This window comes from Pseudomonas sp. TS_SC_3 (assembly GCF_056156225.1).
Genome location: NZ_CM149586.1, coordinates 5,001 through 118,540, shown reverse-complemented (window position 1 = coordinate 118,540; position 113,540 = coordinate 5,001). Strand labels below are relative to the sequence as shown.

Annotated in this window: 108 protein-coding genes, 8 tRNA genes, 8 rRNA genes, 2 pseudogenes and 2 riboswitches (2 of these 128 cut by a window edge); of the genes and pseudogenes, 34 read left to right on the top strand and 92 right to left on the bottom strand. The window is 58.8% G+C overall.

Annotation, left to right across the window (positions count from 1 at the left end):
• From AC0J6G_RS00650 to AC0J6G_RS00640, 3 genes are all read left to right on the top strand, one after another.
• Positions 1–533 carry the 3' portion of an EAL domain-containing protein gene (locus AC0J6G_RS00650; protein ID WP_475250496.1) on the top strand. It extends 214 nt beyond the left edge of the window, so 533 of the gene's 747 nt are visible here — the last part of the coding sequence; its start codon lies off the left edge, out of view; the stop codon is at positions 531–533.
• A gap of 67 nt (positions 534–600) precedes the next feature.
• Positions 601–1,014, top strand: coding sequence for a large-conductance mechanosensitive channel protein MscL (gene mscL, locus AC0J6G_RS00645; protein ID WP_475250495.1), 414 nt, complete (start codon positions 601–603; stop codon positions 1,012–1,014).
• A gap of 123 nt (positions 1,015–1,137) precedes the next feature.
• Positions 1,138–2,163, top strand: coding sequence for a CNNM domain-containing protein (locus AC0J6G_RS00640; protein WP_475250494.1), 1,026 nt, complete (start codon positions 1,138–1,140; stop codon positions 2,161–2,163).
• 3 nt (positions 2,164–2,166) lie between these two features.
• Here AC0J6G_RS00640 and AC0J6G_RS00635 read toward each other — a convergent pair whose 3' ends face one another.
• Entirely contained in the window at positions 2,167–2,943 is a 777-nt protein-coding gene (locus tag AC0J6G_RS00635; protein WP_475250493.1) for a ferredoxin--NADP reductase, read from the bottom strand.
• 69 nt (positions 2,944–3,012) lie between these two features.
• Here AC0J6G_RS00635 and AC0J6G_RS00630 point away from each other — a divergent pair, with 69 nt between their 5' ends.
• From AC0J6G_RS00630 to AC0J6G_RS00590, 9 genes are all read left to right on the top strand, one after another.
• On the top strand, positions 3,013–4,137 hold the full coding sequence (locus tag AC0J6G_RS00630; protein ID WP_475250492.1) for a methyltransferase: 1,125 nt from the start codon (positions 3,013–3,015) through the stop codon (positions 4,135–4,137).
• 327 nt (positions 4,138–4,464) lie between these two features.
• Positions 4,465–6,561 (top strand): LTA synthase family protein, encoded by a 2,097-nt coding sequence (locus AC0J6G_RS00625; protein ID WP_475250491.1) that lies wholly within the window; start codon positions 4,465–4,467, stop codon positions 6,559–6,561.
• Complete coding sequence (locus AC0J6G_RS00620; RefSeq protein WP_475250490.1) at positions 6,561–6,761, top strand: hypothetical protein; 201 nt, start codon at positions 6,561–6,563, stop codon at positions 6,759–6,761. Before AC0J6G_RS00625 ends, AC0J6G_RS00620 begins: the two co-directional genes overlap by 1 nt.
• Before the next feature lie 81 nt (positions 6,762–6,842).
• Positions 6,843–7,613 (top strand): sulfite exporter TauE/SafE family protein, encoded by a 771-nt coding sequence (locus AC0J6G_RS00615; protein WP_475250489.1) that lies wholly within the window; start codon positions 6,843–6,845, stop codon positions 7,611–7,613.
• A 118-nt stretch (positions 7,614–7,731) separates the two neighbouring features.
• A complete protein-coding gene (locus AC0J6G_RS00610; protein ID WP_475250488.1) occupies positions 7,732–8,046 on the top strand; it encodes a nucleotide pyrophosphohydrolase in 315 nt (104 codons plus the stop codon).
• A complete protein-coding gene (locus AC0J6G_RS00605; RefSeq protein WP_475250487.1) occupies positions 8,043–8,792 on the top strand; it encodes a methyltransferase in 750 nt (249 codons plus the stop codon). The genes AC0J6G_RS00610 and AC0J6G_RS00605 overlap by 4 nt, the downstream gene beginning before the upstream one ends.
• A gap of 29 nt (positions 8,793–8,821) precedes the next feature.
• Positions 8,822–9,415 carry a DUF4136 domain-containing protein gene (locus tag AC0J6G_RS00600; protein WP_475250486.1) on the top strand — a complete coding sequence of 198 codons (594 nt, stop codon included), beginning with the start codon at positions 8,822–8,824 and terminating at the stop codon, positions 9,413–9,415.
• 24 nt (positions 9,416–9,439) lie between these two features.
• Positions 9,440–10,000 carry a DUF4136 domain-containing protein gene (locus tag AC0J6G_RS00595; protein ID WP_475250485.1) on the top strand — a complete coding sequence of 187 codons (561 nt, stop codon included), beginning with the start codon at positions 9,440–9,442 and terminating at the stop codon, positions 9,998–10,000.
• Between the two features lie 26 nt (positions 10,001–10,026).
• On the top strand, positions 10,027–10,515 hold the full coding sequence (locus AC0J6G_RS00590) for an N-acetyltransferase family protein (RefSeq protein ID WP_475250484.1): 489 nt from the start codon (positions 10,027–10,029) through the stop codon (positions 10,513–10,515).
• A gap of 7 nt (positions 10,516–10,522) precedes the next feature.
• On the opposite strand, the gene AC0J6G_RS00585 is transcribed toward AC0J6G_RS00590, so the two are convergent.
• Positions 10,523–11,422: a LysR family transcriptional regulator gene (locus tag AC0J6G_RS00585; RefSeq protein WP_475250483.1), complete on the bottom strand. Its 900-nt coding sequence runs from the start codon at positions 11,420–11,422 to the stop codon at positions 10,523–10,525.
• Positions 11,423–11,521: 99 nt separating this feature from the next.
• On the opposite strand from AC0J6G_RS00585, the gene AC0J6G_RS00580 reads away from it, so the two are divergent.
• Positions 11,522–12,376: an MBL fold metallo-hydrolase gene (locus AC0J6G_RS00580; RefSeq protein ID WP_475250482.1), complete on the top strand. Its 855-nt coding sequence runs from the start codon at positions 11,522–11,524 to the stop codon at positions 12,374–12,376.
• A gap of 158 nt (positions 12,377–12,534) precedes the next feature.
• Entirely contained in the window at positions 12,535–12,984 is a 450-nt protein-coding gene (locus AC0J6G_RS00575; RefSeq protein WP_475250481.1) for a DMT family transporter, read from the top strand.
• Here the strand turns inward: AC0J6G_RS00575 and AC0J6G_RS00570 are convergent.
• Positions 12,981–13,934 (bottom strand): SdiA-regulated domain-containing protein, encoded by a 954-nt coding sequence (locus tag AC0J6G_RS00570; RefSeq protein ID WP_475250480.1) that lies wholly within the window; start codon positions 13,932–13,934, stop codon positions 12,981–12,983. The genes AC0J6G_RS00575 and AC0J6G_RS00570 overlap by 4 nt on opposite strands.
• Before the next feature lie 160 nt (positions 13,935–14,094).
• On the opposite strand from AC0J6G_RS00570, the pseudogene AC0J6G_RS00565 reads away from it, so the two are divergent.
• Both AC0J6G_RS00565 and AC0J6G_RS00560 read left to right on the top strand, forming a co-directional pair.
• Positions 14,095–14,205, top strand: a pseudogene (locus AC0J6G_RS00565) (universal stress protein); the annotation flags it as partial.
• Between the two features lie 101 nt (positions 14,206–14,306).
• Positions 14,307–15,428: a GGDEF domain-containing protein gene (locus tag AC0J6G_RS00560; RefSeq protein WP_475250479.1), complete on the top strand. Its 1,122-nt coding sequence runs from the start codon at positions 14,307–14,309 to the stop codon at positions 15,426–15,428.
• Positions 15,429–15,461: 33 nt separating this feature from the next.
• Here AC0J6G_RS00560 and AC0J6G_RS00555 read toward each other — a convergent pair whose 3' ends face one another.
• The 3 genes and pseudogenes from AC0J6G_RS00555 to pbpC all read right to left on the bottom strand — a co-directional run bounded on the left by AC0J6G_RS00555 (position 15,462) and on the right by pbpC (position 19,876).
• Positions 15,462–16,190, bottom strand: a complete 729-nt coding sequence (locus tag AC0J6G_RS00555; RefSeq protein WP_475253536.1) for a methyl-accepting chemotaxis protein — start codon at positions 16,188–16,190, stop codon at positions 15,462–15,464.
• Between the two features lie 141 nt (positions 16,191–16,331).
• A pseudogene (locus tag AC0J6G_RS00550) lies at positions 16,332–17,348 on the bottom strand (HAMP domain-containing protein); the annotation flags it as partial.
• 155 nt (positions 17,349–17,503) lie between these two features.
• On the bottom strand, positions 17,504–19,876 hold the full coding sequence (pbpC, locus tag AC0J6G_RS00545; RefSeq protein ID WP_475250478.1) for a peptidoglycan glycosyltransferase PbpC: 2,373 nt from the start codon (positions 19,874–19,876) through the stop codon (positions 17,504–17,506).
• A gap of 138 nt (positions 19,877–20,014) precedes the next feature.
• Here pbpC and AC0J6G_RS00540 point away from each other — a divergent pair, with 138 nt between their 5' ends.
• Complete coding sequence (locus tag AC0J6G_RS00540) at positions 20,015–20,308, top strand: hypothetical protein (protein ID WP_339525789.1); 294 nt, start codon at positions 20,015–20,017, stop codon at positions 20,306–20,308.
• Between the two features lie 275 nt (positions 20,309–20,583).
• Here the strand turns inward: AC0J6G_RS00540 and AC0J6G_RS00535 are convergent, their stop codons facing one another.
• Positions 20,584–25,506 carry an alpha-2-macroglobulin family protein gene (locus tag AC0J6G_RS00535; RefSeq protein WP_475250477.1) on the bottom strand — a complete coding sequence of 1,641 codons (4,923 nt, stop codon included), beginning with the start codon at positions 25,504–25,506 and terminating at the stop codon, positions 20,584–20,586.
• Positions 25,507–25,695: 189 nt separating this feature from the next.
• On the opposite strand from AC0J6G_RS00535, the gene AC0J6G_RS00530 reads away from it, so the two are divergent.
• The 8 genes from AC0J6G_RS00530 to AC0J6G_RS00495 all read left to right on the top strand — a co-directional run bounded on the left by AC0J6G_RS00530 (position 25,696) and on the right by AC0J6G_RS00495 (position 37,756).
• Positions 25,696–27,066 (top strand): MATE family efflux transporter, encoded by a 1,371-nt coding sequence (locus AC0J6G_RS00530; protein WP_475253534.1) that lies wholly within the window; start codon positions 25,696–25,698, stop codon positions 27,064–27,066.
• Positions 27,053–28,081, top strand: a complete 1,029-nt coding sequence (locus AC0J6G_RS00525; protein ID WP_475250476.1) for a sensor domain-containing diguanylate cyclase — start codon at positions 27,053–27,055, stop codon at positions 28,079–28,081. The genes AC0J6G_RS00530 and AC0J6G_RS00525 overlap by 14 nt, the downstream gene beginning before the upstream one ends.
• A 23-nt stretch (positions 28,082–28,104) precedes the next feature.
• Positions 28,105–28,560: a DUF2214 family protein gene (locus AC0J6G_RS00520; protein ID WP_475250475.1), complete on the top strand. Its 456-nt coding sequence runs from the start codon at positions 28,105–28,107 to the stop codon at positions 28,558–28,560.
• A 168-nt stretch (positions 28,561–28,728) separates the two neighbouring features.
• On the top strand, positions 28,729–28,974 hold the full coding sequence (locus AC0J6G_RS00515; protein ID WP_475250474.1) for an exodeoxyribonuclease VII small subunit: 246 nt from the start codon (positions 28,729–28,731) through the stop codon (positions 28,972–28,974).
• Positions 28,971–29,858 (top strand): (2E,6E)-farnesyl diphosphate synthase, encoded by an 888-nt coding sequence (gene ispA, locus AC0J6G_RS00510; RefSeq protein ID WP_475250473.1) that lies wholly within the window; start codon positions 28,971–28,973, stop codon positions 29,856–29,858. The genes AC0J6G_RS00515 and ispA overlap by 4 nt, the downstream gene beginning before the upstream one ends.
• 265 nt (positions 29,859–30,123) lie before the next feature.
• Positions 30,124–33,411: a carboxyl transferase domain-containing protein gene (locus AC0J6G_RS00505; protein WP_475250472.1), complete on the top strand. Its 3,288-nt coding sequence runs from the start codon at positions 30,124–30,126 to the stop codon at positions 33,409–33,411.
• A gap of 156 nt (positions 33,412–33,567) precedes the next feature.
• Positions 33,568–35,463 carry a 1-deoxy-D-xylulose-5-phosphate synthase gene (dxs, locus tag AC0J6G_RS00500; RefSeq protein ID WP_475250471.1) on the top strand — a complete coding sequence of 632 codons (1,896 nt, stop codon included), beginning with the start codon at positions 33,568–33,570 and terminating at the stop codon, positions 35,461–35,463.
• 66 nt (positions 35,464–35,529) lie between these two features.
• A riboswitch (cobalamin riboswitch) is annotated at positions 35,530–35,746 on the top strand.
• A 102-nt stretch (positions 35,747–35,848) separates the two neighbouring features.
• Entirely contained in the window at positions 35,849–37,756 is a 1,908-nt protein-coding gene (locus AC0J6G_RS00495) for a TonB-dependent receptor (protein ID WP_475250470.1), read from the top strand.
• A 55-nt stretch (positions 37,757–37,811) separates the two neighbouring features.
• Here AC0J6G_RS00495 and AC0J6G_RS00490 read toward each other — a convergent pair whose 3' ends face one another.
• From AC0J6G_RS00490 to nrdR, 13 genes are all read right to left on the bottom strand, one after another.
• On the bottom strand, positions 37,812–38,609 hold the full coding sequence (locus AC0J6G_RS00490) for a cobalamin-binding protein (RefSeq protein WP_475250469.1): 798 nt from the start codon (positions 38,607–38,609) through the stop codon (positions 37,812–37,814).
• A complete protein-coding gene (locus AC0J6G_RS00485) occupies positions 38,609–39,025 on the bottom strand; it encodes an MFS transporter (RefSeq protein ID WP_475250468.1) in 417 nt (138 codons plus the stop codon). Before AC0J6G_RS00485 ends, AC0J6G_RS00490 begins: the two co-directional genes overlap by 1 nt.
• Complete coding sequence (gene ribA / locus AC0J6G_RS00480; protein ID WP_475250467.1) at positions 39,022–39,642, bottom strand: GTP cyclohydrolase II; 621 nt, start codon at positions 39,640–39,642, stop codon at positions 39,022–39,024. The genes AC0J6G_RS00485 and ribA overlap by 4 nt, the downstream gene beginning before the upstream one ends.
• Positions 39,643–39,821: 179 nt before the next feature.
• Positions 39,822–40,466 carry a retropepsin-like aspartic protease family protein gene (locus AC0J6G_RS00475; protein ID WP_475250466.1) on the bottom strand — a complete coding sequence of 215 codons (645 nt, stop codon included), beginning with the start codon at positions 40,464–40,466 and terminating at the stop codon, positions 39,822–39,824.
• Positions 40,467–40,483: 17 nt separating this feature from the next.
• The gene (locus AC0J6G_RS00470; RefSeq protein ID WP_475250465.1) at positions 40,484–41,212 is read right to left on the bottom strand and encodes a substrate-binding periplasmic protein; all 729 of its coding nucleotides are present in this window, start codon (positions 41,210–41,212) and stop codon (positions 40,484–40,486) included.
• Positions 41,213–41,224: 12 nt separating this feature from the next.
• Positions 41,225–41,755, bottom strand: coding sequence for a phosphatidylglycerophosphatase A family protein (locus tag AC0J6G_RS00465; RefSeq protein WP_475250464.1), 531 nt, complete (start codon positions 41,753–41,755; stop codon positions 41,225–41,227).
• Positions 41,748–42,716: a thiamine-phosphate kinase gene (gene thiL / locus AC0J6G_RS00460; RefSeq protein ID WP_475253532.1), complete on the bottom strand. Its 969-nt coding sequence runs from the start codon at positions 42,714–42,716 to the stop codon at positions 41,748–41,750. The genes AC0J6G_RS00465 and thiL overlap by 8 nt, the downstream gene beginning before the upstream one ends.
• A gap of 7 nt (positions 42,717–42,723) precedes the next feature.
• Complete coding sequence (gene nusB, locus AC0J6G_RS00455) at positions 42,724–43,215, bottom strand: transcription antitermination factor NusB (RefSeq protein WP_475250463.1); 492 nt, start codon at positions 43,213–43,215, stop codon at positions 42,724–42,726.
• The gene (gene ribH / locus AC0J6G_RS00450; protein ID WP_090243179.1) at positions 43,212–43,688 is read right to left on the bottom strand and encodes a 6,7-dimethyl-8-ribityllumazine synthase; all 477 of its coding nucleotides are present in this window, start codon (positions 43,686–43,688) and stop codon (positions 43,212–43,214) included. The genes nusB and ribH overlap by 4 nt, the downstream gene beginning before the upstream one ends.
• 81 nt (positions 43,689–43,769) lie before the next feature.
• The gene (gene ribBA, locus AC0J6G_RS00445; protein WP_475250462.1) at positions 43,770–44,849 is read right to left on the bottom strand and encodes a bifunctional 3,4-dihydroxy-2-butanone-4-phosphate synthase/GTP cyclohydrolase II; all 1,080 of its coding nucleotides are present in this window, start codon (positions 44,847–44,849) and stop codon (positions 43,770–43,772) included.
• 12 nt (positions 44,850–44,861) lie between these two features.
• Positions 44,862–45,524 (bottom strand): riboflavin synthase, encoded by a 663-nt coding sequence (locus AC0J6G_RS00440; RefSeq protein WP_475250461.1) that lies wholly within the window; start codon positions 45,522–45,524, stop codon positions 44,862–44,864.
• Between the two features lie 167 nt (positions 45,525–45,691).
• A riboswitch (FMN riboswitch) is annotated at positions 45,692–45,850 on the bottom strand.
• Between the two features lie 99 nt (positions 45,851–45,949).
• Entirely contained in the window at positions 45,950–47,068 is a 1,119-nt protein-coding gene (ribD, locus tag AC0J6G_RS00435; RefSeq protein WP_475250460.1) for a bifunctional diaminohydroxyphosphoribosylaminopyrimidine deaminase/5-amino-6-(5-phosphoribosylamino)uracil reductase RibD, read from the bottom strand.
• Positions 47,068–47,532, bottom strand: a complete 465-nt coding sequence (gene nrdR / locus AC0J6G_RS00430; RefSeq protein ID WP_275962057.1) for a transcriptional regulator NrdR — start codon at positions 47,530–47,532, stop codon at positions 47,068–47,070. Before nrdR ends, ribD begins: the two co-directional genes overlap by 1 nt.
• 128 nt (positions 47,533–47,660) lie before the next feature.
• Between nrdR and AC0J6G_RS00425 the strand changes: the two genes are divergently transcribed.
• The 3 genes from AC0J6G_RS00425 (at position 47,661) to trxA (ending at position 49,695) form a co-directional block, all read left to right on the top strand.
• Positions 47,661–48,098: a YbaY family lipoprotein gene (locus AC0J6G_RS00425; RefSeq protein WP_475253529.1), complete on the top strand. Its 438-nt coding sequence runs from the start codon at positions 47,661–47,663 to the stop codon at positions 48,096–48,098.
• A complete protein-coding gene (locus tag AC0J6G_RS00420) occupies positions 48,095–48,751 on the top strand; it encodes a class I SAM-dependent methyltransferase (RefSeq protein ID WP_475250459.1) in 657 nt (218 codons plus the stop codon). The genes AC0J6G_RS00425 and AC0J6G_RS00420 overlap by 4 nt, the downstream gene beginning before the upstream one ends.
• Positions 48,752–48,822: 71 nt before the next feature.
• Positions 48,823–49,695 carry a thioredoxin gene (gene trxA / locus AC0J6G_RS00415; protein WP_475250458.1) on the top strand — a complete coding sequence of 291 codons (873 nt, stop codon included), beginning with the start codon at positions 48,823–48,825 and terminating at the stop codon, positions 49,693–49,695.
• Between the two features lie 129 nt (positions 49,696–49,824).
• On the opposite strand, the gene AC0J6G_RS00410 is transcribed toward trxA, so the two are convergent.
• Complete coding sequence (locus AC0J6G_RS00410; protein ID WP_475253527.1) at positions 49,825–50,178, bottom strand: hypothetical protein; 354 nt, start codon at positions 50,176–50,178, stop codon at positions 49,825–49,827.
• Positions 50,179–50,305: 127 nt separating this feature from the next.
• Here AC0J6G_RS00410 and AC0J6G_RS00405 point away from each other — a divergent pair, with 127 nt between their 5' ends.
• The 4 genes from AC0J6G_RS00405 (at position 50,306) to AC0J6G_RS00390 (ending at position 53,603) form a co-directional block, all read left to right on the top strand.
• On the top strand, positions 50,306–50,902 hold the full coding sequence (locus tag AC0J6G_RS00405; RefSeq protein ID WP_475250457.1) for a DUF2796 domain-containing protein: 597 nt from the start codon (positions 50,306–50,308) through the stop codon (positions 50,900–50,902).
• A gap of 48 nt (positions 50,903–50,950) precedes the next feature.
• A complete protein-coding gene (locus tag AC0J6G_RS00400; protein WP_475250456.1) occupies positions 50,951–51,661 on the top strand; it encodes an ABC transporter ATP-binding protein in 711 nt (236 codons plus the stop codon).
• A 145-nt stretch (positions 51,662–51,806) separates the two neighbouring features.
• Positions 51,807–53,072, top strand: a complete 1,266-nt coding sequence (locus tag AC0J6G_RS00395) for an ABC transporter permease (protein WP_475250455.1) — start codon at positions 51,807–51,809, stop codon at positions 53,070–53,072.
• Positions 53,073–53,081: 9 nt separating this feature from the next.
• Entirely contained in the window at positions 53,082–53,603 is a 522-nt protein-coding gene (locus AC0J6G_RS00390) for a DUF3299 domain-containing protein (protein WP_475250454.1), read from the top strand.
• Between the two features lie 263 nt (positions 53,604–53,866).
• Here AC0J6G_RS00390 and AC0J6G_RS00385 read toward each other — a convergent pair whose 3' ends face one another.
• From AC0J6G_RS00385 to AC0J6G_RS00360, 6 genes are read right to left on the bottom strand one after another with little or no spacing between them, the layout of a single operon-like run.
• On the bottom strand, positions 53,867–54,964 hold the full coding sequence (locus AC0J6G_RS00385) for a tetratricopeptide repeat protein (RefSeq protein ID WP_475250453.1): 1,098 nt from the start codon (positions 54,962–54,964) through the stop codon (positions 53,867–53,869).
• A gap of 1 nt (position 54,965) precedes the next feature.
• Positions 54,966–55,664, bottom strand: a complete 699-nt coding sequence (locus AC0J6G_RS00380) for an energy transducer TonB (RefSeq protein WP_475250452.1) — start codon at positions 55,662–55,664, stop codon at positions 54,966–54,968.
• Positions 55,664–56,074 carry an ExbD/TolR family protein gene (locus AC0J6G_RS00375; protein WP_422581414.1) on the bottom strand — a complete coding sequence of 137 codons (411 nt, stop codon included), beginning with the start codon at positions 56,072–56,074 and terminating at the stop codon, positions 55,664–55,666. Before AC0J6G_RS00375 ends, AC0J6G_RS00380 begins: the two co-directional genes overlap by 1 nt.
• A 10-nt stretch (positions 56,075–56,084) precedes the next feature.
• On the bottom strand, positions 56,085–56,633 hold the full coding sequence (locus tag AC0J6G_RS00370) for a MotA/TolQ/ExbB proton channel family protein (protein WP_475250451.1): 549 nt from the start codon (positions 56,631–56,633) through the stop codon (positions 56,085–56,087).
• On the bottom strand, positions 56,626–57,972 hold the full coding sequence (locus AC0J6G_RS00365) for a MotA/TolQ/ExbB proton channel family protein (RefSeq protein ID WP_475250450.1): 1,347 nt from the start codon (positions 57,970–57,972) through the stop codon (positions 56,626–56,628). The genes AC0J6G_RS00370 and AC0J6G_RS00365 overlap by 8 nt, the downstream gene beginning before the upstream one ends.
• Complete coding sequence (locus tag AC0J6G_RS00360; protein WP_475250449.1) at positions 57,969–58,739, bottom strand: DUF3450 domain-containing protein; 771 nt, start codon at positions 58,737–58,739, stop codon at positions 57,969–57,971. Before AC0J6G_RS00360 ends, AC0J6G_RS00365 begins: the two co-directional genes overlap by 4 nt.
• 241 nt (positions 58,740–58,980) lie before the next feature.
• Here AC0J6G_RS00360 and AC0J6G_RS00355 point away from each other — a divergent pair, with 241 nt between their 5' ends.
• Positions 58,981–59,664, top strand: coding sequence for an OmpW/AlkL family protein (locus tag AC0J6G_RS00355; RefSeq protein ID WP_475250448.1), 684 nt, complete (start codon positions 58,981–58,983; stop codon positions 59,662–59,664).
• 56 nt (positions 59,665–59,720) lie between these two features.
• Here the strand turns inward: AC0J6G_RS00355 and AC0J6G_RS00350 are convergent, their stop codons facing one another.
• The 4 genes from AC0J6G_RS00350 to AC0J6G_RS00335 are packed head-to-tail and all read right to left on the bottom strand — an operon-like array spanning position 59,721 to position 63,454.
• Complete coding sequence (locus tag AC0J6G_RS00350; RefSeq protein WP_475250447.1) at positions 59,721–60,656, bottom strand: NAD-dependent epimerase/dehydratase family protein; 936 nt, start codon at positions 60,654–60,656, stop codon at positions 59,721–59,723.
• Positions 60,649–61,533 carry a sugar nucleotide-binding protein gene (locus AC0J6G_RS00345; RefSeq protein WP_475250446.1) on the bottom strand — a complete coding sequence of 295 codons (885 nt, stop codon included), beginning with the start codon at positions 61,531–61,533 and terminating at the stop codon, positions 60,649–60,651. The genes AC0J6G_RS00350 and AC0J6G_RS00345 overlap by 8 nt, the downstream gene beginning before the upstream one ends.
• A gap of 20 nt (positions 61,534–61,553) precedes the next feature.
• Positions 61,554–62,048, bottom strand: coding sequence for a single-stranded DNA-binding protein (locus tag AC0J6G_RS00340; protein ID WP_475250445.1), 495 nt, complete (start codon positions 62,046–62,048; stop codon positions 61,554–61,556).
• A gap of 17 nt (positions 62,049–62,065) precedes the next feature.
• Complete coding sequence (locus AC0J6G_RS00335) at positions 62,066–63,454, bottom strand: MFS transporter (protein ID WP_475250444.1); 1,389 nt, start codon at positions 63,452–63,454, stop codon at positions 62,066–62,068.
• 134 nt (positions 63,455–63,588) lie between these two features.
• Between AC0J6G_RS00335 and uvrA the strand changes: the two genes are divergently transcribed.
• Positions 63,589–66,423: an excinuclease ABC subunit UvrA gene (uvrA, locus tag AC0J6G_RS00330; RefSeq protein ID WP_475250443.1), complete on the top strand. Its 2,835-nt coding sequence runs from the start codon at positions 63,589–63,591 to the stop codon at positions 66,421–66,423.
• A gap of 58 nt (positions 66,424–66,481) precedes the next feature.
• On the opposite strand, the gene bfr is transcribed toward uvrA, so the two are convergent.
• The 61 genes from bfr to AC0J6G_RS00025 all read right to left on the bottom strand — a co-directional run.
• Positions 66,482–66,946, bottom strand: coding sequence for a bacterioferritin (gene bfr / locus AC0J6G_RS00325; protein WP_475250442.1), 465 nt, complete (start codon positions 66,944–66,946; stop codon positions 66,482–66,484).
• Between the two features lie 150 nt (positions 66,947–67,096).
• Positions 67,097–67,483 (bottom strand): 50S ribosomal protein L17, encoded by a 387-nt coding sequence (gene rplQ, locus AC0J6G_RS00320; protein ID WP_160347644.1) that lies wholly within the window; start codon positions 67,481–67,483, stop codon positions 67,097–67,099.
• Between the two features lie 42 nt (positions 67,484–67,525).
• Entirely contained in the window at positions 67,526–68,527 is a 1,002-nt protein-coding gene (locus AC0J6G_RS00315) for a DNA-directed RNA polymerase subunit alpha (protein ID WP_090255780.1), read from the bottom strand.
• 22 nt (positions 68,528–68,549) lie between these two features.
• Positions 68,550–69,170, bottom strand: a complete 621-nt coding sequence (gene rpsD, locus AC0J6G_RS00310; RefSeq protein ID WP_475250441.1) for a 30S ribosomal protein S4 — start codon at positions 69,168–69,170, stop codon at positions 68,550–68,552.
• Positions 69,171–69,187: 17 nt separating this feature from the next.
• A complete protein-coding gene (gene rpsK, locus AC0J6G_RS00305; protein WP_013789773.1) occupies positions 69,188–69,577 on the bottom strand; it encodes a 30S ribosomal protein S11 in 390 nt (129 codons plus the stop codon).
• A 30-nt stretch (positions 69,578–69,607) separates the two neighbouring features.
• On the bottom strand, positions 69,608–69,964 hold the full coding sequence (rpsM, locus tag AC0J6G_RS00300; protein ID WP_475250440.1) for a 30S ribosomal protein S13: 357 nt from the start codon (positions 69,962–69,964) through the stop codon (positions 69,608–69,610).
• A 130-nt stretch (positions 69,965–70,094) separates the two neighbouring features.
• On the bottom strand, positions 70,095–70,211 hold the full coding sequence (rpmJ, locus tag AC0J6G_RS00295) for a 50S ribosomal protein L36 (RefSeq protein WP_014854209.1): 117 nt from the start codon (positions 70,209–70,211) through the stop codon (positions 70,095–70,097).
• 26 nt (positions 70,212–70,237) lie between these two features.
• Positions 70,238–71,566 carry a preprotein translocase subunit SecY gene (secY, locus tag AC0J6G_RS00290; protein ID WP_475250439.1) on the bottom strand — a complete coding sequence of 443 codons (1,329 nt, stop codon included), beginning with the start codon at positions 71,564–71,566 and terminating at the stop codon, positions 70,238–70,240.
• Complete coding sequence (gene rplO, locus AC0J6G_RS00285; protein WP_475250438.1) at positions 71,567–72,001, bottom strand: 50S ribosomal protein L15; 435 nt, start codon at positions 71,999–72,001, stop codon at positions 71,567–71,569. It lies immediately after the preceding gene.
• A gap of 3 nt (positions 72,002–72,004) precedes the next feature.
• Positions 72,005–72,184 (bottom strand): 50S ribosomal protein L30, encoded by a 180-nt coding sequence (gene rpmD / locus AC0J6G_RS00280; RefSeq protein ID WP_079204534.1) that lies wholly within the window; start codon positions 72,182–72,184, stop codon positions 72,005–72,007.
• Positions 72,185–72,186: 2 nt separating this feature from the next.
• The gene (gene rpsE / locus AC0J6G_RS00275) at positions 72,187–72,687 is read right to left on the bottom strand and encodes a 30S ribosomal protein S5 (protein WP_274087710.1); all 501 of its coding nucleotides are present in this window, start codon (positions 72,685–72,687) and stop codon (positions 72,187–72,189) included.
• 3 nt (positions 72,688–72,690) lie between these two features.
• Positions 72,691–73,041, bottom strand: coding sequence for a 50S ribosomal protein L18 (gene rplR, locus AC0J6G_RS00270; RefSeq protein WP_079204532.1), 351 nt, complete (start codon positions 73,039–73,041; stop codon positions 72,691–72,693).
• A gap of 10 nt (positions 73,042–73,051) precedes the next feature.
• Entirely contained in the window at positions 73,052–73,585 is a 534-nt protein-coding gene (rplF, locus tag AC0J6G_RS00265) for a 50S ribosomal protein L6 (RefSeq protein ID WP_475250437.1), read from the bottom strand.
• A gap of 13 nt (positions 73,586–73,598) precedes the next feature.
• The gene (gene rpsH, locus AC0J6G_RS00260; RefSeq protein ID WP_475250436.1) at positions 73,599–73,991 is read right to left on the bottom strand and encodes a 30S ribosomal protein S8; all 393 of its coding nucleotides are present in this window, start codon (positions 73,989–73,991) and stop codon (positions 73,599–73,601) included.
• Between the two features lie 181 nt (positions 73,992–74,172).
• Positions 74,173–74,478 (bottom strand): 30S ribosomal protein S14, encoded by a 306-nt coding sequence (gene rpsN, locus AC0J6G_RS00255; RefSeq protein ID WP_475250435.1) that lies wholly within the window; start codon positions 74,476–74,478, stop codon positions 74,173–74,175.
• 13 nt (positions 74,479–74,491) lie between these two features.
• Positions 74,492–75,031: a 50S ribosomal protein L5 gene (gene rplE, locus AC0J6G_RS00250; RefSeq protein ID WP_274087709.1), complete on the bottom strand. Its 540-nt coding sequence runs from the start codon at positions 75,029–75,031 to the stop codon at positions 74,492–74,494.
• Positions 75,032–75,051: 20 nt separating this feature from the next.
• Positions 75,052–75,366 (bottom strand): 50S ribosomal protein L24, encoded by a 315-nt coding sequence (rplX, locus tag AC0J6G_RS00245; protein WP_475250434.1) that lies wholly within the window; start codon positions 75,364–75,366, stop codon positions 75,052–75,054.
• Between the two features lie 11 nt (positions 75,367–75,377).
• Entirely contained in the window at positions 75,378–75,746 is a 369-nt protein-coding gene (gene rplN / locus AC0J6G_RS00240) for a 50S ribosomal protein L14 (protein ID WP_014854220.1), read from the bottom strand.
• 23 nt (positions 75,747–75,769) lie between these two features.
• The gene (rpsQ, locus tag AC0J6G_RS00235) at positions 75,770–76,036 is read right to left on the bottom strand and encodes a 30S ribosomal protein S17 (protein ID WP_090243097.1); all 267 of its coding nucleotides are present in this window, start codon (positions 76,034–76,036) and stop codon (positions 75,770–75,772) included.
• A 2-nt stretch (positions 76,037–76,038) separates the two neighbouring features.
• Positions 76,039–76,230: a 50S ribosomal protein L29 gene (gene rpmC / locus AC0J6G_RS00230; RefSeq protein ID WP_002555481.1), complete on the bottom strand. Its 192-nt coding sequence runs from the start codon at positions 76,228–76,230 to the stop codon at positions 76,039–76,041.
• On the bottom strand, positions 76,230–76,643 hold the full coding sequence (gene rplP / locus AC0J6G_RS00225; protein WP_475250433.1) for a 50S ribosomal protein L16: 414 nt from the start codon (positions 76,641–76,643) through the stop codon (positions 76,230–76,232). Before rplP ends, rpmC begins: the two co-directional genes overlap by 1 nt.
• Before the next feature lie 12 nt (positions 76,644–76,655).
• Positions 76,656–77,342 (bottom strand): 30S ribosomal protein S3, encoded by a 687-nt coding sequence (gene rpsC, locus AC0J6G_RS00220; protein WP_069519907.1) that lies wholly within the window; start codon positions 77,340–77,342, stop codon positions 76,656–76,658.
• A gap of 13 nt (positions 77,343–77,355) precedes the next feature.
• Complete coding sequence (gene rplV, locus AC0J6G_RS00215) at positions 77,356–77,688, bottom strand: 50S ribosomal protein L22 (protein WP_003210077.1); 333 nt, start codon at positions 77,686–77,688, stop codon at positions 77,356–77,358.
• 11 nt (positions 77,689–77,699) lie between these two features.
• Positions 77,700–77,975 (bottom strand): 30S ribosomal protein S19, encoded by a 276-nt coding sequence (gene rpsS, locus AC0J6G_RS00210; RefSeq protein WP_475250432.1) that lies wholly within the window; start codon positions 77,973–77,975, stop codon positions 77,700–77,702.
• A 16-nt stretch (positions 77,976–77,991) separates the two neighbouring features.
• On the bottom strand, positions 77,992–78,816 hold the full coding sequence (gene rplB, locus AC0J6G_RS00205) for a 50S ribosomal protein L2 (RefSeq protein WP_136665578.1): 825 nt from the start codon (positions 78,814–78,816) through the stop codon (positions 77,992–77,994).
• 14 nt (positions 78,817–78,830) lie between these two features.
• Positions 78,831–79,130 (bottom strand): 50S ribosomal protein L23, encoded by a 300-nt coding sequence (rplW, locus tag AC0J6G_RS00200; RefSeq protein ID WP_475250431.1) that lies wholly within the window; start codon positions 79,128–79,130, stop codon positions 78,831–78,833.
• Complete coding sequence (gene rplD, locus AC0J6G_RS00195) at positions 79,127–79,729, bottom strand: 50S ribosomal protein L4 (RefSeq protein ID WP_475250430.1); 603 nt, start codon at positions 79,727–79,729, stop codon at positions 79,127–79,129. The genes rplW and rplD overlap by 4 nt, the downstream gene beginning before the upstream one ends.
• Before the next feature lie 12 nt (positions 79,730–79,741).
• The gene (gene rplC, locus AC0J6G_RS00190) at positions 79,742–80,377 is read right to left on the bottom strand and encodes a 50S ribosomal protein L3 (protein ID WP_411187027.1); all 636 of its coding nucleotides are present in this window, start codon (positions 80,375–80,377) and stop codon (positions 79,742–79,744) included.
• An 84-nt stretch (positions 80,378–80,461) separates the two neighbouring features.
• Positions 80,462–80,773 carry a 30S ribosomal protein S10 gene (gene rpsJ, locus AC0J6G_RS00185; RefSeq protein ID WP_010486970.1) on the bottom strand — a complete coding sequence of 104 codons (312 nt, stop codon included), beginning with the start codon at positions 80,771–80,773 and terminating at the stop codon, positions 80,462–80,464.
• Between the two features lie 140 nt (positions 80,774–80,913).
• Positions 80,914–82,107 carry an elongation factor Tu gene (gene tuf, locus AC0J6G_RS00180; RefSeq protein ID WP_475250422.1) on the bottom strand — a complete coding sequence of 398 codons (1,194 nt, stop codon included), beginning with the start codon at positions 82,105–82,107 and terminating at the stop codon, positions 80,914–80,916.
• Between the two features lie 30 nt (positions 82,108–82,137).
• Positions 82,138–84,243 (bottom strand): elongation factor G, encoded by a 2,106-nt coding sequence (gene fusA / locus AC0J6G_RS00175; protein WP_475250429.1) that lies wholly within the window; start codon positions 84,241–84,243, stop codon positions 82,138–82,140.
• A gap of 30 nt (positions 84,244–84,273) precedes the next feature.
• The gene (gene rpsG / locus AC0J6G_RS00170; protein WP_010490886.1) at positions 84,274–84,744 is read right to left on the bottom strand and encodes a 30S ribosomal protein S7; all 471 of its coding nucleotides are present in this window, start codon (positions 84,742–84,744) and stop codon (positions 84,274–84,276) included.
• A gap of 120 nt (positions 84,745–84,864) precedes the next feature.
• The gene (rpsL, locus tag AC0J6G_RS00165) at positions 84,865–85,236 is read right to left on the bottom strand and encodes a 30S ribosomal protein S12 (protein ID WP_003463319.1); all 372 of its coding nucleotides are present in this window, start codon (positions 85,234–85,236) and stop codon (positions 84,865–84,867) included.
• Positions 85,237–85,389: 153 nt separating this feature from the next.
• Positions 85,390–89,589: a DNA-directed RNA polymerase subunit beta' gene (gene rpoC, locus AC0J6G_RS00160; RefSeq protein WP_475250428.1), complete on the bottom strand. Its 4,200-nt coding sequence runs from the start codon at positions 89,587–89,589 to the stop codon at positions 85,390–85,392.
• A gap of 64 nt (positions 89,590–89,653) precedes the next feature.
• Entirely contained in the window at positions 89,654–93,727 is a 4,074-nt protein-coding gene (gene rpoB / locus AC0J6G_RS00155; RefSeq protein ID WP_475250427.1) for a DNA-directed RNA polymerase subunit beta, read from the bottom strand.
• A 218-nt stretch (positions 93,728–93,945) separates the two neighbouring features.
• Positions 93,946–94,311 carry a 50S ribosomal protein L7/L12 gene (gene rplL / locus AC0J6G_RS00150; RefSeq protein WP_475250426.1) on the bottom strand — a complete coding sequence of 122 codons (366 nt, stop codon included), beginning with the start codon at positions 94,309–94,311 and terminating at the stop codon, positions 93,946–93,948.
• Positions 94,312–94,390: 79 nt separating this feature from the next.
• Positions 94,391–94,891, bottom strand: coding sequence for a 50S ribosomal protein L10 (rplJ, locus tag AC0J6G_RS00145; RefSeq protein WP_475250425.1), 501 nt, complete (start codon positions 94,889–94,891; stop codon positions 94,391–94,393).
• Positions 94,892–95,104: 213 nt separating this feature from the next.
• The gene (gene rplA, locus AC0J6G_RS00140) at positions 95,105–95,800 is read right to left on the bottom strand and encodes a 50S ribosomal protein L1 (protein ID WP_274087698.1); all 696 of its coding nucleotides are present in this window, start codon (positions 95,798–95,800) and stop codon (positions 95,105–95,107) included.
• Positions 95,800–96,231, bottom strand: coding sequence for a 50S ribosomal protein L11 (gene rplK, locus AC0J6G_RS00135; RefSeq protein WP_475250424.1), 432 nt, complete (start codon positions 96,229–96,231; stop codon positions 95,800–95,802). The genes rplA and rplK overlap by 1 nt, the downstream gene beginning before the upstream one ends.
• Positions 96,232–96,347: 116 nt before the next feature.
• On the bottom strand, positions 96,348–96,881 hold the full coding sequence (gene nusG, locus AC0J6G_RS00130; protein WP_411187044.1) for a transcription termination/antitermination protein NusG: 534 nt from the start codon (positions 96,879–96,881) through the stop codon (positions 96,348–96,350).
• Between the two features lie 9 nt (positions 96,882–96,890).
• Complete coding sequence (gene secE / locus AC0J6G_RS00125; protein WP_475250423.1) at positions 96,891–97,259, bottom strand: preprotein translocase subunit SecE; 369 nt, start codon at positions 97,257–97,259, stop codon at positions 96,891–96,893.
• Positions 97,260–97,301: 42 nt separating this feature from the next.
• Positions 97,302–97,377: transfer RNA gene (locus tag AC0J6G_RS00120), tRNA-Trp, on the bottom strand.
• Between the two features lie 54 nt (positions 97,378–97,431).
• Entirely contained in the window at positions 97,432–98,625 is a 1,194-nt protein-coding gene (gene tuf, locus AC0J6G_RS00115; RefSeq protein WP_475250422.1) for an elongation factor Tu, read from the bottom strand.
• An 83-nt stretch (positions 98,626–98,708) separates the two neighbouring features.
• Positions 98,709–98,784: transfer RNA gene (locus AC0J6G_RS00110), tRNA-Thr, on the bottom strand.
• 26 nt (positions 98,785–98,810) lie between these two features.
• Positions 98,811–98,884 (bottom strand) — tRNA-Gly (locus tag AC0J6G_RS00105).
• A gap of 24 nt (positions 98,885–98,908) precedes the next feature.
• Positions 98,909–98,993: transfer RNA gene (locus AC0J6G_RS00100), tRNA-Tyr, on the bottom strand.
• Between the two features lie 141 nt (positions 98,994–99,134).
• Positions 99,135–99,806, bottom strand: a complete 672-nt coding sequence (locus tag AC0J6G_RS00095; RefSeq protein WP_475250421.1) for an SPOR domain-containing protein — start codon at positions 99,804–99,806, stop codon at positions 99,135–99,137.
• Positions 99,807–99,814: 8 nt separating this feature from the next.
• On the bottom strand, positions 99,815–100,561 hold the full coding sequence (locus AC0J6G_RS00090) for a pantothenate kinase (protein WP_475250420.1): 747 nt from the start codon (positions 100,559–100,561) through the stop codon (positions 99,815–99,817).
• Positions 100,551–101,516, bottom strand: coding sequence for a bifunctional biotin--[acetyl-CoA-carboxylase] ligase/biotin operon repressor BirA (birA, locus tag AC0J6G_RS00085; RefSeq protein ID WP_475253525.1), 966 nt, complete (start codon positions 101,514–101,516; stop codon positions 100,551–100,553). The genes AC0J6G_RS00090 and birA overlap by 11 nt, the downstream gene beginning before the upstream one ends.
• Positions 101,517–101,659: 143 nt before the next feature.
• Positions 101,660–101,775: ribosomal RNA gene (rrf, locus tag AC0J6G_RS00080) — 5S ribosomal RNA — on the bottom strand.
• Between the two features lie 136 nt (positions 101,776–101,911).
• Positions 101,912–104,801 (bottom strand): 23S ribosomal RNA (locus AC0J6G_RS00075).
• Between the two features lie 247 nt (positions 104,802–105,048).
• Positions 105,049–105,124, bottom strand: a tRNA-Ala gene (locus AC0J6G_RS00070).
• Positions 105,125–105,155: 31 nt separating this feature from the next.
• Positions 105,156–105,232 (bottom strand) — tRNA-Ile (locus AC0J6G_RS00065).
• 65 nt (positions 105,233–105,297) lie between these two features.
• A 16S ribosomal RNA gene (locus tag AC0J6G_RS00060) occupies positions 105,298–106,834 on the bottom strand.
• Positions 106,835–107,208: 374 nt separating this feature from the next.
• A 5S ribosomal RNA gene (gene rrf, locus AC0J6G_RS00055) occupies positions 107,209–107,324 on the bottom strand.
• Between the two features lie 136 nt (positions 107,325–107,460).
• Positions 107,461–110,350: ribosomal RNA gene (locus AC0J6G_RS00050) — 23S ribosomal RNA — on the bottom strand.
• Between the two features lie 247 nt (positions 110,351–110,597).
• A tRNA-Ala gene (locus tag AC0J6G_RS00045) sits at positions 110,598–110,673 on the bottom strand.
• 31 nt (positions 110,674–110,704) lie between these two features.
• Positions 110,705–110,781: transfer RNA gene (locus AC0J6G_RS00040), tRNA-Ile, on the bottom strand.
• Between the two features lie 65 nt (positions 110,782–110,846).
• Positions 110,847–112,383 (bottom strand): 16S ribosomal RNA (locus tag AC0J6G_RS00035).
• Between the two features lie 374 nt (positions 112,384–112,757).
• Positions 112,758–112,873, bottom strand: a 5S ribosomal RNA gene (gene rrf, locus AC0J6G_RS00030).
• A 136-nt stretch (positions 112,874–113,009) separates the two neighbouring features.
• Positions 113,010–113,540, bottom strand: a 23S ribosomal RNA gene (locus AC0J6G_RS00025) (it continues 2,359 nt past the right edge of the window).
• Together the 16S, 23S and 5S rRNA genes with 4 tRNA genes alongside form the textbook arrangement of a ribosomal RNA operon.

Here is a 113,540-nt window from a genome sequence, read left to right as displayed (position 1 = left end):
CCGCCCTGGAATGGGCGGCCAAACTGCAGGTTCCGGCGATGGTCTCAATCAATTTTATGCCCAATGCGGTGTACAAACCGGAGACCTGCATTCGCGCCACACTGGAGGCGGCTCAGCGGTTTAACTTCCCGCTGGAGCGAATCATCTTCGAGGTCACCGAGCAGGAGCAGGTGCTGGATATCGACCACCTCACCAATATCCTGCGTGCTTACCGCAAACAGGGCTTTATGACGGCAATTGATGACTTCGGCGCAGGCTATGCCGGCCTCAACCTGCTGGCCGATTTCCAGCCCGACCTGATCAAACTGGACATGCACCTGATCCGTGATATCGACAAGGACAGCGTGCGCCAAATACTGGTCGAGACCACCTTGCAGATGTGCCGCAAGCTGAATATCCGGGTCATTGCCGAAGGCATCGAAAGCCTGGACGAATTGCGGGTGTTGCAGGCCATGGGCGTGGAGTTGTTTCAGGGGTATTTGCTGGCCAAGCCGGGCTTCCAATCACTGCCGGAAATCAACTACCCAGTCTGAGAAGTCGCTGGCAAGCGGCGTGCGCTGGATTACACTCAGCGCAGCCTCACTTACCAGGGAAAGCAGCATGAGCATAATCAGTGAATTCAAGGCCTTTGCAGTCAAAGGCAACGTGGTCGACATGGCCGTGGGCATTATTATCGGCGCGGCTTTCGGCAAGATTGTTTCGTCGTTTGTTGGTGATGTGATCATGCCGCCTATTGGCTTGTTGATCGGTGGGGTCGACTTCACTGACCTAGCCGTCACATTAAAGGCCGCTGAAGGTGAAATGCCGGCAGTGATGCTCAGTTACGGCAAATTCATCCAAACCGTACTGGATTTCATCATCGTGGCCTTCGCCATCTTTATGGGGGTAAAGGCCATCAACCGCCTCAAGCGCGAAGAAGCGGCCGCGCCAGAAGCGCCACCCGCCCCTAGCAAAGAGCAGGAATTGCTCAGTGAAATCCGCGACCTGCTCAAAGCGCAGCAACGCCAAGACTGAGCCCCCGCGCGGAGGGCCGCGTGCCCTCCCGTACACGATTTGTTGCAGCTTGCTCACTGGCCGTCCGCGCGTTTACGGCCGGTTCGTGTAAATTGACTTTCCCTTAGCTACTTCCTCCCGTCGATGACCCTCCTGATTGCGTTCGCAGTTCTGTCCATTCTTGTTTCATTCATCTGTTCCATTCTTGAAGCTGCGTTGCTGTCATTGACGCCCAGCTATATTGCCCAGCAAAAGGTAACCAAGCCCAAGCTCTACGAGCGTTTGAAAGGGCTAAAAGACAAGATTGACCAGCCACTGGCCGCGATCCTCACGCTGAACACCGTAGCCCACACCGTCGGTGCTACGGGCGTTGGTGCGCAAGTTACAGTGGTTTTTGGTGACGGCTATCTGGGTATCGCCTCGGCGGTGATGACCCTGCTGATCCTAGTGCTCTCGGAAATTCTGCCCAAGACCATCGGTGCGCGTTACTGGCCCACGTTGGCGCCCTACCTGCCGAGCCTGCTGGGCGGCATGATTGTGCTGCTCAAGCCGTTTATCGCCCTGTCAGACATGATCATGCGGTTATTCGGCGGCAAGGAACCCGAGCACGACATCCGCCAGGAGATCAAAGCCCTGACCCTGCTTGGCCGTGAAGTGGGCAAGCTGGATGAGGACGAGCAGCGGGTGATCAGCAATATCCTCGACCTGCACGAAATCAAGCTGCGCGACATCATGACGCCGCGGATTGTCTGCGAGTTCGCGGCGCCCGATGACACGGTCAGTGCGTTCAAGGCGCGCGTAAAAGAGAGCCAGTTCTCCCGCTACCCGGTGATTGGCGAGAATGAATCGCCCCTGGGTGTGGTGTTCCGCTATGACGCCCTGTCCGCCGAAGTCGACGATGCGCCGGTATCGAGCATCCTCAAGCCGCTTAAGGTTGTATCCGACAGCATGAGCGTCGAGCACCTGATGACGCAGATGATGCATGAGCGTCAGCACATGTGCCTGGTGTATGACGAGTTCGGCAGCTGGCGCGGCTTGGTCACCATGGAAGACATCGTGGAAACCATCATCGGCAAGCCAATCCTTGATGAAACCGACGACATTCCGAATATGCGCCGCTTTGCCAAGCGCCGCTGGGAACACCGGATTAAGGCCATCCGCGAGGAATAACCGCTACCAGTAGTTCTCGACAGCCACCTGCCCTGGCCGTCGGCTCAGGCTGAGCTGCAGGTCGCGCTGCTTGAGCAGCGCACGGGTGTCGTCGATCATCTGCGGGTTGCCGCAGATCATCAGCCGTGAATAGGCCGGGGCCAGGCTCAGCCCCGCCGCACGCTCCAATTCGCCACTGGCCAGCAAGGTAGTGATGCGCCCATGCAGGCAACCGGGCACCTGCTCACGGGTCACCAGGGGCAGGTAGACAAACCGCTCGGCGTACTCCTGCAGATGCTCCTGCTGCATCAAGCCTTCAATCAGCGGCTGATAAGCCAACTCGCTGGCCGTGCGCGCGCTGTACACCAACACCACCCGTTGAAAGCGCTGCCACACCTCCAGCCCCTGCAAAATCGACAGAAATGGCGCCAACCCCGTGCCGCTGGCTAATAGCCAGAGATCACGGCCATCGGCGAAACGGTCGAGGGTGAGAAAGCCCAAGGCTTTTTTCTCCACCAGCAGGCGGTCGCCAACCTGTAAGCGGTTCAGCTCGGAGGTGAACTCACCGTCCGGCACGACGATGGAGAAGAACTCCAGAAACTCATCATGCGGCGCCGAGGCCATCGAATAGGCGCGCCAAACGTGTGTACCGTCAGCCTTCTGCACGCCCAGGCGAGCAAACTGCCCGGCATTGAACCGAAACCCGGCATCACGGGTGCAACGCAGGCTGAACAGGCTGGGCGACCAGACATGAATAGCGGTGAGGGTTTGCTGGGTGTACTTGTCTTCGCTGACAGTCATACTTGATCCACTCCGGTGACGTTAGCCCAGTGTCCCGCAATCCGACTCGCACAAACACCAGCAGCCTATATGCCTATATTCGTTACGCCTTTCGCCCAACTTGACCTCATCCGCCAACCTGACCAACTGCACGAGCCGTTGCAGGCCTTTGATGCCGCCGACGAATACCTGCTCACCCATGTGCACGCGCAGGGGCTACCTGATAACGCGCGGGTGTTGGTGCTCAATGACAGTTTCGGCGCATTGGCAGCCAGCTTGGCCGACCGGGCCGATGTCACCAGCAGCGGCGACTCACACCTCGGGTATCTGGGGCTGCAGGTCAACCTGCAGCGTAATCAGTTGCCGCCGCAGGCGGTGCGTTTTGTTCCGAGCAGTGCAACCGCCCAAGGGCCATTTGATTGGGTACTGGTCCGCGTACCCAAAACCCTGGCACTGCTGGAGGAACAACTGATTCGCCTACACGGCCAACTCGCCCCCGGCGCGCAGGTAATCGCTGCTGCCATGGTCAAGCACCTGCCCCGCGCAGCGGGTGACCTGCTGGAGCAATACATCGGCCCCGTGCAGGCTTCGCTGGCGGTGAAGAAAGCCCGCCTGCTGTTCGCCACGCCACAAGCCAAGCCAGCCCCCGTGTCGCCCTACCCCACGCGCTACCGCCTCGACACGCCGGCCATCGAGCTGTGCAACCATGCCAATGTGTTCTGCCGTGAAGACCTGGATATCGGCACCCGCGCATTCCTACCGCACGTGCCCAAGCACCTCAGCCGCCTGCGCGTGGCGGATTTAGGCTGCGGCAACGGCGTGCTCGGCATCGCCTACGCGCTGGGCAGCCCACAGGCCGAACTGACGCTGGTGGATGAGTCCTACATGGCGGTGCAATCGGCCGAGGAAAACTGGCGCACCGCCCTCGGCGAGCGCCCTGTGCATATCCGCGCTGACGATGGTTTGTCCGGGCAGGCGCCAGAATCACTGGACCTTGTGTTGTGCAACCCACCGTTTCACCAGCAACAAGTGGTGGGCGACTTTCTCGCCTGGCGCATGTTCCAACAGGCCAAGGCCGCCTTAGTCACCGGCGGTGAACTGTGGATCGTCGGCAACCGCCATCTGGGCTACCACGCCAAGCTCAAACGCATGTTCCGTGGCGTTGAACAGGTGGCGGCCACGCCAAAGTTTGTGGTGCTCAAAGCAATTAAGTAAGGCGCCCCTCGCCACTCAAGTCGGCCGCACAGCACTCAATCCGTCGAGATACCGCTCGTGGCGGCCAGCCGGCCGCCCGCTGCCTGCGCGCGCCGTGAATAACCCAGTACTTACGAATTTTTCACATTCTTTTGACAGGAATTTGAATACCGAGCCCCTAGGATGCGGGCATTGATTGCAGCTGCGCACTTCCCAGGCGACTCGCCTCATTACTCGGTACGCCATACCTCCTACGCTGGCGCGAAATCCACGTGGGTGAATACTGGCTCACTGAGTAAGACCGCACTCGCGCGCTGAGCCTGCAGCCCCCCAACAGGAACCTGATTGATGCTCGCCACGTCCACTCGCTACGCCTCGGGCCGTAACGGCTTGCGCCAACACCTGCTGTTCGCCGTACTGAGCGGCGTTTTATTGATGCTGCTGTACAGCATGCTGCGGGTGGCTCTGCTGGTGTACAACCATGAGTTGATTGGCGCGACCACTACTCGTGACCTGCTGGAAGCCTTTGGTAACGGCCTACGCTTTGATCTGCGCCTGGTGACCTTCGCGCTGGCTCCATTGGTTTTGGTGATTGGCAGCCGGCGCTTGATGGCGGCGCGGACCTGGCAGCTGACCTGGCTCAGCGCAGTGGCCAGCCTCACCTTGTTTCTCGGCATGCTGGAGCTGGACTTCTACCGCGAGTTTCATCAGCGCCTCAATGCCCTGGTTTTTCAGTACCTCGGCGAAGACCCGACCACGGTGATGAGCATGCTTTGGCATGGCTTCCCGGCGGGGCGTTACCTGATTGCCTGGGTACTGGCCACCTGGCTGTTGTTCAAGGCCCTGCAAGCCATTCACCGCCGAGTACCGCCAGCGGACCCGCGCCTTACAAAGGCATCGGGCGAGCGCTGGTATTGGCGTATCAGTGTCTTCACCCTGTGCCTGTTCCTCGCCGTGTTGGCCGTGCGCGGCACCTTGCGTCAGGGCCCACCGCTGCGCTGGGGCGATGCCAGCACCACCGAATCAGTATTTGCCAACCAACTGGGACTCAACGGCACCCTGACACTGGTCGATGCTGGCAAAGCGCGCTGGTCAGATCACCGTGATAATCAGTGGAAAGCCCGCTTGCCCGCCGCCGAAGCCCAAGCGCTGGTAAGGCAAATGTTGCTGACCCCGCAGGATCAGCTGATTGATGGCCACGACGCGGCGATCCGGCGGATCAGCACCCCGGCGCCGCACCTGCAATTGCCTGTGCGCAATGTGGTAGTGATCCTCATGGAAAGCTTCGCCGGGCACTACGTCGGCGCGCTGGGTGGCCGCGGCAACGTCACCCCCAACTTCGACCGCTTAAGCCAGGAGGGCCTGCTGTTCACCCGCTATTTCTCCAACGGCACCCACACTCACCAAGGCATGTTCGCCACCATGGCCTGCTTCCCTAACTTGCCCGGCTTCGAGTACCTGATGCAAAGCCCGGAGGGCTCGCATGATTTTTCGGGCCTGCCGCAGCTGTTGGGAGACCGTGGCTACGACGACCTATACGTGTACAACGGCGACTTTGGCTGGGACAACCAGAAAGGCTTCTTCGGCAACCAAGGCATGAGCCATTTCATTGGCCGCAACGACTATGTCGACCCGGTGTTTTCCGACCCAACCTGGGGCGTCTCCGACCAGGACATGTTTAACCGCGCTGACCAGGAACTGCGCAAGCTGGATCGCCAGCGGCCGTTCTATGCCCTGCTGCAAACCCTGTCCAACCACACCCCTTACGCCCTTCCCGAACCGCTGCCGGTGGCACCAGTCAGCGGCTTCGGCTCCAACGACGAACACCTCACGGCCATGCGCTATTCCGACTGGGCCCTGGGCCAGTTTTTTGAGAAAGCACGCAGCGCGCCTTACTTCAAGGACACCCTGTTCGTGATCGTCGGCGACCACGGCTTTGGCAGCCCCGAGCAGCTCAGCGACATCGACCTGTATCGCTTCCACGTACCCTTGCTGCTGATTGCCCCCGGTATCCAAGGGCAATTTGGCCAGCGCAACGACATTGCCGGCACCCAACTGGACATTGTGCCCACCATCATGGGCCGCTTGGGCGGGCCGGTGCAGCAGCAGTGCTGGGGTCGCGACCTGTTGGCGCTGAACCCTGCCGACCCAGGCATTGGCGTGATCAAACCATCAGGCAGCGACCAGACCGTCGCCCTGGTTTCCGGCAGCCACCTGATGATTCAGCCGCGTGGCGGCGCAGCGCGCCTGTACGACTACAGGCTGCACGAGAATGCAGGCGTCTCCCCCCTCGACAACGCAGCCCTGCAACAAGCGCTGCTGCCGCGCCTGCAGGCTTTTTTGCAGGTCGCCACCCAGAGCTTGCTGAGTAACACCGCAGGCGTCGGCGACAGCCAAGCCCGCACACGGCAGACCGCCTTGCAAGACGCCCCTGAAAACCGGTGATGACCATACGCTGGACGCACCGATTGTTGAGGACGGTATTCCAGCATGCCGCACAATGGCGCACGCGCGATGGTCAAGTGTGCAACCGAACACAGATCGAGCACGAATTCACGGCTGCGGGCTTTCGCATCACCGGCCATCGTGACCTCATCCCAGGCCTGGCCATGCTGCGCCTGTACGTGCTGCGCAAAAACAGTTGAAGCCGTCGCTACGACCTTGATCGACATGGCCTAACCCCCGAGGGCTGGGTATGCTGCACCTTTTTTGTGCGAGCGATTGCCATGCCTGTGTCCGATATTCTGCTGTTGGTACTTGCCGGGTTCGCTGCCGGCGGGATGAATGCACTGGCCGGGGGCGGAACGTTTTTCTCCTTCCCGGCACTGCTCGCAGCAGGGCTGCCGCCGGTAACAGCCAACGCCACCAACGCAGTTGCGCTATGGCCCGCCAGCCTGGCCGGCGCCTGGGCGGCGCGGGCATCACTGCGGCCACTGGGCGGTTATTTATGGCCCTTGCTGGCGGCAGGCCTGGCCGGTGGTTTGCTCGGTGGCGTGTTGCTGCTGCTGGGCGGTGATGCGGTATTTGCCAAACTCATTCCCTGGCTGTTGCTGCTCGCCACCGCGCTGTTTGCCGCCAGCCCCTGGCTCAGCCGCTGGTTGGCCGCGCGCCGTGGCGAAGCCGCGCAACCACCACACAGCCCGCTGTCGCTGGCGGCCCACGCCGGCGTGTCAATTTATGGCGGCTATTTCGGCGCCGGCATGGGCATTCTGCAACTGGCGGCGTTTTCCATTGAAGGCCACCCGCTGGCGCGCTCCAACGCTCTGAAAAACCTGATCTCGGCCGTCATCTATAGCGTGGCCACCGCCACCTTTATCATCGCTGGCCGGGTCAGTTGGTATGAGCTGGTGATTCTGCTGGTAGGGGCCACCGTCGGCGGTTATGTCGGCGGCGCACTGGGCCAACGCTTGCCCGCGCAACTGCTGCGCATGCTGGTGATCGGCGTGGGCAGCGGCATGACCGTCTATTACTTCTGGGTCACCTATTTCGCCCAATAACCCCGGCCAACCCGGTTCCTGAGTGCGCTCGGCAGCGGATGCCGAGCCTCCGCTCAAGCGCCGCTTGCACAGCGAGGATGAACCCCCGAAGCTATGCGCCTGTTTACTGGAGCGCCTGATGAACCTCGCCGAAATCACCACCCGCATGCATGCCATTCGTGACCACAACGACTGGCGGCCATTCCACAGCCCGAAGAACCTGGCCATGGCCGCCAGCGTGGAAATGGCCGAGCTGGTGGAAATTTTCCAGTGGCTGAGCGAGGCGCAGTCACGCCAACTATCCGCCGAACAACTCGCCCATGCCGGCCAGGAAGTCGGCGATATCGTCCTCTATCTGGTGCTGCTGTGTGGCGAACTGGGCCTGGACATGGAACAAGTGGTGCGCGCCAAGCTGGCCGATAACGAACGACGTTTTCTCGGAGAAACGCCATGAGTGATCGTCACTTCGACGAGCTGGCCACGCGCTTTGCCGAGAAGATCTACGGCGGTGCCAAGGGCGCGATTCGCCTGGCCGTACTTCAGGCCGATCTGGCCGAAGCCCTGCCCGAGCGCCCGCTGCGAGTGTTGGATATTGGCGCGGGGCTTGGCCATATGTCGCTGTGGCTGGCCGAACGCGGCCATCAGGTGACGCTGACCGAACCTGCCGAGCCGATGCTCAATGGCGCCCGCGAGCGCTTTGCTGCCGCAGGACAAGACGCCACCTTTATTCAGGCGCCTTGGCAAGACCTGCTCGGCCAGCTCGAGCAACCCTATGATTTGGTGGTGTGCCACGCGGTGCTGGAATGGCTGGCGGAACCGCACAGCATCCTGCCCGTGCTGCACCAGCTGTGCGCGCCGGGCGGCTGGCTGTCGCTGGCGTTCTATAACAAGGACGCACTGATCTACCGCAACCTGCTCAAGGGCCACTTCCGCAAACTGCGCAAAGCCGAGTTCGCCGGTGAGAAACAAAGCCTGACGCCGCAAATGCCGCTTGATCCGCGCGAGCTGGCGGCGCAACTTGAGACTAAGTGGCAGGTCGAAAGCCAGAGTGGCGTACGGGTGTTTCACGACTATATGCCACAGCCTTTCCAGGCCAAGGCCGAGCTGACTGACCTGCTGGAAATGGAGCTGGCCTACCGTCGCCACCCCAGCTTTGCCGGGCTGGGCCGTTATCTGCACTGGATCTGCCGGCCACGCTAACTGCCATCGCACTGGAGGCATGCAACGCGATGAAACAACTTGGCGCCTTACTGCTACTGGCCACCCTCGCGGCCTGTCAGAGCCACAACCCTTATGTCGCCGACAGCAAACCGCTGCCGCCGGCACCTGCGCACTCGCCGCAACAGCTGGACCGCAGCGCCTACCCCGCCGCGCCGCGCGACTATGGCCGCTACCGCACCTGGAGCTGGCAGCAGCTACCGGCTGGCAGCGCCTGGGCCAGCTCCGAGCAGGTGCAGGAAGCCCTGAGCAATGCCCTCGACCAACGCGGCCTGCGCCCGCATCGTGCCGGTAAAACCAGCGACCTCAAGGTCAGCGTCGAGCTGCGCTTGGAGCAACGTATCCGCCAGGTCAGCGAACGCTACGGCAGCCATTACGGCCACAGCCGTTATGGCGATGAGTACGGTATGTGGGGTAGCGCGCCGCTGGTACGCAGCTATACCGAAGACGTCATGGTGGTGCGCATCGAGTTATTCGATGGCCAAGATGGTCAGCTGATCTGGAGCGCCAGCGCTGAAACCCTCAGCAGCGGCAGCCAGAGTGAACGCGCCGCCGCGCTGCGCAATGCGCTACAACAGGCCCTGGCGGCATACCCGCCAAACTGATTGCTTAACCCGAGGAGAGCACCCATGCGTGCATCACTGCTGTTACTGCCCCTGCTGCTGATCCTCAGCGCCTGCCAGACGCCGCAGCTGGAACGCGACTTCGACCCCAACCGCGATTTTGCCGCCTACCGCAGCTGGAGCTGGCAGGAACCCGCCGTGCAATACAAACCCAACGATCCGCGCATCAACAGCGACCTCACCAGCCAGCGCATCCGCAGCGCTGTCAGCGAACAGCTCGACCAACGTGGCCTGCGCGCGGCAGCCGCAAACACGCCGGGCGACCTCAAGGTGCAAGTGTGGATGATCGTCGACAACCGCCAGCAGCAGGTCAGCACTCAGGTGGGCGGCTGGAGCGACCCATGGGGCGGCGGTTTCTGGGGCGGCCCGAGTTACGTGGAAACCCGCACCCTGGACTATCAGGTCGGCACCCTGCAGATCGACCTGCTCGACGGCAAGGACGGCAAACTGGTCTGGCGCGGCAGTGCCGAACAGGTGTTGCGCAGCCGCCAACCCAGCCCCAGCGAACGCGAAGCGTCGATTCGCGCAACAGTCGCCGAAGTGCTGAGCCAATACCCACCGCGCTGAGCGCACCTCACTAACAAGGATGTTGCATGAACCCAACCCCACACCTCAGCCATCGCCCCGCGGCGGCGGCTGACCTGGCTGAGATCGTCGGCTTTCCACAAAACGCCGATGAGCTGTTTTTCTGTTACCCAAAGGCCGATTGGCCATTGAGTATCGGTCAGCTGGCCGCCGCCATGGCCGAGCGCCGCGACAGTACCGTGGTGCTGCTCGATGGCCGGGTAGCCGGCTTTGCCAACTTCTACCAATGGCACTACGACGACCACTGCGCCCTCGGCAACCTGATGGTCGCCCCCTGGGCCCGTGGCCATGGCGTGGCGCACTATCTGGTGGCGGTGATGGAGCAGCTGGCGCGCGAGCATTACCACGCCAAACGCATGCAGGTGTCGTGCTTTAACGCCAACAGCGCCGGCCTGCTGCTTTACCCCAAGCTCGGCTATGCCTTGAGTGATGTGGTCGAACGGCGTGATCCCAAGGGCCAGCGCGTAGCTCTGATCCAGTTCAGCAAAACACTCTGAACCCCAGCTACATATCCCAGTCCGGCGCATCCTCCAACCGCTCAATCAGAAAATCCAGCAGCGCGCGCAACGCCGGTGGCATCTGCCGGCGCGTGCCGTAGAGGGCGTGGATGCCCAGTTGCTGCGGTTCGTAGTCAGGCAGCACCTGCACCAGCGCCCCAGAGCGCAAGTGTTCGCTGACCGAGTAACGCGGCTGCAGGCTGATGCCGATATCGGCCAGCACGGCCTCTAGCAGTACCATGGACTCATTGGCGCTGAGGTTGCCGCTGACCGCCACGGCATGCGGCTCACCGGCGCGAGTGAACTCCCAGATGCTGCGGCCAAAATAGGCATAACTCAGGCAATTGTGTTGGGCCAGGTCCTCGGGCCGCTGCGGCGTGCCATGCCTGGCCAGGTACGCGGGTGTTGCGCACACCACCGAACGGCACACCGCCAGCTGGCGGGCGATCAGGTTGGGGTCGAGCTGATTGGTGATGCGCAGGGCCAGGTCGATACGCGCTTCAACCAGATTGACCGCCTGGCTGCCCACCAGCAGATCGACGCTGACCTGCGGATACAGCCGGGTGAAGTCATCCAGTGCGTGCACCAGCCAGGCCTGGGCCAGCGACTGGCTGCAGGCGATGCGCAAGGTGCCACGCGGCGCAGCCTCATCGGTGCGGCTAACACTCTGCATGGCGTCGGCCATGGCCAGCATCTCGCGGCACTGGCCGAGCAACTGCTCGCCCGCACCGGTCAAGCTCAGCTTGCGCGTGGTGCGGTGCAGCAGGCGCGCGCCGACCCAGGCTTCCAGCTCGCCGAGATAGCGCGAAACCATCGCCCGCGACATCTCCAGCGCTTCGGCCGCAGCAGTCTGGCTGCCGCGCTCCACCACTTCGACAAATACCCGGGTTGCCGTTAGCCGATCCATGATTAGCCCACTTAGCGCAACAAATATGCGCAGATTAAGGGGCTTTTTGATCGATTTAAAGCAACTAAGATCGCCTCACTTACTCAACAGGAGATCACCATGTCGATTCTCGGCTACATGCGCAGCCTGCTTACCCTTGCCACCACCGCGATTGCCCAACCGCTGACCCTGGACGTCTACAACCCAGGCGACAAGGCGATTTTCCCCGTGACCTCGACACTGATCAGCGGCGAGCGCGATGCCATTCTGGTTGACGCACAGTTCTCCACCCGCGAAGCCCAGGAGTTGGTCGAGCGCATTCAAGCCAGCGGCAAAAACCTCACCACCATCTTTATCAGCCACGGCGACCCGGATTTCTACTTCGGCCTGGACACCCTGAGCCGCGCCTTCCCCAACGCCAAGGTAGTGGCCACGCCGCAGACCATCGCCTATATCGAGAAAAGCCGTGAACCGAAGCTGGCCTACTGGGGCCCGATCCTCAAGGACAGCGCACCGGCCCGCACAGTGGTGCCGCAAGCCCTGCAAGGCGACCACCTAAGCCTGGAAGGCCAGCGCATCGAGCTGATCGGCCATGACCCCAAGCACACCAGCCTGTGGATTCCGAGCATCAAAGCAGTGGTCGGCGGCGTGCTGACCTACGCCAACATCCACCCCTGGATTGCCGATGCACAAACAGCAGAGGCGCGTAAATCCTGGCTGAAATCACTGGATGAGCTGCAAGCGCTGGAGCCGAAAACCCTGGTGCCGGGGCACTTTATGGGCCAACCCAAGCTGAACCTGGATGACCTGCGCTTTACCCGCAACTACCTCAATGACCTAGAGGCCGTATTGCCCAACGCCAAGAACAGTCAGGCGCTGATTGCAGCGATGAAGGCCAAGTATCCAGCCCTGCTCGACGCCAGCAGCCTGGAACTGAGCGCCAAGGTACTCAAGGGTGAAATGCAGTGGCCGTAAGCCACAGCCGCTGATTAGCAACGCACCACACGCAAAAGGCCTGGGTCAAAAACCCAGGCCTTTTGCGTGCGCTAAGCGGCAATCTGGCTTTGCTCAGGCTGACGAGGCGGACAGTTTTTACGGCATACTCACCCGCTCTTTTGCCCTGGAGACACCCCATGCCTGCCCCGATCTGGTGGTTGCTGGCCCTGCCATTCATTGCCGGCGCTTGCCTGCCACTGCAAGCAGGCATTAACGGCCAACTGGCCAAACAGGTGTCCAGTGTATTGGCCGCAGCGCTGATTTCCTTCGCCGTGGGCACCCTGGCGTTACTGCTGTTAGTGCTCGCCCAACGCGAGTTTCCCAGCCTTGGCGCCCTCAAAGGCCTGACCTGGTGGCACTGGAGCGGTGGCCTGCTGGGGGTGATGTTTATCGCCACCGCCGCGTTTGCCGGCCCCAAGGTCGGTGCCGTGCTGTTTATGGCACTGGTGATCGCCGGGCAACTGAGCATGGCCCTGACCCTAGACCACTTCGGCTGGGCCGGCTTTCGCGAAGCGCCGATTACTGCGGGCAAAATCGGCGGCGTACTGCTGATCGTCGCCGGCATCTGGCTGATCCGCCGCAGTTAAGCGCCCGGCCGGCCTTCACGCTCAAAGCGGTAAAACAGGTTGGGTTCACTGACCAGATAAAGGTTGCCTTGGTTATCCAGGGTCAGCCCCTCGGCCTGTGGCACGCTGTCTTGCAGCCCGGCAAAGCCGCTGAGTAACGAGCGGAAGCTGATCAGCTTACCGTCCTCGGCGTCCAGCTCAATCATCAACTTGGACTCATCACTGAGCAGGGCCAGATGCCCGGTCTGCTCGTCGTAGTGCACCGATGACAGGTCCGTGGCAAACACCTTGTGCTCGATCCACGCCTGGCGGTCGATCACCTGCAAATTGAAGTCGCCTTGGACGCTGGATTTCAGGCCACGCACCTCGTACAGCTTGCGTGGTGAATGCTCCTTGACCACATACAGGCGGTCATTCGCGCGGTCATAGCCAACGCCTTCAAAACCTTTATTGCCACCGAGGTCGATGCCCAAGGTCAGCGCCCGGTGATCTTCACGAAACAGGGCGCCGGTTTTTTCCGGCAGCCGGACCACCACCAATGCCTGGTCGCGTTCCTCGGCCAGCAGCAAGAGGTTATCGCCCAGGTAGGTGATGCCTTCGACATCGCTGAAACCGCTGAGCGGATAACGCGCCAGCAGCTCGCCCTCCTTGCTCAGGGCCAGCAGCTCTTCAGGGTTATTGACCACCGCCCAGAGCTGGTCGCGCCCTTCGTCGTAGGTCAGCCCGGACAGGTTGTCGCTCACCCCGGCGACCGGCAACGCATCAATCCGCACTTGGTAGCCAGGCAACCACAGGCTGCGGTGTTGCCACTCGGTCTCATGCCAGGACGTCTTGATCCAGAAATACAGGCGGTTATCCAAATGCTGCACGCCCACCTGGTAAACCAGGGTCAGCGCCAGCAATAACAGCGCCCATTTCCATGGGCTGATCTCAGGTAGCCGTCCTAGCCCCCCTTTCGCAGCGGACATCATCAATAGTCTTACTCGCGTGCTGGCGGGAAACAGCAGTGTGCTGTGTAAACATGACAGCCCTGCACGCGCAAAATACAAGTGATCGCCCAGGCAGGGTTGCGGTTTTAGGAGTGCACGGCTGCGCAGGAGTTCCCCGCGCCAGCGCCAGGCCGGCCCCACGGATTTGGCTATGGGCGCCTACGGCCACTCGCGGATTCGTCAGTTCCTGGTCGGCAGCACCACCAGTACCCTGCTGCGCACCAGCAACAGCGCGCTGCTGATTCTGCGCTAAAGCCTCAGCGCCCGCCTCAAACAGCGCGATAGCAATCTGACAGCTTTTTCAAAAGCAACGCGTTATGCTGCGATCAGGCCTTTATTTTGTGATCACAGACCATGACTGAAGCCCAGGTCCCTCGCCAGCCACACGCCTTCGTCCTTTGGCGCGAAGCGCAGGACACGCGCATCCGCTCGCCGCTGGGAGGTATTTATTACCTACTGGCGTGGCTGCTGACCTGGATCTTCAGTGACGCCCCTGACTCGCTGCTACTGCCCGGAGCACTGGGCCTTGCCGTGTTTACCCTCTTGCTGGCACTGCGCGTGCTGCACCGCCTGCCGCAGGCGCAGACCAGCGAGTCGCTGGACCGCTGGCTCAATCTGCACTGGAGCCTGATTCTGATCACCGCACTGAGCTGGGGGCTTGCCCACGCCCTGGCGCAGAAAAGCCCGCTGTTCAGCAGTTCAGTGACCATCGCCACCCTCAGCACCATCGCCTTCAGCACCGCGCTGGCGTTTAACTTCGCCATGCGCAAAAAGCGCGCAATCCTCGCGCTGTTGCTGATTTACCTGCCTGGCCTGCTGGTACTGGCGCTGCAATGGCGCGAGCAGTACGCCATCCTCATTACCCTGAGTGTCTACCTGAGCTACCTGCTGCTGGTGCTGAGCCGCAGCCACCGCGAATACCACAACACCCTGGCATTGGAGCTGCAGCTGCTCGAACAACAGGAACGTCTCGACCAGCTCAGCCGCACCGACAGCCTGACCCAGCTGGGCAACCGCTATCAGTTCAACAGCCTGTTCCCGGTGATGGTGGCCAACGCCCAACGCGAGTGCCAGCCGCTGTCGCTGGTGCTGCTGGACATCGACTTCTTCAAGCGGATTAACGACGAGTTCGGCCACGCCTGTGGCGACAGCTGCCTCAGTGCTTTTGCCGAGCGCATGCGGCAAAACTTCCGCCGCGACAGCGACGCCCTGCTGCGCCTGGGCGGTGAAGAGTTCGGCATCCTGATGCCCAACACCCCGCTGGATCAGGCGCGCCAGCTGGCCGAGCAGTTTCGCCAGGAACTGGAGCGCGAAGGCTTCCACGTACCAGGGGCGATTCTGCCGCTGACCGCCAGCCTCGGCGTGGGTTGCTATGACATGCCGCGCGACGGCAGCGCCGAAGCGTTTTTCAAGCGAGTGGACGATGCGCTGTATCAGGCCAAGGCGGCCGGGCGCAATCGCCTGGAGCTGGCCTGAAAGCGGCGGCACGAACGTGCCGCCGGATAACACCTAAAGACGGAAGCTGCCCATCTGCTGGGCCAGGTCATCGGCCAAACCACGCAGCGTTTTGCAGTCCTCTTTACACACCTGCACCTCACCGGCGGTGGCGTGTGCCAGGTCGGCAATGCCCTGCACGTTACGGTTGATCTCTTCGGTTACCGACGACTGCTCCTCCGTCGCCGCAGCCACCTGAGTGTTCATGTCGCTGATGCGCTCAATCTGATCGGTAATCGCACGCAGTGACTGGCCGGTGCGCTGGCTGGACTCAACCCCAGTGCCGGTGGCGCTTTGCCCGGCATGCATGGAGTTCACGGCAGTTTCCGCCCCCAGCTTGAGGCGCTGAATCATCTGCTGAATTTCATCGGTGGAGCTTTGCGTACGGCTGGCCAGGGTGCGCACCTCATCGGCCACCACGGCAAAGCCACGGCCCATTTCCCCGGCACGGGCTGCTTCGATGGCCGCGTTAAGCGCGAGCAAATTGGTTTGCTCGGAAATACCGCGAATAACCGCCAACACCTGATCAATCGACGCCACCTGCTCGGCCAGCTCACCGACCGCAGACGCGGCACTGCCAATATCAGCGGACATCGCCTCGATATGACAGATGGACTCGCCCACCACCGTGCGCGCCTGTTGCGCCTCTTCCCGCGCCGAATGCGACGCCTGCGCCGCACTGCTGGCGTTGCCGGCAATTTCCTGCACGGTCAGGCCCATCTCATGTACGGCGGTGGCGACCATGTCAGTCATTTCCTGCTGCTGACTGGCGCGCCCCGCGGTGTTATCGACCACCTGCGCCACCTGGCTGACTGCCGCGCGCAGGCGCTCGCTGGTCGCCAAGACATCGCCGATCAGGTTGCGCTGGCCACCGATAAACCGGTTAAAGCCACGCGCCAGATCCCCCAGCTCGTCTGCGCGGGACTCGTCCAGCTGCCGGGTAAGATCACCGCCACCGCCGCCAATTTCCACCAGCGCCCGGGTTACCTGGCGGATCGGCCGCACCAAACCACGCGCCAGCAGTACCACCAGACCGAGGAAAAACAGCGCCACGGCAGCCCCGATGACACTGGTCAGCAACAGCGCCTGGCGGGCCTCGGCATACACCTCGGCCTCCGGCACCTCACTGACCAGCACCCAGTCGAGGCTGCTGAGCTTCTGCGCCACGGCCAGATAAGGCTCCCCCTCGCGCTCAAAACGCACCGCCTTGCCATGGTTATTCAGCAGCTGCTCGGCGGGCGCTTGCCCCAACAGCTCAGCAAGGCGGCCACTGCCGCTTAGCTCGGCCTGTGGATGCACCTTGATGCCGCCCTGGGCATCGCTCAGGAACACCTGCCCCCGCTCACCAAAACGAAAGTCATGAATCATTTGCGACATGGCTTTCAGGCTGAAGCCCAGGCCCGCCACCCCAAGCACCGTATTGCCCTGCTTGATCCGCTGGTTGATAAACAGCGTGAGCTGGCGCGTGCGTTTGTCGATATCAATGGCCATGACCTGGTCACGATCACCGTCGACCAGCCGGTAAAACCACTGATTCTCCGGCTGAGTGCGATTGATCACCCGCGTCAGGCCCTCGCCGGTGATGTAGTGCCCACTGTCCAGCACGGCAACCGAGGTGGTCATGGCGTTCTGCTGCTGACGCACGCCCTCCAAATAGCGGGCTACCTGCTCGCGCTGATCGGCGGACTCACCGGCCGCAAGCCAGTCCTGCACAAAGGCATTAGTGGCAATCCCGGCGTTCGCCGTAACCGGCGCCGTCAGCACCCGCTCCAGGTCGTTGCGAATCGCCAGCACCCGCGCCGGCAACGCCTCCTCAACCAGAAAGCGTTCAGTCAATCGGTTGACCACCGCGGAGTAAACACCGACCACAATCAGAATACTGGCGAGCAGGGCCGCGCCCATGCTAAGGATCAGTTGCCACTGGATGCTGCGCTTCCACAAGCCCATGGGGTTGCCTTTTAGTTATTATTTGAAGGAGGCCAATTGAATACAATTTTGTATACAAATTCAATTTCCTACCGCCAGATAACCACTCGAATGCACCCAGGCGCACCGTCTTAATCCTGCAGGCTGAAGCTCAGCTGCGCGGTCTGCCCGCTCTCGTCCAGCACGCTTAGCTGGTAGCGCCCGGCGCGCACAAAGGCGTGATTGAACAGCGCGTCAGTGCTGGTTTCGGCAATCGGCTGGCCGTCGACAAACCACCAACGCCGCCCGCTGCCGCCCAGTGCGGACAGGCGCAAACGCAGTGCCTCGCGACTGCCGGCCGGGCGCCGCAAATGATCACCGTCACGCACGCCGACAATCGACAGCGGCGCGGCAACCAGCACATGCCGCGGCGGGCACTGCGGATCAACCGCCGGCAGGCGCGCACTGCGCCGCTCACGGCGCGGCAACCAGGGTTCCAGCGGCGCCGGCCACAACGCCAGGCTGTGTGCCGTGGCCCCCGGGCAACTAGCATCAACGCGTAGCCCGGCGGCATTCACCCAGAGGCTTTCCTGCAGCCCCAAACCCAGTGGCTGATCCTGCGCCGGCAAGGTCGGCGGCGTGGTGCCATCGAGGGTCCAGGCAAAACGCTGACGTCGGCAGTTGGGGTCGCGGCTGTCCAGCGGCTGGCCCAACGGCCAGCAGATCGCCGCCACGCCGACTTCGGCGGGCTGTGGGTCAATCGGCAAGGCAATGCCGCGCTGGCTGTCGCGGTTGACCAGCAGATCATGCACCTGCAGCAGCAGCGGCGCGGCCGAGGCCAAACCGAACTGCCCCGACACCGGAGTGCCGTCCGGTCGACCGATCCAGATGCCGATCAGGTAACGCGGCGCCACGCCAATCGCCCAGGCATCGCGAAAGCCATAACTGGTGCCGGTCTTCCAGGCGAGGGTCGGGCGCTGCACCAGCTGCGCGCGCGGGTCACGGTCCGGGCGCGCCTGACCGCTGAGAATGCGCCGCACGATCCACGCGGCACCAGGCGACAGCAAGCGCCGCTCATGTAGCCCATCCTGCGGCTGAAAGCGCAGACGCGCGGCCATGCCGCCACGGGCAAAGGCGCTGTAACCGCTGACCAGTTCCTCCAGGCGGCTGCCGGCCCCACCGAGAATCAGCGCCAGATTGGGCTCGGCCAATGGCGGCAGTAGCAGCGGCACGCCAGCACTGCGCAACTCGCCGGCAAAACGCTTCGGCCCGTAGGCTTCCAACAGCTGCACAGCAGGCAGATTCAAGGACGTGGCCAGCGCCTCGCTGGCGGACACTGCCCCGCTGAAACCGGCAGCAAAGTTGCCCGGGCGGTAATCGCCATAACGGCGCGGAACATCCTGCAGCAGTGATTCGGAATGGATCAGCCCTTCGTCCAGCGCCATGCCATAGAGAAAGGGTTTCAGGGTCGAACCGGGCGAGCGCACTGCGTTGATCATGTCGACATGGCCGAAGCGCTTGGCATCGCTAATATCCACCGAGCCCAGGTAGGCGCGCACCGCCATGCTCGGCTGTTCGACCACAAGAATCGCCGCCGAGGTGCGCTCTGGCAGCCGCGCCCGCCAGCCCAGCAGCAGATCTTCCAGGCGGCGCTGCAACGCTGCATCGATAGTCGTGCGAATCAGTGGCGGACTGCCCGCCGTATTCAGCCGTCGCGCCAGCAACGGGGCCAGGCGCGGTTCCTGACGCGGCGCCAGCAGCACGGGCTCTTCCAAAGCATCGTTGATCGCCGACTGCGGCCACACCTCGAAACTGGCCAAGCGCTTGAGCACTTTGTCGCGTGCCGCCTGCGCACGCTCAGGGTGACGATCCGGGCGCAAACGACTCGGCGCTTGCGGCAGCACCGCGAGCAGAGCGGCTTCGGCGCGGGTCAGCTGGCTCGGTGACTTACCCAGATACGCCCAACTGGCTGCCGCCACGCCTTGCAGCGTGCCGCCAAACGGCGCGCGGTTGAGGTAGAGAGTGAGAATCTCATCCTTGGACAGATGCCACTCCAACTGCAGCGTGCGCCACAACTGCTTGAGCTTGCCGCTGTAGCTGCGCGCATGCGGATCGAGCAGCCGCGCCACCTGCATCGACAGGGTGCTACCACCCGAGAGCACGCGCCCGCCGCTGAGGTTCTGCCAGGCCGCGCGGCCCAGCGCCAGCGGGTTGACCCCGGGGTGCTGATAGAACCAGCGGTCCTCGTAGGTCAGCAGCGCTTCCAGGTAATAGGGCGACACCTCAGTAGGGCTGACCGGATAACGCCAGACGCCATCACGGTCGGCAAAGCGCCACAGCGGCGCACCGTCTTCGGCCAGCACCACGCGGGCCAGATCATCACCTGGCAAGGGCAGCGGAAACAGCCGGTCAGCGGCTGCCAGAACCAGCAGCAGGCACAATGGAATAGCCAGCCAGGGACGGCGCAGCAGCGGCCACAGGCGGTTACGCCAAGCCAACCAATACAACTGTTTAACGCGGGTCATGCGCTGATCCATTCCTTGCATCGCGGGGCAGTAACCACAATTAACGGCCCAACCGGCCAACAGCGCTGCCATTCTGCCAAATGACTGGCACACTGGCGCGCAGTAGCAATCAACGCAGGGTCGAGTGGAACGAGAACTATGGGTGTAGAAGGTTTTTTTGAATCCCTTGGCGAGGCAGTCGGCTCGGTGATCCGCTTTATCGTCGAAGGTCTGAGCGGCTTTTTCGGCATGCTCGGCGGTGCAGTCAGCAGCTTTATCACTGGCATGTCCAAGGCCTTGGGGGTGACGCCATCATTACTCAGCATCGTGGTTCTAGTGGCAGGTCTGTGGCTGCTGTACCTGGCGGTACGCGCCTTTATCCGCCGCTCGATTATTGCCGGGGTGATCTGGCTGGTGCTGGGGTTGTGGTTGCTGAGCGGTCTGATCAGCTAAGAACCCGTCTACGATCTGCTGCGCGTCGGCCCTGCTGCGTTAAAAACAGGCTCGGAAGCCGCTTGCGGCTAACGCGCTTCAGCGCGACCCGAAGGGCGAGTGAAACGAGTAATGCTCATTTACAGCAGTAAACTCCGCTTCCTCGCCTGCTTTGACCAGCCGGAGGCTGTTACTAACGTAGCGCCTTGCATGACTCTAGCTCGCGAGATCGCAAACAGGTTCTAAGCACACCGGCTAAACAACAAGGCCCGCCAATTTGGCGGGCCTTGTGCGTTCTAGCGTTCCTTGACTACCAGACGCCCCGGCGTGGTACCCAGGGCCTGCCAGTTCGGTCGGTACATCGACTCCACTTGCGGTGGCGGCACACGGTAGCTGCCGGGGGTAACGGCGCGGGCCAGGTACAGCAGGTGGGTGGTGTCGTAGCCATTTACATCCAGCGCCGCGACATAGCGATCGCCACGGAACTCCTGGTGTTTGATCGCTGCGTTCTGCATCGATTCACGCCACTCTTTCACTGCACTGCTGGCATCGTCCAGGCTGGCCGAGCTTTGCGCCAGGTTCTGGTTTTCCAGCTCCAGGCCCGCCGGCAGCAGGTCAACCACCAGGGCATCCGGCACCCGCTGGTTGGCGGATACGGCCAGGTGCACCAGCACCAGCTCGCCGCTTTGCAGGTTGTTCAGATCCAGCGCCTGGCCATCCATGCCTAGATACTCGCGGTAGATGCTGAGGTTCTCGCCACCGGCCGCAGGGGCCTGACGTGGGTAGCCTGAGAGGGTCAACTGCTGATACAGCGGCGTATCGCCCGGCTTGCTCACTGCATTGCGGATAGTCAGCGGCGCAGCCAGATCACTGCCATCGAGCTTGAGGCCCGGCTGGGCATTGCTCAGCTCAAAGGCCAGGCTGCCGCTTTGCAGGGCCGCGCTCCAGCTCGGCTCAGGTTTGCTCAGCAGATTGCGGCCGGCCAGGTACAGCGAGTTGCGCTCCTGGGTCGACAGCCACTGCTGCCCGGCCACTTCATCGGCCAGGTTGAACAGTCGCTCTTCGCGGCGATTGCCGGCCAGGTCGTGCTCTTCCAGCAGAGCCAGAATCAGCGCCTGATCGCGCAGCGGGCTGCCGTAGTCGGCCAGCCAGTTATTGCTCTCACGACCACGGGCCAGGCCTGCGGTCAGCAGCTCATCGGCACGCGGCTGGTCGCCCATTTTCTGCAGGGCCACGGCCAGGTGCACCAGCGGCAAGCCGGACAACGCATCGCTGCGCCGCTCATACAGGCTGCGCAAGGCACCCAGCGGCGCCTGTTGGCTGCGCGCCAGCACGTAACCGGCGTAGGCCTGCACGGCAAAACGGCTGTGGTTGGCGTTGTCGCTGTAGTTGACCTCGATCAGATGACGTTCCTGCAGGTAGCGCAGCAAGCGTTCGTTGGCCTTTTTCAGCGCCTCTTCCGGTACACCGAAGCCTTGCTCACGGGCACGCAGGAGGAAGTCGCTGACATAGGCGGTCAGCCAATACTCCTCATCACTGTCCGCACCCCACAGACCGAAGCTGCCGTTATAGCGCTGCATGCTCAGCAGACGCTCGATGCCCAGCTCGATGGAGCGCTTGCGCTGCTCATCCGGCTCGGCTTCCACACCCAGGCGCTTCAGCGTTGCCGCATCGGCGTACAGCGACGGATACAGACCGCTGGTGGTCTGCTCCAGGCAGCCGTATGGATAGGCTTTAAGCGCACGGATCTGCTCGCCCAGGTTGAGCGGCGGACGGCTGGAAATCGCCAGACGCGCTTCCAGACCCGCCGTTTCAAAGGCGCTCAAGGCATCAGCAGGCAGCAGCCAGGCTTCATCTTTCAGCACGGCGCGGAAGTGCTTCAACTGCGCCGGGTAAGCCGGGCGAATGCCCAGGGTCCACTCACGGCTGAATGGCGGCAGATCCTCACCGGGCAGGGCCAGGCCATTAACGCTGACCTTGAAGCGCCCTTGCCCGTAACCGCCCAACGCGGTGACAGGAATACGCAGAATGGTGCGCTGACCATCCGCCAGGGTGATTGGCGCCACCGCCGCCCCCGGATTCTGCGCCAGACGCAGTTGGCCTTCGGCGCTCAGTTGCACATCCAGTTTCTGCTCGCGCCCGGACAGGTTGCTCAGGTCCAGGGCCAAAGTGGTTTCATCGCCCCCGGCGAGGAAGCGCGGCGCGGACAGCTCGGCAATCAGCGGCGCGGCGACCACCGTCTTGCCTTCGCCCATGCCGTAATGCTCATCCGTCCAGGCTTGCGCCATCAGGCGCAGCTCGCCGTTAAAGTCGGGGATATTCAGGCTGACTTCGCCTTCACCCTGCTCATTCAGCGCCAGCGGTTGGCTCTGCAGTGCGACGATCAGCACGCTGGTATCCGGGCGTTTGCCGCCACCGGCCAGCGCCGCGTCACCACCGAAAGCCAGATTGGCCACCCGGCCTTGCCCGGCTTCGATCAGTTGCCCGTAGATATCCAGCTGGTCCGCGCCATAGGCCTTACGGCCGAAGAAGTTGGCAAATGGATCGGGCGTGGCGTACTCAGTGATATTGAGGATGCCGACATCCACCGCGGCCACCAGTACCTGCGCCTGTTTCGGGATACTGCCGTCAGCATTGCGCGCCTGCACCTTGACCTTCAGCGGCTGATTGGGACGCATCTTTTCCGCAGCGGTGAGGGTCAGCGCCAGTTTGCGCGGCGCACGTTCCAGCGGCAGATTCAGCAGGCCGACAGCACGTTTAGGTGTGGCATTGCTCTTGCGCTCGCCCGGACGGATCACCAGGGCGCTGACATACAGGTCATGCCGCGCCCAGTCCTTGGCAATCGGGATGTCGAAGGTCTTGCCTTCGGCTGGCACCTCGATCTCTTCCCACCACAACGGCCCTTCGCTGGACTCCACCATCAGGTAACCCTTGCCCGCGGAAGGCGGGGTAACGGTGACCCGGGCGGTGTCGCCATCGACGTACGCCGGTTTATCCAGCGCCAGCTTGACCTGATCCGGGCGCACCGCGCCGCCGTCGGCGTTGTCCTGCCAGCGGTAGCCGGCCCAGAAGCGCATGCTGCTGAGCATGCCGGTCTGTGCATCGATAACTTCAACGCGGTACGGGCCCCACTCCACCGGGAAGCTGATCTTGGCGGTGCCACCGGCAGCGACCTTGAGGGTTTCCTCGTTGAGGGTAAGGAATTTCTCGGTGTAGTTATGGCTCCAGCCATCGCTTTCGGAGAAGTTCCAGAAGTAGTCACGGCGCTCACGAATCAGGCGCACGCTGAGCTGATCGGCTGCCAGCTTGTTGCCCTCGGCGTCGGCCACCAGCACTTCGAACTCGGCCAGGCTGTCGGCGTCCACTTCTTCGCCATCAAACAGCCCGCGCACCCCCGGCAGACGCTCAGCCGGCCACACCGGCTGGATAATCCGCCGGGTAATCGCCCGGCCGCCGGATTCCTGCAGGCTGGCTTGTAGGATCAGGCGCAGCGGCGACTTGGCATCGGCCCAGCGGCTTTCGATATCCAGACTGGCCTTGCCCTGCTCGTCGAGGCTGGTTTCATCCAGCTCGATGTCCTCGCTCAGCTCTTCTTCGGTAACCGAACCGAACTGATAGCCCGGCAGGCTGGCCACCGCCTCACGCAGCGGGCGTACATAGAGCTGGCCGCTAAGGCGATTACCGGCCGCCGGCGCGCCATACAGATAGCGCCCAGTGACCTCGAACTGGGCGTTTTCCGCTGGGGTATAGGGCTTTTCGCTGCCCTTGAGTTCCAGCGCCATACGTTCCGGCAGGAAGTCTTCCACGGAGAATTCATACAGCTGCTGACGGCCATCACCGAGGTCGAACAGCAGCTGCCAGCGCCCGGTCGGCGCTTCATCGGCCAGTTGCAGCTGGTACTGATACAAACCGGCGTCATCGGCCTGCCAGACGAATTTGCGGCTGACCTGCTCATCCGGCCGGCGCACTTCCACATTTACCGGCTGAGCCTTGACCGCGCGGCCATCGGCATCGCGCAGCAGGCCGTTGAGCAGCACCGTTTCGCCGGGGCGATAAAGATCACGCGGGCCAAATACAAAGAACTGCAACGGATGGGCGACGGGCCCAGCGATATCGAACTCGGCCAGGTCCAGCGCCGCGGTATTCAGACGCAACAGGCTGGTCTGTTCGCCCTGGTGGGCCAGCAGCACTTCGGCCTTGGGCGGCAGCGGCAGTTCGCCATGGCCGGCGCCATCGGTCTTGCCTTCGGCCAGCACCTGGCCTTCGGCATCAAGGATTTCCAGGCGTACATCGCCCAAGGCATCACCACCGGCCAGGGCCTGGGTGAAGACATCAATACGGTTCTGATAGCGCCGCGCGGACAAGCCGATATCACTCAGGGTGAACAGCGTCGCCGGCTGCGCGTAGTTGTAGCTGCCGGCTTCACGCATCACCGCCAGGTACACGCCGGGCTGCTTGAACGGCTCCAGGCCGGCAATCGGCAACAGCAGAGTTTCGCGAGTATTACGCGCGGGGTTCAGATCGAAGCGACCACCGTAAACCAGATCAGCCATCGGCAGCAGGCTGCGGGCTTCCCAGTTATCCAGATTACTCGACCGGCCCCAGCGGTTAAGAAAGGCCGGCAGCGATTCGGGCTTGATGCGGAAGAACTCGACATTGATCTTGTCGACGTTCAGCGCGATCACCGGCAGGCCTTCGGCGAGCCGAGTGGGCAGTAAGGAGCCGCGGCTGGCGAAGCCGACACTGGCTTGCAGATCGCGGGTTTCCAGGCGGGTGACCTGCTCGGCGGCGAGGCTCTTGCCATTCAGCCCGAGCAACCCAGCATCCACGGTCAGCACCAATTTGCGCTGCGGCTCCAGATGGCGCAGGCGCACCTCCATCAGGTTGTCGCTCAGCTCCCAGGCGCCATCGACCTTGCCGTCTTTGCTATCGACCAAGTGCAGGCGCTCGGCGAGCTTCTGCTCGGGGTCAAGCGGCACCGAGAAGCTGATCGAGAGCGTGCTGGCGCCCTCGAGCTGCACTTCCGAGACATCCACCACGGTCAGTTCGCGGCCGGCGTAACGCTCGGCCAGCGCTTTGCGGTCAACCGCCGGCTTGGCTGCCGGGCTAATCGCCGCAGTGGGTTGGGTCGCCGTTACTTCAGCGGGCCCTGAGGTGGATGAATCACAGGCGCTGAGCAGGCTCAGGACAAGTGCCAGAAGCAGTCCATTCTTCGGCATTGCGGGGCTCCAACAAGGGTGATTGCAGAGGCCTGACACTATAGTCGAGCCGCCTGCCGACAACTAAGTGTGCACTCGCAAAATTGCTTGGCAGCGCACGGCAGTCGATCAGTGTTTAATAGCCCGCCTGTGACACACGCCCACGCATTTTGTTGCAGCTATCCCCAAGCAAGTTTGAGAGTGCCTTTGATAACCGCCGTACGCGATGCCTGGCAGCACACGCCCACCCACCAACGGGTGTGGGCACTGGCTGCGCCGATGATCCTCTGCAACCTCTCGGTGCCGCTGGTGGCGCTGGTCGACAGCGCGGTGATCGGCCATCTGCCCCATGCCCACCAATTGGCCGCCGTGGCCGTGGGCGGCAGCCTGTACACCTTGCTGACCTGGGCGGTGGGTTTTCTGCGCATGGGCACCACCGGTTTCAGCGCCCAGGCGGCGGGGCGGGGTGATGGCGGCGCGCTGCGTCAGGTGCTATTGCAAGGTTTGCTGCTCGGCGCGCTACTCGCGGTGGTGCTAATTAGCCTGGCCATCCCTTTGAGCAGCGCCGCACTGAACCTAATGAACCCATCCGCGCAGCTTGATCAACTGGCGCGCAATTACCTGCACATTCGCCTGTTTGGTCTACCCGCCGCGCTGGCCACCTATGCCCTGGTTGGCTGGCTGCTGGGCACGCAGAATGCGCGCGGGCCGCTGGCCATTCTGCTGACCACCAACCTGCTGAATGTCGCCCTCGATCTGCTGTTTGTCCTCGGCTTGCACTGGGGCGTGGCCGGCGCGGCCTGGGCTTCAGTGATTGCCGAATGGAGCGGCGCCCTGCTGGGCCTGTACCTGGCCCGTCGCACTCTAGGTTCCTACGCCGGCACGCTAGACTGGACAGCGCTGCGCCGCTGGCTGAACTGGCGACCACTGCTGGCAGTAAACCGCGACATTTTTATCCGCACCCTGGCGCTGCAGGCCGTGTTCTTTCTGATCACTGTGCAAGGCACCCGCCTGGGCGATGCCACGGTGGCAGCCAACGCGCTGTTGCTCAATGGCCTGCTGCTCGCGGCGCATGCCCTTGATGGCTTGGCCCATGCGCTGGAGGCGCTGTGCGGGCATGCCTTGGGCGCCAGAGATCGCAATGCGCTAAAGCGTACGCTGATCGTCGCCGGCGGCTGGTCACTGCTCGCCAGCCTGGCATTTGCGCTGTTCTTTCTGCTGGGCGGGCACTGGTTTATCAGCCTGCAGACCAACATCGTGGAGGTGCGCGAGGCCGCGTTCGCCTACTTGCCGTACCTCGCCCTGCTGCCGCTGATCGCCGTTTGGAGTTACCTGCTCGACGGCCTGTTTATCGGTGCTACCCGCGCCCGCGAAATGCGCGACGCCATGCTCCTGGCGCTGCTGCTCAGCCTGCCGCTGGCCTGGGTTCTGCAACCGCTGGGTAACCAGGGGTTGTGGTTGGCCTTTCTCAGTTTTATGGCGCTGCGCAGCCTGTGCCTAGGGGGCTATGCTTACCGTCTGACACAGGCCGATCAATGGTTCGCCCCCACTCAACCAGGAGCCCCCCATGCTCAGCCCTGAAACACCCAGCGAGGAAGCGCTGCGCCAGCTCATCCTCGACGAGAACGATTTACTCGACACGCCTGCCGACCCTTACCTGGATACGCTGGTGCGGGTGGTGCGTGAGGTGTTCGCGGTCAAAACCGTGTTGGTCAGCCTGATCGACCACGACCGTCAGTGGTTCAAGTCGCGCATCGGTCTGGAGGCGGACCAAACCCCACGCGCGATCTCGTTCTGCGGCCACGCCATTCTCGGCACCCAGCCGTTTATCGTCGAAGACACCCACAGCGACCCGCGCTTTGACGACAACCCGCTGGTGGTCAACAACCCGCATATCCGCTTTTATGCCGGGCAACCGTTGTTCTCCAAGGAAGGCCTAGCACTGGGCACCCTGTGCCTGATCGACCCGGCGCCGCATCAGCTCACCGATAAACAACAATCCTTATTTAGCGACATGGCCACACTGGTGGAGGGGTATCTGAAGCTGCGCAACGACAGTGAGCAGACCGCACAATTGCGCGCCGCACTGAGCCGTGAACAGCGCAAAGCCATGCTCGACCCGCTGACCCAGCTGTGGAACCGCGCCGGGCTTAATCACTTTTTGCCCAAGCAACAGCAGCAGGCTGACGAGCTGGGCCTGCAACTGGGCGTACTGTTCTGCGACCTGGATTATTTCAAGAAGGTCAACGACAGCCACGGCCACGCTGCTGGCGACAAGGTGCTGTGGGAAACTGCGCGGCGTATCAGCGCTGCCGTGCGCCCGCAGGATGTGGTGACGCGCAGCGGGGGTGAGGAGTTCGTGGTGGTGCTGCAGGTGCATGACCAGCATGAACTGCTGCAGATTGCCGAACGCATCCGCACCGCCATGAGCAACAAGCCGCTGGATATCGATGGCCTGCACATCAACCTGACCATCAGCATCGGCGCCACCCTGCGTTCGGCCCAGGAAGCCACAGGCCAAACCTTGAATCGCGCTGACCGGGCGCTTTACCAGGCCAAAGGTAACGGCCGCAACCGGGTCGAGTTCGACAGCTAACCCCCACGTGAAAGGACGCCAGCATGGGCCAAGCGATTGCCGCCTACCTGCATTACTTGTCGATCTTCCTGCTATTCGCCCTGCTCAGTATCGAGCATGTGCAATTCAAACTGCCGCTGGACCTGCGCCGCGCGCGCAGCCTGATCATCACCGACATCGCCTATGGCGTTTGCGCCGGCGTGGTGCTGTTCACCGGCCTGGCGCGGGTGCTATGGCACGGCAAGGGCCTGGACCACTACCTGGGCAACAGCCTGTTTCACGCCAAAGTCGGCCTGTTTATTCTGGTTGGGCTGATTTCTGTGGTGCCAACCTTTGTCTTCCTCAACTGGCGCAACAGCCTCAAGGCCGGTGAAGTGCCGCAGGTCAGTGCGCGTCAGGCTCGCTTGGTGACTACCGTGATTCGTCTGGAACTGTTCCTGCTGCTGGCTATCCCATTACTGGCGGCGCTGATGGCGCGCGGTTATGGCGTGATCGGCTGACTGCTGCTAATTGCGCAACCGTCTTGCGGGAGGGGCTTCAGCCGCGATAGTCGTGGGCTGCCAAAGCGCCCCACGGGTTCAGATACCGCCCGCTGATTTGCCCGCACGGCCCGGCTCTGCTAGTGTCGCGCCGGTTCCACTTCCCCGATCCGCCCCGAGAAATTCGCCATGGCCGCCCGCAAAAAAGCCGCGCTCGACTTCGAGCAATCCCTGACCGATCTGCAAAACCTGGTCGAACGTCTGGAAAACGGCGAGCTGTCGCTGGAAGACTCGCTGACGGCCTTCGAACAGGGCGTACGCCTGACCCGCGATTGCCAGGCCGCCCTGGCCCAGGCTGAGCAAAAAGTGCAAATCCTGATGGAGCGCGACGGCGCTCTGGAGGAAGCCCCCTTCGACGCGGACCAACCGGCATGATCGCGGCTTACCAGAGCAGCTGCCAGAGCCGCGTTGATGCCGCTCTCGACAGCCTTCTGCACAGCCCACGCCCCGAGCTGGAACGCCTCTACGCGGCCATGCGCTACAGCCTGTTCAATGGCGGCAAACGTGTACGCCCATTGCTCGCCTATGCGGCTTGCGAAGCCCTGGGCGGCGCCCCGCAGCGCGCCAATGCGGCGGCCTGCGCGGTGGAGCTGATCCACGCCTATTCCCTGGTGCATGACGACTTGCCGGCCATGGACGATGACGACCTGCGCCGTGGCCAGCCGACCACCCACAAAGCCTTTGACGAAGCCTGCGCGATTCTCGCCGGCGATGGCCTGCAAAGCCTGGCCTTTGAAGTGCTCGCCGACGCCACGCACAACCCGCATGACGCCGATCTGCGCCTGGCCATGCTCAACGCCCTGGCCCGCGCCGCCGGCCCAGCTGGCATGGTCGGCGGTCAGGCCATCGACCTCGGTTCGGTGGGTAAGAACCTCGACCAGAACGCCCTAGAAACCATGCACCGGCACAAGACCGGCGCATTGATCGAAGCCAGCGTGCAACTCGGTGCATTGGCCAGCGGCCAGGCTGACGACCACGCGCTAAAAGCCCTGCACACTTACGCCCGCGCCATCGGCCTGGCGTTCCAGGTGCAGGACGACATCCTCGACGTGGAAAGCGACACCGCTACCTTGGGCAAAACCCAAGGCAAGGACCAGGCCCACGACAAACCGACCTACCCCGCTCTGCTCGGCCTAGACGCCGCCAAGGCCTACGCCATGGAACTGCGCGACCAAGCCCTGCATGCCCTGCGCCCATTCGATCAGGCCGCCGAGCCGCTGCGCGAGCTGGCACGCTATATCGTCGAACGCCGCAGCTAAACCGCGCCGCACACCGTTGTGGGAATCGCTTTAGCGGCGGGCGGTGCCGCTGCTGCCGCGGCGACGCCTGCATGGATGCAGCCCATAGCCTGGACGAAATCCGGGACAATCGGCCTTAGGAATAGCCCTCCCGGATGGCAGCCGGGCTACACACGTGCGGCAACCATCACCCAGACAAATACCCCGACTTACGCCCACTAGGCCTTGGTTTACCTCGCCCATAGAGCGCTTAAGATGGCTGCAGGATAAAAATTCTGGAGCCACCATGCCCGCTACCATTGCGCCCTTCGCCGCTCTGCTGATCGCCAACCGTGGCGAAATCGCCATCCGTATCGCCCGCGCCGCCAGTGAGCTGGGTATCCGCTCGGTGGCGGTGTACGCCGAGGACGATGGCGCCTCGCTGCATGTGCGCCAGGCCGATAGCGCGGTGGCGCTGAAGGGGCGCGGCGTGCCGGCCTATCTGGATATGGATCAGCTGATTGCCATCGCCCAGGATCAGGGCTGCGATGCCGTCCACCCCGGCTACGGCTTTCTCGCCGAAAACGCCGAGTTCGCCCGCCGCTGTCAGGCCGCCGGGCTGTGTTTTGTCGGTCCCAGTGCTGAGGTGTTGCAGCTGTTTGGCGACAAGGCCGCCGCCCGCGAACTGGCCGAGCGCTGCGATGTGCCGCTGGTGGCCGGGATCAATCGGCCGATCCGTCTGGATGAAGCCCATGGTTTTCTCGCCGAGCACGGCGCAGTCATGCTCAAAGCCCTGGCCGGCGGCGGTGGGCGTGGCATGCGCCCGGTATTTAGCGCCGCCGCGCTGGACGAGGCCTTTGCCCGCTGCCAGTCCGAGGCCTACAGCGCCTTCGGCAATAACGCGCTGTATATCGAACAACTGGTGCGCAGCGCCCGGCATATCGAGATTCAGGTATTGGGCGACAGCACGGGCGCGATCAGCCATCTATGGGAGCGCGACTGCAGCCTGCAGCGTCGTCAGCAGAAACTGGTGGAAATCGCCCCCAGTCCAGACCTGCCGTCCGCCACCCGTGAACGCATGATCGCCGCTGCGCTCAAGCTGGCCGGCGCAGCGCAGTACCAGGGCGTGGGTACCTTTGAGTTTCTGCTGGATGCCGAGCGGCCCGAGCGCTTTTACTTTATGGAGGCCAACCCGCGCATTCAGGTCGAACACACCGTCACCGAACAGGTCGCCGGCGTCGACCTGCTGCACACCCAGCTCAAGCTCGCCGCCGGCCACACCCTGGCCAACCTAGGCCTGCTGCAACCGCCGCCGCTCAATGGCTGCGCGGTGCAACTGCGGATCAATCTGGAAAGCATGGGCGCAGATGGCAGCACCCGCCCGGCCGCCGGCACCCTAACGGCCTACCAACCACCCAGCGGCCCCGGCCTGCGCGTGGATGGCTACGGTTACGCCGGCTATTCGGTCAGCCCCAGCTATGACTCGCTGCTGGCCAAACTGATTGCCCATGCACCGGATTACCCCAGCGCCCTGCGCCGCGCCTACCGCGCACTGTGCGAATTCCGCTTAGAGGGCGTGGCTAGCAACCTGCACCTGCTGCAAAACCTGCTGCGTCTACCCCAGGTGGCGAGTTACCAGTTGACCACGCGTTTTGTCGAAAGCCAGCTAAGTGAACTCTTGGCAGCGCAAACCCAGGCCCACCCGCATCACTTCTTTACCGGTACGCAGGCGACCAGCCAAAGCGCCGAGCAGATACCGGATGCGCCGCCAGGCTGCCTGCCACTGCTGACCCACAGCACCGGCGTGGTGGTCAGCCTGGCAGTGGCCGAAGGCGTTGCGGTGGCCGTCGGCCAGAGCATCGCCGTGCTGGAGGCGATGAAAATGGAGTTTGTGATCAGCGCCAGCCACAGCGGCATCGTCCGTCAACTGGCCGTGCAGGTCGGCAGCGCACTCAATGCAGGCCAGCCGCTGCTGTTTATCGAACCCGCCGAGGTCGACGCCGCCGCCAGTCAGAACGAACACAGCCTGGACCTCGATCATATCCGCGCGGACCTGGCCGAAGCACTCGAACGTCACGCCGTGACCCGCGACGAGCGCCGCCCTCAGGCCGTGGCCAAACGGCGCAAAACTGGTCAGCGCACGGTGCGTGAGAACCTGGCGGACCTGCTCGATGACGGCAGTTTCAACGAATACGGCGCGCTCGCCCTCGCCGCGCAACGGCGTCGCCGCTCACTGGAAGAGCTAATCGAACAGAGCCCGGCCGATGGCCTGGTGGCCGGCACCGGCACAATTAACGCTGCGGCGTTCGGTAGCCAGGCCGCGCGCTGCATGGCCATCGCCTACGACTACACGGTATTCGCCGGCACCCAGGGCGTGATGAACCACAAAAAGACCGACCGCATGCTCGGCCTCGCCGCGCAGTGGCGCTTGCCGCTGGTGCTATTTGCCGAAGGTGGCGGCGGCCGACCGGGCGATACCGATTTTGTCGGTGTGGCCGGGCTGGATTGCCACACCTTTGTCGGTATGGCGCGGCTCTCCGGGCTGGTGCCAACCGTCGGGATCGTCTCCGGCCGCTGCTTTGCCGGCAACGCCGCGCTGCTCGGCTGCTGCGATGTGATTATCGCCACCAACAACGCGACCATCGGCATGGCCGGCCCGGCGATGATCGAAGGCGGTGGGCTGGGCAGCTTTACCCCCGAGCAGGTCGGCCCAGTCAATGTGCAAGGGCCTAATGGCGTAATCGATGTGTTGGTGAGCGATGAAGCCGAGGCCGTGCGCGTGGCCAAGCAGTACCTGAGCTACTTCCAGGGCGCGCTCAGCGAGTGGAACTGCGCGGATCAGCGCGAGCTGCGCCACTTAATCCCAGAAAACCGCCTGCGCGTGTATGACATCCGCCAGGTGATCGCCACCCTCGCCGACACGGATTCGATGCTGGAACTGCGCCGCCAGTTCGCGCCTGGCTTGATCACCACCTTTATCCGCATCGAAGGCAAACCGTTCGGCTTGCTCGCCAATAACCCCGCGCACCTCGGCGGGGCCATCGATGCGGTGGCCGGCGACAAGGCTGCGCGCTTTATGCAACTGTGCGACGCCTTTGATATTCCGCTGCTGTCGCTGTGCGACACCCCTGGCTTTATGGTCGGCCCGCAGGCGGAGCAACAGGCCACGGTGCGCCATGTCTCGCGCATGTTTGTCGCGGCCGCCAGCCTGACGGTGCCGTTCTTTACCGTGGTGCTGCGCAAGGGTTACGGCCTCGGCGCCCAGGCCATGGCCGCCGGTAGCTTCCACTCGCCGCTGTTTACCATCGCCTGGCCCAGCGCCGAGTTTGGCGCCATGGGCTTGGAAGGTGCGGTGCGCCTGGGTTTTGCCAAGGAGCTGGCCGCCGGGGAAGAGCCCGCCGCGCGCCAGCAGCTGTTCGACAAGCTGGTGGCCAAGGCTTACCAGAATGGCAAGGGCATCAATATGGCCAGCTTTCTCGAGATTGATGCCGTGATCGACCCGCTGGAAACCCGCGCCTGGCTGCTACGCGGGCTGAATGCCACACCCAGGCCGGCAGCGCGTGAAGGTAAAAAGCGCTCAATCGATACCTGGTAGCCCAGTGGTCGTCGCGCGGGTGCACGCGGGGCCACATTGAATGAGACTTTCCGGATTAGATCCGGGCTACAGGTGCGCTGAGCCGAAGCATGTTTGGGCAGTTTCCGGCGCTTCGGGTAAACTGCCGCATCTTTTGCTCCCATAACGATCTGCCCGATGCCGACGACCTTCCACGAGATTCCCCGTGAGCGCCCGCTGACGCCACTTCTAGACCGCGCCAATACGCCGGATGAACTGCGTCGCCTGGGCGAAACCGAGCTGGAAACCCTGGCCGACGAACTGCGCCAGTACCTGCTGTATACGGTCGGGCAGACCGGCGGGCACTTCGGCGCAGGCCTCGGCGTGATTGAGCTGACCGTCGCGCTGCACTACGTCTTCGACACCCCGGATGATCGCCTGGTGTGGGATGTCGGCCATCAGGCTTACCCCCATAAGATTCTCACCGGTCGCCGCGAGCAAATGGGCAGCCTGCGCCAAAAAGATGGTATCGCCGCCTTCCCCCGCCGCAGCGAGAGCGAGTACGACACCTTTGGCGTCGGCCACTCCAGCACCAGCATCAGTGCAGCACTGGGCATGGCCATTGCGGCGCGTATGCAGGGCAGCAAGCGCAAATCGGTGGCAGTGATCGGCGACGGCGCGCTGACAGCCGGCATGGCCTTTGAGGCGCTCAATCACGCCAGTGACGTCAAAGCCAATATGCTGGTGGTGCTCAACGACAACGACATGTCGATCTCAAAAAATGTCGGCGGTCTGTCCACCTACCTGGCGAAGATCCTCTCCAGCCGCACCTATGCCAACATGCGTGAAGGCAGTAAAAAAGTGCTGTCCAAGCTGCCCGGTGCCTGGGAAATTGCACGTAAAACTGAAGAACATGCCAAGGGCATGCTGGTCTCCGGCACTCTATTTGAGGAGCTCGGCTGGAACTACATCGGCCCAATCGACGGCCATGACCTGCCCAGCCTGCTTGCCACCCTGCGCAATATGCGTGACCTCGAGGGCCCGCAGTTCCTGCACGTCGTCACCAAAAAGGGTAAGGGCTTCGCCCCGGCCGAGGCCGACCCGATTGGCTATCACGCGATCACCAAGCTGGAGCCCATCAACGCGCCGCCCGTGGCCAAGCAGCCAAGCGGCCCGAAATACTCCAGCGTCTTCGGCCAATGGCTGTGCGACATGGCCGCGCAAGACCCGCGCCTGGTCGGTATTACCCCGGCGATGAAAGAAGGCTCGGACCTGGTGGCCTTTAGCGAACGTTACCCCGAGCGCTATTTCGATGTGGCCATCGCCGAGCAGCACGCCGTGACCCTGGCCGCCGGCATGGCCTGTGATGGGGTTAAGCCGGTGGTGGCGATTTATTCGACTTTCCTCCAGCGCGCCTATGACCAGCTGATCCACGATGTAGCCGTGCAGCACCTTGACGTGCTGTTCGCCATCGACCGCGCCGGCTTGGTTGGCGAAGACGGCCCGACCCACGCCGGCAGCTTTGATATTTCCTACCTGCGCTGCATCCCCGGCATGTTGGTAATGACGCCGAGTGACGAAAACGAACTGCGCCGTATGCTCACCACCGGCCACCTCTACAATGGCCCGGCCGCCGTGCGCTACCCGCGCGGCACAGGCCCCAATGCTGCCATCGAGCCTGGCCTGGAGCCGCTGGAAATTGGCCAAGGCATCCGCCGCCGCCAGGGCCAGACAGTTGCCCTGCTGGTGTTCGGCGTACAACTGAGCGAAGCGCTCAAGGTCGGCGAAGCGCTCAACGCCACCGTGGTCGACATGCGTTTCGTCAAACCGCTGGATGAAGCTCTGGTACGTGAACTGGCCGCCAGCCACGACTTGCTGGTCAGCATCGAAGAGAACAGCGTGATGGGCGGCGCCGGCAGTGCGGTCAGCGAGTTCCTCGCCCGCGAGAACATCCTCAAACCGCTGCTGCACCTGGGCCTGCCTGATTATTACGTTGAGCACGCCAAGCCCACGCAGATGCTCGCTGAATGCGGGCTGGACGCCGCCGGTATCGAAGCGGCCATACGCGCCCGGCTCGCCACTCGCCCTGCATGAGTACCGCTCATCCAGCGCTGAACATCGCTTGCTTGTAGTTCATCCCCCCGCGCATTAAGGTGCGCGGCGTTTTACTTCCGCCAAGGTGCGCCTCTTTATCCGTAAAGCGGCGTTAAACGGGAAGCCGGTGCGCTCATTAAGAGCCATCCCGGCGCTGCCCCCGCAACGGTAATCGACCGCAGAGTCAATCTGCATGCAACCTCTGAAAGCCACTGGCGTAAGCCGGGAAGGCGAGGCTGCACATGTCGAGAGCCCGGAGACCGGCCTTAGCGGATGTGACTGGTGCTGCGGAGGGCATCACCGTCAAGCTCAGGCTGCCCTTGCGTGCGCCCGTTCTTGCACCTGCCCTCCTCAAAAGTCTTCCGACCTTTTGAGGATTGTTTAAATGAAATTGTCCCGTCTTGCTCTGGCTTTGGCACTTACGCCGAGTTTTGCCTCGGCTGCCACTGATACCAGCAGCTATGAATTACCGCCGCTGGTGATCACCCGCGCCACTCCATTGCAAACCCCTGCCCCCGCTAGCGTGCGAGTAATTGATCGTGAAAAAATCGAGGCAAGCGCAGCCAGCTCGCTGGTCGACGTTTTGCGTGGTGAGGCTGGATTGCAAGTACGCGACGTGATCGGAGATGGCAGCCGAGCCACTTTCAGCCTGCGCGGTTTTGGTGAAAACGCGGTGAATAACACCCTAATCCTTGTCGACGGTCGGCGCCTAAATCAGCCCGCACTCGCTGGAGCAGACTTGAGCAGCGTACCGCTGAGCAATATCGAGCGAATTGAAATTATCCGTGGCGCGGGCAGCGTGCTGTATGGCGACCAGGCCGTGGGCGGAGTTATCAACATCATCACTCGCCAACCCAAAGCCAGCGAAGCCTATATTGAGACCAGCCGCGGCAGCCATGACCTAGAAGCCCTCCGCGGCCATCTATCGCAGGTATTAGGCGGTGGTTTCTCCACCTTTCTCAGTGGTGAGTCGCGCACCGCCGACAATTACCGCGACCATAACAACGCCAGCTACAGTAACGCTTTCGCCCGCTTGCGCTATGACCACGACAGCGGCCATGCCCTCTACGAATACCAGACGGTAGACGATGAGTTGCTCTACCCCGGCAGCATCAACAAAAGCCAGCGCCACGTCGACCGTAAGCAAAGCACCTCAAGCGACTGGTTTGACAGCAAGACCCAGCTGCACCGTATCGCACTGCAACAGCAGCTACACGATAACCTTAACGCCAACCTCGATTACAGCCATAGCGATCAGGATGGCGTTGGCTCATCCTGGGGCAGCCGCTACCGCCAGGCTACTCGGGTGGGAAGCATTAGCCCACGCTTCTCAGGGCACCTCGACAGCGTCCTCGGCCGCAGTGAGTGGCTGCTGGGCCATGACCATATCAATAACGACTATGAAAATAGCCTGACCAGCACCGAGTTCCGCCAAACCCAACGCGATTGGTACGGCCAGTGGGTACAGCCGCTGAGCAGCAGCCTCAGCCTCAGTGCAGGCTACCGTGAGAGCCAAGCCGAAGATCGCAAGCGCGGCTCGGGCAAGTCGCATACCGATAACCAGGGCAGCAGTAGCCTTGGCCTCAGCTGGCAGGCGGCCGAGCACACGCGCTTGTTTATCAAGCGTGAAGACGTTCTGCGCTGGGCCAACGTCGATGAAAACGGCTATGTACTCCCGGGCATCGATTACCTCAAGCCGCAGACCGGTTTGTCCTGGGAAGCCGGAGCCGAATGGCAAGACAGCAGGCAGCGCTATCAGGCCAGCCTGTATCGCCTCGATCTGGAAGACGAGCTGATGTACGACTCTCAGGCCAATGCAGGCCAGGGGGCCAACATCAACTTGGACAAGACCCGCCGCCAAGGCCTATTGCTGGAAGCCGAACGCCAGCTAAGCGAACGTCTGAGCATCGGCGGGCAGTACAGTTTCACCGACTCGGAATACCTGCAGGGCAACTTCAAGGGCAACGAAGTGCCTTGGGTCTCCCGCCATAGCGCCAGCGCTAACCTCAGCTACAAACTGCTGCCTGGTGTAACCAGCTATGTCGAGGCGGTCTATACCGGCGCCCGTTATCTGTCGAGTGATGATGGACATACCCTGCCCCGCGAGGGTGGCTATACCCTTATTAACGCGGCGTTGAGCTGGGACTATCAGCAGTTCAGCAGCAAACTGCGGGTCAATAATCTTACAGGCAAGCAGTACGATAGCCACGCTGGCTGGAGCATCTGGAGTGGTTCGTACCACTACCCGGCTCCAGAAGAACAGGTACAACTAAGCGTCGGCTATCGCTTCTAACCACGCAGCACCTACAAGAAGGCCGCCTATTGGGCGGCCTTCTTGCTTTCACGACTCACTCGGCCGCTGCCAACTGCTCACACAGTTTCTCCATCGCCCCCAACATCTGAAAACTGGGCCGCTCCAGGCCGTCATCGGGCACCTGCCACAACTGCCCACGCTCAACCGCCTTCATCCCCAGCCAAACGCGCCAGGCATCCAGTTGCGCCTGGCTGCCGGCCAAAATCACCTCGGGGTTGCGCTGCAGCACCGCCTCGACACTCACTTGCGGAGCCGGCAGGCTGAGGTCGGCAAAGACATTCTCGGCGCCACACACACGCAGGGCATCGCTAATAATCTGCTGGCCGCCGAGGGTATACAGCGGCACATCCCAGACCTGATAGAACAGGCGCAACGGGTGTTGCCGCTGGTAGCGCTGACTCAGGCGCTGCAGGCCCTGGTTGAACTGCTGTTGCAAACGCTTTCCCTGCTCTGCACGCCCCACACGCGTACCGATCTCGGCAAACTGCCCGGCCAGATCAGCCAGCTTGCGGGGCTCGACAAGCATTATCGGGATGCCAAGGCGCTGTAATTGTTGGCGCTGGCCGCTGCTGATGCTGTCCGGCCAGAGCAGTACCAGGTCGGGCTGCAGGCTGAGCAGGCTCTCCAGTTCCAGGCGGCCAAAATGACCGACCGAAGGCAGATGCTGCACGGCCGCCGGGCGCTCCCCAGCATCAAGCAGGCCCACCAACAGGTCGCCAGCCTCCAGTTCAAGCATGATTTCGGTGAGGGACGGCGCTAGAGTCACCACGCGCTCGGCAGCGGCTGCGGGCCAGACCAGCAGCGCCAGCAGGGCCACCGCGAGGGCGCGCATCAGCCGAGTTGGCGAGGGATGCGGTAGAGGTACAGCAACACGATGCTGGAAATCGCCAGCAGAATCAGCGGAATCGCTTCCAAGCCGGCAAATACCGCTACAGCAGCAATCCAAGCCGGCGCCGCCGCGCCGAGAAACGCCAGGCGACGCACGCGCGCCAGTTCTAGCCAGGCATCGTGCTCATCGGCGGTATCGAGGGTTTTTTCAGTGGCGACCAATGCGCGCTTGTAGCGGCTGAACAGTGGCAGGCTGACAAACATCGAGGCCAGGCCGGCGATAAACAGCGGCATTGTCAGCAAGCCTGTTTGGCGCTCGGCACCAAACAGCAGATTGAGCACAAACAGCGGCAACAGGGTCACGGCCAACTGCCGCCACCACTCCAGCATCAGCCGCCGGCGCACTTCACTGCGGGTCATAGGCTTTCCTCAACCTCACCCTGGTGCAGGCTGCCGAGCATGTGCCCGAGCTTGCCAGCCTTGGTCGCGAGGTACTTTTTGTTGTGCGGGTTATGGTCGATCTGCAGCGGCACACGGGTCGCCACATTGATGCCCATGTCACCCAATGCTTTAACTTTGCGCGGGTTGTTGGTCATCAATTTGAGTTGGCTGATACCTAAGTGATCAAGCATCGGCAGGCAGATGGCGTAGTCGCGCTGGTCGGCGCCGAAGCCCAAACGCTCGTTGGCCTCGACGGTATCCGCACCGCCGTCTTGCAGCTCATAGGCGCGGATTTTGTTCAGCAGGCCAATGCCACGGCCTTCCTGGCGCAGATAAAGCAGAACGCCACGGCCTTCTTGGGCAATGGCGCGCAACGCAGCTTCCAGCTGGAAGCCGCAGTCGCAACGCAGGCTGAAGAGTGCGTCGCCGGTCAGGCATTCAGAGTGCAAACGCCCGAGTACGGGCGCGCCATCGGCAACGTCACCAAACGTCAGGGCAACATGTTCCTTGCCGGTGGCCTCTTCGAGAAAGCCATGCATGGTGAAGGTGCCAAAGGGCGTGGGCAACTGGGAGGCGGCGACAAACACGACAGACACCGGATACTCCTAAAGGAAATGGGCAGGAAATAATAAGGCTGGCATTGTAACAGCAGGCCCTTACAGCCGCTTAGCCTGAATTACTGATGATAGCGATCGAGCAGCTTAGAATCTGTTTCCGATGATGCGAGCCAGAGTAGTGCACACCTATTTTTAGCGCAGCAGACTGTAAACGGGGTTTAGTACTTGGACTCCAGCACCAGCACATCCTGCTCGACCTTCCAGCCAACCCGGCTGAGGAAACTCATGCCGAGCAGAGCTTCGCGCGGCGAGCCGCCTTCTAGAATCACAGCCTCAACGCCCAGCACTTCCAGCTCACCGACCTTGACCCGGTCCAACGTCACCCGCCAACCGCGAGCAGTGCCGCTGGCAGTACTGACCTGCAACGACGTACCGACAACGCGATAGTCGATACCTAACCGCCGGGCATGCTCATCATTCAAGGCCACGGAGGTGGCGCCGGTATCCACCAGAAACTGGATGGACTGACTGTTCACCGAGCCCGCCACCCAGTAATGCCCACCGATGCCCTTGGCCACGCTGAGCTGCTTTTTTTGTGCCTCGGCAAAGCCGTCGCTGTATTCGCGAGCGAGGCTGTAGCTGCGTTCAACACCGTCAACGCGCAACACTGCGCCGCGGCTGTCGGCACTCACCACCACCACGCCGCCCGGGCCAACCTGGCCGACTTTGACCAGTTTTCGCTGCCCTTCAACGTTCAGCACCGCAGCGCCTGGAAACAGGCCTACAACGCGCACTTGAGTGGCCGCCAGCGCATGGGTGGCGCACAACAACAGGCCCAATGCGATCAGGTTAAACACACGCATGCTCGGTCTCGCAGTCATCAGTCAAAAGGATAAGGCTGCTGCCAACGTTTGAAGATTGGTCGCAGACTGCCATTCGCCACCAGCTCATCCATGCGCCGGTCAAACAATTCGGCCAGAACGCGCCCCCGTGCGTTGTCCGCAAAGCCCAGATAAAGGGGCAAGTTGGTCAACAGCGTTATACGGTAGCGCGATGGTTCAGCGGCGCTATTGAGAACATCATTGACCTCGCCGAGGGCATCAAGATAGAAGTCGGCATGCCCCTGGTCCAGCATGCCGACAATACCGTTGCGGCGAATTATTTCGCGGTACTGGTGCAAATTTGGCAGATAGCGCTGGTATTCATAACCACGCATCCAGGCCAGCCGAAACGAGCCCAAATTCTCCAACGTAGGCACAGGTGTATGCTTCAACCCCAAGGCAACAATTTGGTCGAAGTCATAACTCCAGCGCGGGTAAAACACCCGGTAGCTGACTTCGTTAAGGTAGGAGCCGACCCAGGCATCGGCTTCGCCACGCTGAACCAGGCCAATGGAGCGAGTGTAGGGCACGCTCTGGATATCCAGCTGCACGCCGGCAGGCTCGAATACAGCACGGAAAATATCCCAGGCCATGCCGCTGCCATCCGCCTCGGTGTGCCCCGGCCAGGTTTCGGCGGCGATGCGCACCTGCGTCGGCTCAGCGGCACTGGCCCACGGACTGACAGCGCATATTAACGCCCACAACACCCAGCTCCTGCAGCGCCTCATTGCCTCTCCTCGCTACCAGCCCAGCGCGGCGGCCAGGCCATTACCCCAACCCCAGACAATTAGTTGCAGGGCCATCCAGGCGAACACCCCTGCCAATACATCATCCAGCATGATGCCAACACCGCCATGCACATGCCGATCAATCCAGCGAATCGGCCAGGGCTTGAGGATGTCGAACACACGAAACAGTACGAAGCCTAGCAGCAGCCAGCCCCAGCCGTCGGGGACCAGCCACAGGGTGATCCACATGCCGACCATTTCGTCCCAGACGATGCCCTCGTGGTCGTGCACACGCAAGTCATCGGCGACCTTACCGCACAGCCAGAAGCCGAACAGCATGGTGACGCCGAGCATCAACCAGTAGCCCCAATCAGGAAGCAGCTGCAGCAACGGAATAAACGGCAACGCGACCAGCGAGCCCCAGGTGCCAGGGGCTTTCGGCAAGGTGCCGGAGCCAAACCCGAAGGCCAGGAAATGCCAGGGATTGCGCCACACCGACGGAGGCACGAACTCGGCGGGAACTTGCTTGGGATGATCAGTCACGGGCACTTCCAAAATGTTGATAGCCGCCATGAGGCAGCAGAACAGGCTGACCTTGTGGGTCCAGCAGGGTAACACCTTGACCGGTCGCAACTCGGCCGATCACCTGCACCGGCAAACCCGCCTGCTGTAACGCCGGCAAATAGTCAGCCGGCAACGTAAACGCCAGCCGGTAATCATCGCCGCCCGTTAAACCACATTGCAGCGCGGTCGCCTCGCCGGCAAAAGCCCGCAAGGCGTCGGACAGCGGCACCTGCGCCTGCTCGATAATTAGCGCCACACCAGAGGCGGCCGCGATATGGCCACAATCGGCCAGCAACCCATCGGAGATATCCAGTGCGGCAGTGGCCTTGCCGCGCAGGGCCAGGCCCAGCTCAAGCTGCGGCATGGGCGACCAGTAGCGGGCCAGCAGCACAGCGGCCACAGCGGGTTCTGTTTGGCGCTGCCCGAGCACCAGGGGCAAGGCACCGGCAGCATCCCCCAGCTCACCACCAACGCACAGCAGGTCGCCGACTTGCGCGCCTTTGCGGGTCAGCGCCATCCCTGCCGGTACGCGACCGAAGACAGTCAGGGTCAGGCTCAGGGGGCCACGGGTAGTATCGCCGCCGATCAGGCGAATCGCGCACGATTGCGCCATGTGATCCAGACCCTGGGCAAACGCCTGCAGCCAATCCGGCTCAGCGCCTGGCAGGGTCAACGCGAGGGTAAAGCCGACAGGCGTCGCGCCCATCGCGGCAAGATCGCTGACCGAAACACCCAGCGCACGTTGGCCGAGCAGGAACGGATCAGGCGATTCCGGAAAATGCACCCCGGCAACCAGGGTATCGGTGGAGATTGCCAGCTGTTCTCCAGCCGGCACTTGCAACAGGGCGCAGTCGTCGCCAATGCCCAATGCCACCCCTTCGCCCGCCTGCGCGCAAGACGCAGCGGCGAAGTAGTGACGGATTAGCTCGAACTCACCCAACGCGGGCTTAGCGCTTGTGGGCGCGGACTTCATCGATACGCAAGCGCGGCGCCAGCTTGTCCAGCACGCCGTTAACGAACTTATGCCCGTCAGTGGCGCCAAACACTTTGGCCAGCTCAATGCCTTCGTTGATCACCACGCGATAGGGGATATCAATACGATTTTTCAGCTCAAAGGTCGACAGGCGCAGAATCGACAGTTCAACCGGATCAATTTCATCCAGCGGACGATCCAGCAGCGATTCAAACGCCCCGTCAATCTCGGTTTGCTGGCGCGGCACGCCGTGCAAAATCTCGTGGAAGTAGGCGCCGTCAACCGTGGTGAAGTCGTTATCAACGCGAAACTGCGCTTCGATTTCGTTCAGCGACTGACCGGCCATGTGCCAGGAGTACAAAGCCTGCATGGCCAGCGTGCGCGCCTGACGGCGCGCAAGGGTCTTGGTGCTGGGGCCTTTTTTCGGCGCGTGTGGCGGCTGCCCGTTACCGTCGTTCTGGCTCACTTGGCCTCCAACTGCGCCAGCAGGCTAACCATTTCCAGGGCAGACAGTGCAGCTTCTGCGCCTTTGTTGCCGGCCTTGGTGCCGGAACGCTCGATGGCTTGCTCGATGGAGTCCACCGTCAGCACGCCGAACGCAACCGGTACGCCGAACTCCATGGACACCTGGGCCAAGCCCTTGGTGCATTCGCCCGCCACATATTCAAAGTGCGGGGTGCCGCCACGGATGACGGCACCGAGGGCGATGATGGCGTCAAAGTCACCACGCTGGGCGACTTTCTGCGCCACCAGCGGAATTTCGAAGGCACCCGGCGCGCGGATGATGGTGATGTCGTCTTCCTTCACGCCATGGCGAACCAGGGCGTCAACAGCGCCACTTACCAGGCTTTCGACAACAAAGCTGTTAAAGCGGCCGACGACCAGGGCGAATTTGCCTTGCGGGGCGATGAAAGTACCTTCGATGGTCTTCAGGGTCATGGAACAGATCTCATATAGCGTTAAAGAGCCGGGGGGGCTTAAATGTATAGCCCGACAAAACAGCGCATGGCGCGGCAGTCGTTATTCAGCGGGCAGGTATTCTACAACTTCCAGGTCAAAGCCGGATATCGCATTGAACTTCATTGGCGAACTCATCAGGCGCATTTTGCGCACGCCAAGGTCACGTAGAATCTGCGAACCCGCGCCCACAGTGCTGTAAGTAGCCGGGCTAGGGGCCGGCTGCTTATCCAGATGCGCGAGCAGCTCGGGGCCGGTCAGCGGGTTACCCAGCAACAGCACCACGCCACTGCCGGCCTTGGCCACCTCGGCCATGGCCGCACGCATGCTCCAGCGACCCGGTTGCTTGACCAGGAACAGGTCACGCAGCGGCTCCATGTTGTGGACTCGCACCAGCGTCGGCTCGTCGGCGCATACCGCGCCCAGAGTCAGGGCCATGTGCGCGGTGTCCTCGACTGAATCACGGTAGGTTACCAGGGTGAACTGGCCCAACTCGGTGTCCAGCGGCTGTTCGCTCACACGCTCAACGGTGCGCTCGTGCATCAGGCGGTAGTGGATCAGGTCGGCGATGGTGCCAATCTTGATACCGTGCTCGGCGGCGAAGACTTCCAGCTCAGGACGGCGCGACATGGTGCCGTCGTCGTTCATGATTTCGCAGATCACCCCGCTCGGCTCGAAACCGCCCATGCGCGCAAGATCGCAGGCCGCTTCGGTGTGGCCGGCACGCGCCAATACACCGCCCGCTTGCGCCATCAGTGGGAAGATATGACCCGGGCTGACGATATCGTCGGCTTTGGCGTTTTTCGCAGCGGCGGCCTGCACGGTGCGCGCACGGTCAGCGGCAGAGATGCCAGTGGTGACGCCTTCGGCGGCTTCGATGGAGACGGTGAATTTGGTGCCAAAACCGGAACCGTTGCGCGGCGCCATCAGTGGCAGCTTGAGGGTTTCGCAGCGCTCGCGGGTCATCGGCATGCAGATCAGGCCACGGGCGAAGCGCGCCATGAAGTTGATGTGCTCGGCCGTCACGCACTCGGAGGCGATGATCAGATCACCTTCGTTCTCGCGGTCTTCGTCATCCATAAGGATGACCATCTTGCCGGCGCGGATGTCTTCGACCAGTTCTTCGATACTGTTAAGAGCCATGCGGGCGATTCCTTATTTGTTCAGGTAGCCGTGTTCGGCGAGAAAACTTTCTGTCATGCCGGAGGCTTTCGGCTCGGCGGCCTTGTCACCGAGCAGTAAGCGCTCCAGGTAACGGGCGAGCAGGTCCACCTCAAGGTTGACCTGCTTGCCGGGGCGGTAATCGACCATGATGGTTTCGGCCAAGGTGTGCGGCACGATAGTCAGCTCGAATTCAGCACCGTTAACCGAGTTAACGGTCAGGCTGGTGCCATCGACAGTGATCGAGCCTTTATGGGCGATGTACTTGGCCAACTCACGCGGCGCGCGAATGGTGAACTGCCAGGCACGGGCGTTTTCCGACATGGCGACGATCTCGCCGACGCCGTCGATATGCCCGCTGACCAAGTGGCCGCCAAGGCGACTGGTCGGCGTAAGGGCTTTCTCCAGGTTGACCTTACTGCCCGCCTTGAAATCAATAAAGGCGGTCCGCGCCAGGGTTTCGCGGCTGACATCCGCCCAAAACCCGTCGCCCGGCAGCTCTACTGCCGTCAAGCACACACCGTTGACGGCAATGCTGTCGCCGAGTTTGACGTCCGCAAGATCAAGCTTGCCGGTCTCTACATAAACCCGCACATCGCCGCCCTTGGGCGTCAACGCGCGAATGCTGCCAATGGCTTCGATTATGCCGGTAAACATGCCACCCCCTGTTTAGCGCCCACGTCACGACGCTGGCAGATAACGCCAGATGCGCGCGGCACGAAATAAAAATCAGACATCTAGACCAACTCCTGTTTTATAAAAAACAGGGCGCGTTTGATCGATAGGGATTTCAAGGCACGCCTAGGCATGCCTGATAGAGGCAATCCCGCTCTCTCTTTATCCGGACTCTAACCGTCGGCCCCGGAATCACACCGGGTCTGCTGACCTTGCCCCGTGCTTTACAGCACCAAGGCAAGCGCTCGCGGGCTAGGCATCACGCCATTACCGCCGGTGGGGAATTACACCCCGCCCTGAGAACGTTGCGGCCACTTGCGTAGCCGAGACGCGTTTTACCACAGATTGCCGACGCCCTGCATCGGCAAACGACGGCGTCAATACTGCGCCGTCGCGACTCACACCCATCAGCCAGCAGGCTGCGGCACCGCGATAATCCGCCAGTCGTCACCGACTGCGCGCATGTCGATAATTTTCAACGCGGGTGCATCGGCCATGTGCGCCAGCGGCATATCCAGCAGCGGACGCGCGCTGGAGCCGAGAAACTTGGCCGCCACAAACAGCTGGTACTCATCCACCAGCCCTTGACGGGCAAACGCGCCAGCCAGTCGCGGCCCGGCTTCCACCAGCACTTCATTGGCACCGCGCGTCGCCAGCTCCACCAACAATCGGCGCAGGTCAACATGCCCGTTACTGCCGGGCAGGGCCAATAGTTCGTGACCATCGTCGAGATAGCGAAAACGTGCCGACGCCGCCGCACAGGTCGCCACCATGGCCGCTCCGGCCTGAAAAAACGGCACATGCAGCGGCACACGCAAACGACCATCGATCAGCACACGCTGCGGCTGGCGCGACAGGGCCATAAAGGTTTGTTCCGGGTTCAGGCCCAATTCGCTTTCGCGCAGGGTCAGGCGCGCACCATCTGCCAGTACGGTGTCCGCACCGGTCAGTACCACGCTCGAGCGTGCCCGCAGGCGCTGCACGGCTGAGCGCGCGGCAGCGCCGGTAATCCACTGGCTCTCGCCGCTGGCCATGGCCGTGCGCCCGTCCAGGCTCATCGCCAGTTTGACCCGCACAAACGGCAAGCCCGTCTCCATTCGTTTAATAAACCCAGCATTCAGCGCACGCGCCTCGGCCTCCAGCACACCGCTCTGCACCGCGATACCCGCATGCATCAAGCGCAGTAGGCCATTACCGCTGACCTGCGGATTAGGGTCTTGCATGGCGGCCACCACGCGCGTGATGCCGGCAGTAACCAGCGCATCGGCGCAGGGCGGCGTACGCCCGTGATGGCTGCAGGGCTCTAAGGTGACATAGGCGGTGGCGCCGCGCGCCTTATCGCCAGCCTGACGCAGGGCGTGCACCTCAGCGTGCGGTTCGCCGGCACGCACATGCCAGCCTTCACCGACGATGAGCCCATCACGGACGATCACACAGCCCACGCGAGGATTGGGGTGGGTGGAGTACAGGCCTTTACGGGCGAGTTCTAGCGCGCGCGCCATGAAGGCGTGATCTGAGTTCATCATCAACCCTTGGCAGGTTCGCGGGACAGGCGATCGATTTCCTCGCGGAACTCGTTGAGATCCTGAAAGCGTTTGTACACCGAGGCGAAACGGATATAGGCCACTTCATCGAGCTTCTGCAGTTCGCCCATCACCAATTCACCCAGCACCAGCGATTTGATCTCGCGTTCGCCGGTGGCGCGCAGCTTGTGTTTGATATGGGCGATGGCCGCTTCCAGGCGCTCAATGCTCACGGGGCGCTTCTCCAGCGCACGCTGCATGCCGGCGCGCAGCTTGTCCTCATCGAAGGGCTGGCGGCTGCCGTCCTGCTTGATCAAGCGCGGCATGACCAGCTCAGCGGTCTCGAAGGTGGTGAAGCGTTCTTCACAGGCCAGGCATTCACGCCGGCGACGCACTTGTTCACCCTCGGCAACCAGGCGCGAGTCGATCACTTTGGTGTCATTGGCAGCGCAAAAAGGGCAGTGCATAAATAAGGCCAGCTTTAGAACGAAGATCGCCATGGTAGCGCATCCCGCAAGCAAGACAAGCCGAGGGGTTTGCGGTATACAAGCGCCCATCGAAACCGGCGGAGTTGATGCCCACCATGAAAATCCCAATGCCGTTACAACCGCTGATTTTACTGAGTATGATCACCATGCTGAGCGCTTGCGCCAGCGACAGCCCGCCGCCCGCCAAACCCACCGCACCAGCTAAGGCTACGGCCGAAGCAGCGCCGCTGCCGGCCTACCAGCGCGAGCTAAGCGGCAGCTTGTTGAATGTGCCCAATGAAGCGGATGTTGAGCTGGCCCTGCTGGCGGTCGACGAACGCGGCCGGCCGCAGGCGCTGCTGGGCAATATCCAGCTGCGCGGCACCGGCAACCCGCTGGCGTTTCGCTTGCTGTTCAACCCGGAAACCTTTAACAAGCACAGCCGCATCGAGCTGCATGGCCGCGCCAACCAAGCCGGCCGGTTGATTCTGCGCCTGCCCGCGCAAGCGATTGCCCAGGCCGAAACCCAGGCCCTCGGTGAGTTGAGCCTGGTGCCGGCGCCATGACAGCACCAGCCGCCTTACAAGCCGCCCTCAGCGAGCTGCTCGGTGACGCTCAGCTCAGCGCGCAAACCCTGCCCGGCACGGCGATCAAGCTGTGGCTGATCGATCCGGCGAATATGGACCGCTGTTTCAGCCCGGAAGAAACTCGCCTGATCCTCGAAGAGCCGCCCTACTGGTGCTTCTGCTGGGCCAGCGGTCTGGTACTGGCGCGCTGGCTGGCCGAGCACCCTGAGTGGGTGCGCGGCAAACGCGTGCTGGATTTCGGCGCAGGCTCCGGTGTCGCGGCCATTGCCGCCGCCAAAGCCGGTGCGCTGGAAGTGGTGGCCTGCGACCTTGATCCATTGGCGATTGCCGCCTGCCAGGCCAATGCCGCGCTAAATGACGTGGAGCTGCATTACTCCGCCGACTTTTTTGCCGAGGCCGACCGCTTCGACCTGATTATCGTCGCCGACGTGCTCTACGACCGCGCCAATTTGCCGCTGCTCGATCAGTTTCTCAGCCGTGGCCGCCAGGCGTTGGTGGCGGACTCCCGAGTGCGCGATTTTCAGCATCCGCTGTATCAGCGGCTCGGCGTACTCGAAGCCTGCACCTGGCCGGATTTGGCTGAACCGGCGGAGTTTCGCCATGTCAGCCTGTACCACGCCGAACGCATTTAGCAGCCCTTGTATCCGCCAGACCCAGCCCACATTTATAGTCCATCCCATTTTTCGCACCGCCGAGACCGACCATGAGCGACTCCCCTTACATCTTTGATATCGCAGGCAGCGCCAGCTTCGAACAGCTGGTGATCGAGAACTCCTTCCAGAAGCCGGTGCTGGTGGATTTCTGGGCCGAATGGTGCGCACCGTGCAAGGCACTGATGCCGCTGCTGGCGAAAGTCACCGAGGAATACCGCGGCGAGCTGCTGCTGGCCAAGGTCAACTGCGATATAGAGCAAGATATCGTCGCCCGCTTCGGCATCCGCAGCCTGCCCACTGTGGTGCTGTTCAGGAATGGTCAGCCGGTCGATGGCTTTGCGGGTGCGCAGCCGGAGTCGGCGATTCGCGAAATGCTTAAGCCGCACGTGGCCGAACCGGCGCCGGCCGCTGCTGATCCGATGGAAGCGGCGCAGGCGCTGTTCAGCGAAGGCCGTTTTGCCGATGCCGAAGCCGTGCTCAAAGTGCTGCTGACAGAGAACAACGAGCACGCCGCCGCGCTGATTCTCTACGCCCGCTGCCTGGCCGAGCGTGGCGAGTTGGGCGAAGCTGAGGTGGTGCTGAATGCGGTAAAAGGCGATGAACATAAACAAGCCCTGGCCGGTGCCCGCGCGCAATTAACCTTCCTGCGTTTGGCCGGCGAGCTGCCCGAGGTCGCCAGCCTGAAAACCCGCCTGGCGCAGAACGCCGACGACGATGAAGCCAGCTACCAGCTGGCGATCCAGCAACTGGCGCGCCAGCACTACGAGCCGGCGCTCGACGCCCTGCTCACTCTGTTTATCCGTAATCGCAGTTACGCCGACGGCCTGCCGCACAAGACCCTGCTGCAAGTCTTCGACCTGCTCGGCAATGACCACCCGCTGGTTACCGCGTACCGGCGCAAGTTGTACCAAGCGATTTACTAAACAGCCTGTGGTCTGCCAAGCATCGCGGCTAAAGCCCCTCCCACAACACAGCGAGTTCTGTGCTTGCGGGAGGGCCGGACGGCACTCCGCCTTAGCCGCGGCAGGTCAGCTGTGCGGCATCGGCACTTATCAGCCCACCCAGTGATAAATGGGCGCATCCGCACCCGCCTCCACCCGCACGTGCGCGCAATGGCGCAGGCGCACCAGCAGGCGCTTGCCTGCCGCTTCTCCCCCCGCCAGCCCGGCGAGTTGCCCAAGTAATTGCGGCCCTTCGATCTGCCCGGCCTGGCGCAGCAGTTGCAGCGTGGTCTGCCATAAAGCATCACCCGCTTGACCCGCAGATGCCTTTACCGGCTCAGGTGAAGCCTCAACCGGCGGCACCTCCAGGCTGATGTGCTGCGCTAATTGCGCCCAATCCTGCGCATCCAACTCAACCGTCAGGTCCACCGGCCAAGCACCGACTTGTCCACGAATTCGCACCATCATTCTGCCCTCTACTGACCAGCCGCCATGCTCCCACGTCCATACGGCATCGCCAAGCAAGGCTGGCCACGCACACCAAAAAGTTGTTATAACGTAACAAGACCTTGTTTTTGAATTGGAGATCGCCATGCGCCGCCTGCTAGTTGCCCTGCCCTTTGCCCTGCTGCCACTTGCCGTCAGTGCCGCCGAGCACAGCCACAGTCATGATGAACATCAGCACGAGCATGCCAAAAACGACAGCCTAAGTGCCCATGAGCACGGCGCCGCTCAACTGAACGTGGTACTCGAAGGCAAGGTGCTGGAGCTGCAACTGGAGAGCCCGGCCATGAACCTGGTGGGTTTCGAACACGCCGCGCAAAGCGACGCCGACAAAACCAAGGTCGCCGCCGCGCGCAGCCAGCTGGAGCAGCCGCATGCACTATTTGGCCTGACCGCCGGTGACTGCAGCGTGAGCACGCTGGCACTGGAAAGCCCACTGTTTACTGAGCACGCAAAGCATGAGCACAAAGAACACCACGACAACCACGCCCAAGACAGCGAACACAGCGATATCCACGCGACCTACCGCCTCGACTGCCTGAAGCCTGAAGATTTGCAACAACTTAACCTGGCCGAGCTGTTCAAGCGCTTCCCCGCCACCACAAAAATTCAGGTACAACTGATCGGCCCGAATGGCCAGCAAGGCTTGGAGCTGACGCCTGCGCAGCCGACCCTGAGTTTCTAACCACCCCTTTTGCAGCAGAACGGCCGGGGTAACCCGGCCGCTTACTTTATGAGTTCAGCCCTGATCTACCTGTCCAACCTCGGCTTTGCCTGGCCCGGCCAGCCCGAGCTGTTGGATATCGACAGTTTTACCCTGCAACGCGGCGAAAGCCTGTTTCTCAAAGGCCCCAGTGGCAGCGGCAAGACCACCCTGCTCGGCCTGCTCGGCGGCGTACAGAAACCTAATCGCGGCAGCATCCAGCTGCTTGAGCAGGACTTGAGTACGCTGTCCGCCAGCGCTCGCGACCGCTTTCGCGTCGATCACACCGGCTATATCTTCCAGCAGTTCAACCTGCTGCCATTTCTCTCAGTACGCGAGAACGTCGAACTGCCCTGCCATTTCTCCAAGCTGCGCGCCAGCCGCGCGGTGCAGCGCCACGGCAGCGTGGCCAAGGCCACCAGCGCATTGCTCGCCCACCTGGGCTTGCACCAGCCTGAGCTGCTGCAACGCCGCGCCGGCGACCTGTCGATCGGCCAGCAGCAGCGCGTAGCAGCAGCCCGTGCGCTGATCGGTCAACCGGAGCTGGTAATCGCCGACGAACCCACCTCGGCGCTGGATGCAGATGCCCGCGAAGCCTTTCTCGAATTGCTGTTCGCCGAGTGCCGCGAGGCCGGCTCCAGCCTGCTACTTGTCAGCCACGACCAGAGCCTGGCGCGGCTGTTCGACCGCAGCCTGTCACTGGCCGAACTCAACCGCGCCCCCCGCCTGACAGACCATTGAGAAACTACCTACGTTGCCGATACGGCGTTAAAAACAGGCTCGAAATGCTCATTTACACCAGTAAACTCCGCTTCCTCGCCTGTTTTTGCCTTGTCTCGGCGGCCTCGCCTACGTTTCTCAACGGCCTGTTCCCGGAGATTTAACGATGTATCTACTGCGTCTCGCCCTGGCCAGCCTGGGCAATCGCCGCTTTACCGCCTGGCTGACGGTGTTTGCCATTGCCCTCTCTGTGTGTCTGCTGCTCGCCGTCGAGCGGGTTCGCACCGAAGCCCGCGCCAGCTTTGCCAACACCATCAGCGGCACCGACCTGATCGTCGGCGCGCGCTCCGGCAGCGTGAACCTGCTGCTGTACTCGGTATTTCGCATAGGCAACGCCACCAACAATATTCGCTGGGATAGCTTCGAGCAGTTAGTCCAGCACCGTCAGGTCAAATGGGCCATCCCGATCTCGCTGGGCGATTCGCACCGTGGCTACCGGGTGATGGGCACCAGCCCGGCGTATTTCGAGCACTATCGTTATGCCCGCAGCCAACAACTGCAGCTGAGCAGCGGCCGCGCCTTTGCCGATGACCCGTTCGAGGTTGTACTTGGCGCAGAAGTGGCGCAAGCGCTCAACTACCAGATCGATCAGGAGCTGGTGCTGGCCCATGGCGTGGCCACCATCAGCCTGGTCAAACATGACGACAAACCGTTCAAGGTGGTCGGCATCCTCAAACGCACCGGCACCCCGGTAGACCGCACCCTGCACATCTCGCTGGCTGGCATGGAGGCCCTGCATGTCGATTGGCAAAACGGCATGCCAGCACGCGGCGCGGCCAAGGTCAGTGCTGAGCAGGCGCGGGCGATGGACCTGCAACCCAAGCAGATCACTGCCGTCATGCTCGGCCTGAACAGCAAGATCGCCACCTTCAGCTTGCAACGCGAGATCAACGAATTTCGCGGAGAGCCGCTGCTGGCAATCCTCCCCGGCGTCGCGCTGCAGGAGCTGTGGAGTCTGATGGGCACCGCCGAAAAGGCGCTATTCGTGGTTTCACTGTTCGTGGTGCTGACGGGGCTGATCGGCATGCTTACGGCGATTCTCACCAGCCTGAACGAGCGCCGAAGGGAAATGGCGATTCTGCGCTCGGTCGGCGCGCGGCCCTGGCATATCGCCAGCTTGCTGATCGTCGAGGCCTTTGCCCTGGCCCTGGCCGGCGTGCTGCTTGGTTTGCTGTTGCTGTACCTGGGCATCGCCGGGGCGCAGGGCTATGTGCAGGCGAATTACGGCCTGTACTTGCCACTGAATCTGCCGACCCGCTATGAGTGGACGCTGCTCGGCGCTATCCTGAGCGCCGCCCTGTTGATGGGCTGTGTACCGGCCTGGCGCGCGTACCGCCAATCCCTGGCCGATGGCTTATCGATTCGCTTATGAGGCTTTTGCATGCAGCGCTCTCTGCTCGCCACCCTGCTGTTCACCTTGGCCCTGCCTCTGGCGGCTGCCGAGGTGCGCGAGCTGACCTGGTCGGAAATGGTCCCGGCCGATGCGCCGCCGCAAGTCGTTGAGCCGGCACCGATTCATGACCTCTCGCAGCTGGCCGACGCCCTCGCCGAATCCGGTCCCGCAGCCATGCAGCAATCGCCCGCAGCGCCGGTGGTGCAGGCACTGGATGGCCAATCGGTAAAACTGCCGGGCTATATCGTGCCGCTGGATGTCACCGAGGAAGGCCGGGTGACCGAATTTTTGCTGGTGCCGTACTTCGGTGCGTGCATCCACGTGCCGCCACCGCCGTCGAATCAGATCGTCCATGTCACCAGCGAACTGGGCGTGCTGCTCGATGCGCTGTATCAGCCGTTCTGGATCGAAGGCCCGATGAGGGTCGAGCACGCCAGCAGCGAGCTGGCCGAAGCGGGCTATCAAATGGAGGCGGAAAAGATTTACGCCTATGAGCTGCCGGATAGCTGAGTAAAGCCTTCATGCCGATGCCGTTCATCCAAGCCAGGTGAACGGCATTTTTGTTGCGCGGATAAAACTCGAGGAAGGTTGTGCCGCCGACACCGCGTCCCGGATTTCATCCGGGCTACGGAAGCTGTGTGGGGTGGATCGGTGCGCGTAGCTGACTCTTTTTTCATCCACCATCGCCGCTGGTGGATGGGTGAAGCGTCATCCACCCCAAAAAACGTGACCTGAGAATAAACACAGGACCGACCAAAACGTCTGCGCTGTGTTCAGCTACGACTGGCAACATGCTTTTCCCGCTGATAACTCAACTCACTTTCCGCCCACTGGCGCCAGGCGCGCACCTTGCTGCGTTCGGCGCCGGCTCGTTCGGCCTTGGCCAGGGCGTCGAGCCCGGCCTGCCAGCGCGTCTGTTCCAGCTCCAGCTGGGCCAGGTGCAGCCAGTGCTTGGCACTGCCCGAGCGCTGCGCCAGTTCACGGAAGATCAACGCTGACTTGCTGCGTTCACGCGCCTGCCACCAGAGCAGCCCCAGGCGCTCCTCACGAGCAGCGGTGCGCGGCAACAGCCCCTGATCGAGCATCCCGGCGAGCAGCTTGGCGCCTTGCCAGGGTTGATCGGCAGCCCCGGCCAGCAGCACCAGGTTGTCCAGTTCGCTTTCATTGAAGCGCAGGCCCTTCTGGTACGCCGCGCGCAAGGTGGCCAGCGACTTGTCATGGCTGCCGCTCAGTTGCTGCAAAGCCGCCAGCTGGCGCCAGCCCTGGGCGTTATTCGGCTGGCGTGCGAGCAACTGGCGCTGCCAGCGCTCAGCGGCAGCGTACTTCTTCAGATCAGCGTTCATTGCGACTAAAAACTGCAGCCAGCTATCGGCGGCCTGCGGATTAGCCTGCACATAACGCTCGGCCAAGGGCAGCGCCTTGGCCGGCTGACCGAGGCCCTGATAGGCCTGCACCAGCATCTGCAGCACCTCTTCATTCGCGCTGGCCTGACCCGGCGCCAGCAGGGTCACCACCTGGGCGTAGCGGCGCTCGACCAGGTTTAGGCGGGCCAGGTTCAGCTCTTCAGCGGCCTGCAGCTCGGCGTCCAGCTTGCCGCTCTTCAGCACCTTTCCCAGCAGTTCGATGGCCTGGGGATTCTGCCCTTCGGCCCAGGCCAGATAACCGCGGCTGCGCCACAGCAACGCCTCTTCCAGGCTACCCGGCGTGCCCTTGGCGGCATCCAGAGCGCGGCGCGCGGCCGCGTAGTCGCCTTTCTTCTGTGCGGTCTGCGCCGTATCCAGCGCGCGAAACACGCCCGGATCAACACTCTGCCCAGCCGCCTGCGCGACACCAGCGCTACACAGCGCGATCAGCAACAGTAGACGATACATATCAGCGAGCTCCTTCCAGACGGAAGTACAGGGTTTTCACTGCTTCACGGGCCACCGCCAGACCGCCTTCGGTGCGCGGCGCAAAACGCCAGCGCACGGCGGCGCGGCGGGCTTCGCGTTCGAACACGTTCTGCGGGCTGGCTTCGATGACGCGCACGTTTTCTACCGCACCTACGCGGTTGATGGTGAACGCCAGCTTCACATGCCCTTCAATGCCGCGCTGCAGGGCGTAGCGCGGGTATTCCGGGCTGACATCATTGAGCGGCATCACTTCACTTTCCGGGCCACCCGGCTGACCACCGGCATCGCTCGGGGCTGGAGCGCCGGGCGTCGCCACGCTTGGCGCCGAGGCGCCTGCCGCCAGACCAGTCAAACTAGGCGTCGGCGCGCTATTCACGGCAATGCCGCTGCTCAGGCTCGGCACGGGCAGATCCAGGGCTGGCAGGTTGGCGCTCGGGGTAGCCACCATCGGCGTTGGTGGTGTCGGGGTTTGCGGCGTTTGTGCTTGCGGCGGTTGCGGTGCCTGCTGGCGGGTGCGCGTCGCGGTGTCGCTGGAGTCGCCATCGAGACGGACGAAATTGGCCACCGTCAGCGGTTCCTCACTCGGCTTGCTGCTGGGCGGCGCGACCATGTAAAGCATCAGGCCGAACAGCGCCAGCGCCATCACACAGGCCGCGACAAAGGACAGTGGCAAACGCATCAAAGCGCTCCCGCCGTAGCGGCCAGGGCCACGTCATGCACGCCGGCCAGGCGCGCCTGATCCATCACCTGCACCACCAGGCCGGTACGCGCATCCTGATCGGCCTGAACCACCACAGCGCCGTCCGGCTGGTCGACGCGCATGCGCTCGACATGGGCACGCACGCTGCGCACATCGACGACTTTCTTGTCCATCCACACCTGCCCATCGGCGGTGATGGCGATGAGGATATTGCCTTTGTCCTGCGGGCTGGCGGTTTGGGCCTGGGGCCGCTGCACTTCGACGCCGGCTTCCTTGATAAAGGAGCTGGTGACGATAAAGAAGATCAGCATGATGAAAACCACGTCGAGCATCGGCGTCAGGTCGATGCCGGTGTCTTCGTCTTGCTGGTGGTGACGGCGCATTCTCATGTGTCGAATCTCAGTCGTGACGCAGCTGGTCAGCCAGCCGCTCTAAAGCGCGGCGTGCATCGCGTTCGAGGCGCGCCAGGCTGAACAATCCACTAATCGCCAATACCATGCCGGCCATGGTCGGCAGAGTCGCCTGCCAAACCCCAGCCGCCATGCCGCGCGGGTTACCGGTGCCGTTGATGGCCAGCACGTCGAACACCGCGACCATGCCGCTGACCGTGCCAAGCAAGCCCAGCAGCGGGTACATCGCCACCAGGGTCTTGCTCAGGCGCAATGGCCCGAGCAGGTGCTGTTGCGCCTGCGCCAGCCAGGCACTGCGCACCGCGCGCTGCCAGTTACCGGTGTCGTCACCCAGCACCTGTTGCCAGGCCTGGCGGCGCTCGGCAACCCACTCCGGAAACACCCGGCGCATGTACCAGAAGCGCTCGAACACCAGGGTCCAGAACACCACGCACAGCCCGGCCAACGCCCACATCACCACGCCACCGGCGCTCATGAAGTCGAGCAAGGCATGGCCGCTGTCAACCAGGCGCAACCATAGCGCCAGCCAATCAGTCACGGCGCGGCGCCCCGGACAGGTGCAGGGCAATCAGCCCGGCGCTTTGCTGCTCGAGCAGCTGAATCAGGCCCTTGCTGCGGCTGGCCAGCAGGGTGTGCAGGAACAGCAGCGGAATCGCCACCACCAGCCCCAGCACCGTGGTCACCAGTGCTTGCGAGATACCATCGGCCATCAGTCGCGAATCGCCGCCACCGCCCTGGGTAATCGCCTGAAAGGTGACGATCATGCCGGTCACGGTGCCGAGCAGGCCGAGCAGCGGCGCCACGGCGCTGAGCAGCTTGAGCAGGCCCTGGCCTTTTTCCAGCGGCGGGGTTTCCTGCAGGATCGCCTCGTCGAGCTTGAGTTCCAAGGTTTCCAGATCCGCCAACTGCGGCTTCGGCCCGAGTACACCGATAATCCGCCCCAACGGGTTGTCGCCACGCGGTGCGCTGAGGTCATGCATCTGCGCACTGACGCCACGGCCCACACGGGTCAGGTAGACCATGCGCCAGGCGGCCAGCAGCAGACCGAATGCACCGAGAACCAGAATCACCCAGCCGACCAGACCACCCTGCTGCACGCGATCCCACAAGCCAGGCTCGCGCTGCAACTGCGCCAGCAAGGTGCCGCGACTGGGGTCAACCGGCAGACTGGCAACTGCGGCGCTGCTATCCAGATAATCCGCAACCTGGCCCAAACCAGACGGCTGACGCGGCGGCGCCAGCAGCTCGCCGGCATCGGCGTCATAACGCAGGAAGGCATCGGCAGCGTAGGCGGAGAACGCGCCGACCCGCAGCACATCCTGCGAATTACGGGTGCCGTCGGCAGCCACTACCGGCAGTTGCAGTTGCTCAACCCGGCCGCTGGCGGTGAGGTCTTCGAGCAGCAGCATCCAGTAGCCATCGAGGTCGGCTGCCGAGGGCAGCGTGCGGCTTTCGGCCAGCGCCTTGAGGCGCGCCAGGCGCTCGGGGTACTGGGCATTGAGCAGGCTGTCCTGCCAGTGGCCGGCGACATCACCGGCGCTCTGACGGACCACGCCAAACAACTCGCCAAGGTGACCGGCACGCTGGCTGAGGAGTTTTTCCTGTTCGGCCAGCAGGCTTTCCTGGCGGTCAAATTCGGCCTTCAACTGTTCGGCCTCAGCCTTCTCTGTGGCCAGGGCGCTGCGCGCAGTGGCCAGCAGCTGGGCACGCTCGCCACGCTCGGCAATAAAGGCCTGCTCGCGGCTTTGCATGGCGCTGACTTCAGCCGCGCGCTCGCTGCGAATACGTTGCAGCAGTTGATCCGGGCTCAGCGGCTCGGCCGCGCCAGCCAGGGCGGGCAGCAGGGCCAGGGTAAAAGCGAGAACGCGACGATTCATGGCTTGGCCTCCAGCGCCAGGGTCTTCACGGGCAGGTCAAGCATGGCCGGGGCCTGCTCCTGGCGGGCAATCGCAATAGCCTGACGCAATGGACGACGGGCGCTGCCGTCGAGGATCTGCCAGCTGCGGGTTTGCGGGTTCCACCAGCCACTTTCATGCCCATCGAGGGTCTGGAAATACAGCATCACGCGGCCCAGGCGGAGGAACTCGACGCTGCGCGACGCGCCCTCACTCGGCAGCTCACCGCGCCAGGCTTCCAGGGTGCGGCCGTAGTCGCTCTCCACCTGGTAAGCCTCGAGGATGCGTCGGTATTTCTCGGCCAGGCTGACATCCGCACGCGGCAGCAAGTCCTGCAGCTGAGCCAGGCGATCACTGCGCTCATCCGGCAGGAACGGCAGATCGGCGGCGATAAATTCACCCAGCACCTCGACCATGCGACGCATCTGAGGCGTCACCGCCTCCTGGGTGCGCTCGATGCCATCCAGCTGCTGCTGATAGCCGGTCAGCTCCTTGCGCTGCGCCGCCACCAATTCACGTAATTGAGCGTTATAGCCCTGCAGGGCTTCCGCTTGCTGCAATGCATTGCGGTACTCGGTGAGCATCTCCCGGCTGGCGTCATCGAGTTGCTCGATACGCGCCTGCGAGGCCTTGGCGTCGGCGGCCAGTTGCTGACTTTCATCCAGCGCAGCATCCAAAGGGGTGGCCGCGAGCGGCGCACTGGCCAGAACCAGAGCGACTGCCAGCAGGCGCTTCGGCAGAGGGATCATGGGGCATTCCTTGTTAAGAGAACGTACATAAAGAGAACCATTATCAACTGCATTACATCTCTCAAGCAACCCACGTTAGACCCTTAACTACAGGTTAAACCGCCAGAACCCCTGGCCTCAGACGCCATAAAAGAAAATTTAGGTAGCTAACTACTTTATTGAGCTGGATCAACAGTCGCTTTTTTCGCGCCCTTAACATCGTATCCAGCTAATACGAACCGATGCTTTATGGGAGCACATCATGCGTACTTCACTCTTTACCGCTTCACTGCTGGCCTTGGCCATCGCCGCCCCACTGGCACAGGCGCACCAGGCTGGCGATATCATCGTGCGCGCCGGTGCAATCACCGTTGACCCGCAGGAAAGCAGCAGTGATATCTGGGTTGCTGGGCTCAACGATGTCGCAGGCACCAAAGCGACTCTGGATAGTGATACTCAGCTGGGCCTTAACTTCGCTTACATGGTGACCAACAACATCGGTATCGAGCTATTGGCTGCCACTCCGTTCAGCCATAACGTCGGCGTAAAAGGCATGCCAGGCGGCTTCGCTGGTCTGAACGGCAACTTGGGCGAACTCAAGCATCTGCCACCAACCTTGAGCGTGGTGTACTACCCGCTGGACTCTAGCTCAGCCTTTCAGCCCTATGTCGGTGCTGGTATTAACTACACATGGTTCTTCGACACTGAGCTGAGCAGCGAAGCTGAAGGCAAGGGATTCAGCGGCCTGGACATGAAGGACTCCTGGGGCCTCGCAGCCCAAGTAGGCATGGACTATATGCTGACTGACAACATCATGTTTAACGCTCAAGTGCGCTATATCGATATCGAAACTACCGGCACCACATCTTTTAACGGCAGCAAGGTCAAAGTCGATGTAGACGTAGACCCACTCGTTTACATGGTTGGTCTGGGCTATAAGTTCTGAGCCTGAGCACCATAAAAAACCGGCCTTGATGGCCGGTTTTTTCGTTTAGCGACGCGTCAAGGCTGCGCTAGTAATCGACGTAAGCCTTCGCGCATAGAAGTAGCTTCCGGCAGCTGATAATGCGCCTGCAGCCGTTGGTTATTAGCCCGCGAATGGCGAATATCGCCAGCGCGTGACGCTTGGTAACTAACGGCCGGCAAGCCACCACACAGCTCACCAATCGTAGCCAGCAACTGGTTCAAGCTGACCGCCTGGCTCCAGCCGACATTTACCGCCCCCTCCACGACCTGAGGTGCGGACAACGCCTGCATCAGCAAGACCACCAGATCGGCGACAAAGAAGAAATCACGGGTCTGCTCGCCATCACCAAACACACTGATCGGCAAACGCTGCTGGGCGCGCTGAGTGAAGATACTAATGACGCCTGAGTACGGCGAAGATGGATCCTGACGCGGCCCGAAAATATTGAAGAAGCGAAAGATCGCCGGCTCCAAGCCATGCTGACGGCGATAGAAATCCAGATAGTGTTCACTGGCCAGCTTGTCTGCCGCATAAGGTGTCAGCGGGGCCTTGGCCGTGTCTTCATTGATGGCCTGACCTTCACCATTATTGCCATACACCGCCGCGCTGGAAGCAAACAGTACACGCTTGACGCCATGCGCGTACATCGCCTCGCACACATTCAGCGTACCGACGAAGTTGCTCTGGTGCGTACTAACCGGATCGTCCACCGACGCCTGCACCGAGGCCACCGCCGCCAGGTGCGCCACAGCCGCGCAGCCGGCAACCGCTTGCGCCACCACAGCTGCATCGGCGACGTCGCCCCGAATAAACTGCAGCTGTGGATTGTCCAGCGGCAGATTGGCCAGTGTGCCCATCGACAGGTTGTCCAGCACCCGCACGCTGAAGCCTTGCGCCAGCAACGCATCAACCAAATGTGAGCCAATAAAGCCGGCTCCACCGGTAATCAAAATAGGTCGCGAATTAGACATGGCGATAATAACGGTCCAGTAAGCTCGGCAAACCCGAGCGCCAGGCGCGGGGTTTAACGCCGAAGGTGTGCAGAATTTTTTTGCAGGACAGCACCGCATGCTGCGGCTCTTCAGCTGCATCCGGGCGTGCGCTGTGCGCCTGCGGGTTAACCTCATCGACCAGATTGCTGCGGAAGTTCCGCGCTTCACTCAGCACCGCCTGCCCCAGCGCCAGCGACGTGGTCGCCTCGAGGCCACCATAGTGGTAGGTGCCCCACAATGGCGCTTCACAATCCAGCTGCTTGAGTACAGCGAGAATGACCCGCGCAGCATCGTCAACCGGAGTCGGGTTACCGCGCCGGTCGTCAGCCAGGGACAGCGGCTCTTCATGCTCGGCCCGGGCAAGAAAACGCCCGAGCAAGCCGTTGGCGCTGTCATCCAGCAACCAACCAAAACGCAGCAGCACATGCCGCGGACAAACAGCGCGGACGGTCTGCTCGAAACGCCACAGCGCGTGACTACGCGCCCCCAGCGGCTGCGGCTCTTCCTTCTCGCTGTAAGCGGTGGCGCGCACGCCATCGAACACGCGATAACTTGAAGGCTGCAGTAGACGAATCTGGTGGTGCTGGCAAAGTTCGGCAAGACGCCCGACAGAGCGTTCCTGGGCAGCAAGATGCACCTCACTCACCCCTTCGGCCTGAAACCAGTCGAAGTAATAAGCAAGGTTGATCAGGGCATCAGGCCGAGTGTCATCTAGCAACTGAGTCAAGCTGGCAGGATCCCAGCCTGACTCCGGTGGCTTGGGCGCGAGAAAGCCAATATCCTCTTCGGCACCGAGGCGGATCAACGCCTGTCCCAGCGCGTTACCACCCCCCAGCAGCATTAGCCGCATACGCATAAACAGCGCTACTCAGGCGATCAGAACGGGATATCGTCGTCGAAACTATCGAAGTCCGGAGCAGGCTGGGCCGCCGGTTGCGGCGCAGGGCGCGGAGCAGATTGCTGCGGCGCGCGCTGAGGCGCAGCAGGCCGTTGCTGGCGCTGCGTGGCGTCCCCCCCCGCATTGTCTGGACGACCGCCCAGCAGCTGCATGGTGCCCTGCATGTCGACGATGATTTCGGTGGTGTAACGCTTCACACCGTCTTTTTCCCACTCACGGGTTTGCAGCTTACCTTCGATATACACCTGCGAACCTTTACGCAGGTATTCACCGGCAATTTCCGCCACTTTGCCGAACATCGACACGCGATGCCATTCGGTCTTCTCGACCTTCTGACCGGTTTGCTTATCGGTCCACTGCTCGCTGGTCGCCAAGCTCAGGTTGGTGACTGCGTTGCCGTTTGGCAGGTAGCGAGTTTCCGGGTCCTGTCCGCAGGTACCGACCAGAATGACTTTGTTAACCCCACGGGCCATAACGTTCTCCTAGGCTTTCAGCACGCCGCTGGCGCCGTCTCAATGAGGCGCTCAAGGGACGCGCGGTCCAATTGTTGGGTATCCACTTTGATATAGATGGCCGCTTCGTCGCGCACCACTATGGCATCCGCCACTCCGGGCACTGCCTGTAATCGCTCGGCCAGCCCCAGGTCGTTCAACGCCGCAACTGAAAGCGGCAGACGCAGGCTGGTTACATACGGCGGTTCGCGCATAGTAACAGCAAAGGCCAGCCAAAAAAGAGCCAGCACCGCGCAGCCGGCGAACACGCCCGACAGGCTGTAGTGCTGATACAGCCAACCACCCAAAATACCGCCCAGGGCCGCACCGAGGAACTGGCTGGTGGAATACACGCCCATCGCCGTGCCTTTAGCGCCAGCCGGAGCGACCTTACTGATCAGCGATGGCAGCGAGGCTTCTAGCAGGTTGAATGCGGTGAAGAACACCACCGTACCCAGCACCAGCGCGCGCAGGCTGGTGCCAAACCACCAGAAGAACAGTTCACACAGCAGCAACACACTGACGGCGCCCAGTAACACGTGTTTCATCCGACGCTTTTTTTCGCCGTAAATAATAAACGGCACCATGCCGAAGAAGCCCACCAGCAGGGCCGTCAGATAAACCCACCAGTGCTCCTCTTTGGCCAACCCGCCATGCTCCACCAATGCCAGCGGCAAGGCGATGAAACTGGCCATCAGAATGGCGTGCAGTACCAGAATGCCAACGTCCAAACGCAGCAGATCGCCATGTTTGAGGGTCGGCAATAACGCCTGCTTATTCACCCCCGACTCACGGTGCTGCAGCGGCCCAGCCGCCGACGGCACCAGCCCAGCCACGATCACAATCCCCAGCAGCGCCATCGCGGCAGTGGCGAGAAACAGGCCAGACAAACCAAACGCACGCGTTAACAGCGGCCCCACCACCATCGCCACCGCAAACGATAAGCCAATGCTCATGCCAATCATGGCCATGGCTTTGGTGCGGTGCTGCTCGCGCGTCAGGTCAGACAACAGCGCCATCACCGCCGCCGAAATGGCCCCGGCGCCCTGCAAGATGCGTCCGGCAATAACGCCGTAAATCGAATCAGCATTGGCCGCCAGCAAGCTGCCTGCAGCGAAAATCAGCAAACCGGCATAGATAACCGGCCGTCGGCCAATGCGGTCGCTGAGCATGCCAAATGGAATTTGCAGGAACGCCTGAGTCAAACCGTAGGCACCAATCGCCAGACCAATCAGCACCGGCGTGCTGCCCTGCAACTCCATGCCATAAGTCGCCAGTACCGGGAGCACCATAAACATACCGAGCATCCGGAACGCGAACACCAGCGCTAAACCACCGGCTGCGCGGGTTTCACTGCCGCTCATGCGCTCGTTGTGCGGATCGTGCATGGGAAACGCCCTGAAGAAATAGGCGGCGATTCTAGCAGCCTCAATGAATACGGCACAGCAGTGACGCTTTGCCGCGCCCGCCTCCCGAGCCGTATACTCGGTGGTTTTCCGCCCGCCACGCGAGGCCGTTGTTTGTGGACAAGATTCTGATTCGGGGTGCACGCACCCACAACCTGAAAAACATCGACCTGACCCTGCCACGCGACAAGCTGATTGTGATCACCGGCCTGTCCGGTTCCGGCAAATCGTCACTGGCATTCGACACCCTCTACGCCGAGGGTCAACGTCGCTATGTTGAATCGCTGTCGGCCTACGCCCGACAGTTTCTCTCGATGATGGAAAAGCCAGACGTCGACACCATCGAAGGCCTCTCGCCGGCGATTTCTATCGAGCAGAAATCCACCTCGCACAACCCACGATCCACCGTCGGCACCATCACCGAGATCTACGACTACCTGCGCCTGCTCTACGCCCGCGCCGGTATTCCACGCTGCCCGGACCACGACCTGCCGCTGGAAGCGCAGACCGTCAGCCAGATGGTTGATCAGGTGCTGGCCCTGCCCGAAGGCAGCAGGCTGATGCTGCTGGCGCCGGTGATTCGCGAACGCAAAGGCGAACACCTGGCGATTTTCGATGAGCTGCGCGCCCAGGGTTTTGTCCGCGTGCGGGTCAACGGCAAGATTTACGAACTGGACGAGCTGCCCAAGCTCGATAAGCAAAAGAAGCACAGCATTGATGCCGTGGTCGACCGCTTCAAGGCCCGCGGCGATCTGCAGCAGCGCTTGGCCGAGTCCTTCGAGACCGCACTAAAGCTGGCCGACGGCCTGGCCTTGATTGCGCCCATGGAGGGTGAAGAAGGCGAAGAGATCATCTTCTCCGCACGCTTCGCCTGCCCAACCTGCGGGCATTCAATCAGCGAACTCGAACCCAAGCTGTTCTCCTTCAACAACCCAGCCGGTGCCTGCCCGACCTGTGACGGCCTGGGCGTGAAGCAATTCTTTGACATCAAGCGCCTGGTAAACGGCGAGATGACCCTGGCCGAAGGCGCGATACGCGGCTGGGACCGGCGCAACGTCTATTACTTCCAGATGCTTGGGTCTTTGGCCGCGCATTACGGCTTTAGCCTGGAAGTGCCGTTCGATGCGCTCAGCACTGAACATCAAAAGTGCATTTTATTCGGCAGCGGCACACAGAACGTCGACTTCAAGTACCTCAACGACCGTGGCGACATCGTTAAGCGCTCGCACCCCTTCGAAGGCATCGTGCCGAACCTGGAGCGGCGCTACCGCGAAACCGAATCCACCAGCGTGCGTGAAGAGCTGGCTAAGTTCCTTAGCACCCAGGCCTGCCAGGATTGCCGCGGCACCCGCCTGCGCCGTGAGGCGCGCCACGTATGGGTTGGCGAAAAAACCCTCCCCGCAGTCAGCGGCATGCCGATTGGCGACGCCACCGAGTATTTCGGCAGCCTGGCTTTACCTGGGCGACGCGGCGAAATCGCCGAGAAGATCCTTAAAGAAATCCGCGAGCGCCTGCAGTTTCTGGTCAACGTTGGCCTCGATTACCTGACCCTTGATCGCAGCGCCGACACTCTGTCTGGCGGGGAAGCGCAGCGTATTCGCCTGGCCAGCCAGATCGGCGCAGGCTTGGTCGGCGTGATGTACATCCTCGACGAACCGTCCATTGGCCTGCATCAGCGCGACAATGAGCGCCTGCTTGGCACCTTGCGCCATCTGCGCGACATCGGTAACACGGTGATCGTGGTCGAGCACGACGAAGACGCCATCCGCATGGCCGACTACGTAGTGGATATCGGCCCTGGTGCCGGCGTACACGGCGGGCAGATCGTCGCCCAGGGCACCGCAGCTGAAGTCATGGCCCACCCCGACTCACTGACCGGCAAGTACCTGTCCGGACGGGTGAAAATCAAAGTGCCGGCCAAGCGCACGCCACGCGACAAGAAGCTCTCGCTGAAGATCAAAGGCGCGCGCGGCAACAACCTGCGTAATGTCGACCTGGAGATTCCGATAGGCCTGCTTACCTGCGTAACCGGCGTATCCGGCTCGGGCAAATCAACACTGATCAACAACACCCTCTACCCGCTTAGCGCCACCGCTTTGAACGGTGCAACCACCCTTGAAGCTGCAGCCCATGACAGCATCGATGGGCTGCAGCACCTGGATAAAGTGGTCGATATCGACCAGAGCCCGATTGGTCGCACGCCGCGCTCCAACCCGGCGACTTATACCGGATTGTTTACCCCAATCCGCGAGCTGTTCGCTGGCGTGCCAGAATCACGCTCGCGCGGTTACGGCCCAGGGCGCTTTAGCTTCAACGTCAAGGGCGGACGCTGCGAAGCCTGCCAGGGCGACGGCTTGATCAAGGTGGAGATGCACTTCCTACCGGATATCTATGTGCCGTGCGACGTGTGCAAAAGCAAACGCTACAACCGCGAAACCCTGGAAGTGAAGTACAAGGGCAAGAGCATCACCGAGGTGCTCGACATGACCATCGAAGAAGCACGAGCGTTCTTCGATGCCGTGCCGGCGCTGGCGCGCAAGCTGCAGACGCTGATGGATGTTGGCCTGTCCTATATCAAGCTGGGCCAGAGCGCCACGACGCTGTCCGGCGGCGAGGCGCAGCGGGTCAAGCTAAGCCGCGAGCTGAGCAAGCGCGACACCGGCAAGACCCTGTATATCCTCGACGAGCCGACCACCGGTTTGCACTTCGCCGATATCCAGCAACTGCTCGACGTGCTGCACCGCCTGCGCGACCACGGCAACACCGTAGTGGTGATCGAACACAACCTCGACGTGATCAAAACTGCTGACTGGCTGGTGGATCTCGGCCCGGAAGGCGGCTCCAAGGGTGGCCAGATCATCGCCTGCGGCACGCCCGAAGAAGTCGCCGAGATGCCGCAGTCGCACACCGGCTACTTCCTCAAACCGCTACTGGAGCGTGATCGCGACTAATCTCGCACGCTATAAAAAAGCCCCGCGCGTGCGGGGCTTTTTATTATCAGCTGCAACCTTACATCTGCGCCTGCAGGTAATTCTCCAGACCAATCCTGTCTATTAACCCCAGCTGAACCTCCAGCCAGTAAGCATGGTCCTCTTCAGTGTCCTTGAGCTGCACCAACAGGATGTCGCGGGTCTGGTAATCCTGATGCTGCTCGCACAGGGCAATACCTTTGCTCAGTGCCGCGCGCACGTGATACTCCAGCGCCAAGTCGAGCTTAAGCATCTCAGGTACTGTTTGGCCAAAATGGAAGCTATCCGGAACCATATCCGGCGTACCTTCGAGAAACAGAATACGCTTGAGGATCGCATCGGCGTGTTGGGTCTCCTCTTCCATTTCATGGTTGATGCGCTCGTACAGCTTGCTGAAGCCCCAATCCTCATACAGACGCGAATGCACGAAATACTGATCCCGCGCTGCCAGCTCGCCCTTCAACAGCATTTTCAGGTAATCAATAACTTCTACATGACCCTTCATGGGGACTTCCTTAAACAAGCGAAAAACATCAATTAATGCTGGCCGCACAATACACACGGGTCAAGCAGGAAAGGCGGCACAGGCTTATAAAACATTTTTGCAGCTATAAAAAAACCGGGCCAAGGCCCGGTTTTCTCTACAACCTACGACTTACTCAGCGTCTACAGCTGCACCAGCGACCGGACGGTCAACCAGTTCAACATAAGCCATTGGAGCATTGTCGCCAGCGCGGAAACCGCACTTGAGGATACGCAGGTAACCGCCCTGACGGGTGGCGTAGCGCTTGCCCAGGTCGTTGAACAGCTTACCAACGATGGCTTTCGAACGCGTACGGTCGAAGGCCAAACGGCGGTTAGCAACACTATCTTCTTTAGCCAGAGTAATCAGCGGCTCGGCAACGCGACGCAGCTCTTTGGCTTTCGGCAGAGTAGTTTTGATCAGCTCGTGCTCGAACAGCGATACCGCCATGTTCTGGAACATGGCCTTGCGGTGTGCGCTGGTGCGGCTAAGGTGACGGCCACTTTTACGATGACGCATGGTTCAATTCCTTACCAAACTCACGTTCGGTGATGATGACGATCAGGCAGTCGCCTTATCGTCTTTCTTCAGACTTGCCGGCGGCCAGTTGTCGAGGCGCATACCGAGGGACAGACCGCGAGAAGCCAGAACATCCTTGATTTCAGTCAGGGATTTCTTGCCCAGGTTCGGCGTTTTCAACAGTTCTACTTCGGTGCGCTGAATCAGATCACCGATGTAGTAAATGTTTTCTGCTTTGAGGCAGTTGGCCGAACGTACAGTCAGTTCCAGGTCATCAACCGGGCGGAGAAGGATCGGATCGATCTCATCCTCCTGCTCGATAACCACAGGCTCACTGTCACCTTTGAGATCGACGAACGCAGCCAACTGCTGTTGCAGAATGGTTGCAGCGCGGCGGATAGCCTCTTCAGGGTCCAGAGTACCGTTGGTCTCCAGGTCGATAACCAGTTTGTCCAGGTTAGTACGCTGCTCAACACGAGCGTTTTCCACCACGTACGACACACGGCGTACCGGGCTGAACGAAGCATCCAGCTGCAAGCGACCAATGCTGCGGCTTTCGTCTTCATCGCTCTGACGAGCGTCAGCCGGCTCATAGCCGCGACCACGAGCTATGGTTAGCTTCATGTTCAGCGCGCCAGTGGAAGCCAGGTTGGCGATTACGTGGTCGCCATTGACGATTTCGACATCGTGATCCAGCTGAATATCGGCAGCGGTAACTACGCCCGAGCCCTTCTTCGCCAGAGTCAACGTCACTTCGTCACGACCGTGCAGTTTGACAGCCAGACCTTTAAGGTTGAGCAGGATTTCAATGACGTCTTCCTGAACACCTTCGATGGCGCTGTACTCATGAAGTACACCGTCAATCTCGGCCTCGACTACTGCACAGCCAGGCATGGAGGACAACAAGATGCGACGCAGCGCGTTGCCCAGGGTATGGCCAAAGCCACGCTCGAGAGGCTCGAGAGTGATCTTAGCGCGGGTCGAACTGACCACCTGCACATCAATGTGACGGGGGGTCAGGAACTCATTTACCGAAATCTGCATGGATGCACCTATTTTCTAGCCCTTACTTGGAGTAGAGCTCGACAATCAGGCTTTCGTTGATGTCGGCGGAGAGATCACTGCGAGCCGGGACGCTTTTGAACACGCCAGACTTCTTCTCAGTGTCTACTTCTACCCATTCAACGCGGCCACGCTGGGCACACAGCTCAAGAGCTTGAACAATGCGCAGCTGATTCTTCGATTTCTCGCGGACTGCAACCACGTCACCAGCTTTAACCTGGTAGGACGGTACGTTGACAGTTTTACCGTTTACGCTGATCGACTTGTGCGATACCAGCTGACGGGATTCAGCGCGAGTAGCACCGTAACCCATGCGGTAAACCACGTTATCCAGACGGCATTCGAGCAATTGCAGCAGGTTCTCACCAGTCGCGCCTTTCTTGCCGGCAGCTTCTTTGTAATAACCGCTGAATTGACGCTCAAGTACACCGTAGATACGACGAACTTTTTGCTTCTCACGCAGCTGGGTGCCGTAGTCGGACTGACGGCCACGGCGCTGACCGTGAATACCTGGGGCTGCTTCGATGTTGCACTTCGATTCCAGAGCGCGTACACCGCTTTTCAGGAAAAGATCTGTGCCTTCACGACGAGACAGTTTGCATTTGGGACCAATGTAACGAGCCATTTCTCACTGTCTCCTGATTACACGCGACGCTTCTTCGAAGGACGGCATCCGTTATGCGGGATGGGCGTCACATCGGTGATGCTGGCGATCTTATAGCCACAGCCGTTCAAAGCACGGACAGCGGACTCACGACCCGGACCGGGACCCTTGACGTTAACGTCGAGGTTCTTCAGGCCATATTCCAGCGCAGCTTGACCAGCACGTTCTGCAGCCACCTGGGCGGCGAACGGGGTGCTTTTACGCGAGCCGCGGAAACCCGAACCACCAGAGGTAGCCCAAGACAGAGCGTTGCCCTGACGGTCAGTAATGGTCACGATTGTGTTGTTGAAAGAAGCGTGGATGTGGGCGATGCCATCAACCACCGTCTTTTTGACTTTCTTACGAGTACGAGCAGCAGGTTTTGCCATGACTAAATTCCTGTCGATGCGCGAATGCGATTACTTGCGGATCGGCTTACGCGGGCCCTTGCGGGTACGCGCGTTGGTCTTGGTACGCTGACCGCGAGCCGGCAGACCACGACGATGACGCAGGCCGCGGTAGCAACCCAGGTCCATCAAGCGCTTGATTTTCATGTTCACTTCACGACGCAGGTCGCCTTCGGTATTAACCTTGGCTACTTCGCCACGCAGCTGCTCGATCTGCTCGTCAGAGAGATCTTTGATTTTTGCAGCCGGATTGACGCCGGCGGCAGCACAGACTTTCTGTGCAGTTGTGCGACCAACACCATAGATGTAGGTCAACGAGATAACAGCGTGCTTGTTATCCGGAATGTTAACGCCTGCAATACGGGCCATTCAGTGGAACTCCAATTGACAGCTACCTACGCCCCGGAAGCCAAGAAATAGGGCGCGAGATATTAACGCTGTAGAAACAAATAATCAACCCGGCAGCGCACTAGCTGCCGGGCTTATCACTTCCTCACACTCAGCCTTGGCGCTGTTTGTGACGCGGCTCCGCACTGCAAATGACGCGAACAACACCTTCGCGACGGACAATCTTGCAGTTACGGCACAGCTTTTTCACCGATGCACGAACTTTCATCACCAACTCCTCGAACCTTATGGACTTCAGCGCAGCATGCCGCTGCCGTAGCCCTTCAGGTTGGCTTTCTTCATCAGGGATTCGTACTGGTGCGAAACGAGGTGCGATTGTACTTGCGACATGAAGTCCATCACAACCACTACCACGATCAGCAACGAGGTCCCGCCAAGATAGAACGGTACGTTGGCAGCCACCACCAGGAACTGGGGCAGCAAGCATACGGCCGTCATGTAAAGAGCACCGAACATGGTCAAACGAGTCAAAACGCCATCGATATAGCGCGCCGACTGCTCACCTGGACGGATACCGGGAATAAAGGCACCGGACTTCTTCAGGTTCTCCGCTACGTCTTTCGGGTTGAACATCAACGCTGTATAGAAGAAGCAGAAGAATACGATCCCTGCACTAAACAGCAAAATGTTCAACGGCTGACCAGGAGCGATAGCCTGTGAAATATCCTGCAGCCAGCCCATACCTTCAGACTGACCAAACCAGGCACCCAGCGAAGCCGGGAATAACAGAAGGCTGCTGGCAAAAATAGCCGGGATAACCCCCGCCATATTCACCTTCAACGGCAAGTGGCTCGTCTGCGCAGCAAAAACCTTACGACCCTGCTGACGCTTGGCATAGTGCACCGCAATGCGACGCTGACCACGCTCAATGAACACCACAAAACCGATAATCGCTACTGCCAGCAAACCGATGGCAATCAGGGCAAAAATATTGATGTCACCCTGACGAGCAGACTCGAAAGACTGCCCAATCGCCGACGGCAGACCGGCTACGATGCCTGCAAAAATCAGCATCGAAATACCGTTGCCAACACCACGCTCGGTGATTTGCTCGCCCAGCCACATCATAAACATCGCACCCGCCACAAACGTGGTGACTGCAACGAAGTGGAAGCCGAAATCAACCGTGAACGCTACGCCCTGACTGGCCAAACCAACGGACATGCCGATAGCTTGAACAATTGCTAGGACGAGGGTGCCGTAGCGGGTGTACTGGCTAATCTTGCGACGGCCAGCCTCACCTTCCTTCTTCAACTGCTCCAGCTGCGGGCTAACAGCGGTCATGAGCTGCATGATGATCGACGCCGAAATGTACGGCATGATCCCCAGTGCAAAAATACTCATGCGCTCCAGCGCGCCGCCGGAAAACATGTTGAACAAGCTAAGAATGGTCCCCTCATTCTGTCGAAACAGGTCCGCCAACCGGTCCGGATTAATGCCGGGAACGGGGATGTGTGCACCTATCCGATAGACGATGATCGCCATGAATAGAAAACGCAAACGAGCCCAGAGTTCCGACAACCCGCCATTGCTGAGCGCTGAGAGAGCACCTTGCTTAGCCATTTATTCCTCGAACTTACCGCCAGCTGCTTCGATAGCCGCGCGCGCACCTTTGGTGACGGCGATACCTTTAAGGGTGACTGCTTGAGTAACTTCACCGGACAGCATGACTTTCACACGCTGCACGTTTTGGTTAATCAGGTTGGCATCCTTCAGCGACTGCAGAGTAATAATGCCGCCTTCGACTTTATTCAGCTCGGACGTACGCACTTGTGCGCGATCCATAGCCTTCAAAGAAACGAAGCCGAACTTAGGCAGACGACGGTGCAGAGGCTGCTGGCCGCCTTCAAAACCCGGAGCAATGGTGCCACCGGAACGGGAGGTTTGACCCTTGTGGCCGCGGCCACCAGTCTTACCCAAACCGCTACCGATACCACGGCCCGGACGGTGCTTCTCGCGACGGGAACCCGGCGCAGGACTCAAATCGTTCAGGTACATGTATTAACCCTCGACTCGCAGCATGTAGTAAGCCTTGTTGATCATCCCGCGATTCTCGGGAGTATCCAGCACTTCTACGGTGTGACCGATGCGACGCAGACCCAAACCCTTAACGCAGAGCTTATGGTTAGGGATACGGCCGGTCATGCTTTTGATCAGCGTAACTTTTACGGTATTAGCCATGATTAGAGAATCTCCTCGACACTCTTGCCACGCTTGGCCGCAATAGAACCTGGCGACTGCATAGCCTTCAAACCTTTGAAGGTGGCGTACACCACGTTCACTTGGTTAGTCGAGCCGTAGCACTTAGCCAGAACGTTCTGCACGCCAGCCACTTCCAGAACAGCACGCATTGCGCCGCCGGCGATGATGCCGGTACCTTCAGAAGCAGGCTGCATGTACACCTTAGAAGCGCCATGGTTAGACTTGATGGCGTACTGCAAGGTGGTACCGTTCAGGTCTACCTGGATCATGTTGCGACGAGCAGCTTCCATCGCTTTCTGGATGGCCGCAGGCACTTCACGGGATTTGCCACGGCCGAAACCGACGCGACCCTTACCATCACCCACCACGGTCAACGCGGTGAAAGTGAAGATACGGCCACCCTTAACGGTCTTGGCAACGCGGTTAACCTGTACCAGCTTCTCGATATAGCCTTCGTCGCGCTTTTGGTCGTTATTTGCCATAACTTAGAACTCCAGCCCGCCTTCACGAGCAGCATCAGCCAGCGCCTGAACGCGGCCGTGGTACTTGAAGCCAGAACGGTCGAATGCAACCTGAGTCACACCAGCGGCTTTCGCACGCTCAGCAACCAGCTCACCAACTTTCTTGGCCGCGTCGACGTTGCCAGTGGCGCCGTCACGCAGTGCTTTGTCCAAGGTAGAGGCGCTGGCCAGAACCTTGCTGCCGTCGGCCGAAATGACCTGGGCATAAATGTGCTGCGAAGAGCGATACACGCAGAGACGCACGGCTTCTAGCTCGTGCATTTTCAGGCGTGCTTTGCGAGCGCGACGCAGTCGAGTAACTTTTTTGTCGGTCATTTGCTATGCCCTACTTCTTCTTGGCTTCTTTACGGCGGACGACTTCGTCAGCGTAACGAACACCTTTGCCCTTATAAGGTTCAGGACGACGGAAGTCACGAATCTCCGCAGCGACCTGACCAACCACTTGCTTATCCGTACCCTTAATCAGGATCTCGGTTTGGTTGGGAGTCTCAGCCACGATGCCTTCCGGCAATTCGTACTCGATCGGATGGGAGTAGCCCAGAGAGAGGCTCAACACCTGACCTTTGGCTTGCGCCTTGTAACCAACGCCGACCAGCTGCAGCTTACGCTCGAAGCCAGCATGGACACCGATCACCATATTGTTGACCAGAGCACGAGTAGTGCCGGCCATAGCGCGAGTCTGCTGATCACCATTGCGAGCAGCGAAACGCAGCTCACCAGCTTCATGCAGAACTTCAACGGACGAGTGAACATTCAGTTCGAGAGTGCCCTTGGCACCCTTTACCGAAAGCTGTTGGCCGGTGAGCTTGATCTCAACACCAGCGGGCAGCGTAACGGGGTTCTTAGCAACACGAGACATGCTTATTCCCCCCTTAGAACACTGTGCAAAGCACTTCGCCGCCGACACCGGCAGCGCGCGCAGCGCGGTCCGTCATCACACCTTTATTGGTGGAGACGATGGAAACCCCGAGACCGCCACGAACTTTCGGCAGATCATCAGAGGATTTATATTGGCGAAGGCCTGGGCGGCTTACGCGCTTAACTTCTTCGATAACCGGACGGCCTTCGAAGTACTTCAGCTCGATGGACAGCTGCGGCTTAACTTCACCGCTGATCTGATAACCCGCAATATAACCTTCGTCTTTTAGAACTTTGGCTACAGACACCTTCAACGTGGAAGATGGCATGCTTACGACGGACTTTTCAGCCATCTGGGCATTACGGATACGAGTTAGCATGTCCGCTAACGGGTCCTGCATACTCATGGGCTAGACGCTCCTGATACAAAAAGAATTAGCCTTGCGGCTACAGTCGCTGACAACGCTGGGAAAACAAACCCAGGCTCAGGCGAGCCGAGCATTCTAGAGACTGATCAAAAATGAATCAAGCCCCAAAGGGGCTTGATTCACAGATAAGACAAAGCCGGCACTGGGCCGGCTTTGTTTTTTACCAGCTGGCTTTAACCAAACCTGGTACATCACCACGCATTGCAGCTTCACGCAGCTTGATACGCGACAGCCCGAACTTGCGATAAACGCCGTGCGGACGACCGGTAATGCGGCAGCGATTGCGCAGGCGCGAAGCGCTGGCATCACGCGGCTGCTTCTGCAGTGCCACCGAAGCTTCCCAACGCGCTTCAGGAGTTGCTTCCTGATCGACGATGATGGCTTTCAGCTCAGCACGCTTCTTGGCGTACTTGGCAACCGTCAGCTGACGCTTCAGCTCGCGGTTTTTCATGCTCATTTTGGCCATGATCCAACTCCAATCAGTTGCGGAACGGGAATTTGAAAGCACGCAGCAAGGCGCGACCTTCATCATCCGAACGGGCGGTGGTGGTCAGAGTAATATCCAAACCACGCAGAGCATCGATCTTGTCGTAATCAATTTCCGGGAAAATGATCTGCTCTTTAACGCCCATGCTGTAGTTACCACGACCGTCGAAGGACTTGGCATTCAGGCCGCGGAAGTCACGCACACGCGGCAGGGAGATGGACAGCAGACGATCCAGGAACTCATACATCTTTTCGCGACGCAGAGTGACCTTGACGCCAATCGGCCAGCCCTCACGAACCTTGAAGCCTGCAATCGACTTACGGGCATAAGTCACAACGACTTTCTGACCGGTAATCTTTTCCAGGTCGGCAACAGCGTGCTCGATGATTTTCTTGTCACCGATAGCTTCGCCCAGGCCCATGTTAAGGGTGATCTTGGTGATGCGCGGAACCTCCATCACGTTGGCAAGCTTAAGTTCTTCCTTAAGCTTCGGCGCAATTTCTTTCCGGTAAATCTCTTTTAGTCGTGCCATGGTCTTCTACCTAGCAGTGTTCAAGCATCAACCGCTTTTTGGGTCGACTTGAAGACACGAATTTTTTTACCTTCTTCGATTTTGAAACCAACGCGGTCAGCCTTGTTGGTTTCGCCATTGAAGATGGCCACGTTAGAAGCGTGCATTGGCGCTTCTTTCTCGACGATACCGCCCTGAACGCCCGACATCGGGTTCGGCTTGGTATGGCGCTTCACCAGGTTGATCCCACCAACGACCAAACGGTCGTCAGCGAGAACCTTGAGCACCTTGCCACGCTTACCTTTGTCTTTACCGGCGATCACGATGATCTCGTCGTCACGACGAATCTTTTGCATGTCGGATCTCCTTACAGCACTTCAGGTGCGAGCGAGACGATCTTCATGAACTTCTCATTACGAAGTTCACGAGTCACTGGCCCAAAAATACGGGTGCCGATTGGCTCTTGCTTGTTGTTCAGCAGAACAGCAGCGTTGCCATCAAAGCGAATGATCGAGCCGTCAGGGCGACGAACGCCGTGACGCGTGCGGACTACAACAGCAGTCATCACCTGGCCTTTCTTCACTTTACCGCGTGGAATTGCTTCCTTAACGGTGACTTTGATGATGTCGCCGATGCCAGCGTAACGACGATGCGAGCCGCCCAGCACTTTGATACACATAACGCGACGAGCACCGCTGTTGTCAGCGACGTCGAGCATGGATTGAGTCTGAATCATATAATTTCTCCGACCCTTAGCCCTTAGACTTCCACTGCGCGTTCGAGGATCTCAACCAGCGCCCAAGACTTGGTCTTGGCTACGGGACGGGTTTCACGAATGGAAACTTTGTCGCCGATCTTGCTCTGGTTGGTTTCGTCGTGCGCGTGCAGCTTGGTCGAACGCTTGACATATTTGCCGTAGATCGGGTGCTTAACGCGACGCTCGATCAATACGGTGATGGTCTTGTCCATCTTGTCGCTGACGACACGGCCGGTCAGCGTACGGACTGTTTTTTCGGCTTCAGCCATGATCACTTACCTGCCTGCTGGTTGAGCACAGTTTTCACACGAGCGATGTCGCGCTTAACTTGCGAGAGCAGGTGAGACTGCCCCAACTGGCCAGTTGCTTTCTGCATACGCAGATTGAACTGGTCGCGCAGCAGGCCGAGCAGTTGCTCGTTCAGCTGCTGTGCTGATTTTTCACGAAGTTCATTCGCCTTCATCACATCACCGTCCGCTTAACAAAAGTGGTGGCGAGCGGCAGCTTTGCAGCAGCCAAGGCAAAAGCCTCACGCGCCAACTCTTCGGAAACGCCTTCGATCTCGTACAGGACTTTGCCTGGCTGGATCTGAGCTACCCAATATTCAACGCTACCCTTCCCTTTACCCATCCGCACTTCAAGAGGCTTCTTGGAGATTGGCTTGTCCGGGAAAACGCGAATCCAGATTTTCCCGCCACGCTTCACGTGACGAGTCAGAGCACGACGAGCGGACTCAATCTGACGGGCGGTGAGACGACCGCGAGCAACAGACTTCAGCGCATATTCGCCGAAGCTGACTTTACTACCGCGCTGAGCCAAGCCACGGTTGTGGCCTGTCATCTGCTTGCGGAACTTCGTACGCTTTGGTTGCAACATTTGGCGTACCCCTTACTTAGCAGCTTTTTTACGAGGCGCAGGTGCTTGTGGTTTCAGTTCTTCTTTAAGGCCACCAATCACTTCGCCTTTGAAGATCCAAACCTTGACACCGATCACACCATAAGTGGTGTGCGCTTCGTACGTGGCATAGTCGATATCGGCACGCAGGGTGTGCAACGGCACACGACCTTCGCGATACCATTCGGTACGTGCAATTTCAGCACCGCCGAGACGACCGCTCACTTGGATTTTGATGCCCTTGGCACCAATACGCATGGCGTTCTGTACAGCGCGCTTCATAGCGCGACGGAACATCACACGACGCTCCAGCTGCTGAGCTACGCTCTGCGCAACCAGCATACCGTCGAGTTCCGGCTTACGGATCTCTTCGATATTGATGTGCACAGGCACACCCATTTGCTTGGTCAGGTCCTGACGCAGCTTCTCAACATCTTCACCTTTCTTGCCGATAACGATACCGGGACGAGCAGTGTGGATGGTGATGCGTGCAGTTTGAGCCGGGCGAGCAATGTCGATACGGCTTACGGACGCGCTTTTTAGTTTGTCTTGGAGATACTCGCGCACCTTCAGATCAGCGAACAAATAGTCCGCATAAGTCCGACCGCTGGCGTACCAGACGGAGGTGTGCTCCTTGACGATTCCCAGGCGAATGCCAATGGGATGTACTTTCTGACCCATCTGATCGACTCCGTTACTTGTCCGCAACCTTGACAGTGATATGGCAAGACCGCTTGACGATGCGATCAGCGCGGCCTTTGGCACGCGGCATGATGCGCTTCAGCGAACGCCCTTCGTTGACGAAAACGGTGCTGACCTTCAAGTCATCAACGTCTGCGCCTTCGTTGTGCTCGGCGTTGGCTACAGCCGACTCCAGCACTTTCTTGATGATCTCGGCGGCTTTCTTACTGCTGAAAGCCAGGAGGTTGAGCGCTTCGCCCACCTTCTTCCCGCGGATCTGGTCGGCGACCAAGCGGGCTTTTTGGGCGGAGATGCGAGCGCCCGACAACTTAGCGGCTACTTCCATTTCCTAACCCCTTAACGCTTGGCTTTCTTGTCAGCCACGTGCCCACGATAGGTACGGGTGCCGGCAAATTCGCCTAGTTTGTGACCGACCATATCTTCGTTCACCAGAACTGGGACATGTTGACGACCGTTATGTACAGCGATGGTCAGACCGACCATTTGTGGCAGGATCATCGAACGGCGCGACCAGGTTTTCACCGGCTTGCGATCGTTCTTTTCCACCGCCGCTTCGATCTTCTTCAGTAGGTGAAGATCAATAAAAGGACCTTTTTTCAGAGAACGTGGCACTGTCGTATCCCTCTATTTACTTGCGACGACGGACGATCATATTGTCGGTGCGTTTGTTACCACGAGTCTTCGCGCCCTTCGTCGGGAAGCCCCATGGAGACACCGGATGACGACCACCAGAGGTACGACCTTCACCACCACCATGTGGGTGGTCAACCGGGTTCATGGCAACACCACGAACGGTTGGGCGAACGCCACGCCAACGCTTAGCACCTGCTTTACCCAGCGAACGCAGGCTGTGCTCGGAGTTCGAGACTTCACCCAGGGTCGCACGGCACTCAGCCAGTACTTTACGCATTTCACCGGAACGCAGACGCAGGGTCACGTAGACACCTTCACGCGCGATGAGCTGAGCCGAAGCACCAGCGGAACGGGCGATCTGAGCACCTTTACCCGGCTTCAGTTCGATACCGTGAACAGTGCTACCAACTGGAATGTTACGCAGTTGCAGACTGTTGCCCGGCTTGATCGGAGCCATGATGCCAGCTATCAGCTGATCGCCAGCGCTCACGCCTTTAGGGGCAATGATGTAGCGACGCTCGCCGTCCGCGTACAGCATCAGAGCGATGTGTGCGGTACGGTTCGGATCGTATTCAATACGCTCAACAGTGGCTGGAATGCCATCTTTGTCGTTGCGACGGAAATCGACCAGACGATAATGCTGCTTATGGCCACCGCCGATATGACGGGTGGTGATACGACCATTGTTGTTACGACCGCCAGTCTTCGACTTCTTCTCAAGCAGCGGAGCGTAAGGAGCGCCTTTATGCAGCTCCTGATTGACCACCTTGACCACAAAACGGCGGCCAGGGGAAGTCGGTTTGCATTTAACGATTGCCATGATGCACCCCTTCCTTACTCAGCACTGCTGGCGAAATCGAGATCTTGGCCTGGCTGAAGCGAAATAATCGCTTTCTTCCAGTCGTTACGCTTGCCCAAACCGCGAGCGTTGCGCTTGGTCTTACCGAGAACATTCACGGTATTAACAGCAGCAACATTCACGCTGAACAGGCTTTCGACGGCCTTCTTGATTTCCAGCTTGGTTGCATCGGTTGCAACCTTGAAAACGAACTGACTTTTTTTGTCAGCGAGGTCTGTGGCCTTCTCGGAGATGTGCGGGCCAAGCAGCACTTTAAATACGCGTTCCTGGTTCATCCCAGCAGCTCCTCGAATTTCTTCACGGCAGAAATGGTGACCAGCACCTTTTCGTACGCGATCAGACTAACTGGGTCGGAACCTTGAACGTCACGAACATCAACGTGCGGCAGGTTACGCGCAGCCAGGTACAGATTCTCATCAATAGCATCGGACACGATCAGCACATCGGTCAGACCCATGCCATTCAACTTGCCCAACAGTTCTTTGGTCTTCGGCGCTTCAACAGTGAAGTCTTCGACGACGATCAAACGATCAGTACGAACCAGCTCGGCAAGAATCGAACGCAGCGCAGCGCGATACATCTTCTTGTTCAGCTTTTGATCGTGATTCTGCGGACGAGCCGCGAAGGTCACACCACCGCCACGCCAGATCGGACCACGAGTGGTACCTGCACGAGCACGACCGGTACCCTTCTGACGCCATGGGCGCTTACCGCCACCGGACACGTCGGAACGAGTCTTCTGCTGCTTGCTGCCTTGACGGCCGCCGGCCATGTAGGCCACAACTGCTTGGTGAACCAGGGTCTCGTTGTAAGCGCCGCCAAAAGTGGCTTCGGATACTTCGATTGCTTGAGCGCCATTTACATTTAATTGCATGTCAGCTTCCCCTTAACCGCGAGCCTTGGCTGCCGGACGGACAACCAGGTTGCCGCCAGTAGCGCCAGGAACGGCACCCTTGACCAGCAGCAGGTTGCGTTCAGCATCGACGCGCACTACTTCCAGGGACTGCACAGTCACGCGCTCAGCACCCATGTGACCGGACATTTTCTTGCCCTTGAATACGCGACCCGGAGTCTGGCATTGGCCAATGGAACCCGGAACACGGTGGGACACGGAGTTACCGTGAGTGTTGTCTTGGCCGCGGAAGTTCCAACGCTTGATGGTACCGGCAAAGCCTTTACCTTTGGACTGACCGGTGACATCCACCAGTTGACCAGCTTGGAATATTTCAGCGTTGATCAGATCACCTGCCTGGTAATCGCCTTCTTCAAGACGAAATTCCATAACAGTACGACCTGCCGCGACATTCGCCTTAGCGAAGTGGCCGGCTTGCGCCTTGGACACACGAGAAGCGCGACGCTCGCCGACAGTGACTTGCACTGCACGATAGCCATCGGACTCTTCAGTTTTGAACTGGGTGACACGATTCGGCTCGATCTCAATGACCGTAACCGGAATGGAGACACCTTCTTCGGTGAAAATGCGGGTCATACCGCACTTACGACCGACTACACCAATAGTCATGTTGTAACCTCATGAGTGTACGGGGCTTTCACCCGCTATGGCCGCCCATTTCAGAGCGTTACACGACTAAAACCTAAGGCGGTCTTAGCCGAGGCTGATCTGCACTTCCACACCAGCCGCAAGATCAAGCTTCATCAGCGCGTCAACGGTTTTATCCGTCGGCTGGACGATGTCCAGAACACGCTTATGAGTACGGATCTCGAACTGATCACGCGCGTCTTTATTGACGTGAGGCGAGGTCAGTACGGTGAACCGCTCTTTGCGGGTAGGCAGAGGAATAGGACCACGCACCTGAGCACCAGTACGTTTCGCGGTTTCCACGATTTCCTGGGTTGATTGATCGATCAGGCGATGGTCAAAAGCCTTCAACCGAATACGGATTTGTTGGTTTTGCATTTTGACCTCAGATTCCAAGCTGCTATTCCCAACGGACGCATTACGCCCGTTAAAAGGAGGCGTGATTCTATAGACGCCCCTAGCAGGTGTCAACCCAATAAAAAAGCCCCCGCAAGCGGAGGCTTTTCTTAAATCATCACTTACGCGATGATTTTGGCTACGACGCCGGCGCCGACGGTACGACCGCCTTCACGAATGGCGAAACGCAGACCATCTTCCATTGCGATGGTTTTGATCAGCGTGACAGTCATCTGAATGTTGTCACCTGGCATAACCATTTCAACGCCTTCCGGCAGTTCGCAATTACCGGTTACGTCAGTTGTACGGAAGTAGAACTGAGGACGGTAGCCTTTGAAGAACGGAGTATGACGACCGCCTTCTTCTTTGCTCAACACATACACTTCTGCAGTGAAGGTGGTGTGCGGCTTAACCGAACCCGGCTTAACCAGAACCTGACCACGCTCTACGTCGTCACGCTTGGTGCCGCGCAGCAGAACGCCACAGTTCTCACCCGCACGACCTTCGTCGAGCAGCTTGCGGAACATCTCAACACCGGTGCAGGTGGTGACAGTGGTGTCACGCAGACCTACGATTTCCAGCGGATCTTGAACGCGGACGATGCCACGCTCGATACGGCCAGTCACAACGGTACCGCGACCCGAAATCGAGAATACGTCTTCGATTGGCATCAGGAACGGCTTGTCGGTCAGACGAACTGGCTCTGGGATGTAGCTATCCAGGGTTTCAACCAGTTTACGAACGGCAGTGGTGCCCATTTCGTTGTCATCTTTACCTTCCAGCGCCATACGCGCGGAACCGATGATGATCGGAGTGTCATCACCTGGGAAATCGTAAGTGCTGAGCAAGTCACGCACTTCCATTTCCACCAGCTCAAGCAGCTCAGCGTCGTCAACCAGGTCAGCCTTGTTCAGGAAAACCACGATGTACGGAACGCCAACCTGACGGGACAGCAGGATGTGCTCGCGGGTTTGCGGCATCGGACCATCAGCGGCCGAGCAAACCAGGATAGCGCCGTCCATCTGCGCAGCACCGGTGATCATGTTCTTCACATAGTCAGCGTGACCTGGGCAGTCAACGTGAGCGTAGTGACGGATCTTCGAGTTGTACTCGACGTGTGCGGTGTTGATGGTGATACCACGAGCTTTTTCTTCTGGCGCGCTGTCGATCTTATCGAAGTCAACAACAGCCGAACCGAAAACCTCGGAGCAAACACGGGTCAGTGCTGCAGTCAGGGTGGTTTTACCATGGTCAACGTGACCGATAGTGCCAACGTTGACGTGCGGTAGGGAACGATCAAATTTTTCTTTAGCCACGACAATTAACTCCTTGCCTAAAGGGCTGAATCAGCCTTGTTTTTTGGTTACAGATTCGACGATGTGCGACGGAGCTGTATTGTATTTTTTGAATTCCATGGAGTAGCTTGCGCGACCCTGAGACATGGAACGGACGTCGGTCGCATAACCGAACATCTCACCCAGCGGTACTTCAGCACGAATTACTTTGCCGGAGACCGTGTCTTCCATACCCAAGATCATGCCGCGACGGCGGTTAAGGTCGCCCATCACGTCACCCATGTAATCTTCCGGGGTAACAACTTCTACCGCCATGATCGGCTCAAGCAACTCACCACCGCCCTTCTGGGCTAGTTGCTTGGTCGCCATGGACGCAGCCACCTTAAACGCCATCTCGTTGGAGTCGACGTCGTGGTAAGAGCCATCGAACACGGTAGCCTTCAGGCCGATCAGCGGATAGCCGGCAACAACACCGTTCTTCATCTGCTCTTCGATACCCTTCTGGATAGCCGGGATGTATTCCTTAGGAACCACACCACCCACAACTTCGTTCACGAACTGCAGACCTTCCTGACCTTCGTCAGCAGGCGCAAAACGGATCCAGCAATGGCCAAACTGACCACGACCACCGGACTGACGAACGAACTTGCCTTCGATTTCACAGTTCTTCGTGATGCGCTCACGATAGGAAACCTGAGGCTTACCGATGTTGGCTTCAACGTTGAACTCGCGGCGCATGCGGTCGACCAGGATGTCCAGGTGCAACTCGCCCATACCAGAGATGATCGTTTGACCAGTCTCTTCATCAGTTTTTACGCGGAAAGATGGATCTTCCTGAGCAAGCTTGCCCAGAGCGATGCCCATTTTTTCCTGGTCATCCTTGGTCTTAGGCTCTACGGCAACCGAGATAACCGGCTCCGGGAAGTCCATGCGAACCAGGATGATTGGCTTGTCAGCGTTGCACAGAGTCTCACCCGTGGTGACGTCCTTCATGCCGATCAAGGCCGCGATGTCACCAGCGCGCACTTCCTTGATCTCTTCGCGGGCGTTAGCGTGCATTTGCACCATACGGCCCACGCGCTCTTTTTTGCCTTTAACCGAGTTGATCACGCCGTCACCTGAGGCCAACACGCCCGAGTAAACGCGGACGAAGGTCAAGGTACCCACGAATGGGTCGGTTGCGATCTTGAACGCCAGCGCCGAGAACGGCTCGCTGTCGTCTGCATGACGCTCCAGCTGAATTTCCTCGTTATCCGGGTCTGTACCCTTGATAGCAGGAATGTCAGTTGGCGCAGGCAGGAAGTCGATAACGGCGTCGAGAACCAGGGGAACACCCTTGTTCTTGAACGAAGAACCGCAAACAGCCAAAACGATCTCACCGGCGATAGTACGCTGGCGCAGAGCAGCCTTGATTTCCGCGTTGGTGAGCTCTTCACCTTCGAGGTACTTGTTCATCAGCTCTTCATTGGCTTCGGCCGCAGCCTCAACCATGTTGCCGCGCCACTTCTCAGCTTCTGCCAGCAACTCCGCCGGAATGTCCTTACGAACAGGCACAGTGCCCTTGTCCGCGTCATTCCAATAGACAGCCTGCATATTGATCAGATCGATCTGACCCTGGAAGTTGTCTTCGGAACCGATGGCCAGCTGGATCGGCACCGGGGTGTGACCCAGACGCTTTTTGATCTGCTCAACAACACGCAGGAAGTCAGCACCGGCACGGTCCATCTTGTTCACATAGACAAGACGTGGAACGCCGTATTTGTTGGCCTGACGCCATACGGTTTCCGACTGAGGCTCAACCCCGGAAGTGCCGCAGAACACAACGACCGCGCCGTCGAGTACACGCAGGGAACGCTCAACTTCAATGGTGAAGTCTACGTGCCCTGGGGTATCAATAACGTTGAAACGGTATTGGTCTTTGTGCTGCTTCTCGGAACCCTGCCAGAAGGCGGTAATAGCAGCAGAAGTAATGGTAATACCACGCTCCTGCTCCTGCACCATCCAGTCGGTGGTCGCGGCGCCATCATGCACCTCGCCCATTTTGTGACTTTTGCCTGTGTAAAAAAGGACGCGCTCAGTGGTGGTGGTTTTACCAGCATCCACGTGTGCACAGATACCAATGTTACGGTAGCGGCTAATCGGTGTAGTACGAGCCATAAAGCCCTCGCAAATTGAGTGACGCTAAAATTAGAAGCGGTAGTGCGAGAAAGCCTTGTTGGCTTCAGCCATACGGTGCACGTCTTCACGCTTCTTAACTGCAGCACCTTTGCCTTCAGCGGCATCCAGCAACTCACCAGCCAAACGCAGAGCCATGGATTTCTCGCCACGCTTGCGGGCGAAATCCACCAGCCAGCGCATGGCAAGGGCGTTACGACGGGACGGACGAACTTCGACAGGAACCTGGTAAGTAGCACCGCCTACACGGCGCGACTTCACTTCGACCAGCGGAGCGATGGCGTCGAGAGCTTTCTCGAAGATCTCCAGGGGATCACTGTTCTTACGCTCTTTAACCTTATCCAGGGCGCCATAAACGATACGCTCGGCAACGGCTTTCTTACCGCTTTCCATCACGTGGTTCATGAACTTGGCCAGGATTTGGCTTCCGTATTTTGGATCATCAAGCACTTCGCGCTTGGCTGCTACACGACGTCTTGGCATTTGATAAGCCCTCAAACGGTCTTCAGGTTAGCCCGGGACTGCACCCCTTAGGATGGATGCCCGACCTTACTCTTATCGACTCAGAAAAATAGAAACTCGCAATTCAATACACAGCGCCGATTACTTCGGACGCTTGGTACCGTACTTCGAACGACCCTGCTTACGGTCTTTAACACCGGAGGTATCCAGCGAACCGCGCACGGTGTGGTAACGAACACCTGGCAAGTCTTTTACACGACCGCCACGAATCAGTACGACGCTGTGCTCTTGCAGGTTGTGGCCTTCACCGCCGATGTACGAGGAAACCTCGAAACCGTTGGTCAGGCGCACACGGCATACTTTACGCAGTGCCGAGTTAGGTTTTTTCGGCGTAGTGGTATACACACGAGTGCACACACCACGACGCTGCGGGCAGTTCTGCAGCGCAGGCACGTCGGACTTCTCGACGATACGCTTACGCGGCTGACGTACCAGCTGGTTGATAGTTGCCATCTTAAGCTCCACTGTTGTCTTGCGACGCTATTACCCTACATAAACAAAATGGCAGAGCACATGCCCTGCCAAATTTAGGGGTGCATGAGTCTAAAGAGACTCACCGCCCCAGTCAAGACAAAGCCCCGCTAGCGAACTAGCGGGGCTTTGTACTTAATTACCGCTGGAATTCAGCGCTTCGGTCAGAGCAGCTTCCACTTCACTGGCACTAACCCGTACTGGTTTATCGGCTTCACGCTTGCGCTTACGCTCAGCATGGTAGGCCAAACCGGTACCGGCCGGGATCAGACGACCCACAACCACGTTCTCTTTCAAGCCACGCAGGTAATCGCGCTTACCAGTAACGGCCGCTTCGGTAAGAACGCGGGTGGTTTCCTGGAAAGAAGCCGCCGAGATAAACGACTCGGTGGACAGCGACGCCTTGGTGATACCCAACAACACGCGGGTGTACTTGGCAACGAACTTGTCTTCTGCCGCCAGACGCTCGTTTTCGCCCAGTACCGCGGTCAACTCCATCTGATCGCCCTTGATGAAGGTGGAATCACCCGACTCAGCCACTTCAACCTTGCGCAGCATTTGACGCAGGATGGTTTCGATGTGCTTGTCGTTGATCTTCACGCCCTGCAAGCGGTACACGTCCTGGATCTCGTTGACGATGTACTTGGCCAGCGCGCTGACACCCAGCAAACGCAGGATATCGTGCGGATCGCTCGGACCGTCGGAGATAACTTCACCCTTGTTGACCTGCTCACCTTCGAACACGTTCAGGTGACGCCACTTCGGAATCAGCTCTTCGTACGGATCGCTGCCATCGTTCGGGGTAATGACCAGACGGCGCTTGCCTTTGGTCTCTTTACCAAACGCGATGGTGCCGCTGATTTCAGCCAGAATCGAGGCTTCTTTCGGACGACGCGCTTCGAACAAGTCGGCAACACGCGGCAGACCACCGGTGATGTCGCGGGTTTTGGAAGTCTCTTGCGGGATACGCGCGATAACATCACCGATCGCGATGTTCGCACCGTTCGCCACACCCACCAGGGCGTTTGCCGGCAGGAAGTACTGAGCCAGTACGTCGGTACCTGGCAGCAGCAGATCCTTGCCATCTTCGCCAACCATCTTCAGAGCAGGACGAATGTCCTTACCAGCCGCCGGACGATCTTTCGGATCGAGGACTTCGATGTTGGTCAAACCCGTCAATTCGTCGGTCTGACGCTTGATGGTGATGCCTTCTTCCATGCCCACGTAGGTCACGGTACCTTTCATTTCGGTAACGATCGGGTGGGTGTGCGGGTCCCACTTGGCGACGATGGCGCCAGCGTCAACCTTGTCACCTTCCTTCACGGAAATGACGGCACCGTATGGCAGTTTGTAGCGCTCGCGCTCACGACCGAACTCATCAGCAATCGCCAGCTCGCCGGAGCGGGAAACCGCCACCAGGTTGCCGTCCAGACGCTCAACGTGCTTCAGGTTGTGCAGGCGAATCGCACCGCCGTTCTTCACTTGTACGCTGTCAGCCGCCGAGGTCCGGCTAGCCGCACCACCGATGTGGAACGTACGCATGGTCAGCTGGGTACCCGGCTCACCGATCGACTGAGCCGCGATAACGCCGACTGCTTCACCGATGTTGATCTGGTGACCACGAGCCAGGTCGCGACCGTAGCACATGGCACAGATGCCGTAGCGGGTCTCACAGCTGATCGGCGAACGCACGATCACTTCGTCGATGCTGTTCAGCTCGATGAATTCAACCCACTGCTCATCAACCAGCGTACCGGCTGGAACGATGACTTCTTCGGTGCCTGGTTTGAATACGTCACGGGCGATTACTCGACCCAGAACGCGCTCACCCAACGGCTCAACCACGTCACCGCCTTCAATGTGCGGCGTCATCAGCAGGCCATGCTCGGTGCCGCAATCGATGGCGGTAACCACCAGATCCTGCGCCACGTCGACCAGACGACGGGTCAGGTAACCGGAGTTAGCGGTTTTCAACGCGGTATCCGCAAGCCCCTTACGCGCACCGTGCGTCGAGATGAAGTACTGCAGAACCGACAGACCTTCGCGGAAGTTCGCGGTGATCGGCGTTTCGATGATCGAGCCGTCCGGCTTGGCCATCAGACCACGCATACCGGCGAGCTGACGGATCTGCGCAGCAGAACCTCGCGCACCGGAGTCGGCCATCATGTACATCGAGTTGAACGACTCTTGCTCAACGGTGTTGCCATCGCGATCAACCACTTTCTCTTTCGAGAGGTTGGCCATCATCGCTTTGGACACTTCGTCGTTAGCCTTGGACCAAAGGTCGATCACTTTGTTGTACTTCTCACCCTGGGTTACCAGGCCGGAGGCGTACTGCGACTCGATCTCTTTAACTTCCTCGGTGGCGGCGTCAATGATGCGCGCCTTCTCATCCGGGATAACGAAGTCGTTCACACCAATCGACACACCCGAAATGGTCGAGTAGGCGAAACCGGTGTACATCAACTGGTCAGCGAAGATAACGGTCTCTTTCAAACCCACCACGCGGTAGCACTGGTTGATCAGTTTGGAGATCGCCTTCTTTTTCATCGTCTGGTTGACCACGTCGTACGACAGGCCAGGCGGAACGATTTGGAACAGCAGCGCGCGGCCGACAGTGGTGTCGACAATACGGGTGTTCTTGGTGCTGCTGCCGTCGCGGTCGTTGATCACTTCGTTGATGCGCACTTTAACGCGAGCATGCAGCGAGGCTTCACCGGCACGGAAGACACGGTCAACTTCTTGCAGGTCAGCGAAAATACGACCTTCGCCCTTGGCATTGATCGCTTCACGGGTCATGTAATACAGACCCAGTACCACGTCCTGCGAAGGCACGATGATCGGCTCACCGTTGGCAGGCGACAGGATGTTGTTGGTCGACATCATCAGTGCGCGCGCTTCCAGCTGGGCTTCCAGCGTCAGCGGTACGTGCACGGCCATCTGGTCACCGTCGAAGTCGGCGTTGTACGCGGCGCAGACCAGCGGGTGCAGCTGAATCGCTTTACCTTCGATCAGAACCGGTTCAAACGCCTGGATGCCCAGACGGTGAAGAGTTGGTGCACGGTTGAGCAGCACGGGGTGTTCGCGAATCACTTCAGCGAGAACGTCCCACACCTCTGGCAGCTCACGCTCGACCATCTTCTTCGCGGCTTTGATGGTGGTTGCGAGACCACGCATTTCCAGCTTGCCGAAAATGAACGGCTTGAACAGCTCGAGAGCCATCTTCTTCGGCAGACCGCACTGATGCAGACGCAGGGTCGGGCCCACGGTAATTACCGAACGACCGGAGTAGTCCACGCGCTTACCGAGCAGGTTCTGACGGAAACGACCTTGCTTACCCTTGATCATGTCAGCCAAGGATTTCAGCGGACGCTTGTTCGAGCCAGTGATGGCGCGACCGCGACGGCCGTTGTCGAGCAGGGCGTCGACCGCCTCTTGCAGCATGCGCTTTTCGTTGCGCACGATGATGTCCGGCGCGGACAGATCGAGCAGGCGCTTGAGGCGGTTGTTACGGTTGATCACGCGGCGATACAGATCGTTCAGATCCGAGGTCGCGAAGCGGCCACCGTCCAGTGGAACCAGCGGACGAAGGTCTGGGGGTAGAACCGGCAGAACGGTCAACACCATCCACTCAGGCAGGTTGCCCGAACCGAGGAACGCTTCCATCAGCTTCAGACGCTTGGACAGCTTCTTGATCTTGGTTTCCGAGTTGGTTTGCGGAATTTCTTCGCGCAGACGACCAATCTCGTGCTCCAGGTCGATCGCGTGCAGCAGTTCGCGGACGGCTTCAGCACCCATGCGGGCATCGAAGTCATCGCCGAACTCTTCGAGGGCTTCGAAGTACTGCTCGTCGTTCAGCAGCTGGCCTTTTTCCAGGGTGGTCATGCCCGGATCGATAACGACATAGCTCTCGAAGTAGAGAACGCGCTCGATATCACGCAGGGTCATGTCCATCAGCAAACCGATACGGCTCGGCAGCGACTTGAGGAACCAGATGTGGGCAACCGGCGAAGCCAATTCGATGTGCGCCATGCGCTCACGACGAACCTTGGCCAGCGCCACTTCAACGCCGCACTTCTCGCAGATTACGCCGCGATGCTTCAAGCGCTTGTACTTACCGCACAGGCACTCGTAATCCTTTACCGGGCCAAAGATCTTGGCGCAGAACAGGCCGTCACGCTCAGGTTTGAACGTACGGTAGTTGATGGTTTCCGGCTTTTTAACTTCACCGAACGACCACGAACGGATCATCTCAGGCGACGCCAACGCAATACGGATTGCGTCGAACTCTTCGACTTGACCCTGGTTTTTCAGCAAATTCAGTAGGTCTTTCAAGGCCTTTCCTCCTGGCGGAGCAGAGAGCGGGCTATGCAGCCACGCTCTCGATTCGCGTCACGTGTTATTCGGTTTCCAGATCGATGTCGATACCCAGCGAACGGATCTCTTTGATCAGTACGTTGAAGGACTCGGGCATGCCCGGCTCCATACGGTGATCACCGTCCACGATGTTTTTGTACATCTTGGTACGGCCGTTCACGTCGTCCGACTTCACGGTCAGCATTTCCTGCAGGGTGTAGGCGGCGCCGTAAGCTTCCAGTGCCCAGACCTCCATCTCACCGAAGCGCTGACCACCGAACTGCGCCTTACCACCCAGCGGCTGCTGAGTAACCAGGCTGTAGGAACCCGTGGAACGCGCGTGCATCTTGTCGTCCACCAGGTGGTTCAGTTTCAGCATGTACATGTAGCCAACGGTGGTCGGACGCTCGAACAGGTTGCCGGTACGACCGTCAACCAACTGCATCTGACCGCTCTCTGGCAGATCCGCCAGTTTGAGCATGGCTTTGATCTCAGTTTCCTTGGCGCCATCGAACACCGGGGTGGCCATTGGCACACCGCCTTTGAGGTTGTGCGCCAGGTTGAGAATTTCCTGATCGCTCAACTCATCCAGGCTTTCTTGACGACCGCCGATTTCGTTGTAGATCTGCTGCATGAACTTGCGCAGCTCAGCGACTTTGCGCTGCTCTTCGAGCATGCGGTTGATCTTCTCGCCCAACCCTTTAGCCGCGAGGCCCAGGTGGGTTTCAAGGATCTGACCGACGTTCATACGCGATGGTACGCCCAGCGGGTTGAGAACGATGTCGACCGGCGTACCATTGACGTCGTGCGGCATGTCTTCAACCGGCATGATCACCGAGACCACACCCTTGTTACCGTGACGACCGGCCATCTTGTCGCCCGGCTGAATGCGACGACGGATTGCCAGGTAAACCTTGACGATCTTCAGTACGCCTGGAGCCAGGTCATCGCCCTGTTGCAGTTTGCGCTTCTTGTCTTCGAACTTGTCGTCGAGCAACTGACGGCGGTCGGAGATGTAGGCCTGAGCCTTTTCCAACTGCTCGTTCAGCGCATCGTCAGCCATGCGCAGCTTGAACCACTGGCCGTGCTCAAGGCCGTCGAGGAACTCGTCGGTAACTTCAGCGCCCTTCTTCAGGCCTGCGCCGCCTTCGGCTTTCTTACCCACGAGGGCAGAACGCAGACGCTCGAAGGTCGCGCCTTCAACAATGCGGAACTCTTCGTTGAGGTCCTTGCGGATCTCGTCAAGCTGGCTCTTCTCGATCGACAGCGCACGTGCGTCACGCTCAACGCCGTCACGGGTGAAGACCTGCACGTCGATAACGGTACCTTTGGTGCCAGTCGGCACACGCAGGGAGGTGTCCTTAACATCCGACGCCTTCTCACCGAAGATGGCACGCAACAGTTTCTCTTCTGGAGTCAGCTGGGTTTCGCCTTTTGGCGTGACCTTACCAACCAGAATGTCACCTGGACCCACTTCAGCGCCGACATACACGATGCCTGCTTCGTCCAGCTTGTTCAGCGCCGATTCACCGACGTTCGGGATGTCGGAAGTGATTTCTTCCGAACCGAGCTTAGTGTCACGCGCCACACAGGTCAGTTCCTGAATGTGGATGGTGGTGAAACGGTCTTCTTGCACCACGCGCTCGGAGAGGCAGATGGAGTCTTCGAAGTTGTAACCGTTCCACGGCATGAACGCGACGCGCATGTTCTGACCCAGAGCCAGCTCACCCATATCGGTGGACGGACCGTCGGCCAGGATGTCGCTGCGCTCAACCTTGTCACCTTTGCGCACCAGCGGACGCTGGTTGATGCAGGTGTTCTGGTTGGAACGGGTGTACTTGGTCAGGTTGTAGATGTCGACACCGGCTTCGCCAGTTTCAACTTCGTCGTCATTGACGCGAACCACAACACGGCTGGCATCGACAGAGTCGATCACACCGCCACGACGCGCCACGACGCACACGCCGGAATCGCGCGCCACGTTGCGCTCCATACCAGTACCGACCAGCGGCTTGTCAGCGCGCAGGGTAGGTACAGCCTGACGCTGCATGTTCGAACCCATCAACGCACGGTTGGCGTCGTCGTGCTCGAGGAACGGGATCAGCGAAGCGGCAACCGAAACTACCTGCTTGGGCGATACGTCCATCAGGGTGACGTCTTCAGGCGCTTTAACGGTGAATTCGTTGAGGTGACGTACCGCCACCAACTCATCAACCAGCTGACCTTTATCGTTCATGGTCGCCGAAGCCTGGGCGATCACGTGATCGGCCTCTTCGATAGCGGACAGGAACACGATTTCGTCGGTAACCAGGGTGTCTTTCACCACACGGTACGGGCTCTCAAGGAAGCCGTACTGGTTGGTGCGCGCATAAGCTGCCAGGGAGTTGATCAGACCGATGTTCGGACCTTCAGGGGTCTCGATCGGGCACACACGGCCGTAGTGGGTCGGGTGTACGTCACGGACTTCGAAGCCGGCACGCTCACGGGTCAGACCGCCCGGGCCAAGAGCCGAAACACGGCGCTTGTGGGTGATCTCAGAGAGCGGGTTGTTCTGGTCCATAAACTGCGAGAGCTGGCTGGAACCGAAGAACTCTTTCACCGCGGCCGCAACTGGCTTGGCGTTGATCAGGTCCTGCGGCATCAAGCCTTCGCTTTCAGCCATCGACAGACGCTCTTTGACCGCACGCTCAACACGCACCAGGCCAACGCGGAACTGGTTCTCGGCCATTTCGCCGACGCAGCGAACACGACGGTTACCCAGGTGGTCGATGTCGTCGACGATGCCTTTGCCGTTACGGATGTCGACCAGGGTCTTGAGAACCTCGACGATATCTTCCTTGCTCAGCACGCCCGAACCTTCGATTTCGGTACGACCGATACGACGGTTGAACTTCATCCGGCCGACCGCAGACAGGTCATAGCGCTCAGGGCTGAAGAACAGGTTGTTGAACAGGGTCTCAGCGGCATCCTTCGTTGGCGGCTCGCCAGGACGCATCATGCGGTAGATCTCGACCAGCGCTTCCAACTGATTGGTGGTGCTGTCGATTTTCAGGGTGTCAGAGATGAACGGACCGCAATCGATGTCGTTGGTGTACAGCGTTTCAATGCGTACAACCTGAGCCTTGACCACCTTGGCCAGAATCTCGACGTTCAGCTCGGTGTTGCACTCAGCGATGATTTCGCCGGTAGCCGGGTGCACGATAGCCTTGGCCGAAGTGCGGCCGATCAGGTAATCGATTGGCACTTCCAGCTCTTTGATACCGGCTTTGTCCAGTTGGTTGATATGGCGCGCAGTAATCCGGCGACCTTGCTCAACAATGACTTTGCCCTTGTCGTCTTTGATATCAATGACGGCAATTTCGCCACGCAGACGCTGCGGTACCAGTTCCAGGTTGAGGGATTCGCCCTTAACGTGGAAAACGTTGGTCGCATAGAACGCGTCCAGCACTTCTTCTGTGCCATAGCCCAGCGCGCGCAGCAGCACGGAAGCCGGCAGCTTGCGACGACGGTCGATGCGCACGAACACGGCGTCCTTCGGATCGAACTCGAAGTCCAACCAAGAACCGCGGTAAGGAATGATCCGCGCCGAGTACAACAGCTTGCCCGAGCTGTGCGTCTTGCCACGGTCGTGGTCGAAGAACACACCTGGGGAGCGGTGTAGCTGGGAGACGATAACGCGCTCGGTACCGTTGATAACGAAGGTACCGTTTTCGGTCATGAGCGGAATTTCGCCCATGTACACTTCTTGTTCCTTAATGTCCTTGATCGCTTTGTTCGACGATTCTTTGTCGAAAATGATCAGACGGACTTTGACTCGCAGCGGCACGGCGTAGGTAACGCCACGCAACGTACATTCCTTAACATCAAAAGCCGGCTCGCCCAGGCGATAACCGACATACTCCAGAGCAGCATTGCCGGAATAGCTGATAATCGGGAAAACAGACTTGAAGGCCGCATGCAGGCCAATGTCGCGGAACTGGTCCTTGGTCGCTCCTGCCTGCAGGAATTCGCGATACGAATCCAGCTGGATGGCCAGGAGATAAGGCACATCCATGACATCCGGCAACTTGCTAAAGTCCTTGCGGATACGTTTTTTCTCAGTATATGAGTAAGCCATCAGCGTTCCCCAGCTTGGTCACCTGCTTATTTGGCCCCTCCGACGGGAGTTGCCAGAAACTCTTGCAAACCCTAAGTTTGCACCGCCACATCGGGCGGGGTTTTCACGCCTAGATCAACTAACGAATAGCCAACCTAGAACGGAAAAAGGCCGGTGGCAAAAGCCACCAGCCATCAGCCTTTCGCTTAACGCTTGGGCTGTAGACGCAAGGTCGTCGCTTACTTGAGCTCGACTTTGGCGCCAGCTTCTTCCAAAGCAGCTTTGGCTTTGTCAGCTGCGTCTTTCGCAACAGCTTCCAGAACCATGGCAGGAGCGCCGTCAACTACAGCCTTGGCTTCTTTCAGGCCCAGACCGGTCAGTTCACGAACTGCCTTAATTACGTTTACTTTCTTCTCGCCGGCTTCAAGCAACATCACGTTGAATTCGGTTTGCTCTTCAGCAACAGCAGCGGCAGCAGCTGGGCCAGCAGCGGCAACAGCAGCGGTAACGCCGAAGGTTTCTTCCATTGCTTTGATCAGTTCAACAACTTCCAGAACAGTTTTCTGGCCGATTGCTTCGATGATTTGTTCGTTAGTCAGAGACATGACTTTAAATCCTGTATTGGGGTGACAGCCTACGCAGCCATCAAATTAAACATATGATTTTGAAAGAGTTTGCGATGCCTTAAGCAGCGGTAGCTTCTTTCTGGTCGCGAATGGCCGCCAGAGTACGAGCCAGCTTGCTGGTAGCGCCTTGAATCACGCTCATCAACTTCGCAATGGCTTCGTCGCGAGTTGGCAGCGAAGCCAACACGTCGATCTCGTTTGCTGCGAGGTACTTGCCCTCAAACGCAGCTGCCTTGATCTCGAACTTATCCTGACCCTTGGCGAACTCTTTGAAAATACGAGCAGCAGCGCCCGGATGTTCCTTGGAGAATGCAATCAGGGTCGGGCCTTTGAACACGTCGTTGAGTACCGAATATTCGGTGCCTTCAACAGCGCGCTTGAGCAGGGTGTTACGTACAACACGTACGTACACGCCAGCTTCGCGGGCCTCTTTACGGAGTCCGGTCATAGCGCCAACTGTCACACCGCGGGCATCAGCCACAACAGCGGACAGGGCACCTTTGGCAGCCTCGTTGACTTCAGCGACGATGGCCTTCTTGTCTTCGAGTTTAATTGCCACGGGTTTAACTCCTGCTTGTTACCGTTTCATCTGGCCGAAGCCGGATGTCGTTTTGGTGTCTGATTCGGTAAGGAACCGGGAGCACCATCTGCGTAGGGTGTTGAAGATTACTCCTCACATTTAAGGCTTACGCCACCTACGGTCTTGGACAGCCCCCGCAAAGCAGGGACCCCAAAGTGTCGAAGCGGCGCAATCGCTCACGCCGCCTCTGTGTTACGCGTCCAGCGAGCCTTGATCAATGATCAAACCTGGGCCCATTGTGGTGCTCAGGGTTACGCGCTTGACGTAGATGCCTTTCGAAGTCGATGGCTTCAGACGCTTAAGGTCCGAAATCAGCGCTTCAACGTTCTGCTTCAGCTTCTCGGCGTCAAAACCAACTTTACCGACGGAACCATGAATGATGCCGTTCTTGTCAGTACGGAAACGCACTTGACCAGCCTTGGCATTCTTCACAGCAGTAGCCACGTCAGGGGTAACGGTGCCGACTTTCGGGTTAGGCATCAGGCCACGCGGACCGAGAACCTGACCCAACTGACCTACAACACGCATTGCATCCGGGGAAGCAATTACTACGTCATAGTTCAGGTCGCCGCCTTTCATTTCAGCAGCCAGATCGTCCATACCTACGCGATCAGCACCGGCAGCCAAAGCAGCTTCAGCAGCTGGACCCTGGGTGAACACAGCAACGCGAACGCTTTTGCCCGAACCGTTCGGCAGAACAGTGGCGCCACGCACAACCTGGTCGGATTTGCGCGGGTCAACACCGAGGTTGACGGCGATATCTACCGACTCAGAGAACTTAACTGCAGACAGTTCAGCCAGCAGAGCGGCCGCTTCAACAAAGTTGTAAGCCTTACCAGCTTCAACTTTCTCAGCGATTGCCTTTTGACGCTTGGTCAACTTAGCCATTACACACCCTCCACGTTGAGGCCCATGCTACGAGCGGAGCCGGCGATGGTACGCACAGCTGCGTCCATATCGGCAGCAGTCAGATCGCCCTGTTTAGTCTTGGCAATCTCTTCCAACTGAGCACGAGTTACGGTGCCGACCTTGACGGTGTTCGGACGAGCCGAACCGCTAGTCAAGCCAGCAGCCTTTTTCAGCAGAACGGCAGCAGGGGTGCTTTTGGTTTCAAAAGTAAAGCTACGGTCGCTGTATACAGTGATGATCACCGGAGTCGGCAAGCCTGGCTCGATACCCTGGGTACGGGCATTGAACGCCTTGCAGAATTCCATGATGTTCACGCCATGCTGACCCAATGCCGGACCAACAGGCGGCGACGGGTTGGCTTGCGCAGCCTTTACTTGCAGCTTGATGTAAGCCGTAATTTTCTTAGCCATGAGCTACTCCAATTTTGGGTTCTAGCGCCTTTCGGCTCCCCAGTTATTTCCTGTTTATCCCAGTGACAACAAAACCCCGCAGCCTAAGGCTGCGGGGTGAGGGATGCTTATGTCAGCTACGCCTTTTCGACCTGACTGAACTCCAGCTCGACCGGTGTAGAGCGACCAAAAATAGTCACTGCAACCTGGATGCGGCTCTTTTCGTAATTCACTTCTTCTACGACACCACTGAAATCGGCGAATGGACCATCGGTCACGCGCACCATCTCACCTGGCTCAAACAGTGTTTTAGGCTTCGGCTTGTCGCCGCTATCTGCGACACGACGCAGGATCGCATCAGCTTCTTTTTCGGTAATCGGCGCAGGCTTGTCTGCAGTCCCACCGATGAAGCCCATGACGCGAGGCGTGTCCTTGATCAAGTGCCAAGTCGCCTCGCTCATCTCCATCTGGACCAATACATAGCCAGGGAAAAATTTGCGCTCACTTTTGCGCTTCTGGCCGTTCCGCATCTCTACCACTTCTTCGGTAGGCACAAGAATCTCGCCAAACACATCTTCCATACCAGCAAGCTTCACGCGCTCAACCAACGAACGCATGACATGCTTCTCGTAACCCGAGTAAGCATGCACAACATACCAACGCTTAGCCACGGGACACCCTTAGCCGACAATCAACGAGACAAGCCAACCCAGCAGGGAATCAACCCCCCAAAGCAGGAGCGACATAACCAAAACAACAGCAACAACGATGAGTGTTGTCTGCGTAGTTTCTTGGCGAGTAGGCCAAACGACCTTGCGAATTTCAACGCGCGCTTCTTTTGCCAACAACCAAAAGGACTTACCCTTTGCCGTTTGCAGCGCAATCAAACCAGCAACTGCAGCTATAACCAACAGCGCCAGAACGCGATACAGGATTGGCTCAGCAGAGAAATACTGATTACCGACCACGCCAGCAACCACTAGAGCAGCAACTAAGAGCCACTTAAGCAGATCAAAGCGAGAGTCTTTGGCTTCAGCCTTAACATTCATCTACTAATTTCCTGTAAAAGACGCGCCAAATTCTAATGAATATGGCAGGTCAGGAGGGAATCGAACCCCCAACCTACGGTTTTGGAGACCGTCGCTCTGCCAATTGAGCTACTGACCTAAAAACTTAATCAGGCCGGCCATTATGCCGGCCTAATCGAAACAGATCAATCGATTACGCGATGATCTTGGCCACGACGCCAGCGCCGACGGTACGACCGCCTTCACGAATGGCGAAACGCAGACCATCTTCCATTGCGATGGTTTTGATCAGCGTGACAGTCATCTGAATGTTGTCACCTGGCATAACCATTTCAACGCCTTCCGGCAGCTCGCAGTTACCGGTTACGTCAGTTGTACGGAAGTAGAACTGAGGACGGTAGCCTTTGAAGAACGGAGTATGACGACCGCCTTCTTCTTTGCTCAACACATACACTTCTGCAGTGAAGGTGGTGTGCGGCTTAACCGAACCCGGCTTAACCAGAACCTGACCACGCTCTACGTCGTCACGCTTGGTGCCGCGCAGCAGAACGCCACAGTTCTCACCCGCACGACCTTCATCGAGCAGCTTGCGGAACATCTCAACGCCGGTACAGGTGGTGACAGTGGTGTCACGCAGACCTACGATTTCCAGCGGATCTTGAACGCGAACGATGCCACGCTCGATACGGCCAGTCACAACGGTACCGCGACCCGAAATCGAGAATACGTCTTCGATTGGCATCAGGAACGGCTTGTCGGTCAGACGAACTGGCTCTGGGATGTAGCTGTCCAGGGTTTCAACCAGTTTACGAACGGCAGTGGTGCCCATTTCGTTGTCGTCTTTACCTTCCAGCGCCATACGCGCGGAACCGATGATGATCGGAGTGTCATCACCTGGGAAATCGTAAGTGCTGAGCAAGTCACGCACCTCCATTTCCACCAGCTCAAGCAGCTCAGCGTCGTCAACCAGGTCAGCCTTGTTCAGGAAGACCACGATGTACGGAACGCCAACCTGACGGGACAGCAGGATGTGCTCGCGGGTTTGCGGCATCGGACCATCAGCGGCCGAGCAAACCAGGATAGCGCCGTCCATCTGCGCAGCACCGGTGATCATGTTCTTCACATAGTCAGCGTGACCTGGGCAGTCAACGTGAGCATAGTGACGGATCTTCGAGTTGTACTCGACGTGCGCGGTGTTGATGGTGATACCACGAGCTTTTTCTTCTGGCGCGCTGTCGATCTTATCGAAGTCAACAACAGCCGAACCGAAAACCTCGGAGCAAACACGGGTCAGCGCTGCAGTCAGCGTGGTCTTACCATGATCAACGTGACCAATAGTGCCGACGTTGACGTGCGGTAGGGAACGATCAAATTTTTCTTTAGCCATTTTGCCTGCCTCCCAGAGAAGAATTGACCCAGCATCAACACCATAAAACAAAGGCAGATACTCACATATCTGCCTTTATTAGATGGAGCTCATGAGCGGACTCGAACCGCTGACCTCACCCTTACCAAGGGTGTGCTCTACCAACTGAGCTACATGAGCAATAAGCATTGCAAGAACAACAAAACTGGAGCGGGTAGCGGGAATCGAACCCGCATCATCAGCTTGGAAGGCTGAGGTTCTACCACTGAACTATACCCGCGGAGCTTGCAGCTCTCGCTAAATCTGGTGGAGGGAGAAGGATTCGAACCTTCGAAGTCGATGACGTCAGATTTACAGTCTGATCCCTTTGGCCACTCGGGAATCCCTCCAAACGGGGCGGCATTCTCATTCTATGCCGACCTACTGTCAAGCAATTTCTCATTAAAAAACCTGAGGTTAGCTACATTGACAGCAACTTCGCAGAATTCTTGTTAGCGCCACTCTGCGAAGCGGGCGCCATTCTATTCATTCTACTGAGCACTTGCAACCCCCTCGCACGGCATTAATTGCTGTTCTAAGCCTTTGAAGTCAAAGGCTAAACGCTGAAGCAAGGAATCATCTGCAAGACGACGACTCTGCGGCGCGATACGCACCCAGAAACTGCGATGCGCACGGGTCAATTCGCGAAGCGACGGCTCATAACCGGCATCACGCAGGCGCTGCATCACGCTTTGCGCTGAATCACTGCGCGGGAAAATACCCAGGGAAATACCGTTGGCTAAATCCCCCTGAGTAATGATGTAACTATGGATTTTTCGCGCCTGCAACTCACGTAGCTGACGCAACGAAGCCTGGCGCGAGGCCAAAGGCGGTAAATAGACCCAGTAATCAACTCCAGCGGCGGCGTCCATACTCTGAACCCGCGACTGGATATCTAAACTGAGCAGCCGTTGCTCCAGCGCAGACGCGTCCGCTTTCACCTCAAAACTACCAAGAAACAAACAAACTGCCTCAACCGCTGCGGCCGCAGCAACCTCACGCCGGGGCGGCGCACTCGACTCACTTAGCAGGCGAATATCTCGCTTACTGTCTTGAATCATATTTAAGGGGGCGATTTCAGTAACGCGCAGGGGAGCCTGCTGCTGATGCCAGACGTAATAAAACAGATTAAGCACGACTAACCACAAGAACATCCAACGCATGCGTGACCTCAGTCGATAGGGCAAGCGATCGCCAAACCGATAAAAACTAAATCAGGGACAACTCGCGCCCCAGGAATAACATCAACCACTAAGAGTGCGTCGCCACCGGTAAGAAAAACATCAAATTCAGCGCCCAGCACTTCAGCAGCCATTTGCACCTGACTGCTGACAAACCCACGCAGCATAAGCAAACAGCCTCGCTCTACAGCTTCAGCAGTTGCCCGCCCCGGCAATAAACCCTCAAGCGCCCGAGAAGCCTCATCACTGTCATAACGCGTACGCCGCGTATGCGTTTGCAGCTGCGTACGCATTAACGGCAGTCCAGGGCAAATAAACCCCCCCAAATGAGCGCCATCCGCAGCAACAAAGTCAGCTGTAACAGCAGTACCGAGATCAATAACCAGCGAAGCCTTACGTGACAGCTGATATGCCCCAACGACTGCGAGCCAGCGATCAAGCCCAAGCCGCTGATATTGCTCATAACCGTTACGCACACCCGCCAACATAACCGCAGGCTCAGCAGCGCGACATTCGATAGCAAAGGCTGCCTCTAGCAGAGAGACCAACTGCGCGGTTTCTTCGTTGCTGCGCACGCTCACCAAACGGCAAGCACGCAATGAAACTCTCTGCTCACGGATGACGCTGACGAGGGCCTGATCAGACTCAACAACGCCACCTACGCCCGCCCTAGCCAGACCATCACTCAGCAACCGCCACTTTATTAAGGTGTTACCGCAATCGAGCTCAAGAATCATCACGCAACCTCAGGCTGATTTCGCCACCACTAAAGCTACGCTCGGCCCCGTCGACTCGGAGACGAAGCGCCCCGCTAGGATCTACCCCCATGACCACGCCCTCGACAGGCTCACCACCCGCCGTTAATACAACCGAGCGCCCCTGCCAAAGATTGCAAGCCTGCCATTCATCCTGCAATGCAGCGAAGCCATCGCGAAGCTGAATAGCTAAATAGTGCGAGAGCTGTCGATTGAGCTCGCCGACCAGCTCATTCCGATTCAGCAGACAACCTAATTCAGCGCGCATAGACGTCCACGGTTGACCAATAACTGCCTGATCGGCCGCAAGCATATTCACGTTCAGACCGATACCAATAACCACATGGCAAACATCCGCTGGATCCCCAGACAGCTCCAACAAAATACCGGCAAGCTTACGATCACCTACTAACAGGTCATTGGGCCACTTGAGCCCCGCTTCAGCCACACCAAAACCACGCACAACCCGGAGCAATGCCAAGCCGACAGCCAGACTCATTCCCTCGAGCGAGCGCATGCCGCCGTCGACGCGAACAACCAAGCTGTAATAAAGATTCTCGCCGAAAGGACTCGCCCAACTTCGCCCCCTGCGCCCACGCCCATTGGTTTGCCGCTCGGCAAGCACATAAAAAGGCGGTGATTGTGAGGCTTGCAAAAGCCTTAACGCTTCAGCATTAGTCGAATCGACACTTGGCATGACGCAGGCGTGCCAAGACGGCATATCTACCTGTGCATTTAACCAGTCTGCATCCAACAACTGCAGCGGCGTAGCCAATCGATACCCTCTACCGCGCACTTTGTGCAGGGGGAGCGATAATTCTGCCTGCAGCACCTGCAGCTGCTTCCAGACTGCGGAACGACTAACACCGAGAGCTACACCAAGCGCCTCCCCCGAATGAAATCGACCATCTTGGAGAAGCTTTAATAATGCAAGCATGTGAATCCCGCCAAGCAATAAGGCACGCATGATAACGATGCACTGTTTAGTTGCCCATCAAGTGTTGATGGTGCGCGTGGATATTTTCGATGTGCAAAGTAAAACCCCCGACCAGTTTCCTGATCGGGGGTTTTGGTGTAGGTGCTTGACGATGACCTACTCTCACATGGGGAAACCCCACACTACCATCGGCGATGCATCGTTTCACTACTGAGTTCGGGATGGGATCAGGTGGTTCCAATGCTCTATGGTCGTCAAGCGATTCAGCTGGAGCCTCGTCGTTAGACGCTGCTCCGAATTGGGTATGTGATAAATGGTTTTGCAGTGCTTACAAATTTTCGGCTGTTGCGGTCTTCTGTATTAGACACACAAACATCAAATTGTTTGGGTGTTATATGGTCAAGCCTCACGGGCAATTAGTATTGGTTAGCTCAACGCCTCACAGCGCTTACACACCCAACCTATCAACGTCGTAGTCTTCGACGGCCCTTTAGGGAACTCAAGGTTCCAGTGAGATCTCATCTCGAGGCAAGTTTCCCGCTTAGATGCTTTCAGCGGTTATCTTTTCCGAACATAGCTACCCGGCAATGCCACTGGCGTGACAACCGGAACACCAGAGGTTCGTCCACTCCGGTCCTCTCGTACTAGGAGCAGCCCCTCTCAAATCTCAAACGTCCACGGCAGATAGGGACCGAACTGTCTCACGACGTTCTAAACCCAGCTCGCGTACCACTTTAAATGGCGAACAGCCATACCCTTGGGACCGGCTTCAGCCCCAGGATGTGATGAGCCGACATCGAGGTGCCAAACACCGCCGTCGATATGAACTCTTGGGCGGTATCAGCCTGTTATCCCCGGAGTACCTTTTATCCGTTGAGCGATGGCCCTTCCATACAGAACCACCGGATCACTAAGACCTACTTTCGTACCTGCTCGACGTGTCTGTCTCGCAGTCAAGCGCGCTTTTGCCTTTATACTCTACGACCGATTTCCGACCGGTCTGAGCGCACCTTCGTACTCCTCCGTTACTCTTTAGGAGGAGACCGCCCCAGTCAAACTACCCACCATACACTGTCCTCGATCCGGATAACGGACCAGAGTTAGAACCTCAAGGTTGCCAGGGTGGTATTTCAAGGTTGGCTCCACGCGAACTGGCGTCCACGCTTCAAAGCCTCCCACCTATCCTACACAAGCAAACTCAAAGTCCAGTGCAAAGCTATAGTAAAGGTTCACGGGGTCTTTCCGTCTAGCCGCGGATACACTGCATCTTCACAGCGATTTCAATTTCACTGAGTCTCGGGTGGAGACAGCGCCGCCATCGTTACGCCATTCGTGCAGGTCGGAACTTACCCGACAAGGAATTTCGCTACCTTAGGACCGTTATAGTTACGGCCGCCGTTTACCGGGGCTTCGATCAAGAGCTTCGCGTTAGCTAACCCCATCAATTAACCTTCCGGCACCGGGCAGGCGTCACACCCTATACGTCCACTTTCGTGTTTGCAGAGTGCTGTGTTTTTAATAAACAGTCGCAGCGGCCTGGTATCTTCGACCGGCATGGGCTTACGCAGTAAATGCTTCACCCTCACCGGCGCACCTTCTCCCGAAGTTACGGTGCCATTTTGCCTAGTTCCTTCACCCGAGTTCTCTCAAGCGCCTTGGTATTCTCTACCTAACCACCTGTGTCGGTTTGGGGTACGGTTCCTAATTACCTGAAGCTTAGAAGCTTTTCCTGGAAGCATGGCATCAACCACTTCGTCATCTAAAAGATAACTCGTCATCAGTTCTCGGCCTTGAACGCCCGGATTTACCTAAGCATTCAGCCTACCACCTTAAACACGGACAACCAACGCCGTGCTGGCCTAGCCTTCTCCGTCCCTCCATCGCAGTAATTAGAAGTACGGGAATATTAACCCGTTTCCCATCGACTACGCATTTCTGCCTCGCCTTAGGGGCCGACTCACCCTGCGTCGATTAACGTTGCGCAGGAAACCTTGGTCTTTCGGCGTGGGAGTTTTTCACTCCCATTGTCGTTACTCATGTCAGCATTCGCACTTCTGATACCTCCAGCAAGCTTCTCAACTCACCTTCACAGGCTTACAGAACGCTCCTCTACCGCTCATCCTAAGATGAACCCGTAGCTTCGGTGTATGGTTTGAGCCCCGTTACATCTTCCGCGCAGGCCGACTCGACTAGTGAGCTATTACGCTTTCTTTAAAGGGTGGCTGCTTCTAAGCCAACCTCCTAGCTGTCTAAGCCTTCCCACATCGTTTCCCACTTAACCATAACTTTGGGACCTTAGCTGACGGTCTGGGTTGTTTCCCTTTTCACGACGGACGTTAGCACCCGCCGTGTGTCTCCCGTGCTGACACTTGTTGGTATTCGGAGTTTGCATCGGTTTGGTAAGTCGGGATGACCCCCTAGCCGAAACAGTGCTCTACCCCCAACAGTGATACACGAGGCGCTACCTAAATAGCTTTCGAGGAGAACCAGCTATCTCCGAGCTTGATTAGCCTTTCACTCCGATCCACAGGTCATCCGCTAACTTTTCAACGGTAGTCGGTTCGGTCCTCCAGTTAGTGTTACCCAACCTTCAACCTGCCCATGGATAGATCGCCCGGTTTCGGGTCTATACCCAGCGACTGTCGCCCTATTAAGACTCGCTTTCGCTACGCCTCCCCTATTCGGTTAAGCTCGCCACTGAATATAAGTCGCTGACCCATTATACAAAAGGTACGCAGTCACCCAACAAAGTGGGCTCCCACTGCTTGTACGCATACGGTTTCAGGATCTATTTCACTCCCCTCTCCGGGGTTCTTTTCGCCTTTCCCTCACGGTACTAGTTCACTATCGGTCAGTCAGTAGTATTTAGCCTTGGAGGATGGTCCCCCCATATTCAGACAAAGTTTCTCGTGCTCCGTCCTACTCGATTTCATTGATAAGAGAATTTCGTGTACGGGGCTATCACCCACTACGGCGGCACTTTCCAGAGCCTTCCACTATTCTCAAATCAACTTAAGGGCTAGTCCCCGTTCGCTCGCCACTACTAAGGGAATCTCGGTTGATTTCTATTCCTCAGGGTACTTAGATGTTTCAGTTCCCCTGGTTCGCCTTACACACCTATGTATTCAGTGTGTAATAACCAGCTTATGCTGGCTGGGTTCCCCCATTCAGAGATCTCCGGATCAAAGTCTGTTTGCCGACTCCCCGGAGCTTATCGCAGGCTACAACGTCTTTCATCGCCTCTGACTGCCAAGGCATCCACCGTATGCGCTTCTTCACTTGACCATATAACCCCAAGCAATCTGGTTATTGTCTAATAACGTGAAGACGACATTCGCCGAAAATTTGCAATTGAGAACTACAAATTTTACCTTGACCAAATTAATTACCAGTGAAAGTAATCAATCAGTCACTTCTATCACATACCCAAATTTTTAAAGAACGATTTTCTTACTGGTCAAAGACCAGAAATCAACATTCATCTGCTTTTTGCAGGAACGTTCATTTCTGAACTCTAAAACGAGGCTGTATATGGTGGAGCCAAGCGGGATCGAACCGCTGACCTCCTGCGTGCAAGGCAGGCGCTCTCCCAGCTGAGCTATGGCCCCATATTCTTACAAGGCCAAACCCCACAACAATTGGTGGGTCTGGGCAGATTCGAACTGCCGACCTCACCCTTATCAGGGGTGCGCTCTAACCAACTGAGCTACAGACCCAATCGTCTTTTTCAATGAATCAAGCAATTCGTGTGGGAACTTATGAAGAAGCTGAAGTCTTCGATTAAGGAGGTGATCCAGCCGCAGGTTCCCCTACGGCTACCTTGTTACGACTTCACCCCAGTCATGAATCACACCGTGGTAACCGTCCCCCTTGCGGTTAGACTAGCTACTTCTGGTGCAACCCACTCCCATGGTGTGACGGGCGGTGTGTACAAGGCCCGGGAACGTATTCACCGTGACATTCTGATTCACGATTACTAGCGATTCCGACTTCACGCAGTCGAGTTGCAGACTGCGATCCGGACTACGATCGGTTTTATGGGATTAGCTCCACCTCGCGGCTTGGCAACCCTTTGTACCGACCATTGTAGCACGTGTGTAGCCCTGGCCGTAAGGGCCATGATGACTTGACGTCATCCCCACCTTCCTCCGGTTTGTCACCGGCAGTCTCCTTAGAGTTCCCACCATTACGTGCTGGTAACTAAGGACAAGGGTTGCGCTCGTTACGGGACTTAACCCAACATCTCACGACACGAGCTGACGACAGCCATGCAGCACCTGTGTCTGAGTTCCCGAAGGCACCAATCTATCTCTAGAAAGTTCTCAGCATGTCAAGGCCAGGTAAGGTTCTTCGCGTTGCTTCGAATTAAACCACATGCTCCACCGCTTGTGCGGGCCCCCGTCAATTCATTTGAGTTTTAACCTTGCGGCCGTACTCCCCAGGCGGTCAACTTAATGCGTTAGCTGCGCCACTAAGAGTTCAAGACTCCCAACGGCTAGTTGACATCGTTTACGGCGTGGACTACCAGGGTATCTAATCCTGTTTGCTCCCCACGCTTTCGCACCTCAGTGTCAGTACCAGTCCAGGTAGTCGCCTTCGCCACTGGTGTTCCTTCCTATATCTACGCATTTCACCGCTACACAGGAAATTCCACTACCCTCTACCGTACTCTAGCTCAGCAGTTTTGGATGCAGTTCCCAGGTTGAGCCCGGGGATTTCACATCCAACTTACTGAACCACCTACGCGCGCTTTACGCCCAGTAATTCCGATTAACGCTTGCACCCTTCGTATTACCGCGGCTGCTGGCACGAAGTTAGCCGGTGCTTATTCTGTCGGTAACGTCAAAGTAGCAACGTATTAAGTTACTACCCTTCCTCCCAACTTAAAGTGCTTTACAATCCGAAGACCTTCTTCACACACGCGGCATGGCTGGATCAGGCTTTCGCCCATTGTCCAATATTCCCCACTGCTGCCTCCCGTAGGAGTCTGGACCGTGTCTCAGTTCCAGTGTGACTGATCATCCTCTCAGACCAGTTACGGATCGTCGCCTTGGTGAGCCATTACCTCACCAACTAGCTAATCCGACCTAGGCTCATCTAATGGCGCGAGGCCCGAAGGTCCCCCGCTTTCTCCCGTAGGACGTATGCGGTATTAGCGTCCGTTTCCGAACGTTATCCCCCACCACTAGGCAGATTCCTAGGCATTACTCACCCGTCCGCCGCTCTCAAGAGAAGCAAGCTTCTCTCTACCGCTCGACTTGCATGTGTTAGGCCTGCCGCCAGCGTTCAATCTGAGCCATGATCAAACTCTTCAGTTCAATACTGCTTGGGTTTTGAGAAAACCCTAAACTTAGCTCAGCAATCGTTGGTTACATCTTTGATTTCTCGCGGAGTAACTTGTGATGCTGATAATCTTGCGACTAGCAGTCTTACCTCACAAGCACCCACACGAATTGCTTGATTCAGTTGTTAAAGAGCAGTTGGTTAAGTCTTTCGTCTCAACCGAGGCGCGAATTCTACAGCAGCCTCATCTTTCGTCAAGCTGTTTTTCGAAGTTCTTTTCTAAAAGCGCTTTCTACTCAACAACTTGCGTTACATCTCACTGGCTGTGATTTTGATCGCTCAAAACTTCATGCCTGTACTAATAGTAAAACCCCCGACCAGTTTCCTGATCGGGGGTTTTGGTGTAGGTGCTTGACGATGACCTACTCTCACATGGGGAAACCCCACACTACCATCGGCGATGCATCGTTTCACTACTGAGTTCGGGATGGGATCAGGTGGTTCCAATGCTCTATGGTCGTCAAGCGATTCAGCTGGAGCCTCGTCGTTAGACGCTGCTCCGAATTGGGTATGTGATAAATGGTTTTGCAGTGCTTACAAATTTTCGGCTGTTGCGGTCTTCTGTATTAGACACACAAACATCAAATTGTTTGGGTGTTATATGGTCAAGCCTCACGGGCAATTAGTATTGGTTAGCTCAACGCCTCACAGCGCTTACACACCCAACCTATCAACGTCGTAGTCTTCGACGGCCCTTTAGGGAACTCAAGGTTCCAGTGAGATCTCATCTCGAGGCAAGTTTCCCGCTTAGATGCTTTCAGCGGTTATCTTTTCCGAACATAGCTACCCGGCAATGCCACTGGCGTGACAACCGGAACACCAGAGGTTCGTCCACTCCGGTCCTCTCGTACTAGGAGCAGCCCCTCTCAAATCTCAAACGTCCACGGCAGATAGGGACCGAACTGTCTCACGACGTTCTAAACCCAGCTCGCGTACCACTTTAAATGGCGAACAGCCATACCCTTGGGACCGGCTTCAGCCCCAGGATGTGATGAGCCGACATCGAGGTGCCAAACACCGCCGTCGATATGAACTCTTGGGCGGTATCAGCCTGTTATCCCCGGAGTACCTTTTATCCGTTGAGCGATGGCCCTTCCATACAGAACCACCGGATCACTAAGACCTACTTTCGTACCTGCTCGACGTGTCTGTCTCGCAGTCAAGCGCGCTTTTGCCTTTATACTCTACGACCGATTTCCGACCGGTCTGAGCGCACCTTCGTACTCCTCCGTTACTCTTTAGGAGGAGACCGCCCCAGTCAAACTACCCACCATACACTGTCCTCGATCCGGATAACGGACCAGAGTTAGAACCTCAAGGTTGCCAGGGTGGTATTTCAAGGTTGGCTCCACGCGAACTGGCGTCCACGCTTCAAAGCCTCCCACCTATCCTACACAAGCAAACTCAAAGTCCAGTGCAAAGCTATAGTAAAGGTTCACGGGGTCTTTCCGTCTAGCCGCGGATACACTGCATCTTCACAGCGATTTCAATTTCACTGAGTCTCGGGTGGAGACAGCGCCGCCATCGTTACGCCATTCGTGCAGGTCGGAACTTACCCGACAAGGAATTTCGCTACCTTAGGACCGTTATAGTTACGGCCGCCGTTTACCGGGGCTTCGATCAAGAGCTTCGCGTTAGCTAACCCCATCAATTAACCTTCCGGCACCGGGCAGGCGTCACACCCTATACGTCCACTTTCGTGTTTGCAGAGTGCTGTGTTTTTAATAAACAGTCGCAGCGGCCTGGTATCTTCGACCGGCATGGGCTTACGCAGTAAATGCTTCACCCTCACCGGCGCACCTTCTCCCGAAGTTACGGTGCCATTTTGCCTAGTTCCTTCACCCGAGTTCTCTCAAGCGCCTTGGTATTCTCTACCTAACCACCTGTGTCGGTTTGGGGTACGGTTCCTAATTACCTGAAGCTTAGAAGCTTTTCCTGGAAGCATGGCATCAACCACTTCGTCATCTAAAAGATAACTCGTCATCAGTTCTCGGCCTTGAACGCCCGGATTTACCTAAGCATTCAGCCTACCACCTTAAACACGGACAACCAACGCCGTGCTGGCCTAGCCTTCTCCGTCCCTCCATCGCAGTAATTAGAAGTACGGGAATATTAACCCGTTTCCCATCGACTACGCATTTCTGCCTCGCCTTAGGGGCCGACTCACCCTGCGTCGATTAACGTTGCGCAGGAAACCTTGGTCTTTCGGCGTGGGAGTTTTTCACTCCCATTGTCGTTACTCATGTCAGCATTCGCACTTCTGATACCTCCAGCAAGCTTCTCAACTCACCTTCACAGGCTTACAGAACGCTCCTCTACCGCTCATCCTAAGATGAACCCGTAGCTTCGGTGTATGGTTTGAGCCCCGTTACATCTTCCGCGCAGGCCGACTCGACTAGTGAGCTATTACGCTTTCTTTAAAGGGTGGCTGCTTCTAAGCCAACCTCCTAGCTGTCTAAGCCTTCCCACATCGTTTCCCACTTAACCATAACTTTGGGACCTTAGCTGACGGTCTGGGTTGTTTCCCTTTTCACGACGGACGTTAGCACCCGCCGTGTGTCTCCCGTGCTGACACTTGTTGGTATTCGGAGTTTGCATCGGTTTGGTAAGTCGGGATGACCCCCTAGCCGAAACAGTGCTCTACCCCCAACAGTGATACACGAGGCGCTACCTAAATAGCTTTCGAGGAGAACCAGCTATCTCCGAGCTTGATTAGCCTTTCACTCCGATCCACAGGTCATCCGCTAACTTTTCAACGGTAGTCGGTTCGGTCCTCCAGTTAGTGTTACCCAACCTTCAACCTGCCCATGGATAGATCGCCCGGTTTCGGGTCTATACCCAGCGACTGTCGCCCTATTAAGACTCGCTTTCGCTACGCCTCCCCTATTCGGTTAAGCTCGCCACTGAATATAAGTCGCTGACCCATTATACAAAAGGTACGCAGTCACCCAACAAAGTGGGCTCCCACTGCTTGTACGCATACGGTTTCAGGATCTATTTCACTCCCCTCTCCGGGGTTCTTTTCGCCTTTCCCTCACGGTACTAGTTCACTATCGGTCAGTCAGTAGTATTTAGCCTTGGAGGATGGTCCCCCCATATTCAGACAAAGTTTCTCGTGCTCCGTCCTACTCGATTTCATTGATAAGAGAATTTCGTGTACGGGGCTATCACCCACTACGGCGGCACTTTCCAGAGCCTTCCACTATTCTCAAATCAACTTAAGGGCTAGTCCCCGTTCGCTCGCCACTACTAAGGGAATCTCGGTTGATTTCTATTCCTCAGGGTACTTAGATGTTTCAGTTCCCCTGGTTCGCCTTACACACCTATGTATTCAGTGTGTAATAACCAGCTTATGCTGGCTGGGTTCCCCCATTCAGAGATCTCCGGATCAAAGTCTGTTTGCCGACTCCCCGGAGCTTATCGCAGGCTACAACGTCTTTCATCGCCTCTGACTGCCAAGGCATCCACCGTATGCGCTTCTTCACTTGACCATATAACCCCAAGCAATCTGGTTATTGTCTAATAACGTGAAGACGACATTCGCCGAAAATTTGCAATTGAGAACTACAAATTTTACCTTGACCAAATTAATTACCAGTGAAAGTAATCAATCAGTCACTTCTATCACATACCCAAATTTTTAAAGAACGATTTTCTTACTGGTCAAAGACCAGAAATCAACATTCATCTGCTTTTTGCAGGAACGTTCATTTCTGAACTCTAAAACGAGGCTGTATATGGTGGAGCCAAGCGGGATCGAACCGCTGACCTCCTGCGTGCAAGGCAGGCGCTCTCCCAGCTGAGCTATGGCCCCATATTCTTACAAGGCCAAACCCCACAACAATTGGTGGGTCTGGGCAGATTCGAACTGCCGACCTCACCCTTATCAGGGGTGCGCTCTAACCAACTGAGCTACAGACCCAATCGTCTTTTTCAATGAATCAAGCAATTCGTGTGGGAACTTATGAAGAAGCTGAAGTCTTCGATTAAGGAGGTGATCCAGCCGCAGGTTCCCCTACGGCTACCTTGTTACGACTTCACCCCAGTCATGAATCACACCGTGGTAACCGTCCCCCTTGCGGTTAGACTAGCTACTTCTGGTGCAACCCACTCCCATGGTGTGACGGGCGGTGTGTACAAGGCCCGGGAACGTATTCACCGTGACATTCTGATTCACGATTACTAGCGATTCCGACTTCACGCAGTCGAGTTGCAGACTGCGATCCGGACTACGATCGGTTTTATGGGATTAGCTCCACCTCGCGGCTTGGCAACCCTTTGTACCGACCATTGTAGCACGTGTGTAGCCCTGGCCGTAAGGGCCATGATGACTTGACGTCATCCCCACCTTCCTCCGGTTTGTCACCGGCAGTCTCCTTAGAGTTCCCACCATTACGTGCTGGTAACTAAGGACAAGGGTTGCGCTCGTTACGGGACTTAACCCAACATCTCACGACACGAGCTGACGACAGCCATGCAGCACCTGTGTCTGAGTTCCCGAAGGCACCAATCTATCTCTAGAAAGTTCTCAGCATGTCAAGGCCAGGTAAGGTTCTTCGCGTTGCTTCGAATTAAACCACATGCTCCACCGCTTGTGCGGGCCCCCGTCAATTCATTTGAGTTTTAACCTTGCGGCCGTACTCCCCAGGCGGTCAACTTAATGCGTTAGCTGCGCCACTAAGAGTTCAAGACTCCCAACGGCTAGTTGACATCGTTTACGGCGTGGACTACCAGGGTATCTAATCCTGTTTGCTCCCCACGCTTTCGCACCTCAGTGTCAGTACCAGTCCAGGTAGTCGCCTTCGCCACTGGTGTTCCTTCCTATATCTACGCATTTCACCGCTACACAGGAAATTCCACTACCCTCTACCGTACTCTAGCTCAGCAGTTTTGGATGCAGTTCCCAGGTTGAGCCCGGGGATTTCACATCCAACTTACTGAACCACCTACGCGCGCTTTACGCCCAGTAATTCCGATTAACGCTTGCACCCTTCGTATTACCGCGGCTGCTGGCACGAAGTTAGCCGGTGCTTATTCTGTCGGTAACGTCAAAGTAGCAACGTATTAAGTTACTACCCTTCCTCCCAACTTAAAGTGCTTTACAATCCGAAGACCTTCTTCACACACGCGGCATGGCTGGATCAGGCTTTCGCCCATTGTCCAATATTCCCCACTGCTGCCTCCCGTAGGAGTCTGGACCGTGTCTCAGTTCCAGTGTGACTGATCATCCTCTCAGACCAGTTACGGATCGTCGCCTTGGTGAGCCATTACCTCACCAACTAGCTAATCCGACCTAGGCTCATCTAATGGCGCGAGGCCCGAAGGTCCCCCGCTTTCTCCCGTAGGACGTATGCGGTATTAGCGTCCGTTTCCGAACGTTATCCCCCACCACTAGGCAGATTCCTAGGCATTACTCACCCGTCCGCCGCTCTCAAGAGAAGCAAGCTTCTCTCTACCGCTCGACTTGCATGTGTTAGGCCTGCCGCCAGCGTTCAATCTGAGCCATGATCAAACTCTTCAGTTCAATACTGCTTGGGTTTTGAGAAAACCCTAAACTTAGCTCAGCAATCGTTGGTTACATCTTTGATTTCTCGCGGAGTAACTTGTGATGCTGATAATCTTGCGACTAGCAGTCTTACCTCACAAGCACCCACACGAATTGCTTGATTCAGTTGTTAAAGAGCAGTTGGTTAAGTCTTTCGTCTCAACCGAGGCGCGAATTCTACAGCAGCCTCATCTTTCGTCAAGCTGTTTTTCGAAGTTCTTTTCTAAAAGCGCTTTCTACTCAACAACTTGCGTTACATCTCACTGGCTGTGATTTTGATCGCTCAAAACTTCATGCCTGTACTAATAGTAAAACCCCCGACCAGTTTCCTGATCGGGGGTTTTGGTGTAGGTGCTTGACGATGACCTACTCTCACATGGGGAAACCCCACACTACCATCGGCGATGCATCGTTTCACTACTGAGTTCGGGATGGGATCAGGTGGTTCCAATGCTCTATGGTCGTCAAGCGATTCAGCTGGAGCCTCGTCGTTAGACGCTGCTCCGAATTGGGTATGTGATAAATGGTTTTGCAGTGCTTACAAATTTTCGGCTGTTGCGGTCTTCTGTATTAGACACACAAACATCAAATTGTTTGGGTGTTATATGGTCAAGCCTCACGGGCAATTAGTATTGGTTAGCTCAACGCCTCACAGCGCTTACACACCCAACCTATCAACGTCGTAGTCTTCGACGGCCCTTTAGGGAACTCAAGGTTCCAGTGAGATCTCATCTCGAGGCAAGTTTCCCGCTTAGATGCTTTCAGCGGTTATCTTTTCCGAACATAGCTACCCGGCAATGCCACTGGCGTGACAACCGGAACACCAGAGGTTCGTCCACTCCGGTCCTCTCGTACTAGGAGCAGCCCCTCTCAAATCTCAAACGTCCACGGCAGATAGGGACCGAACTGTCTCACGACGTTCTAAACCCAGCTCGCGTACCACTTTAAATGGCGAACAGCCATACCCTTGGGACCGGCTTCAGCCCCAGGATGTGATGAGCCGACATCGAGGTGCCAAACACCGCCGTCGATATGAACTCTTGGGCGGTATCAGCCTGTTATCCCCGGAGTACCTTTTATCCGTTGAGCGATGGCCCTTCCATACAGAACCACCGGATCACTAAGACCTACTTTCG

Bases quoted from the DNA above. Each gene is read 5' to 3' on its own strand.
- mscL (WP_475250495.1), top strand. From the start codon at position 601: ATGAGCATAATCAGTGAATTCAAGGCCTTTGCAGTCAAAGGCAACGTG.
- AC0J6G_RS00640 (WP_475250494.1), top strand. From the start codon at position 1,138: ATGACCCTCCTGATTGCGTTCGCAGTTCTGTCCATTCTTGTTTCATTC.
- AC0J6G_RS00635 (WP_475250493.1), bottom strand. From the start codon at position 2,943: ATGACTGTCAGCGAAGACAAGTACACCCAGCAAACCCTCACCGCTATT.
- AC0J6G_RS00630 (WP_475250492.1), top strand. From the start codon at position 3,013: ATGCCTATATTCGTTACGCCTTTCGCCCAACTTGACCTCATCCGCCAA.
- AC0J6G_RS00625 (WP_475250491.1), top strand. From the start codon at position 4,465: ATGCTCGCCACGTCCACTCGCTACGCCTCGGGCCGTAACGGCTTGCGC.
- AC0J6G_RS00620 (WP_475250490.1), top strand. From the start codon at position 6,561: ATGACCATACGCTGGACGCACCGATTGTTGAGGACGGTATTCCAGCAT.
- AC0J6G_RS00615 (WP_475250489.1), top strand. From the start codon at position 6,843: ATGCCTGTGTCCGATATTCTGCTGTTGGTACTTGCCGGGTTCGCTGCC.
- AC0J6G_RS00610 (WP_475250488.1), top strand. From the start codon at position 7,732: ATGAACCTCGCCGAAATCACCACCCGCATGCATGCCATTCGTGACCAC.
- AC0J6G_RS00605 (WP_475250487.1), top strand. From the start codon at position 8,043: ATGAGTGATCGTCACTTCGACGAGCTGGCCACGCGCTTTGCCGAGAAG.
- AC0J6G_RS00600 (WP_475250486.1), top strand. From the start codon at position 8,822: ATGAAACAACTTGGCGCCTTACTGCTACTGGCCACCCTCGCGGCCTGT.
- AC0J6G_RS00595 (WP_475250485.1), top strand. From the start codon at position 9,440: ATGCGTGCATCACTGCTGTTACTGCCCCTGCTGCTGATCCTCAGCGCC.
- AC0J6G_RS00590 (WP_475250484.1), top strand. From the start codon at position 10,027: ATGAACCCAACCCCACACCTCAGCCATCGCCCCGCGGCGGCGGCTGAC.
- AC0J6G_RS00585 (WP_475250483.1), bottom strand. From the start codon at position 11,422: ATGGATCGGCTAACGGCAACCCGGGTATTTGTCGAAGTGGTGGAGCGC.
- AC0J6G_RS00580 (WP_475250482.1), top strand. From the start codon at position 11,522: ATGTCGATTCTCGGCTACATGCGCAGCCTGCTTACCCTTGCCACCACC.
- AC0J6G_RS00575 (WP_475250481.1), top strand. From the start codon at position 12,535: ATGCCTGCCCCGATCTGGTGGTTGCTGGCCCTGCCATTCATTGCCGGC.
- AC0J6G_RS00570 (WP_475250480.1), bottom strand. From the start codon at position 13,934: ATGATGTCCGCTGCGAAAGGGGGGCTAGGACGGCTACCTGAGATCAGC.
- AC0J6G_RS00560 (WP_475250479.1), top strand. From the start codon at position 14,307: ATGACTGAAGCCCAGGTCCCTCGCCAGCCACACGCCTTCGTCCTTTGG.
- AC0J6G_RS00555 (WP_475253536.1), bottom strand. From the start codon at position 16,190: ATGGTCGCCACCGCCGTACATGAGATGGGCCTGACCGTGCAGGAAATT.
- pbpC (WP_475250478.1), bottom strand. From the start codon at position 19,876: ATGACCCGCGTTAAACAGTTGTATTGGTTGGCTTGGCGTAACCGCCTG.
- AC0J6G_RS00540 (WP_339525789.1), top strand. From the start codon at position 20,015: ATGGGTGTAGAAGGTTTTTTTGAATCCCTTGGCGAGGCAGTCGGCTCG.
- AC0J6G_RS00535 (WP_475250477.1), bottom strand. From the start codon at position 25,506: ATGCCGAAGAATGGACTGCTTCTGGCACTTGTCCTGAGCCTGCTCAGC.
- AC0J6G_RS00525 (WP_475250476.1), top strand. From the start codon at position 27,053: ATGCTCAGCCCTGAAACACCCAGCGAGGAAGCGCTGCGCCAGCTCATC.
- AC0J6G_RS00520 (WP_475250475.1), top strand. From the start codon at position 28,105: ATGGGCCAAGCGATTGCCGCCTACCTGCATTACTTGTCGATCTTCCTG.
- AC0J6G_RS00515 (WP_475250474.1), top strand. From the start codon at position 28,729: ATGGCCGCCCGCAAAAAAGCCGCGCTCGACTTCGAGCAATCCCTGACC.
- ispA (WP_475250473.1), top strand. From the start codon at position 28,971: ATGATCGCGGCTTACCAGAGCAGCTGCCAGAGCCGCGTTGATGCCGCT.
- AC0J6G_RS00505 (WP_475250472.1), top strand. From the start codon at position 30,124: ATGCCCGCTACCATTGCGCCCTTCGCCGCTCTGCTGATCGCCAACCGT.
- dxs (WP_475250471.1), top strand. From the start codon at position 33,568: ATGCCGACGACCTTCCACGAGATTCCCCGTGAGCGCCCGCTGACGCCA.
- AC0J6G_RS00495 (WP_475250470.1), top strand. From the start codon at position 35,849: ATGAAATTGTCCCGTCTTGCTCTGGCTTTGGCACTTACGCCGAGTTTT.
- AC0J6G_RS00490 (WP_475250469.1), bottom strand. From the start codon at position 38,609: ATGCGCGCCCTCGCGGTGGCCCTGCTGGCGCTGCTGGTCTGGCCCGCA.
- AC0J6G_RS00485 (WP_475250468.1), bottom strand. From the start codon at position 39,025: ATGACCCGCAGTGAAGTGCGCCGGCGGCTGATGCTGGAGTGGTGGCGG.
- AC0J6G_RS00475 (WP_475250466.1), bottom strand. From the start codon at position 40,466: ATGCGTGTGTTTAACCTGATCGCATTGGGCCTGTTGTTGTGCGCCACC.
- AC0J6G_RS00470 (WP_475250465.1), bottom strand. From the start codon at position 41,212: ATGAGGCGCTGCAGGAGCTGGGTGTTGTGGGCGTTAATATGCGCTGTC.
- ribH (WP_090243179.1), bottom strand. From the start codon at position 43,688: ATGACCCTGAAGACCATCGAAGGTACTTTCATCGCCCCGCAAGGCAAA.
- ribBA (WP_475250462.1), bottom strand. From the start codon at position 44,849: ATGGCTCTTAACAGTATCGAAGAACTGGTCGAAGACATCCGCGCCGGC.
- AC0J6G_RS00440 (WP_475250461.1), bottom strand. From the start codon at position 45,524: ATGTTTACCGGCATAATCGAAGCCATTGGCAGCATTCGCGCGTTGACG.
- ribD (WP_475250460.1), bottom strand. From the start codon at position 47,068: ATGATGAACTCAGATCACGCCTTCATGGCGCGCGCGCTAGAACTCGCC.
- nrdR (WP_275962057.1), bottom strand. From the start codon at position 47,532: ATGCACTGCCCTTTTTGCGCTGCCAATGACACCAAAGTGATCGACTCG.
- AC0J6G_RS00425 (WP_475253529.1), top strand. From the start codon at position 47,661: ATGCCGTTACAACCGCTGATTTTACTGAGTATGATCACCATGCTGAGC.
- AC0J6G_RS00420 (WP_475250459.1), top strand. From the start codon at position 48,095: ATGACAGCACCAGCCGCCTTACAAGCCGCCCTCAGCGAGCTGCTCGGT.
- trxA (WP_475250458.1), top strand. From the start codon at position 48,823: ATGAGCGACTCCCCTTACATCTTTGATATCGCAGGCAGCGCCAGCTTC.
- AC0J6G_RS00410 (WP_475253527.1), bottom strand. From the start codon at position 50,178: ATGGTGCGAATTCGTGGACAAGTCGGTGCTTGGCCGGTGGACCTGACG.
- AC0J6G_RS00405 (WP_475250457.1), top strand. From the start codon at position 50,306: ATGCGCCGCCTGCTAGTTGCCCTGCCCTTTGCCCTGCTGCCACTTGCC.
- AC0J6G_RS00400 (WP_475250456.1), top strand. From the start codon at position 50,951: ATGAGTTCAGCCCTGATCTACCTGTCCAACCTCGGCTTTGCCTGGCCC.
- AC0J6G_RS00395 (WP_475250455.1), top strand. From the start codon at position 51,807: ATGTATCTACTGCGTCTCGCCCTGGCCAGCCTGGGCAATCGCCGCTTT.
- AC0J6G_RS00390 (WP_475250454.1), top strand. From the start codon at position 53,082: ATGCAGCGCTCTCTGCTCGCCACCCTGCTGTTCACCTTGGCCCTGCCT.
- AC0J6G_RS00385 (WP_475250453.1), bottom strand. From the start codon at position 54,964: ATGTATCGTCTACTGTTGCTGATCGCGCTGTGTAGCGCTGGTGTCGCG.
- AC0J6G_RS00380 (WP_475250452.1), bottom strand. From the start codon at position 55,664: ATGCGTTTGCCACTGTCCTTTGTCGCGGCCTGTGTGATGGCGCTGGCG.
- AC0J6G_RS00375 (WP_422581414.1), bottom strand. From the start codon at position 56,074: ATGAGAATGCGCCGTCACCACCAGCAAGACGAAGACACCGGCATCGAC.
- AC0J6G_RS00365 (WP_475250450.1), bottom strand. From the start codon at position 57,972: ATGAATCGTCGCGTTCTCGCTTTTACCCTGGCCCTGCTGCCCGCCCTG.
- AC0J6G_RS00360 (WP_475250449.1), bottom strand. From the start codon at position 58,739: ATGATCCCTCTGCCGAAGCGCCTGCTGGCAGTCGCTCTGGTTCTGGCC.
- AC0J6G_RS00355 (WP_475250448.1), top strand. From the start codon at position 58,981: ATGCGTACTTCACTCTTTACCGCTTCACTGCTGGCCTTGGCCATCGCC.
- AC0J6G_RS00350 (WP_475250447.1), bottom strand. From the start codon at position 60,656: ATGTCTAATTCGCGACCTATTTTGATTACCGGTGGAGCCGGCTTTATT.
- AC0J6G_RS00345 (WP_475250446.1), bottom strand. From the start codon at position 61,533: ATGCGTATGCGGCTAATGCTGCTGGGGGGTGGTAACGCGCTGGGACAG.
- AC0J6G_RS00340 (WP_475250445.1), bottom strand. From the start codon at position 62,048: ATGGCCCGTGGGGTTAACAAAGTCATTCTGGTCGGTACCTGCGGACAG.
- AC0J6G_RS00335 (WP_475250444.1), bottom strand. From the start codon at position 63,454: ATGCACGATCCGCACAACGAGCGCATGAGCGGCAGTGAAACCCGCGCA.
- bfr (WP_475250442.1), bottom strand. From the start codon at position 66,946: ATGAAGGGTCATGTAGAAGTTATTGATTACCTGAAAATGCTGTTGAAG.
- rplQ (WP_160347644.1), bottom strand. From the start codon at position 67,483: ATGCGTCATCGTAAAAGTGGCCGTCACCTTAGCCGCACCAGCGCACAC.
- AC0J6G_RS00315 (WP_090255780.1), bottom strand. From the start codon at position 68,527: ATGCAGATTTCGGTAAATGAGTTCCTGACCCCCCGTCACATTGATGTG.
- rpsD (WP_475250441.1), bottom strand. From the start codon at position 69,170: ATGGCTCGTTACATTGGTCCCAAATGCAAACTGTCTCGTCGTGAAGGC.
- rpsK (WP_013789773.1), bottom strand. From the start codon at position 69,577: ATGGCAAAACCTGCTGCTCGTACTCGTAAGAAAGTCAAAAAGACGGTG.
- rpsM (WP_475250440.1), bottom strand. From the start codon at position 69,964: ATGGCCCGTATTGCAGGCGTTAACATTCCGGATAACAAGCACGCTGTT.
- rpmJ (WP_014854209.1), bottom strand. From the start codon at position 70,211: ATGAAAGTTCGTGCATCGGTGAAAAAGCTGTGCCGTAACTGCAAGATT.
- secY (WP_475250439.1), bottom strand. From the start codon at position 71,566: ATGGCTAAGCAAGGTGCTCTCTCAGCGCTCAGCAATGGCGGGTTGTCG.
- rplO (WP_475250438.1), bottom strand. From the start codon at position 72,001: ATGTACCTGAACGATTTGAGTCCTGCGCCGGGTTCCCGTCGCGAGAAG.
- rpmD (WP_079204534.1), bottom strand. From the start codon at position 72,184: ATGGCTAATACCGTAAAAGTTACGCTGATCAAAAGCATGACCGGCCGT.
- rpsE (WP_274087710.1), bottom strand. From the start codon at position 72,687: ATGGCAAATAACGACCAAAAGCGCGACGAAGGCTATATCGAGAAGCTG.
- rplR (WP_079204532.1), bottom strand. From the start codon at position 73,041: ATGACCGACAAAAAAGTTACTCGACTGCGTCGCGCTCGCAAAGCACGC.
- rplF (WP_475250437.1), bottom strand. From the start codon at position 73,585: ATGTCTCGTGTTGCTAAGAACCCCGTTACGCTGCCCGCTGGTGTTGAG.
- rpsH (WP_475250436.1), bottom strand. From the start codon at position 73,991: ATGAGTATGCAGGACCCGTTAGCGGACATGCTAACTCGTATCCGTAAT.
- rpsN (WP_475250435.1), bottom strand. From the start codon at position 74,478: ATGGCCAAAATGAGCATGAAAAACCGCGAGCTGAAGCGTCAGCTGACG.
- rplE (WP_274087709.1), bottom strand. From the start codon at position 75,031: ATGGCACGACTAAAAGAGATTTACCGGAAAGAAATTGCGCCGAAGCTT.
- rplX (WP_475250434.1), bottom strand. From the start codon at position 75,366: ATGCAAAAGATTCGTCGTGACGACGAGATCATCGTGATCGCCGGTAAA.
- rplN (WP_014854220.1), bottom strand. From the start codon at position 75,746: ATGATTCAGACTCAATCCATGCTCGACGTCGCTGACAACAGCGGTGCT.
- rpsQ (WP_090243097.1), bottom strand. From the start codon at position 76,036: ATGGCTGAAGCCGAAAAAACAGTCCGTACGCTGACCGGCCGTGTCGTC.
- rpmC (WP_002555481.1), bottom strand. From the start codon at position 76,230: ATGAAGGCGAATGAACTTCGTGAAAAATCAGCACAGCAGCTGAACGAG.
- rplP (WP_475250433.1), bottom strand. From the start codon at position 76,643: ATGTTGCAACCAAAGCGTACGAAGTTCCGCAAGCAGATGACAGGCCAC.
- rpsC (WP_069519907.1), bottom strand. From the start codon at position 77,342: ATGGGTCAGAAAGTACATCCCATTGGCATTCGCCTGGGAATCGTCAAG.
- rplV (WP_003210077.1), bottom strand. From the start codon at position 77,688: ATGGAAGTAGCCGCTAAGTTGTCGGGCGCTCGCATCTCCGCCCAAAAA.
- rplB (WP_136665578.1), bottom strand. From the start codon at position 78,816: ATGGCAATCGTTAAATGCAAACCGACTTCCCCTGGCCGCCGTTTTGTG.
- rplW (WP_475250431.1), bottom strand. From the start codon at position 79,130: ATGAACCAGGAACGCGTATTTAAAGTGCTGCTTGGCCCGCACATCTCC.
- rplD (WP_475250430.1), bottom strand. From the start codon at position 79,729: ATGCAATTAAATGTAAATGGCGCTCAAGCAATCGAAGTATCCGAAGCC.
- rplC (WP_411187027.1), bottom strand. From the start codon at position 80,377: ATGACTATTGGTGTAGTCGGTCGTAAGTGCGGTATGACCCGCATTTTC.
- rpsJ (WP_010486970.1), bottom strand. From the start codon at position 80,773: ATGCAAAACCAACAAATCCGTATTCGGTTGAAGGCTTTTGACCATCGC.
- fusA (WP_475250429.1), bottom strand. From the start codon at position 84,243: ATGGCTCGTACTACACCGATTAGCCGCTACCGTAACATTGGTATCTGT.
- rpsG (WP_010490886.1), bottom strand. From the start codon at position 84,744: ATGCCAAGACGTCGTGTAGCAGCCAAGCGCGAAGTGCTTGATGATCCA.
- rpsL (WP_003463319.1), bottom strand. From the start codon at position 85,236: ATGGCAACTATCAACCAGCTGGTACGTCAGCCGCGTAAGCGTATCGTC.
- rpoB (WP_475250427.1), bottom strand. From the start codon at position 93,727: ATGGCTTACTCATATACTGAGAAAAAACGTATCCGCAAGGACTTTAGC.
- rplL (WP_475250426.1), bottom strand. From the start codon at position 94,311: ATGTCTCTGACTAACGAACAAATCATCGAAGCAATCGGCCAGAAAACT.
- rplA (WP_274087698.1), bottom strand. From the start codon at position 95,800: ATGGCTAAGTTGACCAAGCGTCAAAAGGCAATCGCTGAGAAAGTTGAA.
- rplK (WP_475250424.1), bottom strand. From the start codon at position 96,231: ATGGCTAAGAAAATTACGGCTTACATCAAGCTGCAAGTAAAGGCTGCG.
- secE (WP_475250423.1), bottom strand. From the start codon at position 97,259: ATGAATGTTAAGGCTGAAGCCAAAGACTCTCGCTTTGATCTGCTTAAG.
- tuf (WP_475250422.1), bottom strand. From the start codon at position 98,625: ATGGCTAAAGAAAAATTTGATCGTTCCCTACCGCACGTCAACGTCGGC.
- AC0J6G_RS00095 (WP_475250421.1), bottom strand. From the start codon at position 99,806: ATGCGTTGGATGTTCTTGTGGTTAGTCGTGCTTAATCTGTTTTATTAC.
- AC0J6G_RS00090 (WP_475250420.1), bottom strand. From the start codon at position 100,561: ATGATTCTTGAGCTCGATTGCGGTAACACCTTAATAAAGTGGCGGTTG.
- birA (WP_475253525.1), bottom strand. From the start codon at position 101,516: ATGCTTGCATTATTAAAGCTTCTCCAAGATGGTCGATTTCATTCGGGG.